This window comes from Kushneria phosphatilytica (genome assembly GCF_008247605.1).
GTDB lineage: Bacteria > Pseudomonadota > Gammaproteobacteria > Pseudomonadales > Halomonadaceae > Kushneria > Kushneria phosphatilytica.
Map to the genome: position 1 here is coordinate 344728 of NZ_CP043420.1, position 115343 is coordinate 460070.

Sequence of the window (115343 nt, forward strand, 5' to 3'; positions counted from 1 at the left end):
CCTACGCGCTATGGGCGATCCGGCAGGTGCCGGGGCTTGAAATGCCATGTCGGCATCCTGCCATCCGGGTGGTGGATGATCTGACCCCCTTCGAGCAGCAGAAGCTGCACATCCTCAATCTGTCGCACAGCTGGCTGGTGGACCAATGGCGCACGCAGGCGCTGGAAGGCGAGGTGACCTTCGTGCGCGAAGCGATGGCCGATCCTCGCCTGCGTGGATCGCTGGAGGCGCTGCTCGATGAGGAGGTGCTGCCGGTGCTGCAGGCGGCCTCGCCGGAACTCGATCATGTCGCCTATCGGGCGCAGGCCTTCGAGCGTTTTGAAAATCCCTTTCTCGATCATCGGCTGGCGGATATCGCTGCCAACCATGAGGAGAAGCTCAAGCGCCGGCTCTCTCCGCTGCTGGCACTGGCAGATACGCACGGCCTGGCCGTGCCGAAGCTTCGCGCCGGACTGGCCGGTCGCTAGCGGCCCTGCCCGGAAGCCGCCTGCCGAGGATGGGGCAGGCCTGCGATAGTCCGAAGAACCGCCGAATCATCGGCAAGCGATCATCAAGGAGTTCGTATGCGCCGGAAACTCATGAGCTGGTTGGCGACCGTCACCGTGGCGTCGTTTGCGCTGGCGGGTAACGTGCAGGCCGCCACGGAAATCAAGGTGGCCTATGGTAACCAACCCGGAGAACCGATCGATCTCGCCGTCAAGCAGTGGGCGAAATGGGTGAAGCAGGAGAGCCAGGGCGATCTCGTGCTGCAGCCCTTTCCGGCCAGCCAGCTGGGCTCGGAGATGGAGGTGACCCAGCAGGCCCGCATGGGATCACACGTGATTGCCATCAACTCCTACAGCAACTTCATTGATGCGGTGCCGGATCTGAGCGTGATTGATGCGCCCTACATTTCCGATACCTTCCAGGACAAGCTCAAGCTGCTCGATTCCGACTGGTTCAGGCAGCAGCGTCAGAAGATGAATCAGGCCGGCTATCACATCGTGGTACCGGATGTGATCTACGGTGAGCGCCAACTGCTCTCTCGCGAGAAGGTGAGCAAACCCGAGGACCTCAAGGGGGTCAAGATTCGGGTGCAGAACTCTCCCATGTATGTGGCCACCATTCGTGCGATGGGTGCCGTGCCTACGCCGATGTCGCTGGGCGACGTCTATCCGGCGCTGGCACAGGGCATTGTCGATGGCGTCGAGAACCCGCCTTCGGTGCTCTACGGCGGCAAGTTCTACGAGCAGGTCAAGCAGCTCAACATGACCGGCCACATGCAGACCGTCACGCCATTCGTGACCGGTGAGGCGTTCTGGCAGCAGCTTTCCGACGAGCAGCGAAAGATCCTGACCGAGACCGGCAAGCGCTTCTCCGACTATGCCTCGAAACTGGTGCAGGAGCGTAACGACAAGGATATCGAGCGGCTGAAGGAAGCCGGCGTCCAGGTCAACGAGGTTGATGTCACGCCGTTTCGCGAGCGAGCCCGCAAGCAGATCCCGCAGGACTTCCCGCAGTGGTCGCCGGGGCTCTATGACAAGGTCGTGCAGATCATCAACGGGTGAGTGGCATGAAGCCCGGGGCCGCAATGGTGGCCCCGGGCAGGAGAGCAGGCATGAAGACCGTGATGAAATGGCTGGATCGCTTCATGGCCCTTGATGAGGTACTGGGCAGTCTGGCGTTGTTCGCCCTGTTTCTGGTCGCCATCGCCAATGTGATCATGCGCTACTTCTTCGATGCCCCGATCGCCTGGGCCGAGGAGATTCTCCAGCTGCTGCTGATCTGGGCAACCTTCCTGGGAGCAAGCGCGCTGGTGCGCCGTAATGACCATGTCCTGATCGAACTTTTCGGGGAGCGGTTGCCGCCGGCCCTGAACCGCTGGCGGGAGCGGCTGTTCAATACCGGACTGGTGCTGGTCAGCGCCGTGATCATGGTGATCTGGGGCCTCAAGCTGCTGCCGTTTTCGGCCTATCGCAGTACGCCGATGCTGCAGCTGTCGTATTACTGGATCTATCTCGCCGTACCGTTGAGTGCTGCCATCATGATCTATCACAGCCTGAGACGGCTCATGACGATGAGAGGTATGTGACATGGCGGTCACCGTGGCGCTGTGCGCCCTGTTTGTGCTGTTTCTGCTGGGCACGCCGATCGCGTTTGCGCTGTTCCTGTCGACCTTTGCCTATTTCGCCATCGGTGCCGATCAGCCGATCACACTGCTGATCCAGCGGCTTGCCGGCGGGCTGGAATCGGTATCGCTGCTGGCGATCCCGTTTTTCATCATGGCCGGGGTATTCATGAACTACTCCGGCATTACCGTACGGCTGCTCAACCTCGCCGAACTCTGTACCCGGCGCTTTCATGGCGGGCTGGCACAATCCAACGTGCTGCTGAGCACCTTCATGGGCGGGTTGTCCGGGTCCAACATTGCCGATGCGGCCATGAACGCCAAGCTGCTGGTGCCGCAGATGAACGAGCGGGGCTATCCCACCGCCTTTTCATCGGCTGTCACGGCGTCCTCTTCGCTGATTACCGCGACCATCCCGCCGGGTATCGCGCTGATCGTCTATGGCTACGTCAACAATGTCTCCATTGGCCGGCTGTTTCTGGCTGGCGTGGTGCCCGGACTGCTGATGGCGATCACGATGATGGCCCTGGTCTCCTTCATCTGCCGACGCCGGGGCTATCAGCCGCCGCGTCGCGAGCGGGTGTCGAAGCATGAGTGGATCAGTGTCACTCGTGCCGGAGTGATCGCGCTGGCCCTGCCGGTACTGGTCATCGGCGGAATCCGTATCGGCGTATTTACACCCACCGAGGCCGGCGCCATGGCGGTCGCCTATGCGCTGATCGTGGGACTGTTCGTCTATCGGGAAATGCGCCCTTCCAGTGTGGCACTGGCGACCCGGGAGTCGCTGCTGTCATCGGTGAACGTGTTGTTCATCATCTGCGTGGCCTCGGGTTTTGCCCGCTTTCTCACCTGGGAGCAGATCCCCCAGACCATTACCACGCTGCTTTCCAGCAGCATGAGCAGTGCCGTGGCCTTTCTGCTGCTGGCCAATGTACTGCTGCTGGTGCTGGGCATGTTTCTCGAAGGCAACGCCATTCTGATCGTGCTGTCACCGCTGCTGGCGCCCGTGGCCGCACAGTTCGGTATCGATCCGGTGCACTTTGGCATCATCTTCATTTTCAATGCGGCCATCGGCACTATCACGCCGCCACTGGGGACGGTCATGTTCACCACCTGCAGCATTACCGGTACCCGGGTACCGGCCTTCATTCGTGAAGTGCTGCCCTTCTGGGCGCTACTGATTGTCATGCTGCTGCTGGTGACCTTCGTGCCCCAGCTCTCGTTGCTGCTGCCCGATCTGATCTTCAATTGACCGCCTGACCCCGGCGACGCCGTCGCGACTCTCTGGCATCCTTGCGGGATCAGAACGCGCGGCGCGCAAGGGCGCCGCAACGGGAGCGGGCATGGAATCGGTCATTATTGCGTCAGGCCTGAGCGGTCTGGCAGTCGGCCTGGTGGCAGCCGCGGTGCTGCTGCTGGGACAACGCCGCCGACATGGCGAGCGCGAAGCCGAGCTGGAAGAGCAGCTCGATGATCAGCGCCGCCAGCTCGGAGAGAGTGAACGGTTGCTGGCCGAACGGGAAGCGCTGCTCTCGCGGGAACAGGCGCTGAGTCAGGAGCAGCGTCAGCAACTCGGCGAACGCGACCGGCGACTGGAACGTCTTGCCGAGGAACTGGCCGGCTGGCAGCGCCGCGCCGCTTCGCTGGAGACGGCCCGCGAACAGGAGCAGAACCACCATGCCGAGCAGCTCCGGCTGCTGGAGTCGGCCCGCCATCAGCTCAAGGAAGAGTTCGAGCAGTTGGCCGGGCGCATCTTCGAGGAGCGCAGCCAGCGCTTCAGCCAGCAGAGTCGGGAAGGGCTCAATGCCCTGCTGACCCCGTTTCGCGAACAGGTCGAGCAGTTTCGCTCACGGGTTGAAGCGTTGCACGGCGAACAGGAACGCAGCCGTGCGCATCTCAACGCCCAGCTTGAGCAGTTGGCTGGCCTTAACCGGCAGATGAGCGAGGAGGCGGTCAATCTCACTCGTGCCCTCAAGGGCGATAACAAGGCCCAGGGGGGCTGGGGCGAGCTGATGCTGGAGACCGTGCTGGAGCGCGCCGGGCTGCGCAAGGGCATGGAGTACGAGCGCGAAGTGGCCCGCCAGGGGGAGCAGGGCATCGGCCGCCCTGATGCGGTGATTTACCTGCCTGAACAGCGCCATCTGATTGTCGATGCCAAGGTATCACTGACGGCCTGGAGCGAGGTGATGGCCGCCGAGTCCGATGAAGAGCGTCAGCGGGCGATGAAGGCGCATCTGCGCTCGGTGCGCAATCATGTCGATGGTCTGGCGAGGCGCGACTATCCACGCCTGACCGGCCTTGATTCGCCGGACATGGTGTTTCTGTTTCTGCCCATCGAGCCCGCTTTTGCCGCCATCTTTCAGCATGACGACACCCTCTTTCAGCAGGCCTTCGATCGCCATGTGGTGATCGTGACGCCCACCACGCTGCTCGCCAGCCTGCGCACCGTAGCGAGCCTGTGGCGACTCGAACGCCAGAATGACAATGCCCGTGGCATCGTCGAGCGTGCCGAAAAGCTGCTCGACAAGTTCCACGGCTTTGTTTCCAGCCTGGATGACATCGGCACCCACCTGAATCGCGCCAGCAACAGCCATCAGCAGGCCATGGATCGGCTGCGTGATGGCCAAGGCAGCCTGGTCGCGCAGGCACATGAGCTGAATCGGCTGGGCGCCAGAATGAAGAAGGAACTGCCGGCCAGCCGGGATTAGGCCCGCAACCCAAAAACCGCCGACCCTGGGGCCGGCGGCTGTGCGCAGGTATGGTCGCGCGTTACTCTTCCAGCACGAACTCGGCGGTTTGTCCTGCCTCGGAACTGCTGCCAATCTGCACCTCGAAGCGCCCCGGCTGGACCCGCATCGCCAGCTCGGCATCGAGAAATGCCAGTTGATCGCGAGTGATCCAGAAGGTGAGGGTGCGAGATTCGCCGGGTTCCAGGGTGACGCGCTGGAAGTCCTTCAGTTCGCGCACCGGACGCACCACCGAGGCGGTCAGATCACGCAGATAGAGCTGGGCCACTTCGGTGCCGCGCCGCTCGCCGCTGTTGGTCAGGGTGACGCGGATCGACAGGGCCTGTTCACCGCTGATGCTCGGTCGGTCGAGATCAAGTCTTGAGTACTCGAACTCGGTGTAGGAGAGCCCGAAACCGAACGGATAGAGCGGCGTATTGGGGATATCCAGATACTGCGAGGCGTATTTGGGATCGACGCCCTTTGGCCGACCGGTATTGAAGTGGTTGTAGTAGAGCGGCACCTGACCGACGCTGCGCGGAAAGGTCATCGTCAGCTTGCCGCTGGGGTTGTAGTCACCAAACAGCACATCAGCCACGGCATTGCCGGCCTCACTGCCCGGCCACCAGGCCTCGAGCATGGCCGGGGCGATGGCTTCCAGGTCGGTCAGCTCGAGCGGTCGGCCGTTGAACAGCACCGTTGCCACCGGCTTGTCTCCTACCGCTTCGATCACCCGCCGGGCCAGCTCGAGCTGCATGCCTGGCAGGCGGATATCGGCGCGGCTGGCGGCCTCGTCAGCGTATTCCTGTCGTTCCCCGAGGGCGAGAATGACCGCATCGGCCTGTTCGGCCAGCCTGACCGCCTCATCGATGCCGGACGTATCGGTACTGCCGATCTCGTTGGAAGCGCCTTCGGCCTGCAACAGCTCGACACCGTCACCCAGCCGATTGCGCAGCCCGGTCATCAGCGAGATCGCCTGTTCGGCATCGCCATCGGCATGCCAGGAACCGATTACTTCCTGCGTATTCCCCAGTGGGCCGATCACGGCGAGCGTGCTGATGTCCTTGCTCAGGGGCAGCACCTGCTCATCGTTTTTCAGCAGAACCATCGACTCGCGGGCCAGTTCCCGCGCTGCCTGGCGATGGGCATCGGTCAGGATGGAGGTGCGTTCGCGCTCCCTGTCCGAGTAGCGATACGGGTCTTCCAGCAGGCCGAGCGCCGCCTTGACCAGCAGAATGCGTCGCACGGCCTGATCGATGCGCGCCTCGGCAACCTCTCCGGATTCGACCAGCCCACCCAGTTCATCGAGGTAGTAGCCATCCTGCATGTCCATGTCGACCCCGGCGTTGACGGCCTTCTTCGCCGCCTGACGAGCCCCATCGGCCACACCATGGCGTTCCAGCTCCATGATGGCGGTGTAGTCGGTGACCACGAAGCCTTGGAACTGCCACTCGTCGCGCAGGATGCGCTCGAACAGCAGCGGATCGGCGGTGGCGGGCAGGCCGTTGAGTGAGTTGAAGGCCGTCATCACCGTGGCACAACCGGCATCCAGGGCGGCCTTGAACGGGGGCAGATAGACCGAGCGGAGGCGCCACTGCGACATGTCGACGGTGTTGTATTCGCGCCCGGCCTCGACGGCGCCGTAGCCGGCAAAGTGTTTGGCACAGGCGGCCAGGGTATCGGTCGCTTCGGGATCGTGGCCCTGCAGGCCGCGGACCTGGGCGGTGGCGATCTGCGAGGCCAGCCACGGATCTTCCCCGGGACCTTCCATCACTCGGCCCCAGCGCGGGTCGCGAGAGATATCCAGCATGGGCGTGAAGCTCCAGTGCACGCCGGCCGCGGCGCCTTCGGTGGCGGCAATGTGGGCCGCGCGTTCGATACCGTCGAGATTCCAGCTGGCAGCCTGGCCCAGTGGAATGGGAAAGATGGTACGAAACCCGTGGATGATGTCATAGCCGAACAGCAGCGGGATCCCAAGCCGGCTGTTGTCGACGGCCAGCTGTTGCAGCTCACGGGTGAAGTCCGCATCGAAGGCGTTGAAGACCGAGCCAACCCGGCCGGCACGGATGTCCTGCTCGATATCGCTGCCGACGGACGGGCCGGTCGTATCGCGGTTACTGGTGAACTGAGTCATCTGACCGATCTTCTCTTCGAGTGTCATCCGCTCGAGCAGCGATTCGACCTGAGCGGTCAGCTCCCGATAGCGTATCGGCGAGAGCTCGAAGGGCAGGGCAGTGGGTTGCGGTGCGATGGCTGGGGCGTAATGAGGGCGTGTCATGATCAATCTCCTGCAATGAATACATCAGGATCGATGCAAGCATCGACCCTGTTATCTCAGCGCCATTCACTGCGTGGGGCGAGTCGCGCGGGGTGTCGCCTTCGGGTGCGACGCTCAGGCGGCGCGGGTGAAGTAGTACACTCCAAACAGCCCCTCGGGATCGTGCCAGCTTTCGACCGGTGCAAAACCCGCCTGGCCCGCCATTTCCTCGAAGCTGGCATCGCTGTATTTCCAGGAGTCTTCGGTATGAATGCTTTCTCCCTGCTGTAGTGCGATCGGTGTTTCACCCAGCATGAAGCGCTGATCGCGGCGGCTGACCAGATGCATCTCGATTCGGCAGACATCGGAGTTGTAGAACGCCCGATGGTCGAAATCCGCCGGATCGATTTCAGCGCCCAGCTCATCCCTCAGTCGGCAGATCAGGTTGCGATTGAACTCGGCCGTGACCCCGGCGGCATCGTTGTAGGCTGCTTCGAGAATGGCGGGGGACTTGATCATGTCCACGCCGATCAGCAGTCCGCCGCCGACGGGAAGCATGTTGCGCAGGTGGCCGAGCATCACGCTGGCCTCATCAGGGGCGAAGTTGCCAATCGACGACCCGGGAAAAAAGGCCACGGGGCGCTCGCTGTTGGCAAGCTGTGCCGGTAGCGTCAGCGGCGTGGTGAAATCGGCGCAGAGTGCATGGACATCAAGCCATGGATGGTCGGCAGCCAGTTGCTCGGTGCTGTCGATAAGAAAATCACGGGAGATATCGATGCCCACATAGCGTTGCGGGCGCAGGGCATTCAGCAATAGCCGGATCTTGCGCGAGGCACCACTGCCCAGTTCGATCAGGGTGGTTTCCTGCCCGAGGTGTTTGGCGATGGTGGGCAGGGCCTGCTCCAGAATCGACTCCTCGGTACGCGTGGGGTAGTACTCCGGTTGCTCGCAAATGCGATCGAACAGTTCGGAACCCCGCTGATCGTAGAAATGCTTGGGGGGCAAGGTGCGGGGTGGCTCGCTCAGCCCCTGAAGGGCATCTTCGAGCAGGCTGCTGGTTGCCGTGTGCGAGTCTGCGAGCAGGTCGTGAAAATGGATGTGGGAAGCACTGGCCCGGGCCATGACAACACTCCTCATGAATGGCGCCTCGAAGCGGTCAGGACACGCCACTTCGATGAAGCGAAAAGAACAGGGGCCGATGCCGTCGCATCGGCCCCGCTGGCGTTGCCGTGATCAGGCGTCGCGCGCGAGCCGGAAGCCCGAGAATGCCCAGCGTGCCTGGGGTGGGAAGAAATTGCGGTAAGTGTCACGAATGTGGTCGCCCGGTGTGGCGCAGCAGCCACCGCGCAGCACCATCTGGCCGGACATGAATTTGCCGTTGTACTCGCCCAGGGAGCCCTCCAGCGGCTTGAAGCCTGGATAGGGACGGAAGGCGCTGCCGGTCCACTCCCAGACATCACCGAACATCTGGTGTGGACCCTCATGGCCTTCACTGTCGCTCGCCACTGGCTGCAGCCAGTCGTTCTCGACGAAGTTGCCGGCCACCGGCAGCTCGGCGGCCGCGACCTCCCACTCGGCCTCGGTCGGCAACCGAGCGCCTGCCCAGCGGGCGAAGGCATCGGCTTCATAAAAACTGACATGGCAGACCGGCGCGTCCGGATCGACCGGGACCAGTCCACCCAGCGTCATCTGGTGCCAGCGTCCATCGACCAGCTGCCAGTATTCCGGCGCCTGCCAGCCGGTCTCATGAATGTGATGCCAGCCATCGGAGAGCCACAGCTCGGTGCGCTGATAGCCGCCATCCTCGATGAAATCGATGAACTCGCCGTTGGTGACCGGACGGTCGGCCAGCTCGAACTCGGCCACATACTGGCGATGTCGCGGCGTTTCGCTGTCAAAGACGAAGCCACCGGCATCGCGCTGGGGGCCTTCCGCCACCGAGTAATCCTTGCCGATCAGACGGACACCCGCGGTATAGCGATGCCACTGCTGCGCCGTCTGCACCTGGCGCGTCTCGGTGATTTCCAGCAGACGCTCGCGGACGTCGTCGCGGTAGACCGGGTGGAGCGGGTTGCAGGACAGGATGTGCTTGATATCCATCACCAGCAGTTCCTGATGCTGCTGCTCATGATGCAGACCGATTTCTACCCGCGAGAGGATCTCGCCGAGCCGGTCGAGCGGCGGATCATTGAGTAGCCGAGCCATTTCCGCGTCGATATGCGCGCGAAACTGATACATTTCGGCAACGGTAGGGCGCGAAATGGTGCCGCGTAGCGGCTTCGGGAAGGGCTCGCCGTGGGTTTCGTAGTAGGAGTTGAACAGGAAATCGTAGGCGTCGTTGGGCGTTTGATAATCCTGGAGAAACGGCTTGAGCAGGAACGCCTCGAAAAACCAGCTGACATGTGCCAGGTGCCATTTGGGCGGGCTGACATCCGGCATGGTCTGCACCATGTAGTCTTCGGTATGCAGCGGGGCGCAGAGCGTTTCACTGGCCTGGCGGACCCTTTGGAAACAGCGTAACCACTCCTTGGCGTGCGTGGCATCCAGATTTTCGACGGGATAATGCAGCATCTCGCTCATGTCGGTTCCTTGCACCGGACCGGCGCGGTCATTGAATAACGGCGGCGCAGTTGCGCCATGAGTTCAGCGTAGCAACGCTCCCCGTGGATACCAGCCGGCCTTGTGACACCCGGTAAAGCAGCGCTCCCGTTGCGTTACGGTGTTAACATGGCGCCTTTTTCGACCGTGGATGCCCGGTCCGATCACCAACCGGAAGATGCTTCTGATGTCCGATGCCCATCGCAAGGCGCTGCCCGCCGCACTATGGTTGCTGGCCTTCTCTCTGGCGGCCTTCAATCTGCGCGCACCGATCGTGGTCATCGGGCCGGTGCTCGATCCGATCATGCATGCGCTGGATATTGGCGCCGGGGCCGCCAGCCTGCTGACCACCGGCATGATCCTCTGCTTCGGTGTGCTATCGCCGCTGGCCCCCGGTGTAGCGGAACGGTTCGGGCTGGATCGATCGATTGCCGCGGCGCTGGTGGCGATCGCGCTGGGCGGCGTGCTGCGCGGCATCGAAAGCTTCCCGGTGATGCTGATCGGCACCCTGGTCGCCGGTCTGGGGATTGCGTTTGGCAATGTGTTCATGCCGAGTCTGGTCAAGCGTGATCGACCGCAGCAGCTGGGCCGGACCATGGGTATCTACACCGTGGTGATGGGGATTGGTGCCACGCTGGGGGCGGGTACGGCAGTGCCGCTGATGCAACTGGCGGGCAGCTGGACGCTACCGGTGCGGCTCTGGGCCGGCGTCGGTGTTGTGGCCGCCGTGCTGTGGTGGGCGCTGGCGCTGCGCCATCCGCCGGCGCCGGGAGAGAGTCGTCAGACGCGCATCACGCGCCTGTTCGCCAGCCCGGTAGCGTGGACCCTGACGATCTTCATGGGCATGCAGTCCCTGGGCTTTTATACCCTGCAAACCTGGGTGCCGTCGGTCGCGCTCAGCGCCGGTGTGCCCGAAGCAAGTGCCGGAGCCATGCTTTCGGTGATCAATTTCACCTCCATCCCGGCCAGTTATCTGATCGCCCGACTGGCGGCGCGATTGCGTCATCACAGCCTGCTGGTGCTGGCATTGTGTACGCTGATTGCGATCGGGCTGGTGGGGTTGTGGGGGGCGCCCACGCAGGCGCCGATGCTGTGGTCGGTGCTGCTCGGTGCCGGCCAGGGCGGCTGTTTCAGTTTTGCCCTCACCATGATCGTGATGCGTACCGCGCATTCGCATCATGCCGCCATGCTCTCGGGTATGGCACAGAGCCTGGGCTACCTGATGGCAGCGGGCGGCCCCCTGATTTTCGGGGCGTTGCACTCCATGACCGGCAGTTGGCAGCTCTCGCTGGGCCTGCTGCTGGCACTGCTTGGTATCCAGGTCGTGGCCGGTTTGCTGATCGGCCGACCGCGTATGGTGGAACTCGCCGAGTAGTGATGCCGCTCCGCTGATCGCGGGGTTGAGAAGAGATGAAGCGTGGTCTGTTTCCCGGTATAAAACACTCGGGAAACCCGTTCATGCCAGGAGAGCGCCTCATGTTCCGATCACTGCTGGTCCCGATCGATGGCTCAACCTATGCCCGTCACGCCCTGCGAGTTGCCTGTGAGCTGGCGGCTTCCAGCGAGGCGACACTCTATCTGCTCAACGTTCGTGAACTCCTGCCGCATCTGCACGACGGCAGGATTCGCAGTGTCGAAGAGGCCCTGCAGGCCGCTGCCCCTGAAGCAGTGGAGGAAGCCGGTCAGGCGGTGCTCGAGCGATCGCTCTCCGAGGTGCCTGACTTTCCGGGGGAGATTCGCCCCCTGGTGCGTCGCGGCTCACCGGCGCATGTCATTCTTCATGAAGCGGAAGCCCTGGGGGTCGATGCCATTGTGATGGGCAGCCGTGGACTCAGCGATCTGACCGGCATGGCGATCGGCAGTGTGTCGCACCGGGTCAGCCATACCGCCCGCTGCATGGTGATCAGTGTGCATGCGCCGGCTGAAGAGACCGCCTGAGCAGGGGGCGTGCCACTGCACAAATCTTCCAGACACGCCTGCAGGAATGCGTCAGCGTCGCCGTTGATCTCTCTTCATGACCTGGCAGAGAACAGACCGGGTGACACCATGAGCAACATCGCCAATACCAGAGACTGGATTGAACTGCGGCGCGACGACGATACCGGCATCGAAACCATTCGGGCGCATTTCGAGGGGCATGCCTACGATCCGCACTGGCATGACAGCTATCTTGTCGGCATGACCGAACAGGGTGTGCAGCAGTTCCATTGCCGACGCGACCGGCACTACAGCACGCCCGGCCGGATATTTCTGCTCGAACCTGGTGAGATTCATGACGGTGATGCGCCGACCCCGGGTGGCTTTACCTATCGCATGCTCTATCTTGACCCGCATTGGCTGGCGCAGGCGCTCGCCGAGCTGCGTGATCAAACGCCGGCGGATGGCCTGCCGCAATTCCCCTCGACCCTGGTGGGCGATCCCGGCTTTGCCCGAACCATCAGTGATGCCTTCACTGCCCTGCATCAGGGTGAACTTCGCATGTTGCGCCAGGCTGTGCTGGATGACCTGCTGACAGGACTGAGTCGGCATTTGCACTGGCGTCCGCTGGCACCGCTGAATGAGCGTGCACCAGCGGTAGCGCTCAGGGCGCGGGATTATCTGCATGCGCATGTCGAGGAGGATATCGGGCTGGACGATCTCGCCCGTGCCACCGGGTGTGACCGTTTTCGTCTGAGCCGTGCCTTTCAGGTGGCTTTCGGCCTGCCGCCGCATGCCTATCTGATCCAGTTGCGTCTGGCGCTGGCCCGGCCGCGTCTGGCCAGAGGTGAAGCACCAGCGCAGGTGGCGGCGTCGCTCGGCTTTGCCGATCAGAGCCATCTGGGCCGCTGGTTCCGGCGCGCCTATCGGCTGACCCCGGCGCGCTATCAGCGCCACTGCTCAAATCTTCCAGACTGACAGCGCCAATGCGATGGATCATGCCTCTCCCTCTTCACTGATGGAGTACTGGCATGATCCATCCCGATCGATATCGGGCGGGAGGCTGCTGATGGAACTTCTGCCCTTTACCCTGTTTGCGCTGGCGGCTTCGATTACCCCCGGGCCCACCAATGTACTGATCATGGCCAGCGGCTCGCGGCACGGACTGCGTTCGACCCTGCCACTGGTGGTGGGCGCCTGTATGGGCGCGGCCGGGCTGGTACTGGTGGTGGGGCTTGGGTTGGGGCAGCTGCTACCCCGGGATGGCCTTGTGCGTCAGTTGCTGGCCGGGATCAGCATTGTCTGGCTGAGCTGGCTGGCCTGGCAGTTGTTCACAAGCCCGGTGGGCGAGCCTGTGGCCGATGGGTCGGCCGCACGCCCGAAACGACTGGCGGGCCCCCTGAGTGGCGCAGGGCTACAGCTTTTCAATCCCAAGACATGGCTGATGGCGCTGGCGGTGACCAATGTCTTCGCGCCGGCAGGGCCGGAGCGCGCTTCGATGGTGATGCTGCTGGCGCTGATCTTTTTGCTGGTGGCGCTGCCCTGCCTGGGGTTCTGGGCGTGGCTGGGCGCCCGGGCGAGCCGCTGGCTGGGCTCGCCGGGACGCATGCGCCGCTTCAACCGGATCATGGCGGTGATCCTGCTGGTCTCTTCCTGGCTGGCGCTGCTCTCCTGAACGGCTCGACTCAGTGACTCAGGGCGCGTCGGCAGGCGGCCAGCGACTCCTGGCTGATGGCGTCATAGAGTTCAAAGGGATCGTGAACTGACGCGCCCAGCGCCTCTTCAAAGGCCGCCTGATTGGCGCTCTGAGTGTATTGACCGCTCCCACCATCACCGAGATTGGACTGGAAGATGCCTGCGGCGCTGACTGGCAGGAAATCCTCGTAAATAATCGGTGTGGCGCGGATCAGGCCACGCTCGATCAGCGCTTCGACGTCTTCGGGTAGCGTCTCGGCACCGGTTCGCTGCTGGCCCTGTTCGGTCAGGCTATAGCGGAAGTAACCCAGTCCCTCGCGGCGTAATACCGTTTCGTCATCCGGGAAATCACTGAACGCCTCGGCGAGCGCCTGTTGGTGGGCTTCGCCGGAGAGCCCGCCGGTGGTGGCTTTTGACGCGCTCAACAGCTGGTCATAGAGCTCCCGGCCGCGCGGGGTCAGTGCCATGCCGCGCTGCTCGATCTCGCCGAAGCGGGCGGTATGCGAGCCTGCTTCCTCGCCGGCAAACAGGATGGTCTCCTCCAGCGCCCGAAAGCTGGTCTGGCGCAGCAGGATCGGGCAGTCACGGCGCGGCGGACCCTCGATGGTCGCCTTGGGCGTGATGCCATGTTCCGGCATGGCCGCCTGGGTAGCGTCGATATCCAGCGTGCGCGGCGTCAGATGGTTGATATGCGGGCCGCGGAAGCAGACGACATCTGCGATCAGACGATGCGCTTCATGCAGACGCTCATAGGTGGGGCGATCGACCGTGGCATGGCTGTGCCAGCGGAAGGTCTCCAGGGCTTCCATGACGAACTCGTCGGCCTGGTGATCATCCAGCCCGCCCTGCTGGTGCCATTCGGCGAGCAGCTCGCGCAGCCGCGGGGTGAAGATATCGCGGGCGGCAAGAATGCGACGGGCCTGATCGCGCAACTGATCATCGTCGATCAGTTCCAACCGCAACAGGGAGGTGAACACTCGGAAGGGGTTGCGAGCCAGGGCTGTTTCATCGACCGGCCGAAACGCCGTGGAGTGCACCGGCACCCCGGCTTCGGAGAGATCGTAATAGCCCACCGGAAACATGCCCATCACGGCGAAGACATCGCGCATGGTGGCCAGTTCCTCGGGTGTACCCAGGCGGATTGCCCCGTGGCGCTCGACATCAAGCCGTGCCTGTTCGGTGTCATCCAGGGTGCGATCCGCCGGCAGCCCGGCCATGACCCCCGCGTTGATCTCGCCTACCAGCTGCAGCAGAGTGCCGTACTGGGGCACCTCATGGCGGTACATGTTGGACATCTCGCGAGAGAAACGGGTGCGAATGCGATCTGGGGAGATGACGTCGGCGCTCATGATGCGGCTCCAGGAAAGGTTATGCCCATTTAACGCTCGTCGTGGGTCGGGTTCAAACAGCGGAGAGTGCATCTTTGGGCGAGCCGGTCAGGCTAGAGCCGCTGGCTCCAGAGCTGATACAGGATATCTCCGCACACGCTCAACGCGGCAAGACACACCACGGCCGCCGTCAGGCGCATGGCCCAACCCGAAAGCGGGGAGACCGGCTGATGGGTGGTGGTGATGATATGCAGCCTGATACCCGCCCAGGCATACATGGCGCCGGTCGCTGCCAGCAACGCGATGCCCACCACGGTCAGCAGCATGTCGTGATGCTCGAACCCGGCGCGTGTAATCAGTGCCGAGTTGAGCAGCAGCAAAAAGGCGGTGCGCGACCAGGACAGCCCGGTGCGTTCCGGTTGCAGCCCGGGGTCGCGCGTGGAGTTGGGCGTTGTCATGGTGGCTCAGGGAAAGAGGATCAGCAGGGCCAGTGCCAGTGCCACGATCGTGACGAAGATCGACACCACGACCAGCAGTCGGGTATAGGGCAGGGCACTATCGCTGCGCATGGCCTGTTCGTTGCGCGACCAGCGCCGGTAGGCGGAGAGTGCGAGGGTAGCCCCGCCCAGAGTCAGCAGGACGCCTAGAGCCTCGCGGGTGATGGGCGTGGCGAAGTCCGGAGCGAACTGATAAATGCCCACCGCGCCCGCCATGAAGGCCAATGCCGTACGAATCCAGGCAAGAAAGGTGCGCTCATTGGCCAGCGAAAAGCGGTAATCGGGGTGTTTGCCCTGCTCAAGCCAGTGTGGCCTGCCCAGGGTGCGCGAACGCGGTTTGCGGTCGGAAGTCTCCTGCATGATCCGGTGATCCCTTCGTCTGCATCGATACCTTGATGCGCATTCTGCCACAGCCATGACGTCATCGCTTCGGGCACCATCGGCGAAATGGTAGCGCGATGCGACAGTTCGTCCGTCTGTGCCCGTGTCGCATTGCGCTATGCTGGGCGACAGAGCCAGATAGTCGTCGATCCGTCTTCAGCAGGGGGCGCAGGGGCATGTATAAACTGACACAGGCCGGTCTGATCGGCGCGGGTGTACTGGTGCTGGGGTATCTGATCGGGGCCCTGGTGCAGGACAACTTCCTGTTGGGAAGCTGGCCGCTACCGGTACGACTGCTGATTCTGGTCTTCGCCGTGACTGCCTTCCTGCTCTGGAGTCTGATCGCCTACTGCTTCACCAGCGATGCGCCGGCACGTCGCCATATCCAAAAGCGCAGCCGGGGTCGCAACCGCCGCAAGTAGCCGGTTTGAAAGCAAAAGGGGTGTTCAGTACGCGACTGAACCGCTAGACTACGCAACCGGTCAGCCGGTGTAGCTCAGTCGGCAGAGCAACGCATTCGTAATGCGTAGGTCGGAGGTTCGAATCCTCTCACCGGCACCAGAAAGATCAGTAAAAACCGCCGCTTACGGGTAATGCCGGGTGGCGGTTTTTTGTTGCTATGAGTCTGGGTAGCAAATAGGTAGCAGCCAGCTAAATCAGGCGGGCAAAGCGGGAAATACGACCCGGCAAGGTCTATGCCCCAGGAGCGACACGGGAACGCCCGAAGGTGGGAGCGGAAGCTGGGGCTCCGGTGAATCCGCGAAGGGGTATGACAAGCGCGGACCTACGCACGCCGGGCCTACACTTTCCCGTCCCGGCGTGGGCGCGGAGCCCGTTTCATTCTAGCGTCGGCTGGTGTGGGCATCTACTCATGAAGTGCGCACATGGATTTCCTGCGCACTTTGCGCACTTTTCAGCCCGTCGATTTCACCTGAGCCCAATAACAGAGCGCCTTCCAGCCTGGTGCGCAGATGCGTACCCGTGCGCACTTTTCCAATGGATAGACCCTACAAAATGCCGCCTCTGCTTCATGAGGAGTGGCGAATTTTATTCTTCCAGGAAGTGGCTCCGGTGAATCCGTGAAGGGCAATGACAAGCACGAACCTAGGCACGCCGGGCCTACACTCTCCCGTCCCGGCATGGGAGCGGAGCCGACTCCAGTCTAGCGTTACCCGAGCAACCCCTGCCATCCGTTCATGGTTGGCTGAATTATTGAGGCACATGCGCCCACCGGAATGTGCCGAATCTGCCATTGAAGTCGTTACACAAGAACACACAGTGGTTGCGGTCACCCTGCCTCGGACCAGCCGTGTCAGAATGAGGCCGGGCTTTTCAGAATAAGATCAAGGCGCTCATATGACGGATCATCTCTCCTGTCGGGATATTCCCATTACCCCTGCCGACATGCTTGCCGGGCTGGGACATGCCGATCGCTCGCTGCTGGCCACCTGCCTGGCGTTGTTCGACGACAGCCAGCTGAGCAGCCGGCTTGAAAAACTGACCCAACAGGCGAGCGCACAACTCTCCGAATGGGGAGAAAAACTCCGCAGCCGTATCGATAAAGCTCCTGCCCCACTGACAGCGCAGGAGCAGCAGGCAGCAGCACGGGAAATCGGCGAGCAGCAGCGCCACTGGCAGAACAGCCACCATGATGACGACGCGTTGCGACTGTTGCTCTGGATACGCCTGCGACAGGCACTGAAACTGCCTGCAGGCCTGACCCGTTCACGGCGTGGCTGCAGCAGTCTTGCCGATGACATGGCGGCTCGCCTGATTCATCTGCTGGACCCACCCGGCATGGTCAATTCCAGCCACCGCTGGCTGCATCAGAAAGGCTGGCTACCACGAGGGAGACATGCCAGCACCCTGGCCGAGGTCGTGATCCCCATGCTGGATGAGTTCTGGGAACAGAGCGAGCAGGCCGATCAGTTTGCTGACCCCACAGAGCGCCGACATCACCTGACCGAAGCCATCACCGCCCTGGGCCAGCTTGATGCCGAAGATCAGGAGAGGCTGCTGTCGCAAACGGGCGCTACCAACATTCATGATGCGGCCCTTCGCCATACGGTGCTGCTGGGAGGCTCACTGGGGGCCTTTGGCATGGGGGTCAGTGCCGCCGGTTTTTCCGGGTATATCCTGGCGGCTCAGGCATCGACGTTCATCCCCTGGGTGAGCGGCCCCGGCCTGGTCTCTTTTGTCTCCGTAATGTCCAATCCCATCACCATCTTCGGTATCGCCGGTGGCGGTGGCTGGTGGCTGCTCAATCGCGCACGCGAGAAGGTAAGTGTTGCCATCGCAGCGCGGGTGATCGCAATGCTGACCCTCAACGGACTTGGGCATGGTCGCATTGGCCTCGAAGGCGCACTGCGCTGTTTTCCCCGGGTATCCGATCTATCAGGAATGGAAGGTCTCGAAAGTAAAACGCTCCAGGAATACTGCGAGCAGTGGCAACAACTGGCAACACTTCCGAATGGCGCTACAACTTCTCCTTCCGAGTCGGTGCTGAGTGCCATGGGCCGTACACCCGGGAGAGTGGACGCCAGGGCGAACAGGACGACAGAAGATCCCCTGGCAGGCAACGAGCACACCAACGCCCTGGCCATGGGGCTGATGACGATAGGAGACATCATCTACTGCAGAGCCGCCATTGATCCCGAGGCCATTGCAGCAGCCGATTTCAGTCGTGTGGCCGACATTAATGACACACTGGACTTTGCCCAGCTGGCCGATCAGATCATGGGCGGCAGTGATGCCTCCATGCTGGGCGGGATCAGCCAGCTCAAGGGCTATGTCGCGGAACAGGCCGTTGCGGCACGACTGGTTGCTGCCGGTCATACGGTATCACTCCCGGATACTGCCAATAATCCCGGCTGGGATCTGCTGGTGGACGGCCAGCCCTTTCAGGTCAAGTTTCATGCCTCTCTGGCAGGACTGCGTGAGCATTTCGAGCACTACCACTACCCGGTGATTGCCAACACCGAGCTTACGGGTGTCGTGGAAAGGCTCCCGGATGAGTGGACAGACAATGTCTTTTTTCTCGAGGGCCTGAGCAATGAGCTGATCGAAGAAGTGACCCGCGAATCACTGGCGGCCGGCGCTGAGCTACTCAATCCGAGTGTTGTCCCCATGGCAGGCATTATCAGCGCCGCCCGCGGGCTGCTGGCTTATCGCCGCGGAGTAATGTCCGGGCAGCAGGCGCTCGAGCAGGTCGTGCTGGATGGCACAGTGCGCATGAGCTTGGCCGGGGCCGGCGGAGTAGCAGGTACCGGTGTGGGGCTGATGCTTTTCGGGCCGGCCGGTGCATGGGTATTCGGCGCGGGCGCGCCCATGCTGTCACAGATGTTCACCAGCCGGGCTACCCGCTGGTTGCGGCACAACGTTCGCAGCAATGCCCATCGCCAGTGGGAGGATGCTGCTCATGAAGCGCTGCACGCCCTGCAGTGTCGATTGAACGATGCCCTGACAGCCAGACAGGCGCAGCTGGCAGAGAAACAACACGAAATCACTGCCAGCGTGCTGGAGGGCTACCTTTACTGGCGACTGGAAGATGATCGGATGTTCTGCCGTGAGTGCCTGCTTCATCTCTGGTTCGCAACCCGAGAACGCTATCCGCAACCCGAACGGCGACTGACCGAACTGCTGGAAATCATGCAGCTCTGCGGGGTGCATCAGGCGCTTTATCAGCGAGAGCTGCACAACGTGAGTAAACGGTTGCAGGAGCGCCCCGGCCTGCGGGAACTGATGGACAACGAGCAGTTGGCTGAATTCTCGCGCAAGGCACACAGCACGGCCAGCGACTGGTGGGCAAGCGCCTCGCGCACAGTGGAAACCCGGGGCTGGAACAAAAATCCCTTGAAACGATGGCGGCAGAATTCGGATGACTGATTAAAGCAGGAAGCTCAGGGCCCTACGCTTTCTGTTCTTCCATCAGTAGGTATTGTGACTACGCAACTGCCGAAACAGGAGATAAGCACTGCGACCAGTCGCCGATTCGCAAATGCAGGAGGGAGAGTCGTAAACCACTGATTCGAGTGGTGCGGTGGTCGGACAGACATCAAACATGCAAGCTCATGATTTTCCATGGAAATGACGAATCATGACGCTCACAATACCCCCATATGTACCCCCAGAGAGCCTATGCTGCCCTTCTCGTTCTCAGAGAGCGTTTCAAGCTGCCAGGAATGCCGCACCTGAAACAGAACCGGATCGTGTTGACTACCGTTCGACAGGAAAGCTTCCGATGGCAAAGCGGGAAATACGACCCGGCAAAGCCTACGCACCCAAGGGCTACACGGAACGCCCGAAGATGGGAGCGGAAGCTGGGCTCCGATGAATCCGCGAAGGGGGATGACAAGCGCGGACCTACGCACGCCGAGCCTACACTTACCCGTCCCGGCGAGGGAGCGGAGCCTGTTTCATTTTAGCGTCGGCTGGTGTGGGCATCTACTCACGAAGTGCGCACTTGGATTTCCTGCGCACTTTGCGCACTTTTCAGCGCGTCGATTCCCCCTGAGCCCAATAACAGAGCGCCTTCCAGCCTGGTGCGCAGTTGCCGCACCAGTGCGCACTTTTCCATCAGTGCAGGCGGCAGACCGGGGCCATACCGCCTTGGCGGCGTGCAGGGCTTGTGGGTCGCTTGGCAGGCACTGGCACTGAGCGCGGGCGGTAGCATCGTCCGGTGCCACCGTGAAGGCCTCATCCAGCACTACCGCCAGCTCGGCACGTACCTGCCGGCCCAACGGCATCAGCCGTGCCCGGACTTGTGCCACCAGCTCGGGGCCAAGGTTGCGGCCAACCGCTTTCAGGCCAGCGATGATGGCGTTGATCTCCGCCGGGGTGGCGGGCGGCGGTTCGGGCTTGTCCTGGCATTCTGAGTCGCCCCTGGTTTCGTAGACATCTCCAGGCCTTATACTGAAGGCATCAGGAAGTTCTATTAGTCGTCAACGATGCATCGAAGAATTCAAGCTCGAAGTCGTCAAGCAGGTGACATGGATGGAAGCCGCTAGGCGTTAGCATGAGCCGTGGGGTCGGTCAGCTGCAAACGTCCATTGCGCTCCTGCACCTCACCCCGGTCATGTAGCTCATGAAGCACGGTTTCGACACGCTGGCGGATCGGCTTGGTCAGGCGCTTGAAGCCAAGCAAGTTGATGGCCGCTCCCATCGCGTCCACTGGCTCGATCGAGACACTGTCTTTCAGGGTGAGCATGAGCGCCTGCTCCAGTTCGCCGGGCGGCACGAGCTCAAACTTGCGCTCGCTGGCCGGCAGGCTGCTCCAGTCGCGCCGAGGCGGTACCGTTCGTTCCGGCGTACTCAGGAAGTCCCCCTGACGCTGTAAACGTCCCTGACGCTCCAGGGACTGACTCTCGGCCTCGACCCGACGCTGGATCCGCGCCCCGGCCCGCTGCAGGCCTGTTGCGTCAGTCAGCCTCGAAAGCAGCATCTTGATGTGCATGGGCCCCTCGTGCGCCACCACCCGGTGAATGGCCTGTTGAAGTCGGTCACGGGGGATTTCCTCGAACTGGCTATCAGCTGGCGAGAGCCCCAGGGTGTCCGTGTTCGCTGGCACGTAGGCCGGAATGCTGGGCGCCGCCTGGGAGGCAGCCTCTCGCTCGATGGCGGCCGAAAGCGGTGGTGGCTCAGCCGCTTCGTCGTCGGTATCCACGGGGAGACCCGGGGCGTCTTGAGGGCTTTCACCCGAGTCGTCCTCCTCGGAGCCGGGGCTCGTTGCTTCAAGGGCTTTCTGATGGCGCTGAGCGGCCTCGATGGCTTCCTTCAGGCGTTGGGTCTCGGCAGCGGCATTACGGAACCACTCGGTGCTCCAGATGCGGTGGAAGCGCCATCCCAGCCCCTCCAGCACCGACTGGCGTAACCGGTCCCGATCCCTGGCCACGGCGCTGCTGTGATAACTGGCTCCATCACATTCCACAGCCAGCAGGAAGCGTCCCGGTGCCTCGGGATCACGTATCGCCAGATCGATGAAGAAGCCCTGACTCCCCACCTGCGGCTGGACCTCGTAACCCAGGTCCTGGATGGCTCGCATCACCTCCCATTCGAAGGGCGAGTCCGGTTCTCTGTCCGTCATCTCGTGGGTCGGTAGCTCTCCCGTCTCGGCATACTTGAGGAAGGCTTGCAGAGCACGGACCCCGAATGGCGATGATTCGGTGACTTTCAACTCATCGGCCTGGAAGTTGGCAAAGACGTCCATGGCCAGCCGTGCGCGGGAAATCAACACGTTGAGTCGGCGCTCGCCGCCCGTCTTGTTGATCGGGCCGAAGTTTTGCCCTAGGCGGCCCGCCGACGTCCGTCCGTACCCCACACTGATGAAGATCACATCACGTTCATCACCCTGAACGTTTTCCAGGTTCTTGATGAAAAATTCGTCACCGCCATCGTGGTGGCGGAAGAAGTGTTCGAGCTCCTCGTGCTCGCGGCGCAGGCGCTCCACCTCCAACAGAATGGCTTCGCGTTGCGCGGTACTGAAGGCCACCACCCCGAGCGACAGCTGGGGCGACTGTCGGGCATGCTGGATCACTGCCTCGGCAACGGCCCGGGCTTCACCGGCGTTGGTCCGTGAACCGCCCCGATCGTAATGGGTCTCCGGCAGGTGGCGAAAATGCAGGCCTCTGGCCTCCGGGTGGACGCCCGGACTGGGAAAGATCAGTAACTGATTGTCGTAGAATTGATCGTTCGAGACGGCGATCAGGGAGTGGTGGCGACTGCGGTAGTGCCAGCGCAGCATGCGTTCCGGCATGCCTTGCGCCTTCATCATGCCTAGGATGCTCTCCACGTCGGCCGTGGCGCTCTCTTCGGCCTCCTCGTCACTGAGCTCGACAGACTGCCCGAAGAAGTTGGTAGGAGGCATCTGCTTGCTGTCACCGACTACGACGACCTGACGGCCACGCAGGATGGCGCCCAGGGCCTCGGGGGCCGGGATCTGACTCGCCTCGTCGAAGATCACCAAGTCGAAGTCCAGATTCCCTTGAGCGAGATAACCCGCCACCGACATCGGACTCATCATGAATACCGGCTTGGCCTGCTGGATGACGGCCCCGGCTTCACGCAGCAATTTGCGAATGGGCAGGTGGCGGCGCTTCTTGGTGAACTCCCGGCGCAGGATATCCATTTCTCCCGGCGCATACTTGGACGGGAGGTTGGCATGCAGCCGCTTGACCAGCGATTCTTGGGCGTACTGGAAGCTGGCCCCATCCAGCTGATTGAATTCCTGAATGAGGCGCTCGTGAGTCAGCCGGTCGAAACGCGCCAGGCGCGGACGCTCGACATAGGCATGATCCACCAGGCCACCAAAATAGCTCAGTTCCAGCCATGCGCTCAGGGCACGCGGTGCATGAGACCAGTTGGCCAGGGTTGCCGTAAGATGCCCCAGCTCGGCTTTCTCGAGATCTTCGCTCAGCTGATTGAAGCGGACCACGGCATACAGTTGAGCGGTGTCCCGCCAGCCGGCAAGACGCTGATGCCAAGTGTCCAGCGTCAATGCCGAGACTTCCTCGCCCCATTCAATCTGCCGGCACAAATCCTGAAGCATTCCCCGGACGCGCTCTGAGTGGGATTGCAGCGCCTCGACTTGATCGGTGTATTCACGCAGGTCCGGATTGCCATCTAGGAAGGCCGCCAGCCCCGCCGGCAACTCTCCCTTGCCGATCGCCTCGTACAGGTCGATGATCCACTCGGCGAGTTGCGCCAGTACTGACCAGTCACTTTCCTCGCCCTGCCACTGTGCCCCGAACAGGGTCTGACAGGTGGGGGACAGGCGCTCCAGCGTCTTGCGGTGTTGCTGAGCTTCCAGCAGCTCATCCACCCAGCCCAGCCAGTCTACCGGCGTGCCCGTCAGCTGCCCGCGGGCATAGCCTTTCAAGGTGGAAGCGGCACGCCGATACTCGCCGGAAAAGATGCGCCACCACTTGTCGGCCCGTCCGGCGAGCCCGGTGCGAATCGGCAGCATGTCGGCGTCATACACGGCCTCGATGAAGCGTGGCTGCATGGCGTCATGGGTACGCGACAGCGCCTGACCGGCGGCGATGGCCTGATGCACCTCGTCACGACGGGCCTGCCACTGCTCGGTATTTACCTTTACCCCGGCCAGGTGCGGGGCATTGAGCGCTCGCTTGCCGGCCCGCTGAAGGATGGCAATGTCATCGAAGTCCTGCGGAATCGGCAGCTGCATGGCCTGGGCGAGGCTGACGGCATTGTCGTTCATTTCCGTCAGTTGATCGGCGGCCTGCTGAACCCGCTTGCGAAGCTCCTGTTCTTCGCCGGGCGACAGATCATGGCGCCGCGAGTTACGATAAGAGTTCTCGGAGGGTGGCCCGTACTCGGCCAGATAATCACCCATGGCATCCATGGCACGCTGCCCTCGTGCCAGTTCTTGGGGGCCCCAGTGGCGGAGGCGCTCGAAGTCGATCCGCTGCAAGGCCTGCAAGCGTTCATCACGCTGGAGTTGCAGCATTTTCCCCAGCGCCGTCACGTAGTCGGTCTGCGAGGCCAGGATGGGAGCACGGATCTCTTCCACATAGCCGTCCAGCGACTCTCGCACCTCGCCGAGACGCTGATACGCGCTTGAGCGATCCGGCACCTTGGGGCGCCCGTTATCGAACACGCGGCGCAGCGAATCGAGAACCGCCTTCTTGTTGCTCTTGTGGCTGTGCAGCTCCAGCACGGCATCGCCGAGATGACACTCATCCAGGCGTGATTTCACGACGTCCAGGGCCGCCATCTTCTGGGCGACGAACAGGACTTTCTTGCCTCGCGCCAGTGCCTCTCCGATGAGGTTGCTGATCGTCTGCGACTTGCCGGTTCCCGGAGGCCCCTGGACCACCAGGCTGGCACCTTCCATTACCGCGAGGATGGCCTCGAGCTGGCTTGAGTCGGCATCCTTGACCAGGTGGAGAGACTCGGGTGTTTTGAGCAGGTCATGGCCGGAAGACGCCTCGAGGCGCTCGGCATCCTCGCGGTATCCGGTTTCGAACAGTTTCTCGAGCTGAGGATGTTCCAGTAGTTGATGAGAGTCTGGCCAGTTGTTGGGATCCAGATCGGTATACATCTGGAACTTGCCGAACGAGAAGAGCCCCAGCCGTATCTGATCGACATGCACCTCCCAGCGAGGGCGATCGGCGATCATCTGCTGGACCTGGCCGAAGTAATCCACCAGCGACGTCTCTTCGTCGAATTCGGGAAGCGTCAGGCGGAAATCCTGCTTCAACCGGGCGGCCAATGCCAGGTTGCCGCCCATCTCGGCATTGGTGAACGACAGCGTAAAGCCGGCGCGAGCCGACTCCCGCTGAAGCTCCACCGGCAGCAGAATCAGTGGTGCATAACGCGGTGTGTGGGCGTTCTCATCCTCGTACCACTCCAGGAACCCCAGCGCCAGATACAGTACCTCGATGCCCTGTTCCTGAAGCAGGGTATGGGCTTCGTTTTCCAGCTTGATCAGTCGCGTATCCAGCTCGCGAGCCGGTAGGCGCGTCTGCAGATAGAGGTCGCTGAACCGCTCCTCGCCCTGCTCCTGCTCTAGATACGCTTCCAGGGGAGGAAGAGACTCCTGCTCCTCGTCCTGCTCCGCAGCCAGCTCGTCATCAGAGCCGGATTCGTCCTTCTCGTAAGCCTCTGGAAGCGGCAGAAAGCGCATGGCCTTCTTTTCCTCGACCAGAATGTTGGCGACCTCGGTCGATTGCTCGTCCACGATGTCGAGGAAGCGCTTGTTGCTTGGCACATGCAGCAGCGGATTCCCACGCAGCCCCATGTCGAGGAGCTCATGCCGGGCGAGCTCGAGTTTCTGCTGAAGTGAAGAATTGTTCATGTTGCGCGCTCCCTGCGTGGGCCACGTCTCTGAAATTCAAAGGGTATTATCTTGGGGGATGATCTCATCGACGATCATCGCCTCCTTGCTGCTGCGACCGCTTACGCCCCGCCAGTAACTTGAGAATCAGCAGAGAGAACTCTTGCCCGGTCTTCTCGTTCTCCAGGAGCGGCATCGACAGCTTCTCGTGGTCGCTAATGGCATCAATTATCGCTTGTTCGACCCGCTTGGGAAAAAGGCCATGCATGACCTGATCCTCGTCGTGGTGTCGAATCTGGGCCATCACCGATTCGTCCCGCTCGATGCGATCGGCAATGCCATTGGCAAAATGCAGCTTGTCTTCATCACTGACTTCAGCGCCATACAGCTCATTGAGTTTGCTGATGATCTCGTCCAGTCGCTGCTTTTCGGGGTCATGCGGTTTACCTGAGCCGACATCACTCACTGGCTTGAGCACATAATCGCCTTGCTTTTCAAGAGACAGTTCCTGCTCGACCCGTTTGGTAAGTCGGTAATGAGTCAGTTCCAGCTCACTGACATCGATCTCCTCTTCATCCAGGCGATCCACACGCAGCAGTGGTGAAAGATGCCGGGCATAGACGCAGAGCTGCTCCAGCTCACGATCCTCGAAATAGATGATCTGTGACAGGAATTCATAGGTCCGCACGAAACTGGTCAGATTCTTGCGAAACAGATCAAGCTCATCGCGAGTAGTCCCGGCATCCTTGAGTTCCTGTTCGGCACGATGCAGCCCGGTTCTGTCATCTGCTGCCTTGGCTCTTTCAAGGGCCCGCTGCCAGTCCTTGAGCTGTTGCTGCACTGCCTTGTAGCGGGTAATAAAACGCTCTCTGGCCGGCTGGCAGTAATAGCTCAGCTTGCTGGCCGAAGCCTTCGGATCAAAAAAGGCGCGGACAAAGGCCTCGACCTCTTCCCAGTGATAGATGCCGGCATCATCCAGCTCCTTTTGCAGGTCATAGACCACCCCAGGGTCTGATACATCCGCCAGCTCCGACTTTCTGTAGTACGGGGCAAAGGATTCAAGAATCTCCTCGGGCTCGTTGAAGAAATCGAGAATGAAGGTTTCCTTGCCGGGGAAGGTGCGATTCAGCCGGGAAAGGGTTTGAACGCAATCCACGCCGTGGAGTTTCTTGTCCACATACATGGCACACAGTTTGGGTTGATCGAATCCGGTCTGAAACTTGTTGGCCGCGATCATGACGTTGTAGTCGTCAGTATCGAAAGCGTCGCGCAGGTCGCGCCCCTTGAGCCCCGGGTTAAGCTTGGCGCTGGTCTCGGTAATCTCCTCCTCGATCACGCCATCCGGCAACACGCTGCCCGAGAAGGCCACCAGAGGATGCACGTCCCGGTACTCCTTCTCTTTCACATAGTCACGCATGGCCATGGCGTAACGCACCGCTTCCTGGCGGCTGGCGGTAACCACCATGGCCTTGGCCTGGCCATCCAGCAGGTGTTTCACGTTGGCCCGGTAGTGCTCGACGATCACCTCGACCTTCTGGCTGATGTTGTGGGGGTGCAGCCTTACCCACTTGGCCAGGGTCTTCGAAGCCTTCTTCGAATCCACTTCCTGATCGTCGCTGTCCGGATGGGCGAGCCGCCAGGCGGTGTTGTAGGTGGTATAGCGATCCAGCACATCGAGGATGAAGCCCTCCTCGATGGCCTGACGCATGGAATAGAGATGAAACGGCTCGGGTTTGTTGTCACTGCTCGCAGGTAGGCCGGGGTTGGGTGGCCGACCGAACAGCTCCAGGGTCTTGGCCTTGGGTGTGGCGGTGAAGGCATAGTAACTGATTCGGGCACTGGGTTGGCGGGCAGCGACAGCCGCATCAAGCAGCGCCTCGGCGCTGATTTCACCCGTCTCATCGGAATCGGGGTGTTCAGAGCCCAGTAGCGCCTTGAGTTTGCTGGCAGAAGAACCGGTCTGGGACGAGTGCGCCTCATCGGCGATAACCGCATAACGCCCCTCGGCGAGCTGCGGGCGCTTATCGAGCGCATCGAACAGCGCCGGGAAGGTCTGGATGGTCACGACGATGATGCGGGTATTGCCTGCCAGCGCCTCGGCAAGTTGTTCGGACTTGCTCTGGTTGCCCACGTCACGGGTGATGGGGCATACCACGCCGCGGGCGTGCTCGAACTGGTAGATGGTATCCTGCAACTGGCTGTCGAGCACCGTGCGGTCGGTCACCACGATGACCGAATTGAACAGCTTGTTGCCATCCTCGTCGTACAGATTGGCGAGCTGGTGGGCAGTCCAGGCAATGGAGTTGGACTTGCCGGAACCCGCGCTGTGTTGGATCAGATAGCGCTGCCCTGTTCCTTCCCGGCGGGTGGTATCCAGTAGCTGATTGACGACATCCCACTGATGAAAGCGGGGAAAGATTAGCGCTTCTCTGGTGTACCGTCGGCCATGGAAATCCTCTTTGACCTTCTGCTCCAGATGCAGAAAACGCCCCAGAATTTTCAGCCAGGCGTCGGGCTGAAAGACGCGTTCCCACAGGTAGGCCGTGGCGTAAGTACTCTCGTCTGGTGCGGGCGGGTTGCCGGCGCCGCCGTCTTCGGTGCCCAGGTTGAAAGGCAGGAAGAAGGTGTCCTTGCCGGCCAGCTTGGTGGTCATCGCCACCTCGTTCTGACTCACCGCGAAATGCACCAGCGCACCGCGCTTAAACGTCAACAGCGGCTCGGTCTTGCGCGTCATAGGGTCCTTGATCGGACGATCCTGACGGTACTGGCGCTTGGCATTCTCTACCGACTGCTTGAACTCGCTCTTGAGTTCCAGCGTTGCTGTGGGAATACCATTGACGAACAACACCAGATCCAGGCGCGGATTGTAGTTGTCACGTTGATGGGGAGAATAGGCGACCTCCGGCACAACTCGCAGACGATTCATCCCGTAGCGTGCCAGGGCTTCAGGATTCATGGCGTGATCAGGCTGGAAACTGCACAGGTCGATTTTAACTCCCGGCACCTTGACGCCCCGGCGCAGCACTTCGAGCGTGCCGTGGCGCTCCAGCTCCCGCACCACAGACCTGATCAACGTCGCTTCGGGGTTCTGAGGAGTGTTCTTGCAGAACTTCTCCCAGCGCTCCGGATACGCCTCACGGAAATAGCCGAGCAGATCCTCGGGATAGAGCGCGCTGATCCGATCGTAACCGCTTGCCTGACCGGCCAGCCAGCCACTCGCGGTCATGGCCTCAATGATGTCCTGCTGAAACTGGACCTCCCGATTGTCAGCCATCCACGCCACCGTTCTTGTTTGGAAACGGGTAACGTATACGATCAATACCTACATAATCATTCAGTCTTTCTACAAAGACTGGCAAATCCCGGAACTCAGAGCCTAAAGCCTTCAGAACACTTTTTGCTTCGATAGCCACTACCCTCTCCTTTCAGCGTTATGGGTCTGCATCAACCTGTCAGACCGGCTCGATTGGATAAGGGCGTTGAAAAATCCCAGATCGTGTTAGCAAGTACTGCGAGTCTTGACTGTCTATCCTCGATTTCCTGAATACCCCAATTTTCAACCTGGGTCAGCTCACGGGCCATCGCAATTTTTGAATTGCTATAGAGCGCTTTTTTGTACGCGAAGGTCTGGTTGGAAGCGCTTACGTTCTTCTTGCCTCCCAGCAGCGTCAGATTTCCCCAGCGATTAACATACAGCTCGTGCTGATCTGCTGCCTCTCCCAAATCTTCACGCCATGCTGCAGAAAGCGTCTGAGGCATAATGTGCTCAATATGCACATGCTGTGTACTCTCCAGCGTCTTCTCTTCAGGATCCAGGTAGTTCTCAATATGCCGAAAGATATAGTTGACGATGTACTGCCGCCCCATGGACTGACTCCGAAAGGCCAGAACAAATTCTTCACTTTTCGGAGAAGCAGACTCAAGTATATGGCAGGCATCCATCAGTCCGGCAGCACCTTGCGTTGAAAGCGCCTTCGCAGCGCCGTGATAGAAGCGCTCGAGCTCTTTTGAATCCTTGCTGCAAATAGTGCTGTAACGGAACGTCAGAACTTCACATAGGCGTGCAAAATCGCGCAATGTAGAAAAGTCCAGCACTGCCGATGCGGCGAGTAGTGCTGAATAGCACATGGTGGCTCTTAGTGTGCTCAGGTTCTGATAAATCTCTCGGACCCCTTTATCTGCCACCAGCTCCGGCTTGATGAATTGACCATAGAAGCGTGACATCTGCTTCAGGTCTTTGATCATTCGATTAACGCCTCGACTGCTTACTTCCTTTTTGAACAGCGAAAAAACGTCGTCCTTTTGAACGGTGCTATACGTTGTGAGCAGATAATGTCGCAGGAAGCGGGTAATATCTCCACCTTCCAGATTGTCAATAACAATATCCCAATCTTCGGCGAGCGCCTCGACAGATTCTCGAGCTTTTGCAGCTTCCGACAGCAAATGGTTTTTAAGAAGGTCGCCTGCTGAAAGCGCCAGGCCACGATCATTGAGCGTCTCGAATATAATAAAGGCATTGGCAATGTCAGGCACATTGATTACCACGAATTCCAAGCCTTTCATAATGCTATGCTCAATTTGATCCAGAGCATTTAAAGGGTCAGTACATGCTTGCAGGTATTTATCTAGATACTCTTTCAGACGCTCTGTGTTTGCTATCAAACGGCTATTACGATTCAGTTCATGGCCGTTCAACTCTTTAATTTCATCCCACTGTCGACGCGCAGGGCTATTCGGGTGATGCAGGACAAAATCGGTAAACACCCGCAGGTTGGCTTTACCTGGCTGAAACTTGAAACGCAGTTCAGGATCTGCATATGGGTTCTCGAGAAATTGCTGAACGCGTCCTACCAGGCCCGGACTGAGGATCTGGTAACGATCCCGGATGAGCGCCAATAGTAGAATGATCGTCGTCAAGCGCTGCTGGCCGTCGATTACTTCGGGGCGTTGCTCGTCCGAAGAACAAAGCACGACCGAGCCCATGAAATGGCTTTCGTCCAATGAGTCGGTAATATCATGCCAAAGCTCATCAACCTGCTCGACTTCCCAGGCATAGGGACGTTGATAAGGAGGTATCGTCAGCTGACGATTGGGTACCCCCAGCAGGTTATTGAGATTGGTCTTATCAACACTGATATTCATAAAACAACCTTGAACTTATTAACTGTTATAGTCCGGGCTGAACTCGTTACTTTCCGCGGCAGCGCTCACCTGTTGATCCTGCCACTCACCATAAGTGGTTTTGGTACCGTCAATCTTCCAATCGTTACGACCATTGGCAGCACGTCCAACCACCATGGCTGCAGCCGCGCTGGGGCTGGAGAATGCATAATCCTTGATAAAACGGCGGAGGCCATTACCAGCTTCAACCAGCAATCCTTCATCACATAGTTGCTGATGCAGCTTCTGGTAGTTATGGGCAGGCCCTGCCCATTCCCTTCGTGCCAAGGAGCCTTTCAGAACAAAGAACTCCCCATCAACTTCCTGCCCCTGAGCACTGATACCGTGCCTCGGGACTTTCATGAAAAACTGAGGCGAAGACTCCAAAGAACCCGGTTTTTGTGGTTCATCACTTTTTGGCGGTCTGGTCGAGTCTCGCAGGAAGTCGAAACCAAGTACCGGTAGCACGATGCGAATCTGCTCAACAAAGAACGCCATATCGGCCCGGTCGGATTCCGGCAGGTTGCCGTAATCATGCGACGTGCCGTTGATCAATTTGGCGCGTCCGACGTCCCCGGCATTTTTGATCAACAGGCTCTCGAGGTACTTTACATGAGCTTTGGTAAGATTCTGATCCTTGCTGGTAATCAGGCAGACACGCTCCCAGAAGTCCTTGCCGCCCTTGTCTTCGGGGCGGTTGTGCTGCTTGAGGCGCGTGGCCACATCGTCGCTTTCGCCGATGTAGACCAGCGGGCGCAGGCTGTTGTCGGGATCCGGCCCGACCAGGAAGTAGATCCCGGTGCGGCCACACTCCGGGCGCTGCACCAGCTCGCTCAACTTGCTGCGCGGCCCGGTGAGCACATGCCCCGTCCAGTTCATGATCTCGGCGGTCAGCAGGCCGTTGGGCGTTCCGTCCACCAGAAAGAGTCGGATGCTGCGCCCCTGGGTCATACCGCCTCCATGCGGGTTTCCTGATCGGCTGGCGCCGAATCAGCCGGTGGCGTCCAGCCCCGCACGTCGATCTTACCGGTGACGGCGGCGGAGATCAGGGCTGAGCGGCGCTCTTTAAGAAGCTTCATATTTTTACTTGCTTCTTCAACGAGCTGATCAAAACCTGTGGATGCACGATCTATATAATCTGCGATGCTGGCCTGTTCATCCACCTGGGGCTCGAATAACCAGAACTCTACCGCATCCGAAATATTGAACTGCTTCTGCGCTGCCCCATACTGAACCATTTCCACTTGATTACGGATTAGGCGGCTGTTCATTACAGCACACAGCCATCTTGAGTCGTAGCCGCCTTTCTTAATAAGCATGACGGAGGCGCAGTTCCCACCTTCACACTCTGGTGGAACCACGGCTGTTACGCCTGGGTAGCCAACACGCATCGTCACAACATCACCTGCTTCTAGCATGGTTTTTCTGTTGCGATGGCTATCTCCTAACGAGATTTTTCGAGCTTTATCAACCTCAATATAACCTTCCCTGATCTCTCCTCCATAAATAAAGGGAAGTCCTTCTTCAGCAAGGTAGCTGCTAGGGTTAACGACAATGCCTACAGTGATAAATGGCGATACATTTTTCAGCCGCTTCCTCACCCAATGCGCCGGCACCTCACCCAACCACTCTACACCGGAGTCCTTCATCGGCACGTCGGGGTCGAGGCCCTTGGTCACGGCATGAGAAATTACCGCCTGGCGCTTCTCCTTGAGCAGCGCGATCAGGCGCTGCTGCTCCTCCACCAGGGCGTCGATGCGGGCGGTCTCGTGGTCGAGGAAAGCGGCGATCAAATTTTGCTCAGATAAAGGTGGAAAGCACACCCTTAACTTGGGAATGTCCTTCATCCCTATGTTTAGCTGGGTGTTAGAATTAGATTTTTGAGTTATTTGGAATTGCACCTCTTCTGACTTAAGAGCGTACTCAAAGAATGTGGGTGAGGCTTTTATAGAATCAATCTTTATAAGGGCAAGCGGAGACCAAATGCTGAATTTAACTTCAGTTTTGACACGAGCTACTTTTCCAACAGAAGCAGCCTTCCCCATCAGAATGTCATCTTTCTCCGGGAGAGATTTTTTTGAAAACTCTTGATGATCTTTTTCTGAAACATACCGACAGTTTTCAAAGACCAATTCACCGTTCTGTATACCATCCACGGAAAGGAAAGGTACTCCCTCACCTAGAAACTCTGGTGTAGAGTGGGGGCCGTCTGTTACTGGGCACCTTAAATTGCGTGACAAAGCGCTTATTAGCCAATGCGCCGGCACCTCGCCCAGCCACTCGACGCCGGAGTTCTTGTATTCGGGGTATTGCGGAAAACTCATGCCGACAGCTCCTCGATCATCGCCTTGATCCGGTCGGTGCAGGCCTTGAGGTCGGCGTCGATGGCCTCCAGCGGGCGAGGCGGCTCGAATTTATAGAAGTGCCGGTTGAAGGGGATCTCGAAGCCGACGATGCCGATGCGGCCGTCCAACTCGTCGCGCTTGTCCTCGTCGATCCAGGCGTCGGGGACGTGGGGCCTCACCTCGCGCGCGAAGTAGTCGAACACCGACTCGTCCAGCGGCACGTTTTCAAAGTCGCGCAGGCCGCTATCGGGCTCTGGGTTGCCCTTCTTGTCGGTGCAGATGTCGGCCTCGGGATCACGCTCGGAAAGCGCGTTGAGGATGGCCTTGAGGACCGGGGCGCCGACCTTGAGGCGCTCTTGTTTCAGTTCTGTCTTCAGCGCGGCCTTCAGGTCATCGGTGAAAGCGTCCCGGTTGGTGTAGCAGCGCTCGGCGTCCAGGCTGGCGCAGGCGGCGCTAATCGCTTCTTTGTCGGCCTCTGGGAGCTTCTGGATAGCCTTCTCGTCGTCGAGCTTGGCCAGCCGCTCGGGGCTCGCCTGGAAGTTCAGGCGCAGCGGGCGCTCGACGGTGATGCGGCGGTAGCCGAAGGCCTCCACCGGGAAGATCTTGCTCTCCTCGGTCTCCTGGAAGGCGCCATAGCCGCGCACGATCTCGTCGATGTCGCGGTCGGTCACGTACTGGCGCTTGCTGCCCAGCGACTTGCGCATCTTGGTGTAGCGCGCGGTGGCGTTGATCAGCTGGACCTTGCCACGGCGCTCGGCCGGCTTGTGGTTGGAGAGCACCCACACATAGGTGGCGATGCCGGTGTTGTAGAACATGTCCGTGGGCAGGGCGACGATCGCCTCGACCAGGTCGTGCTGCAGCAGGTAGCGGCGGATCTCGGACTCGCCGCTGCCGGCGCCGCCGGTGAACAGCGGCGAGCCGTTGAGGATGATGCCGATCCGCGAGCCGCCGTCCTTGGGGCTGCGCATCTTGCTGACCAAGTGCATCAGGAACAGCAGCGAGCCGTCGGAGACGCGCGGCAGGCCGGGTCCGAAGCGGCCGTCGTAGCCCTTCTGCTTGTGCTCATCGGTGACCTGCTTCTGGACCTTCTTCCACTCGACCCCGAACGGCGGGTTGGCGAGCATGAAATCGAATTTCTCGCCGGCCAGCTGGTCGTCGGAGAGCGTGTTGCCCAGCTTGATCTGCGAGACGTCCTGGCCCTTGATCAGCATGTCCGCCTTGCAGATGGCGTAGGACTCGGGATTCAGCTCCTGACCATGCAGCGAGACGGTGACGTTATCGCTGACCTGCTGGATGTACTCGTCGCTCTCGGAGAGGAAGCCGCCCGTTCCGGCGGTCGGGTCATAGACAGTGACGATGCGATGCGGACTTAGCTTGTCATCGCGCCCGGTGAGGGCCAGCGAGGTGGTCAGATGCACCACGTCACGCGGGGTAAAGTGCTCCCCGGCCGTCTCGTTGGAGCTTTCGGCGAACTTGCGGATCAGCTCCTCGAAGATCACGCCCATGCCGTAGTTGCTGATGCGCTCGGGGCTCAGGTCGATACTGGCGACCCGCTGCACCACCTGGTAGAGCAGGTCGTTGGCGGCCAGCTGCTGGACGAAGTCCTCGAAGTGGAAGTGATCGAAGATCTCGCGGGCGTCCTGGCTGAACGCCTGGACGTAGCTCATCAGGTCGTCGGCGGTCTGGGTATCGGAGAGCGTCGCCAGGCTCAACGGTGAGGCGTTGAAGAACTGCTGGCTGGCGGCACGCAGCAACAGCTTCTCGCGTACCGCATCGGGCTTGCTGGCGTGCTCCTGGGCGGCGTCCAGCACCTTGGCCTTGGTCGGCTCGAGCACGCACTCCAGACGCCGCAGTAGGGTGAACGGCAGGATCACCCGCCCATACTGGGACTGCTTGAAATCGCCGCGCAGCAGGTCGGCGACGGACCAGATGAAGGCGGCCGTCTGGGAATGGCTTTCGGTATTCACGAAATGATGTCCTGAATGGTCCGGTGTGACTGCATCGGCTAAACATCATACATGCTGGAATCAGGAACCAAAGTGGGAAACAGAGAGCATGGAAGCTGTTTTCGCGCCCCCTTCCGAGGCAGAGTAAGATCTGCCCGGTACACTGACCGGGCCAGTCCTGCCGGGCTGTCTCAATGCAATCACGAACTCGCCAGCAGAGTCAGATTGGCATCGCGTCGCCCAGCGTTATCCTTGCGATGGGGTGATGGCTCGGCATCAGCAGCCTGTTCATGCGTTGAGATACCAGCGGGTAAAGGCTCCCCGATCCCTGGGAGGGCAGTCGCCGCCAGTCATTACCCGGTAAAACACATGTTTTTCAGCAGCACTGTGCAGCGATCCGCGATCCATGGACCCCACGCCTTGGAGCATCATGGATCATTGATGGGTGAATCGGGTAGAAGCGCCAAGGCCTTCTGTCGGGCCTGAGCAACTGTTCCCGGTGCCTCGAAGGCATTGTCAACGGCGGCACACAGGTTGGCACGTGTCTCCCGGTCCAGCGGGCCCATGGCCCGCCGGATTGCTGTGATCAACTCATCTCCCAGATCCCGCCCCACGTCATCACGCAATGAGCCAATGATGATTTCGATCTCGTGAGCCGGGCCCGGCATTGGCCAGTCCGGTTCTGTGTCTTTGGCCGGGGAACAGGGGGAACACGGAGAACGCTCAGGAATCACGGGGCTTGCAGACGTTCCCGCGGTATCTGCCGGGGGAGAACAGAGGGAACGGTTGAGTCGTTCAAACAGATCGGCAATGGCCATCACTCACCCCCTGGGTCGGGCGGATGCAGTACAGGTTGTAGAGGCCACCGGATACGCGGATCTTCTTTGAACGTTTGTCCCGGTCTCGCTCGACTATCCAGCCGGCTTCATCCAGAGCCGTCAGTCCACGCTTGAAATCAAAGCCCTGCAGCGCTTCATGCAAACCATCTGCCGTAAACAGATAGACTCGGCCTTCAAGCGTATCACGCCACCAGCCAGCCCGCTCCCGCACTACGCTCACACCGGTAACAGAAGGCTCGTTATTGATACCGGCAAACCGCGCATCCCCATGGCGAGTAATGAAACTCTCGACAGCCTGCAGAATTTGCCGGGTCTCGGTCTGACCTTCACCGCGAAAATCCTTCCAGTTTGCATAGGCGGCCATGGCTGCGTTCAGGGCTTCGCCTGGTTCCCAGCCCGTCAGGCCGTAATCGGTCGCGGCTTCTCCGGCCATGCCTATCAGCGCCAGCGATGTAGCGGCTCGTCCTTCCAGACTATCCCTGGCCCTGAAGCCCTCCATCCGGCTGAAGTCATTCAGCCTGTCCGGCAGGTACGCCAGGCTCTTTTCATCGGCAAGCAGGTGTTTGATGAACTCCGGGCCGAGTAGACCATGATGTCGGCTGACGGCACCCTTCAGGTGGTCCGAGAAAGCGCGGCCATCCGGCAGATGGTGCAGGGTATCGAACACCCCATGCTGTCGGGAGACAGGTATATCCAGCAGACGCACACCCTGGCCGGCCTTGGAACGCTTACCCCCTTCCGCCATATGCGCGACCAGCGAGCGTTCCCCACTGGATAGCAACGGGACACGCCAGCGGGCGGCCAGGCGGGCGCTTCCACTACGCGCAGCACGAGTCTTGCCAGTGCCATTACCCAGCGCATAGATGATATTGCCGACCTCATGAGGGGAGGCTTCACCGATTTCGTCGAGAATCAGGCAGGTGTCATTCAGACCAGCGGCAATGCCTTCAAGGCCATTGCCCGTGGCCCGCCAGGTCCGGATGAAGCCGGCGCCTCCCCAGACACTGCCAGCCACCTGCAGCAGGGTACTCTTGCCGGTGGAGGAATCCCCTACGAAGTGCAATCCGACACCGGCGCGGTTGGTCAGAGAGAGCAGTGGCCCCGTCAGAGCCGACGATACCGCCAGCACCAGTAGCGGATTGCCCGAGCACAAGGCCGCCACTTCGCTACGCCAGCCCGGTATGTCACCACGGGAGATGAATTCATCGTGAACCGCATGGCCACTCTGGAATATTACGTCATCGGCGCCCAGCGTCTGGCGCGGCATGACGAAAGCCCGCCCCTGCGGTGTGCTGTGCCAGCCGACACGGGCCGCGGCTATCAAACGGCGGCGAGGCTCACGACGGCTCAGCCAGATATGCAGTAGCTTGTGGGCACCGGGATCAATACGTACGCCCATCGCCAGCAATTCTCCGCGCAGTTCTTCCCCATTGCCTTTCAGCAGATGCATCGGCATCGCCCACTCACGCCACTGGCCGTAGGGATTGCGAAATCTCAGCATCAGACCGAAGTTTTCAGCGCGTTCGTCACTGGTCAGTGCCTGCACATGAATCGGACTGCACAACCACTGATCGTATTCCGTCGCCTCACTATCACCTCGAGCTCGTTTGAGACCGTGGTAGTACAAGCCGGGGCGTCCTGTACCACCATCGCAGGTGGTGATGTAATCATCGTGGGTCATGAAGGCAGGACGATGCTTGATCCGAGGGCGCAGCGGTTTCGGAGGGGGGGCGGTCAACGGGTCGATCGCCTCGCCCACCAGAGAAGTTCCCGCTGTTCCCTCTGACCTTTCATCGAGGGAACGGCTGGAGGCCACGTCATGACCGGATGTTCTCCCTGTTCCCTCCAGTTTTTCAGTATCCGGCAAGGCATCAGGGATGGTTCGAGGATCATCGCTCATGCGACCACCTCCCCAAGTGCACAGCACTGCCGGTCATTGAAGTCGGAACATGCGCATTCAGCGCAGGGGAACTCGGGCCAGACGATCCGGGCACCAATCGCCAGCGCTGCTTCCCGGCCTTTGGTCAGTCCGGCATTGCCGGACTTGTAGCGGTCGTTATCGGCGGCAACGATGATTGCCACGCTGGCGGGCAGGCGGCTACGCAGGGACCGGGCCATGGGCAGAAGATTGCCGCAATTCATGGCAGCGACCACCGGCTGACCCACTGCCTCGTGGAGCGTGGCAGCGGTCGCCCAGCCTTCGCACAGATAAACAGTGTCAGCGCCGGCAATGCGCCCGAGTAGTGACGCTGCTCCCCTGATACGTCCGCCAGCCATGAAGCGTTTACTGCCATCGGGTAAGATGCGCTGAAGATTCACCAGCTCACCACCAAGAAACAGCGGTACCAACAGCATGTCGCCGCGCTGACGCAGGCCATGGGGAGCCAGTCGCTTCTTCAGCAGGTAGGGGTGATGGGGGTCGGCAGATTCGGCAGCGGCCCACCAGCGGCGGGCCTGCTCGGCAGTTCTGGTCCATTGCTGGCGCTGTTCGGCTTCGCGCTGCTCCTTCGCCCGCTGATAGGCCAGTCGGGTCTCGAGCGTGGTGGTGGGATCAACCCTGCCGCCAGTGATGACGGTGTGCTGCTCTCCAGTATGCCAGAAGCCGAACACGGCCACGTCCAGCGATGGGCAGACGTACCAGCCGCAGCGGTTGCCGCGCTTCTTGTCCGATGCGTCGAAGCGGTGAATCACACCATCAGCATGAACCGTGAGCCCGGTGACGCCACATTCGGCCAGTGCTTCGAGCAGTGCGGGCTCGATGGTGGTATGCCTGGGAGGCGCTTTCGGCGGCGCTTCGGTACGGGGCCGACCTCTTTCGAGAGGCCAGTCCTTTTGCGTCGTGTGGGTCATGCCTCTCCCTCCCCATCCAGCAGCCCGCATTGGTGCAGGCCATTACGGGCTGGAGTTTGCCGCTCTTCGTTTTGCGCGGGATCGTTCAGCATGCGCTCGGCAGGAAGCCAGACAGTGCCAACACGGACGTGGGCGGCATAGGTGCGCAGGTCGATATGGAGCGCGGCTGTATCAGTCATCGCCAAACTCCTTATCAAGCCGGCCCAGGGCAAAGGATGAGCGGCTGCTCAGGCTGTCGGCCAGCAGGTTTAGAGCAGTCAGCAGACCGTCGCGGTGAAAACCATTCAGCTCGATTTCTTCATTCAGGTCGGCTTGTAACAGCGAGACGATGGCGCAGGTTGCATGGGCGCTGTCGTGCAGTTCATCAGCACAGCCCTTCAGGCAGGCGCGGGAAAGCTGGTAGCAGTCAGTCAGGGTCATGCCGACGCCCTCCCGGCCACGTGGGCCTCAGCCGTACTGCCGTAGGCATCGCCATCGGCCAGCCAGTCCAGCACGTCCTTAAGTCGGTAGCGTACGGCGCGGCCACGCTTTACGAAACGCGGGGCAGGGCGACCTAACAGGCTACCGGTGGTGCGGGCCTTGCGGGCGGTCGCAGGCTGGGCGGGTATCAGGTGGGGGAAAATAGCGGTTTCGGGCAGCTCAATCAGTGCCGGGTCGAAGCCGTCGCGATAGCGGGCTAGAGCGCTGGCGAGAATGTCGCCGGGGGATTGTGTCTTGGTGGGCATCGAAGCGTCTCCACGTTGCTGGTTGACGCTTCAATGGTGACCACGGTCGGGGCTGCCGTGGTTTAGTTGAACTCGCCCTCGGTCCAGTTTCAGTCCAGCGGGGCTTTTTGGACTCGGGGAAGTTGCTTGAATCGCTCGCCTAGTGTATTGCGCGACGCGGGCGCCTTCATGTCCTGGGCTTGGCAGTCGTCTAGCACCTGGTCAGCAAGCCGGAAAGGCTCCTCCAGCTCCTTGGCTCCGTACTGCACTGCCAGCAGCGTAGCGATGATGCGCTGATAGGTGCCTTCAAGCCGAGGGTTTAGCTCCTCGCTTTGCTGCTGACGTTTGGCCGGCATGACGCGCAGCGCCTCGGGTATGTCATCGTCAGCAATGCCTGATGCCTTCAGCCAGCGGTAGACCTCTTGGCGCTCAAAGGTTAAGTGTATTTCGGTGTAGGGGAGTCGACGCCACGAGTCATCAAGGCTAGGCGGCCAGTTCGTAATGAAGATTCTGCCATAATCATTGTATGGATCTTTTGTGTGTTCCTGCACTAGATCTCGCGTGTACACCTGCACGAAACAGGGGCTCAGCTCTCCGTCCCTCGCCGCATCAGTGATGACTCGGCGCCACTCCTCAAATTCCTTCTCATGGTCGTGAACATCTCCTGTTTCGGCTAAAGAAATATCGAAACCAGCCAGTAATGCCGCAACATCCTCACTGCTCATACGGCTGGCAACGTGCCAGGGTGAAAGTGCCATGCGCTACTCCTCACGCACTCCAAGTAAAGGATGGCTGGCGGACGTGGTGGAGTTACCACGCTTTCGGATGTACGGCCCTAGCCAGCCAAAGGGAGCGGCGGTTGCCGCATTGTTCAGTCGTCGTCGAGCGTGAGTTGACGAACATGAATGCCCATGGCGCCGGCCAGTCTCTTCAAGGTGGCGTAACGGGGCTTGGCGTCGGTCTGTTCCCACTGCGCTATCTGTGCCTGTGACACGTCCAGACGAGTCGCCAGCCCGGCTTGAGTCATGCCCAGGTATTCGCGCCAGCAGCGTACCAGCGGCACGTCGTCGACCAGGTGGCGGCTAACGATCTCGTGGGGCAAGGTCAGGGCGTCGGTTTCGCCGGCACGCTCGACCAGTTCGGTAAACTGCTCTAGGGGAACCACGGCGAAGCGGCGGCCAGCCTCCTCGCTGATACGGTAATCAATAGGTGCGCTCATCGCGTTTTTTCACCTCCTCGATGGAGACCACTTGAACCTCTGTTTCCACGTCAAACAACACTCGATAGCGCCCCACGCGCAGGCGGTATTGGTACTGGTGGCGGGTAAGTGGCTTGATGTCGTGGGTCTCTTTACATTCCGGCCATACTGCCAAGCCGCTCACGCTTTCGATAACCGTGGCGCGGTCTGAAGCGTGCAGCTTTTTGGCCTGCTTGGTGGCTTTAAGCGTCCAGTGGACTTGATGAGTCATAAGTTTTTATAAGTTTAAGCGTTGGTTGAGACAACGGCAAGCGCTGGCGCTTCTTCGTGGCTGGCGGCCTCCTCCTCGGCTGGCCCTTTGGGCACTGCCTTGGCGAACGCCTCGACGGCATCGCGGGCATGGTCCGGCCGCAGGTGGGCATAGAACTTGATCGTGGTCTGAATGTCAGTGTGGGCCATCAGCTTGGAAACGGTCAGCAGGTCAACGCCGGCCATCACCAGTTGGCTGGCGAAGTTGTGCCGCAGGCTGTACAGCAGCAGGTCATCGGGCAACCCGGCCAGCTTGCGGACGGCCACCCACGGCTTTTGCAGCGCGGTGGCGCTCATGCGTTTGCCGTTGCGTGGTGACGGGAAAACCAGCCCAGTGGTCGGCTCACCCTGCTGGCGGTGCCAGGCCTTGAGCACGTCCACAGCCTCGGTGGACAGTGGGAAGGTCTGGGGCTCCTCGCGGTGGTGAGCGGTCTTCTCAATCGTCTTGCGAATGGTGCGGAATTTCAGATTGACGTGATCCCAGCGCAGCCCGAACAGGTCGCCCGGCCGGAAGCCGGTGTAGTACATCGTCAGAATCCAGGGCGCGACGTGATCCACGTAGGCGACGTCATCCAGGCTGGGCAGATGCGCCTTGCCATGGGCGCGGCTGCTACGCCGCTGCTCTCGCTTGGCCTCTTGATACGCCGCTAACCCAGAAAACAACGCCTTCACCTCCTCGGGCTCAAGGTGGCGCCGTTGCGATGCCTGTTCGGCCATCCTCTCCTCGGTCATGGCTGGCCGTTGCAGCTTCACGCCTTTCAACGGGTGAGCCGGTATCACCTTGCGCTCGGCAGCGTGGGCCAGCAGGCCACACAAGGCGTCATAGGACCGCTTCAGGGTGCCAAAGGCGCGGGGCTTTTCGGAGGCCTCTTGTTGGGCCTGCCAGCGCTCAACGTCGGCGCGGGTCAGGCTGCCCATGGGCCTATCCAGCCAGTCGGCAAAGTCATTCTCGATACGACGCAGGTTGGCGGCACCATCCTTCTTACGATTCTGGAAGGCGGCATAGGGGCCGGACAGGTAGGCAGCAAGCGTCTGCTGCTGCTGGCGCTCCTCCTCGGCCTTGGCCTCTTCCAGTACCGCACGGGGGTCGCCGCCCTGGGCGACAATGGCCAACGCATCCTTGGCCTGGGTGCGCGCCTCGGCAACGGTACGGGTGCCGTAGCGGCCAATGGTCAGGATGCGCTGCCGGCCTGTCCTGGTGCGGTAGTAAAGCCGAAAGGTCAAGCCGCGCTTGCTGGGGCGCACATGGAAGCCAGGTAGCTCGGTATCGAATACGCTATCGGCCGGGGGTGCCTTGGAAAGCCGCTCCAGCGCCTTGGTTGTCAGCTTCAGCTTGTTTTCGCCCGCCATGCCCGGCACCTTTTTCCAGGTAGCAAATAGGTAGCAGAAGCAGGGTATAACGGGCCTACATGAGCAACAAGAGGAAAACAGGCGATCATCCGTAGTAGATTGTTTTTTATGGGATGGTTGGTGAATCTTGTTTCTGGCTGTTGATGCTAAAATACGTTGTTAACGCATTCGTAATGCGTAGGTCGGAGGTTCGAATCCTCTCACCGGCACCATTTTTACCTTCTATATCAAGCAGTTATGGCTTGCTCAAAGGTCGTAATTTGCCCTCTGACATGATTTTCGCGCCAAGTGTCAACGCCTTTACCGGGTTAAGTCTTTGTGCTCCGAGTACAGAAATTCTGCATCGGCAATGGCACTACTTGTCGGAAAGAGGCGATTGTGTTCATGTTTGATTGACCATCTCTTGTCATTTGTTTCGGGCTGAAGCCAAAAGCCCCGGCTACTGAAGCCGGGGAAGATGTTATTAAAATCCATATTACTCATGTGTACTTAGACGCATGCAGAAGCTTATAGGTGTCTGAGCTTCTCCCGTAGCTCTATTCACAAAATAAACAGTCAAGTAATTACGCCAGCGTGATTCTCCATTGTTACCAGTATCTCCGGATTCGGAACTCAGTAACCAACCATCACAAATGATCCCCCGATCCTCTACTGTAATAGTGATAATGGGATTCTGAATATCAAAAGGAGCTTCAAAAATCACCTGCCCTTCGGTTGAACGATCAATGCTATTAAAGGCTTCCTGACCGCGTTGCAAACCATCATCTCGGCAGCAAACATCCATGGGGATGGAGGTTATTGCTTGTCTGCCATTGGGTAGTGGCGACATACCAACCAACCCGGGAGCCATCTGGGAACTCTCATCCCAGTGGAGACGCAACTCCTCGTAGAGCCCTTCTCCATAGCTTTTGGTACCTTGATCATCAGTAGTGACCTGAGCATCCTTGAGAAAGCGGAAAGGATGATTGAATACGGTGGCATCCCCTGTTTCAACGTCACTCCTGCCAGTCAATTCAATGGCGCCAGCTCCTCGCAGCTGTAATGCCGGAGCACCATGCTCATTATGGCCACTTTCCAGCCTCAGGGGTTCATAGCCTGACCAGGCATCCAGCCGCTGAGTGATACCATTGTTGTCAAGCAGAGTGCTATTACCTGTGCCACTATTAATCTGAATTCCCCCGTAATCAAAAGATACGCCACCAAAGAGACCACTCGTTTGGCTATACCCTTCTTCTGTAAGAGGAGGTTCAAAAGGATTGGTGTAGATATTGCCAGCATGAAAGCTATTACTACCTGCCCAATTGCTTTTCGTCTGTTGACTATCACGGACGACTAAAAGCCTTGTTGGATTTCCATCGGCATCATAACCGCCACAGTCTTCAAACCAGTTACCATAAAAGGCAATACTATACATGGTTGCCGAACTTACTAATGGGCCAGGGCCGCAATGCTCCCATATGTTGTCGGCAATAGTTGCTCCGACCAGCTCGCCTGTATAATGTAAGCAAGTGTCGCAAAATTGCATGCTGTTTTTCTGAAAGCTTACGGTAGTCGCCAGACTTGCTACACTATAAGCTACAAAATTACAATAAGTGAATGTGCATTCTGAGACCCTGGAAGCAGCGGTAAGCTGCCCAAGTGCGGCATAAAAATTATGGAAAGAGCACCGTTGAATGCGATGTACGTAACCATTGGTCCTGAGGCAGGTTGAACCTGTTGATTCGCGTGAATCCCCAAAGAAGGAAAGATCGGTGGCTTCCATTACATGAAAGAACATCCAGCCTGCTTCGCTAAAACCAATGGTTTGGCCGTCTGCGTTGGGTGGGTCAACAGATACATCGCTATCCGGATCATCATGAGATGGGTCGTGTTTCAGATTAGGGCCCGCAAAAATACCAACATTGTCTTCATTAACTGCGAACCAGTCAAATGCACTGCCTTTTAAAATAATCTGGACAGGATTTTCATTTCCATTTTCATCTACTTCAGTATGTTTTACCATCGTATCAATCATGAAACGATGGTTGGGGAAATAGAGAGTTCTAAGCCCCGAGGCTAGCATGGTACGGCATATAGGACCTGTGTCGGTCTGGCCAAATGGATCAGCTCCCCAATCCAGCACGTTGGTGCCGTCGGAATCTCCCCACTCACGCTTGAACCTTGCTCCGTTTGAAGTTACCAGGATACTTCCGCCATTATCCTCACTCTCAGTGTCTGAAGCATCATAATAATAAATTCCGCCGCCAAACCCTTGGTAAGTATGATAGTTGGTTTTTACTCTCTCGCCGTTTTCAGAAGGAGTGTAATCTCTCAGATCGTCAACGTTGACGAGTAGTGTAGGCATGGCCGCATAGATTGAATCACTCATGACAGACTCCTTGGGTAATTAAATGCAATAAAAAAGCAATTGCATGACTTAGCTTACCAAGCTCCTGGAGTTGGGTGTATTTGTCCTGAGTGTCTTGTAATAGCTTACACTGGCCAAGTTGTTAAGGTGTAAGATCTGACATTTATTCTTTAAATGCCAAGGGCGTGCTTGCAGATAGAATATCTTGGCAACGGGATCTGCCAGTATTCATGAGGCAGCCAGACTTATTTGGATAAGCTGCTCTCTGGTAATTTCACTTTCGATTGAGCTGGTTAAAATAAATCATTGGTATTAGGGAATAATGGCCTTTAGCCAGGTTTGGATTTTTTCTGCTGCTTTGGATAGCAAGGCCTGACGAAGAAATATCCGGTCCTGTTGCTTACCAGTCGCCATACCCCTTCAGGCCGGTATGGCATCGGTCACGAAATCCATGAAGATTCTGACCCGGGCAATGCGCCTGAGGTCGGCGTGTGTCAGGAGCCATGGATCGGTACCCAGCTCCGGGAGGGGAGTACCGACGCTGCAGCGTGCTGGACCGGAATCACCGAGATAGCAAGGCAGAACACCCTGTCCGATGCCCGAACATATGGCGGCCTTCATGCCCAGCATAGTGTCGACCCGGTAGTGACAACGCGCCTCCGGATGTTGCGTTGCTATCCAGGCTTTCAGCGCCGGATAACCGAGTTGCTAGTCCGGCCCTGCCCATGGTGGAAGTGTTGAGGATGCGTTAGTTTCCGAGACAGTGTCGCACTGTTGGTAGACCGCCTGCTCGATTCGAATGACCCTCCGACCTACCAGACTCTTGGGTGGCTGTGCTCAGGGCCGGATGGCGATGTCCGCTTCGTGGCGAGAAGACTGAAGAAACGAGTGGAAATCACTAGATCTACTGACGGGCTCTTTCACACTGATGTGGTTGTTGGCGGGTGGACGGCGTTAATGGTGGTTTACGCAGGTCGCTATGAACCGGAAGCGGCGTAATGAGTCTGCCGAGTGTCGTCCTCGGCGAAGTCCGAGCAGGTCGCTTGTCAGGGAGGAAAGAGAGGGTATTGCTGTTCATGATCCTATCAGCCGGCCATCCCATCAGCGAGTAGCCGGCTGCCCGGTTCCGGGAAGACCCCATTAGCGGCTTGTCCGGGCCTCGGCTGGGTCTGCCGATGGAAGCTGCAGCCATCCGGCTCGTGTCGCAATTGCGGCAATGACGGCCACAATTCCCAGTGTAATCGCCACATAGAGCCAGGAGTAGCCCGCGATCAGCAGGATGGGGGAGAAGGTCACCAACATGATTTCGACCGGGGCCCCAAAGATGTAGGCCAGTGCAAAATCGTCGAGGGTCCGGCTCTTCAGTCGGGGGTCGACAATCCTGAGCAGAGCGATGCCCATCGCCACGGTGCCCGTGAACCAACCCCAGCCGAACAGACCCTTTTCGAACCAGTACTCCCTGAACAGGCAGGGAGCGACGTAACGGAAGAAGCAGTAGCTGAAGATGACACCGAATATCATCAGTACCAACAATGGCATGAAGTAGGCGGCTACTACCGAGAGGTTGATGGAGGCAATGCCGAAAGCTACCAGCACGTCAGTGGCACCACCGCCGATGCGGTTGATGACGGGCGCGCTGACATAGTGGTGGGCACCGCCCACCCGCATCAGTGCATTGAGACCCAGCCCTACCAGAAAGGCCAGAGCAAAGGCCGGCGCCGAGAAGTCGAACAGTGTCGCGATCCACCCCTTGAGCCAGAAGCTGGCACCGGCGACTGCGATGACCAGCAGCAGGTGAAACAGCAGCGGCTCGATTGTCATCGACGAGATCGTTTCCACGCTCTCGCTCTCCCGCTTGTCGGCAGGTATCAGGCCGGTACGCATTTCAGCGGGCAGCGATCCGAACTCGCTGATGAAACTGGTTCTCCCACGCCGTGAATTGTGCCGAATGATGGCGATGCCGCCGATGATCGAGCAGAGTACCCCGACCGTCGCCGAGGTCATCGCCAGCGAAGTGGCTTCCGGCCAGCCGTGCGCTGCGAACACCTCACCGATCGCGGCGGCTGTACCATGCCCGCCGACAAAGCCCGTGGCCAACAACAAGCCAAAGCCTTCCGGCATCGACGACCAGAAGGGGGCGAAGAAGACCAGCGCGAACAATACGCCAGCCCCATACATGCCGATCAGGGCCATGTTGCCGAAGGACCACATGCTGCCGACCCGGCCAGCAATACGCCTAAGCGGCACGCGTTGCGCGGCAAGGCCCAGCGAGCCGAAAATAAAAGCAATCAAAATGCCCGGGTAGCTGGCCATGTGGGCTGAAAAGCCCAGCCAGTTTATGCCATTCGGGCCCAGTAGCAGGCCCAGCAAACCGGCCGTAATACTGGCCGGCAGGAAAAGCTTCTGTAGCCAGAGGAGACGAGCACGCAATGCCACGCCGGCCAGCAGCAGTATCGCCATGAGAGCGGCGTCGCTCATCAGGGTATCCAGGGAAAATGTCATCTCATGCTCCTGTCTTGCCTTGTTGTTGTGGGAAGAGTCGGTATCAGCAGCGGGTAGAATTCCTGGGTGGATTGATAGGGTGGCCGAGAGCGATCAGTTCGCTCACACCTTTGAACCTGTCTTGCCGAAGCGACTGAAGCGGTAGGGTTCGGGATCCACAAGAGGAGTACTGCCCGTGACCAGATCCGCCATCAGCTGACCCGCGCCGGGGGCAGTGCCGAAGCCGTGACCGGAGAAACCGGTCGCCAGATAAAATCCCGGGAGGGTATTGATCGAATCGATGACGGGTACCGAGTCCGGGGTGACATCGATCAGTCCGCCCCAGCGCTGGGCGATCTCGATATTCCGGAAAAAGGGCACCGCGTCACTGATCTGGCGCATGGCCTCCTTCAGTACTCGGGAGGATGGCATGGGATCGAGCACGCGCTCCCGCTCGAAGGGCGAGATGTCGTCATTTGACCAGCGGCGGTGATGCCATGCCTCCTGCCACAGCCGTGCATCAAGGCGCAGGCGGAACTCCTCACGGCTGGTACGCATCATGGGCAGGAAGTCGCGCAGATAGCGGAAGCTGTCGGGCACGATCGGTGCCAGCGTGCCGCCCCGGTGCGCAATGGTATAGCCGCCATCCGCGCGCTTGCGAAACGAGAAGCCGCTGGTGCCCAGAGCCGCTTCGGGGCCGCCTGTCATGGGGGGCGTGCGCATCACCGAGCCCAGTACCTTAAGCTGCGGCAGGCGAATACCAAGATGCCGGCAGAACAGCGACGACCAGGCACCACCTGCCAGCACCACCGCTTGCGTACGCACCCGGCCGCGCTCGGTCACTACGGCATGCACCCGCCCGGACTGAGTTTCGATGCCGCGCACGGCGCACTGTTGCAAGAGGGTCGCCCCAAGGCGCATGGCGCTGCGGGCCATGGCGGGAGCAACAACATCCGGCTCGGCCCGGCCATCATCGGGAGTGTAGAGCGCACCCACGAAGGCCCCGGGTTCGATTCCGGGCATGTAGCGGGCAAGCTCTGCGGCATCCAGCAATCGTGAACTGACGCCGTAATGGCTGGCCCGTGCCAGCCAGTCTCGTTGTTGGGTCAGCTCAGTCTCGTCGCGACAGGCATATAGGATACCGGTGCGTTTGAAGCCGATTTCTTCCGATAGCTCTGCTGCCAGCTCGGGCCAGCGGGCCAGGCTGGCCATCGCTAAGGGGATCTCGCGCTCGTCGCGCCCCATGGTGCGACACCATCCCCAGTTGCGGGAGGACTGCTCGCCGGCGATCACGCCTTTCTCCAGTAGGGTAGTCCGGACCCCGGCACGCGAGAGTGCCCAGGCCGTGGAGACCCCGATGATGCCGCCACCGATGACAGTGACATCGGTTTCTTCAGGCAGCTTTGGGGAAGAGTCGACCGTCTGGATATGCGGATACATGGCGAGCCTGTTGTTATTGACTGATGATCCCGACATCTATCACTGCGCGGGAAACGCGAACAATCGAAACCACCGGCGGTGCTTCCCGAGGGTAAGTTTTACTCATATAGTGAGACGACGCTCAGATGTCTACGGCCGGGAGCCCCTCATGCCGCAACCTGCTCATCTGCCCCTTGAAACGGACCGCCCGGATGTCGCCGGTACCCAGACTCTGGAGAGGGCTATGCAGCTGCTGCGTGCGGTGGCCGCTCAGGGGGATCGTGGCGCCACGGTCGAGATGCTGCGCCAACACTCCAGCCTGTCACGCGCAACGCTCTATCGGCTGCTGCTGAGCCTGCGCCGTCAGGGGCTGCTGCGGCAGCCCTATCCCCGAGGCGCCTACTTTCTGGGGTACGAATTGCTCTCGCTCGGCGCCCAGGCGGGTAATGCCAGCGGCCTTCGGGAGCTGGCACGTCCGGCACTTTTGCAACTGGCCGCCCGCTTCGGGGACAGCTTCTTTCTGCTGGTCCCGGATGGCTACTTTGCACTCTGTCTGGAAATGCAGGATGGGAATCGGCCAATACGCTGTTTTTCCCAGGCAGTCGGCGGCCGCATACTGATGGGAGTCGGGCAGGCCAGCATTGCACTGCTGGCCGGTATGCCTACTCAGCAGCGCCAGATGATTCTTGCGCACAACACGCCACGGTTGACGCGCGAGTATCAGCTCGACATGCGTCGCGTACGCCGGCAGGTCTCCCGGGCAAAGCAGCGGGGCCACGCCTACAGCGCCGGTGGGATCGGTCTGGACGGTTATACCGGGGTAGCGGTACCCGTACGAACTGCGCAAGGGAGTGTGGCAGGTGCCCTCAGCTGTGCTATTGAAATCTCCAACATGACTCGCTCCCACCGGCATGCGCTGGTGACAGCTCTGAAGCATCATGCCGCAGAAGTCGGCGAGCGAACGGGTCAGTTGTTGCGATTGGCATAATCCACCGGCTGCAGAAAGATTCCATCAACCGGCTCGATAATGATCTTCACGTCGTTCGATTCGTGCTTCTGCCGTCCCGGGCCGACACTGCATTCATCAGGAAGATGCAGTGCCCTTCGGCACGCCTTTGAGGATGAACAGGAGTACGATCATGAAAACCCGCAACCGTCTGAATACCCTGGCCGCCATTACTTTTGCTGCCCTGTTGCCAACTGCAGCACTGGCCAACCCCGTTGATATCAGCTCGGGCGAAAGCGCTGCTGTCGCCGAGCATGCTGCAGGACTCTCCCAGCCTCTCAATCGCCATGATGTGGCACTCGGTGGCCCGACCGTTCAGGTACCGCAGCTGGCCGCCGATCAGCAGGGTGAGAGTGCTGCCCTGAGCGCGCTCCAGCAGCGCAATGACCAGCCGCTCAACCTCGGTCATGGCCGCATACTGACCACTCGTTTCAGTCCTGCTGTCAATCCCGATCTGGTGGGTGGCGTGAGTGCGGCCATGGCCCAGACCGCTCCCTATCAGGCTGCTGCCCCTGTGCAGAATGTAGCCATCGACTGAGTGAGCATGAAACAGGCACCCCGAGCGCTTCGAGTCCCCCTCGAAGGCCGGGGTGAGGCTTTTGGCCCATACGCACTGATGCGTGGTGTTTTTCAGACCCGTTTGATCCAGGGGGAGACAGCCTGAACCGGCCTGCGGATAACAAATGTTAACTCGAAGATGCTGTCAGGTTCCCCAGACCCGCTACACTTTCATCGATTCCATATCATGTGAGGTCTGCAAAAACAGGAGGAGATATGTACAGCAATATGCCACGCGATCTGGACCAGTGCCCGAGTTGCGGTGGTACCGAGGTCAGGATCAGGAGAAGCATGGCGCCGGATTCGATAGTGAACTGTGCTCACTGCGAGTCAGCTTTATGCAAGCTCTATGAACTCCAGACATCGATTGCTGAGACAGCTCACCTGAAGATGGCCGAGGCGATGAGCATGCCGAAGTCATGAGCCGGCTCCATGCTGATGGATGAGGGGCCGCCCGATTCGGGCGGCCCTTTTTTTATTCAACGCCAACCTGAATCAGTCTCTTTCGATATACCTTTCCCATGCAGATCTCTTCCTGCGATAGGAAGACGGTAGTGCTGGTGCGTGGTGCCTGCGCTTGCCAGTATCCGCTGGTCATCCTGTTTTCAGGTCTCCGGAGGCTCTGATTTTCAGGAATACTTTTCTGATTTAGACAAAAGTCAGGCTATACGTCGCTTCCTTGAATACTAGTATATCAGTTCCGGGTGCCTGCCCATTGCCAGGTTGATCAAAGTGGGTGCCTGACTCAATCACAAGGGAGTGCAAACAATGAAATCATTTCTCTCCAAAGGGGCAGGTCGCCTGCTGGCAGGCTCCATCTGTATGGGGGCCGTGCTGATAACCGGTCAGGCTTATGCTCAGAGTTCTGCCACCATCAAGGTCGCCAGCTACTTTGCTGAAGAGCATCCTCAGAACGTGGCTATCCGGGAAAAGTTCAAGCCTTATGTCGAGAGTCATTCCGACATGAAGGTGAAGATCTATCCCAACAGCTCGCTTGGAGATGAGCGGCAATATACCAATGGTGTGCGCACCGGCAGTATCGAAATGGCGATCTCCGGGATGGGGTTGCAGACAGCCGATCCCCGGATCGGTTTTCCGGAATGGCCCTTTCTTTTCGAAAACTATGATCAGGCCCAGTCCATGCTCAATGGACCGGTGGGAGAGAAGATCGATCCGGCCTTTCGCAAGCTGGGGGTTGAGCCACTGGCATGGACAGCCAATGGATTCCGGGTGTTCTCCAGTAATCGCAGGATCGCCAGCATGGAGGACTTTCAGGGATTCAAGCTCAGGATGCCCAACCTGAAACTGTATGTGCGTGTCGGGCAGGCCCTGGGGGCCAATGTGCAGACCATGGGGATGTCTGAAGTGTATCCGGCACTGGAGCAGGGCGTGGTCGATGGTCAGGACAATCCGCTGGCCACCCTTTACCGCTCCGGCTGGTATGAAGTGCAGAGCAATGTGCTGGAAAGCCGGCACATGTTCAGCCCCAATGTCTATCTGATGAACAAGCGATTTTACGACAATCTGAGTGAACAGGATCAAAAGGTCATTCAGGAAGCATCGCATCAGGCCATGGAAATGGAGTGGCAGTTGATGCGTGATTCTGCAGAAGATATCAAGCAGAAACTCAAGGCAGCGGGACTGGAAGTGACCGAGCCCGGCCAGCAGTTTCATGATCAGATGGTGAGTGCCATGCAGCCCATCTATGACGATTTCGAACAACAGTACGATTGGGCCAATGAGTGGCTTGAAATGGTACGGAATCAAACGGAAAGCTGAAGGGTAAGGATCGCCATGCGGCCCTGATTCCGCATGGCTTCATGCTCGGATTGTCATGGAGTTGACCATGTCTCTTGCCGGTCTTTTCAGTCTGCTGGACAAGCTGATCAAGCTCGCCATTGCCATTGCACTGGTGCTGATGGTCGGTTTTGTGTTTACCAATGTCGTACTGCGCTACGCCTTTGACAGTGGGCTGACCTGGTCCAGTGAAGTTGCTCGGTATCTGTTTGTCTGGGTGGTCTTTCTGGGCTCGATCCTGGCAGTGGCCGATCATAGTCATCTGGGTGTGGATATTCTGGTCAGCCGGGTGCCGCTCTGGCTGCAGAAAGTACTGTTTGTCCTGTCGGTTATTCTGATTACCGGTGTCATGACCCTGGTGGTGCGAGGGCTTCTGATGCTCATCGAGCTGAATGTCGGCATTACCGGTCCGGCCACCGAACTGCCCATCAACAACTATTACTACGCCGGTATGGTATCGGCCGTGCTCATGTCACTGGTGCTGATCTTCCAGGCCGTCAGCTTCGCGCTGACCGGGCGTCACGGGCCTCAGTGGAGCCAGCCTCGGGATGGGAGCGCTGAACCATGATGGTTGTTATCTTCCTGGCCGTGCTGTTCTCACTGATGCTGATCGGCATGCCGATCGCTTTTGCGATGCTCTGCTCGGCCGTGGTGATGATGTGGTCGCAGGACATGTTCAATGTTACGACCCTGGCCGAACACTTCATTACCGGCGCCAACAGCTTTGCCCTGATGGCCATTCCCTTTTTTATCCTCACCGGTGAAATCATGAACGCCGGGGGCATTTCGAAACGCATTGTCGAGTTTGCCTCCTCGCTGGTCGGGCATGTGAAGGGTGGCCTGGGGTATGTCGCCATTATTGCCGGCGTCATTTTCGCCGGGCTCTCCGGCTCGGCCGTGGCCGATACGGCCGCACTGGGATCGATTCTGATTCCCATGATGGTGGCCCAGGGGTATGAAAAGCGGCGTTCGACAGGGCTGGTCGCTTCGGTAGGGATTGTCGGCACCGTTTTCCCGCCCAGCATCCCGCTGATTCTCTATGGGGTGGTAGGTGGCGTGTCGATTACGGGATTGTTCATGGGCGGCATTGTCCCCGGTATCCTGATGGCCATCGGCATGACCATTACCTGGTGGTTCGTGGCACGCCGGGCGGATACCCAACAGCTGGAAAAGGCCGACTGGTCACAGCGCCGTCGCGCTTTTCGACGCGCCTTCTGGGCACTGATGCTGCCACTGATCATTATCATCGGCCTGCGTGGCGGGGTGTTTACGCCTACTGAAGCCGGCGTAGTGGCGGCGGTTTATGCCTTCGTGATCAGCCTGTGTCACCGTGAGCTGAAAATGACCCAGCTGTTCGAGGTGCTGGCCGGTACGGCAAAGACCACGGCCATCGTCATGCTGATTGCCTCGGCGGCGATCGTGACAGCTTATGCCATTACCGTGGCTCAGGTGCCGGCACAGATTGCAGCGGGCCTGACCAGCATTACCGACAGCCCCACGCTGATGATGCTGATCATCATGGTAATTCTGCTGCTGTTCGGCTGTGTCATGGACATGACCCCGGCCGTGCTGATCTTTGCGCCGGTGCTGATCCCTGTGGTTCAGCAGCTGGGGATCGACCCCATCTATTTCGGGGTGGTCATGATCATCAATCTGTCGATCGGTCTGATTACACCTCCCGTGGGCACCGTACTGTATGTCGGTTGCAGCATCAGCCGGATCAGCATTATCGATATTACGCGCGGTATCTGGCCGATGCTGGTGATGTATGTCGCCATTCTGTTCGCCCTGATCCTGTTTCCCTCGATTGTCACGGTGCCGCTGAGTATTCTGCACGGTGGCTGAGTTCTGGAGTTGGCATGAAAAGATCCCTGTCCCGCTGGCGGCGTTTTGATCAGGCGCGAAGCATTGCAGAGCTGGCTGAAATCGCGCGTCGGCGCCTGCCCAACTTTGTCTACGAATATATTCACGGGGGCTCGGATGACGAGGTCACTCTTGCCAATAATCGCGCCGTGTTTGATCGCTATCGGTTCACGCCCAGAACGCTGACCGATGTCAGCCATCGCGATCTCGGATGTACGCTGTTCGGGCGCCGGGTCGCCATGCCGATCGTGATCGGGCCGACCGGGTTCAATGGCATGGTGACCAAAAACGGCGATACGAAGCTGGCTCGTGCAGCAGCCGGACGAGGCATCCCCTTTACCCTCAGCAACGTGTCCACGGTGCCACTGGAGGAGATCGCCACTACACCCGGCGGTTGGCAGTGGATGCAGATCTATTTCTATCGTGACCGGGATTATGTGGAGCAACTGGTCAGCCGCTGTCGCGAATCGGGCTACGACACCATTGTTGTCACCACCGATAGTGCCATCTACGGCAACCGGGAATGGGATGCCCGCAATTATGCGCGCCCCTTCGTGCTCAACTGGCGCAACAAGCTGCATACACTGAGCCGGCCGCGCTGGATCCGGGATGTGCTCTATCCGGAGGGGATCCCGACCTTTAAAAACCTCGGCGATCTGCTGCCGCCCGAGGATGCTTCCGTGAAGGGGGCGGCGGCCGAAATCGGCAAGCATCTCATGCCGTCTTTGAGCTGGGAGGACATCCGCTGGCTGCGCGACCGGTGGTCCGGCAACCTGGTCATCAAGGGGATACTATCGGTTGAAGAGGCGCGTACGGCGGTCGAGTACGGCATCGATGGGATAGTGCTGTCCAACCATGGTGGCCGGCAGCTCGACAGTTCGGTCTCTCCGGTGGAAATCCTGCGTGAGGTGCGCGAGGCCGTAGGGGATCGGCTGACCCTGCTGCTCGATGGCGGGTTCAGGCGCGGCAGCGATATTCTCAAGGCGCGTTTGCTGGGGGCCGATGCCGTGCTGTTGGGGCGCACCACGCTTTACGGGCTGGGCGCCGGCGGTGAGGCCGGGGTTGATCATGCGCTTGGGCTGTTGCAGGGCGAGCTGGATCGCACGCTCGGGCTGCTGGGATGCAGTACTCTGGATGAGCTGGATGACGCTCTGATGAGATACACCGGGGGGTGATCAGCCCCGTGATGGCCATGTTCCAAATGGATAGCGGGCCGTTTTGTTATACCTTCGGGGGGCAGGGTAAAGTGGCTCGAAACCAGGCGTTGCGGGGATGACCGGCATGATGAACCGATCTCGGGAGAGATCTTCAAGCGATCACGCTTATATCGAAATTCGTGACAAGATCATTACGACGGTCCTGAAACCCGGCGAAAGGATCTCCGAAAAGGCGCTGTCCGAAGAGTTCGGTATCAGTCGCACGCCGATTCGCGAAGCCCTGATGAGATTGCGCTACGACGGTTTCGTGGACATCTTCGCCCAGCGCGGAACCTACGTAACGCCTATTCATCTGGAGGTAGTGCGGGCCGCCCATTACACCCGTTCGGTGCTCGAGTGTGCCCTGGTCAGAGACGCCGCTGCACACTGTAGCGAAAACGATGCTCGGGAACTTCAGGAGAATCTGGAACAGCAACGGCTGGTCTATCGGCAGAAAAGCCAGTTATACCGGATCGAAGAACTGGATGAAGCCTTGCATCAGAAGATAGCCGATATTGCCGGTCGGCCTTCTGTATGGCAGGTCATCTATCACGTTCAGCTGCACATCAATCGGGTCAGAACGCTTTTTCTCAACACGGCCAGAGTGCCGGCCATCATTGAGGAACATGAGCGAATCATTGGTGCTGTCTCCCGGCATGATGTTGCTGCCGCAGAAGCCGCCATGCAGGCGCATCTGGAATATATGGAAAACAATATTGAAAGATTGGCGAATGAATATTCGGAATATCTTTCATGACCCTGGCTGTTGAATTGTCGAAAAAACACCGGTTATGCCTGCCTGTTTTAGTGTGTTTCGGGGTTCGGTGACCTTGTCTGAATTGTTCAGTGCTGACTCCTGATGCGCCGAGCAGTGGCTGAAAAACCTGCCTGTCCTGACCTCTGCACTGCCACACCAATCCTGCCATTGCTTCGTTTCTTCTGCGTTTTCTGTAGATCGTCATTTGGTCTTTTTACCTATTGTCCCGGCTTTATTAAAACCATCCGAAATGGCTTTGATACTGGTTGACGACGAAGATAAAGCCATTTTACCAGGTCGTTGCTGGTTCGAATTGCTTTCTGAATGAAAAATGTCTGACAGTCTTTTTTGCGAATCGATATTTTTTCAAATGTCGAGCAAGAGAATATTTATTCATGCAGATAATAATGAATAAATATTCTTTGTTTTTATGGTCTGATTTTTGCTGCAAGCGACTGATTTTATTGATTTTAATTTAATTAAAAGACCAATGTCTAATGCCATTTATTATCTTTTTAATTGACCGGAATAAACGTTGAGAGCAATCATTTTTCCACGCCAATGAAATATTCACTGTGTGAATAAATATTCAGGAGTGGGAGATGGTTGATCGGAAATCCTTACCTCCAGTGGAGGTTGCCCGCCATTGTCACAGCATGCGCAAGCTGATCATTCAAACGATCGGGACTGCTGGAATGGGCCATATCGGCGGTGACCTGTCGGTGACCGATATTCTGGGCAGCCTCTATTTTCATGTGCTGCAGTACGATCCCGAACAGCCGCATCATCCGGAACGTGATCGTTTCATCATGAGCAAGGGTCACTGTGCCGTAGCGCTTTACACCGTGATGGCCAGTGCCGGTTATTTTCCCGTTGATGAACTGTCGACCTTTATCCAGCCCCGCTCGCGTCTTAATGGTCATCCCTGCAACGTCAAACTGCCCGGCGTTGAAACCAGTACCGGCCCATTGGGTCATGGATTACCGGTGGGCGTTGGCGCCGCTATCGGCGCGAAACTTCAGCAAAAGAGCTGGCAGGTATTTGTCGTAGTGGGTGATGGCGAATTGCAGGAAGGCAGTAATTGGGAAGCGGCCATGACGGCTGCCTACAAGCAACTCGACAACCTGACCCTGATCATCGATCGCAATCGCATGCAGCAGGGGGATCACACGCAGGATGTCACCTCCATGGAACCGCTGGCCGACCGCTTTACGGCCTTTGGCTGGGAAACGCATGAGGTTGATGGCCATGATCATGCCGCACTGATCAACGCCCTGACCGCCCCACGTACCCCCGGAATGCCGCGTTGCCTGGTCGCTCACACCATCAAGGGCAATGGTATTTCCTTCATCCGTGACCGCGTTGAGTGGCATCACAAGGTGCCAACGCCGGAACAGATCGAACAGGCCCTTGCCGAGCTGGAGAGCACTCCATGAGTACCGCTACCGAGAACCAGGTCATGCTTCACGATTGCCGTGATGCCTTCGCTGCCACGCTTGAACAACTGGCCCGAGCCGATGAACGCATCGTCACCGTTGCCAATGATTCGGTGGGCTCCAGCAAGCTGGGTTCCTTTCGCAAGCAGTGGCCCGAGCGGCTGGTCAATGTAGGTATTGCCGAACAGTCCCTGGTCGGTGTCGGCGCAGGTCTGGCCAACTCGGGTCTGATTCCGTTCGTCTGTGCGGCGTCCTGCTTTCTTACCGGCCGCGCCCTGGAGCAGATCAAGGCCGATATCGCCTACTCACAGGCCAACGTCAAACTCTGCGGCATCAGCAGCGGCGTGGCCTACGGGCAGCTGGGGCCCACTCACCACTCCATCGAAGACCTGGCATGGACCCGCGTTCTCGATGGGCTGGAAATATTTGTCCCGGTCGATGATGTCGAGACCGCTCAGGTCATTCGCTACGTCGCTGACAGCGATCGCCCCGCCTTTGTTCGTCTGAGTCGAATGGGCGTACCCACGCTGATGAGCGAGGACTACCAGTTCAGGCCGGGCCAGGCACCGGTGTTGCGTCAGGGGAACGACATCACCCTGATCGGATGTGGTGTCACTGTCTGTCGGGCATTGGAGGCCGCCGAGCAGCTGGCGCAGTCAGGCATTGAGGCGCGCGTGATCAGTTGCACGAGCATTGCGCCACTGGATCGCAACACCCTGCTAAGCGCGGCGCGCGAGACCGGCCATCTGCTGACCCTCGAGGAGCACAGTGTCCGTGGCGGTATGGGCAGTGCGGTGGCCGAGCTGGTAGCGCAGGAAGCGCCCTGTCGCATGAAACTGCTGGGCTTCGAGTCATTTGCTCCGACCGGTGCTGCCGGCTGGTTGCTGGATGATGCCGGCATGTCGGTTGAGGGCATCGTAACGTCAGCCCATGCGCTGCTGAAGTAAGGAGCTTCGGTATGGCTACGTCTGCAATTCTGGCCATTGATCAGGGCACCACCAATTCCAAGGCGCTACTGCTGGATATGGCAGGCAGACCCATTGCCCGCGGACAGTGCGCCATCGAGTGCCACTATCCGCGCAGTGGCTGGGTCGAACAGAGCGGTGAGGCGCTTTTTCAGAGTGTACTGAGCGCGATCGATCACTGCCTGGACGGGCATGACGATGTCGACATCCTGGCATTGGGCATTTCGTCGCAGCGCGAGTCGGCAATGGCATGGAGTGCGAGAGATGGACGTCCGCTCGGGCCCTGCATCAGCTGGCAATGTCGCCGGAGCCAGCCACAGTGTGACGCGCTCGAAAAGGCCGGCGTCTCTTCACGTGTTCGCGAGCTGAGTGGTCTACCGCTCGACCCGCTCTTTTCGGCCGCCAAGTTCCGCTGGCTGCTCGAGCACGTCAGTGATGAGTGTGCTGTCGCGGATATCCGCCTGGGGACGGTGGACAGCTGGCTGCTGTGGAAACTGACCGGCCATCGCCTTCATCTGACCGATCTGTCGAATGCCTCAAGAACCCAGCTTTGCGACATTCATCGCGGTAGCTGGTCTGCAGAGCTGACCGAGCTGTTTGGGGTTCCTATCCGGCACCTGCCGGAAATCCGTCACTCGGCGGATGACTTCGGGACAACCGCCAGCGGTCTCGGCAAGTTGCCGGCGGGTATCCCGATCCTCTCGATGGTGGGGGATTCGCATGCCGCCCTGTTGGCACAGGGGGGCCATGACAGCCGGATCGTCAAGGCGACTTACGGGACAGGCTCATCGGTGATGACCACGACCGGAGATCAGCCGGTCGAGGGGCGCGGTCTTGCGACCACTGTCGCCTGGGAAACGGACCAGGGGCGCGTCTATGCACTTGAAGGCAACGTGACCGTCAGCGCTGCAGTACTGCCGTGGGTGGCGCGATTGCTGGGACTGGAAGGGTCGGTAGAGCGGCTGGGGGAACTGGCCCGAGCGGCTGACCCACAAGGCAGTGAAATACTGGTGCCGGCCATGGTAGGGCTGGGGGCGCCGCGCTGGGTGGGTGGACTGAGTGCTCTGATGGATGGTCTGACCTTCAGTACCGGCCCCGCCGAGATTGCCCTGGCGGCCTTCGACTCGATCGTGTTCCAGATCCGTGATGTCGTCGATGCCATGCAGGCCGCAGGCCGTGCTCGGGATCTGCCTCCGCTGTCGGCCCTGAAGGCCGATGGGGGGGCCAGTTGTAATGACTGGCTGATGCAACGTCAGGCAGAGGCACTGGATCTTCATGTTCAGCGGGCCCGCTTTGCCGAGCTCTCGGCACTCGGCGCGGCATTGCTGGCCGGCCATCAGCACGGCTGCTGGCGCGCCCCTGATGCCTTTGCCGCAGTACTGCCCGAGCATGATGACTTCTCGCCCCGGGATGCCGCTGCCTTCAAGCCTCGCCACGATCAGTGGCTGCGGGCTGTGGCGCGTACCCTGCACGGCACGCCTGCTGCAGTCGAGGAGGTGTCATGAGACCGGAGTACGAATTGCGGCTGGCGACGCGTGCCGCTCACCTGTACTGGGTCGAGAACATGCGTCAGGCCGATATTGCCGCACGTATCAACGTGTCCCAGGCGGGGGTCTCACGGCTGCTCAAGCGCGCTCAGCGCGAGGGCATCGTCACTGTATCGATCACGCCCCCGCGCGGTAGCCATCACCAGCTCGAGGCACAGCTTGCGCAGTCACTGGGGCTGGAAGAGGTGATCATCACCGACGCCCCGGATGATAGTGAAGCCGCCATTATCGCCAGTGTCGGTGATGCGGCAGCGCAGTATCTGGAAGCCACCCTGCAAAGCGGCGACCACATCGGCATCTCCTCATGGAGTTCGTTTCTGCTGTCGATGTCGGACCAGCTGCGTGAGAGCCGCCAGCTCAGTGCCGAACGGGTCGTCCAACTGATGGGCGGGATGTCCAATGGCGGTGTCGAGCATCTTGCCGAGAGCCTGACATTGCAGCTGGCTCGGCAGCTGCATGCGCATCCCGCCTTCATGCATGTCGCCGGCATTGCCAGTTCTGCTGCGGCCTGTCAGGTCATGTGCGAAGAGCCTTATGTCCGGGACACGATTCAGCTTTTTGACCACCTGACCGTTGCCCTGCTGGGTATCGGCACGCTGGAGCCCTCCCGCTTCCTGGCCCGCAGCGGCAATACCTTCTCGGATACCGAGCTTGCTGACCTGGCTGCTTCGGGTGCGGTGGGCGATGTCTGTCTGCGCTTTTTCGATGCCCAAGGCCGACTGGTCGATCATCCCCTCAATCAACGCGTTGTCGCGATCTCCCCCGAGACCCTGCAGCGCGTGCCGCGACTGATCGGGGTGGCCGGTGGTGCACAGAAGATCGAGGCCATTCGTGCCGCTGCCCTGGGAGGATGGGTTCGGGTGCTGGTGACCGACACCTTCACGGCCGAACGGCTGGCAGCACAAACGGTGACGGAGCCCATCGTGCCGTCTGCCACGTCACTTGCCCCCTGACGCAACAGGAGAAACCAACATGAGACGTTTCGAGGGACAGACCGCAGTGTTGACCGGTGCCGATCGAGGCATAGGGCTTGCGATCGCCACACGTTTTGTCGAAGAGGGTGCCAGCGTGGCGCTGGCCTCCAATCGTCCCGAGGTACACGAGGCTGCTGCTGCCCTCGAAAGCCTCATCGAGGAGCAGTCCCTGCCAGGCCGGGTGATGGCCGTCAGACTGGATGTCACGAGCGCCGAGGAGGTCAACGCGTTCTATGCCGGCGTGATCGAGCGTTTCGGGCGTATTGATATCTCCGTTCAAAACGCCGGAATTATCACCATCGCCCCGCTTGAGGAACTCTCCGAAGAGGCGTGGCGGCGCGTACTCGATGTCAATACCACCGGTGTCTTCCTCTGTTGCAAGGCGGCACTGCATTACATGAAAAGCGCCGGCCATGGCCGCCTGATCAACATGGCTTCGGGGCAGGCGCGACAAGGCTTTATCTACACCCCGCATTACGCCGCCAGCAAGTTCGGCGTGCTGGGACTGACCCAGAGTCTGGCACGGGAGTTTGCCTCTGCCGGGATCACCGTCAACGCCATCTGTCCGGGCATCGTGGAAACCGATATGTGGCAGTACAACGATCACCACTGGGGTCAGCTGCTGGGTGATTACGGCCCCGGAGAACTGATTCGTGAATGGGTGGCCGGTGTGCCCATGAAACGCGCGGCACAGCCGCGAGAGATTGCCGGTACCGCCGCCTTTCTGGCATCGCGGGATGCCGACTACATCACCGGACAGGCCATCAATGTGGATGGCGGTCTGATCATGTCCTGAGTGCTGAGCACGATAAAAAGAGGTTCACCATGGCAACAGAGTACGACATGTCATTGCGCTACGGCGTCGATCCCGATCAGTCGCTGACCGGCAGGGTGGCGCTGGTGACCGGCGGCCTCGGCGGCATTGCCACCGCCGCCAACGAGGCAATGCTGGCGAAGGGCGCCAACATCGCCATCTTCTATCCCGAGTTCGAATCCGATCGGGTCGATGAAGTCATGGCGCACTATCCCGCCGAGCGTGTAAAGGCGTGGTGCTGTGATGTCACCAGCGAGCAGGAAGTTGCCCGCGGCGTCAGGGAAGTGATCGAGTACTTCGGGGATCTGCATATCCTGGTCAATGCGGCCGGTACCATCACCCTGACTCCGGCGGAAGATATTTCTCTTGCGGAGTGGCAGCGCCAGATCGATGTCTGCCTGACCGCCCCATTCATCTGTGCCCGTGAGGTCGGTCGCCATCTGCTGTCCAGTCAGCATGGCGGCAAGATCATCAATATCGCTTCTCAGGCGGCCACGGTCGCCATTGATCATCACTGCGCCTACACCTCGGCCAAGGCCGGTCTGATCGGCATGACCAAAACCCTGGCCAAGGAGTGGGGGCCGCATGGCATCAACGTCAATACCATTTCTCCCACGGTGGTCCTGACCCCCATGGGGGCCGCCGCCTGGCAGGGTGAAAAGGGCGAGCGCATGAAGTCGATGATTCCCACCGGACGCTTCGCCTACACCGACGAGATCGCCGCCAGCATCGTGTTTCTGGCCTCCAACAGCAGCGACATGATCAACGGCGCCGATCTGCTGATCGATGGTGGCTACACCATCTGGTGAGGCAGCTGAAGGTTGGCAAAAGCGCTGCATTTGCAGCACATGACGACAACAATTTCTCCAAGGAGAACCTCATGAAAATGTCACGCCCCTTTCCACTGAAGGTCACCCTGGGTGCGGCCCTGTTATCCGTAACAGCGCTGGCGCTTTCGCCGCTGGCACTTGCCGCCGAGGGCAAGAGTAGTGATCGAAGCATTGTGATTCTGGTCAACTCGCTGGACAACCCCTATTACGCCGCTGAAGCCAACGCCGCCAGGGAACAGGCGCAGGAGCTGGGCTATCAGGCTCGAGTGCTCTCTCATCAGGAAGACGTCAATCGCCAGCGTGAGCTGATCAGCTCGGTGGTCGCCCAGGGTGCTGATGGCATCGTACTCGACAACGCCGATTCTTCGGCCAGCGTTGCGGCAGTGCGCTACGCCACTGAAAAGGATGTCCCGGTAGTACTGATCAATCGCGAGATCCCCGAGGATGGCATCGCCATTGCCCAGCTCAGCCATAACAACGTTCAGGCTGCCTCTCAGGTGGCCCAGCGCTTTGTCGAGAAGGTGGGCGAGAAGGGCGAGTATGTCGAGCTGACCTGCAACCTGGCCGACAACAACTGCGTGACCCGTTCCCAGGCCTTTCACCGGGTGCTGGACCAGTATCCCGACCTTCAGATGGTGGCGCGACAGGATGCCGGTGGTGAACTGCTGCGTGCCAAGCAGGCCATGGATTCGATCCTGCAGGAGCGCCCCGACATCAATGGTGTTGTCTCCGGTAACGGTCCGGTGGCACTGGGCGCCATTGCTTCGCTCAAGGCCGCCAACAAGCAGGGCGTCACCGTGGTCGGTATCGACGGCAGCAATGACGAGCGCAATGCCGTGCGCAGTGGCGATCTCTATGCCACCTCGATGCTGCAGGCTCAGGAGCTTGCCCGCCAGGGGGTCAGGGAGCTCGATCAGTATCTCGAAACCGGCAGTACCGGCCAGCCCGAGCGTCAGCTCTTTCGCGGCATCCTGATCACCAGTGATAACGCGAAGTGTGTGCAGGATTTCGAGTATCAGTGCCAGTGAAGCGGCAAACCAGGGGGAGCGCCCATGGCGCTCCCGGCTTCCCGAACGGGAGTTGAAATATGTATATATCGCGCAGGCGTGGCCAGTTATCGCTGGTGGTGGTCGCCATGCTACTGCTGGGTATGACGACCACCGGCTTTCGACTGGTCTCCGATCAGGAACTCGAAAAAATTCGTTCGGCCGATCAGGGGCCGGCGATCGATCCCGCGCAGGTATTCGAGCAGCAGCTGGTCCCCTGGGCAACACAGCGTGCCACGCCGCTTGCGAAGGTCCTGGCTGCCATTGATGAAAAAGGCTTTACGGCTGCCTGTCAGGCGTATGGCGTGCAGACCAGTCAGGCATTTCCCTGCACCTTCTGGGTGAAGGTGGCCGGGACCGTGAAGCAGGTAGCGCGTGGGTCGCGGGTGGGTCGGGTCAGTATCGAGACCAATGCCAGTCGCCAGGTGAATCTGATGGTCGGCCCGGTGATCCCCGGAACCGCCATCCGCGATGGCTTCCCGGAGATCAAATACAGCGATTTCAGCAATCAGAACAGTTTCGCCGACTTCGCTGACGGTCTGAATCAGCAGGTTGAGCAAGTGATCGAGCGTCATGGCGAACTGTCTGCCGGCCAGTCGCTTGAGGCAGTTGGTGCCTATGCCACCTGGGATGGCATGGATCGAAGCATCGATATCGTGCCTGTCGCGCTGCATCACCAGGAGGGGCACTGAGATGACTACCTACCCGGTTCAACGAGAGCAGGCACCCGGCACTGTTGCCGAATCCGCCAATGAGCGTGAGGCTGGTTTGCAAAAGAAGGGTGAGCCGCTTGTCAGACTCCGGAATGTCAGCAAGCGCTACCCCGGCACACTGGCGCTGGATGATGTCAGCTACGCGGTCTATCCGGGCAGCGTTAATGTGCTGATCGGTGAAAATGGTGCGGGCAAGTCGACGCTGATGAAGATTCTCGCCGGTGCCGAACGCCCCAGTGACGGCGAGATTCTGGTCGATGATCACGCGGTGTCCTTCGGCGGCGTACGCGATGCCGAAAAGGCGGGCATTGGCATTATCTTTCAGGAACTCAATCTGTTCCCCGACCTGACCATTACCGAAAACCTGTTTATTGGCAGTGAAAAGCGTCGCCTCGGCCTGATTGATGTCGGCAGCCAGCAGCGTGATGCCAAAAAGCTGCTGGAACGCGTAGGGCTGCACCTGAACCCCGCGACCCGGCTGGGCGACCTGCATGTTGGTCAGCAGCAGCTGGTCGAAATTGCCCGTGTGCTGGGGCGCAATGTGCGGGTTTTGATCATGGATGAACCGACCTCGGCACTGAGCCAGACCGAAGTCGAGGTGCTGTTTTCGATCATCGAGAATCTGCGCCGCGAAGGGGTCGCGATTATCTACATTTCGCATCGCCTCGAAGAGATCATGCGTATCGGCGATCACATTACGGTACTGCGGAACGGTCGCGTAGTGGGGGTGGATCAGATTGCCCGAATCGATATCCCGTGGATTGTTCAGCAGATGGTCGGGGACGAAAAAAAGGCCTTCGATTACAGCCCTCGGGAAACAGGAGAGACGCTGCTGGCGGTCAGGAATCTGTGGCTGCGCCGCAGTAATGGCACGCTGGCGCTCGATAACATCAGCTTCACTGCCGGACGCGGCGAGATCATTGGCATCTACGGGCTGATGGGCGCCGGTCGTACCGAGCTCATGGAGGTACTGCTGGGGCTGCATGGTAGTGCGCGAGGTGACATCGAGCTGGACGGAAAGTCGCTGGCTCATGGCCAGCCTGCGCGCCATATCGGCGCGGGGATCGCGCTGGTACCGGAGGATCGTCAGAGTCACGGCATGTTTCAGCCGTTGTCAGTGCGCGACAACATGACCCTTTCAAGTCTGAGGCGGTACTGCGGTGGGCTGCCCGGCCTCAATCTCATTATGTCACGCCGGGAACAACACCACTCCCGGCGGATGATCGAATCACTGGGCATCAAGACGGCGGATGATACGCTGCCGATCACCTCGCTCAGCGGGGGGAACATGCAGAAGGTCGTCATTGCCCGTGCGCTTCTCACGCAGCCCCGGATCCTCCTGTTCGACGAGCCTACCCGCGGTGTCGATGTCGGGGCCAAGGCCGATATCTACCGCGCCATGAGCGATATTGCAGCCCAGGGCGTCACTATTCTCTACACCACTTCGGAACTGGACGAGGCGCTGGCAGTATCCGATCGGGTACTGGTCATGGCCGCCGGTCGCATCACGGCAGATCTACGCCGTGAAGAGGCCGATCGCAATCACATCATGCAGAAATCAGCGCCCACCGTCGTTTCCGACGAGGATGGCAGTACACAAGGAGTCTCGCAGTGACTACCATGACCGGTACTCCCGATACCCATGGCAAGCGCCATGGCCGGCCTCTCTCACGTCTCATGCTGCAGTTTCTGAAGCTGAGAATTTTTGTTGCCCTGGTCGCCGTCGTCCTTTATTTCGCTCTGACTGCGAACAACTTCCTGACCACCGGCAACCTGCTGATCATGGCGCAGCACATTACCGTGATCGGTATTCTGTCGATTGGCATGAGTCTTGTGATACTCACAGGGGGCATTGATCTTTCGGTAGGCTCGACCGTCGGCTTCAGCGGCATGTTTGCCGGCTATCTGATCATGCAGGGGATCCCGATCGGCGACCAGACGCTGTTTCTGAGCGTGCCGGGCGTTATTCTCGCTACCTGCCTGATCGGAGCACTTATCGGTCTGATCAACGGCGTACTGATCACCCGACTCAATGTCGCGCCCTTTATTGCCACCCTGGGCATGCTCTACGTGGTACGTGGGGCGGCGCTGCTGTTCAATGACGGGGCAACCTTCTCCAGCCTGGGTGGCTATGAGGCACTGGATAACACCGGCTTTGCCATGCTGGGTAATGGTGAGTTGCTGGGGATCGGTGTCCCTGTCTGGATACTGGCCGTGCTGACACTCGGGACATGGCTGGTCAGCCTCCGCACCCCGCTGGGACGACATATCTATGCCATTGGTGGCAACGAGCATGCCGCTCTCTTTTCAGGATTGCAGGTCAAGCGCGTCAAGATGTTCGTCTATGTGTTCTCGGGCTTCTGTGCGGCAATCGTGGGGCTGGTGGTGACCTCTCAGCTGCAGACTGCCCATCCAATGACCGGTGACACTTATGAACTTCGCGCGATCGCTGCCGTGGTACTGGGAGGAACCGCACTGGCGGGCGGCCGAGGTTCGGTGCTGGGCTCGGTGGTGGGAGCCTGTGTGATCAGTATCCTCAATGACGGCATGGTGATGTCAGGGGTCAGTAATTTCTGGCAGATGGTCATCATGGGGATCGTGATTATCTTCGCCGTGGTGATCGACCAGCTGCAGCAGCGCCTGCAAAAGCGCGTCATGGTGGCCGGCTAGCGCCTCGACCGGGACGACACCGTTCAGCCTCGTTGGCTACCGGCGTCGTCGTGGTCATCAGAGCTGTGCGATGACGAAGCTTGTACGGGCTGATGTGCGTCGGCGCGGCTGCTCGGCGCCCGGGGGGCTGTCCGGGGCTTGTCGGGCATCGGACGTCGGCTGCGTCGATGAAGCATCAGGAACCAGCCTCCCCAGGCCAGCAGCAGAAGGGTGATGGCAGTGATCAGTTTGCCCAGCAGTGGGGTCATGTGCGCCTCCGAAATAGTCCTGATAACTGTAGTTCAGATGTCGTCTGAACAAGTGAAGGAGGGCGAGCCCATCAGCGGTTCATTGCAACATGCAGCAATGGGGGCTTTCGGCATAACAGTATGAAGCCGGTAGGCTCCAGGTCAGGCAGAAATGCAGGGCCTGTCAGTCCGACGCCCTGGATGCCAACATGAAAAAGCCCGCGCGAAGGCGGGCGAAACAGCAGAGCAAAATGACAGGATTCACCCTGCACTATCACTGTGACGGTTTGTTGAACCCTTGAAGGTCAATAAAAGACACAGCCATCACATCAATGGCTAGCTGCCGTGCAGCTGAGCCTTGCGGCGCCGCGCGGGGGCTTCCACCCGGGCGTTCGGCACGGTACGGACTTCGCCCACCTGCTCGGTGGTAGGCATTTCAGCCACCTTGTTGTCCGCCAGTGACACTCGTCTATTGTGCTCCCAGCTCTGTGCCTGATCGTCTGCACGGCGTGACAGCATGAAGGCGCCAATGAAAAAAGCCACCAGCAGAAAATAGCCGGCACCCAGTAGTAGCATTGTCGTCATGATGTTTCCCCCCTTCGGAGGTGCAGCCCTCTTTGATTCGCCAGCCTCTGGAGTGCCGGCGGTGCGATTTGCGCACTTCACTCATACTCATTAACGGCAGTCTCGGTAGTTACTGTATCAGAGTGTTAATTTATGAAAGCATTCGAGGCTTAAGAAATGGCTACTTCTTTGGTATGAGGTGTTTCTTCCGGGTTGGAGATACCTGAAAATCTCTTGCCATGACAGACGAAACAATGAGCCATCAGGAACAGGAAAGCCCCTGACCCGAAGAGGCGTCAGATCAGGTTCCACAGCAAGCGGTGATGCTGTTGCCTGTAGGGTCTGATCCGCTGAAAAATAAACAAGGGAAGAGTAGAAAGATGCTCGACCCGGTCGATCAGGCATCTGTTGCAAGATCTGGCCGGGCCGGCGCATCGGAAAGGGCCTCGAATCCTTCCGTGGAACCCGTCGAGGCCCGTAAGACTCGGACGACTGGGCAACCTGCCCTTCGAGGCGTGAGGCCACGGTAAAAGCCGTCTCGCCGCGCGGGAGATTACATTGGTTAAGTTGTCGACATGGCTAACGCTCTTGATGATTTATTTTAATCATTGCTGCGATGTGAGCATTTTCACTGATGCGAATTTCGAGTACGGGGCATCGCAACGATGATAGAGAGGGGGCTGCCCATGTCGGGTATGCCTGTCCACATGTCCGAATCAGGTGCGTCGTTATTGCGAACTGTGGTGCGGCGTCATGTAACTCTTGAGTATGAGCTGGCTCTGGAAAACCAGAAAACCCACCAGCATGATCAGAGCGCCTGCTTTCAGGAATATCCAGAAAGCATGATCTTCCGGATACCGCATGTTGATGGCCTGAAAGATTTGCAGGTCGGTCAGCAACTGGTGGGCGAACATGCCGATCAGAACACTGAGCGGGAAGATGGAGAGCCAGCGACACGCAAAAAGCATCTTTTTCATCGGAACCTCGCCATAATTTGGAAGGCAACCCAATGGGCAGGTTAATTCATGTTATCCGATGCTGGCTTCGGGGGATAGGCGCTATTGTCCCATGGACTTTTCGGTCTGAAGAGAGTAATGCCCCTTCCGGGGCAATATTTATCCATCATGTCACTGCGGTGTTCGATGGGGATTCTGCCAATGGGGAACGGCCCATCGCTGAAGCGATGGGGCCATGAAGAAGGTAGTTTACTCGCCGGCTTCCTGGTTCATGCGCTGGCAGTCTTCTTCTGCTTCCTCCCTGATGTCGTACTCATTGCCCACATATTGTTGTTGCTGCTGGTCATAGATACGAAAGCTCTCCAGCGGCATATCATTCGGGCCCTGGTTCTGCTCCCTGTTGGGATCACCCTGAATATGTGATGTGGTGTGCTCGATAACTTCGAATCGCTTGGACATGGCTGTTTTTCCGTTTCATGACTTCATCAGCCAGTGTGGTTCCGCCATGTCGTGAATGCCACTGTAGGCCGGTTTTTGATAAAAAAGCCTGCTGGGAAGCGAGCGATAAAACGAAGTGAAACGACAGAGTGATTCTACATGTCGCTTGTGACCATTTATTGAGTACAAACGCGCGACTCTCTCCGGCGGCTTCTTTCACTTCACCGGAGACTCTCTCCGGTATACGGGTCTGCAATTCAGTGAACCGTGCGAGATGTGCCCTGCGGCATGACAGGCAATCGTTTTTGAAGGTAGGAGCTGATCCGGCACAGTATCTGATGGTTTCGGTCGATAGCCGACAGTTGTGAAAGAAAGTAACTTTCCCTGGTTTTAGTAACAGGGCGTGTTCACCCGTGACCGATCAGTCCCCTCCAACGCTACCCCTGACGCCAAGATGCTATCTATGCGGTTGTCATCTGCTTGCCATCGAGTCTCAGGAGCAGGAGAAAGAGTCCGCGATCGTGAAATGTGGACGTTGCAAGAGTTATCTGGGCCGGGCAGAAGATCTGGTCGCCGGTATACACGATGAGTAAGGAGCGGCAATAGAAAACCTGCTCTCTGTTCAGGCAAAAAGCACATGATCCCCATCGTAAGGTGATGCCACTTCCATCGACTGATCAGGTATGAGGCCGAATGGTCCCCTCATGCTTGCTACACTTCGGGCCGATATCGAAAGTGACATGCATTGCTGCACTTCCCGGAACCGAACAGTCAAAGGGGCACGGTCCTCATGCGCTCTGAACATTCGCCGGATCAGGATGAGCTGCTGATCGGGTTGCATCATCTGCTGATTGATCATTTTGATGATCTGCCCTCGTTCATCCCGGCCTGCCTTGAAACCGGGCGACAGTTGCTGGGTCTATCGACCGGTATTTTCAGCCGAATCACTGGTAGTGATTATGAGGTCGTGGATGTCCTGACCCCCCTGGAGGGGGTCCACCGTGGCGATCATTTTTCGCTTGTGGATACCTATTGTAATGCGGTCATCCAGGCTGGAGCGCCTACCGCCTATCATGCGGTCGGTGAGATGGCGGATATGCAGCAGCATCCGGTCTATATCGGTTTGCGGCTGGAGTCCTATATCGGCGTGCCGGTCTATACGACCGATGGGGTTTTCGGCACTCTCAATTTCAGTGATCTGGCGCCTCGCAGTACGCCCTTTGGCAAGCGCGAGATTCGAATCCTCGAAGTCATGGCGTCGATGCTGGGCCGATTGATCGAACGCGAGCAGGCGCAGAGTCTGCTGTTCGAGCGCGAAGAGATGTTTGAAAAGGGATTTCGTCATGCCATCGTGGCCAAGGCCATTGCGCGCCCCGATGGTCTGATCATTGACGTCAATGATGCCTTCTGCCGGCTGTTCGGCTACCCGCGCGATCAGTTGCTGGGGCTGACGCCGGCTGACCTGACGCATCCTGAAGATCAGCATCTTACGGATCAGCAGTATCGTGAACTGTTCAGTGGCACACGCGACTACTTTGTTGCCGAGAAGCGCTATGTCACTCGCCAGGGCACAACCATCGAAACGCAGATTTCAGTGGCTCTGGTACGCAATGAGGAAGGCGCGCCCGGTTATATCGTTTTCGAAGGTATCGATCTGACCGAGAAAAACCGCACCGTACGGGAGCTTGAACAGGCCAATCAGCGGCTGCAGCTGTTTGCGCGAACCGATGCGCTGACCGGACTGCCCAACCGCCGGGCATTCGATGAAGCGCTGGAGCGCGAGTGCGCGCGAACCCAGCGCACCGGGGAAACGCTTTCAATCATCATTATCGATCTGGATTACTTCAAGCGCATCAATGATCGCTATGGCCATGGTATTGGCGATGAAGTGCTGGTGAAGCTGGCCGATGTACTGCGCTCCGTTGTTCGCCGTTCGGATCTGGCAGCGCGTCTGGGGGGGGAAGAGTTCGTCGTGTTGCTGCCTGAAACGACCGCTGCGGCGGGGACCAGACTGGCCGAACGACTGCGTCTGGCGCTGCATGCCGTCACCTGGCCGGGCGAGCCGGTGACAGCCAGTTTCGGTGTGGCCGAGTACGATCATGAGTCGATGAGTCCGAAAATCCTGCTGAATCTGGCTGATGAAGCTCTCTATGCAGCCAAGGCGGCAGGGCGCGATCAGGTGATGAAGGCCGAGCAGTAGGATGTCGAGGTCATGGTAGGGCAGTCAGCTGAGCCCGCAATAATGCGGGCTCCGGCAAACGTTATGCCTGACGAACTTCCAGATGGGTGATCTCAACGCCATTGCGAGCAAAGCACATGGCGACATCGGCACCGGTCATCAGGTTGTCCGAGTCATCGAGTATCAGCTGACAGCTGGCGCCATTCAGCTGTAACAGACGAATGGCACCCTGATAGGCCGTTTCCGGGCTGTCGTAAGTCTGTCCCACCGGGCTGTACCACCCGTCCACGCCGATGAACAGGCGGGTGCCGAAATCGGTCTCGTTCATTTCCAGCATGATCCGATGCGTGCCCTGTGGCTGCACGATTCTGGCCTGCTGTACCGCGATGGTTGCATAGCCCATGAGCACCTCGCCTTTCCAACCGGATATGTCCTTTTCTATGTACAACAGTGTATCGGGTACGTATTTATGACTTTCGTCGGCCGCGCCTCGGATGGCTTTATTCGATACCTGGATGGTGACGGTGTGCGTGCCCCGAAGTCAGATTGCACTGGAAATGGTTGATGCCTTTGAACGCTGATAAGCCATTATGTCAGGCAAAATCTGTTGTTTAATGCTTAAGTATGATGATCAGTCTTTGAAGACTGAAGCAGGTTCTACTAATAATGGAGGTGACAACCGAATGTTGTCACTCCAATCCCTTCCCCCCGGCTTCTGCCGGGTTTTTTTTGTCCGGTATTCGCATTGAAGCAGGGAGGGCAGGCACTGTTGGTGGAAAAGAATTGTTGGGCCGACAAAAGGGTATAAGGCCTGACAGGTCGTCAGGCCAGGGTGACAGGAAGATTGGATCCGTTACTTGTGACGTGTACGCCCGGCTCGTCGTACCAGATAGAGATGAAGACCGGCGACAAGGTTCATCACGGCCAGAATGATGACGATCAGTGTCCCGAGGGGGCGGGGCATCGAGACGGCCTGAAAGACAACCGGCAATCCGATCAGAAGTGCCATCAGCAGCCAGATGCCATCGAACACGGGTTTGGCAGTCGAGCCATCATCTTCAGGTGGCTGGCGAAACAGGCGATCCAGAGTTTGCTGAATCAGGTGATAGAGAGTCCTTTTCATGTCATTGCCTCCTTGTAGAACCGGCTACACATATGCCGGTGATCCCTATAGTGCCTGTTTGGGTGGCCTCTGAAACTCTTTTGAAGGCGTCGCATGGAGGGCTTAAACGCAGGCACGGCATGACAGGAAAGGCGCACGTGGTATCAGCCGTCTGCTCAGCAGGCGTGACGCGGCATTGGGTTGTGGTTTACCGCCATACCCGGCAGCACAATGAAGGATCGCCTGGTGATCGGCGCAGGAAGAGAGGGGAGGTTTTCTGACCACGGAAAGCGGAAACCGCCTGAGGCTGGCACTGGTATGGGCGCCACGAAACGGTATCCGCTGCACCCTGGCGCCTCGGTAATGAAGCTGATGCGATGAAAGGAAAAAACGGCAATACAAGGTGAGGGCGCTGGTGATCTGCCACCGGGGCCTGAATAAAGAGGTGCCTCGAATCCTTCCCTGGAACCCGTTCAAGTCCATTGAACCCAAACGGCTGGACGCCATGCCCTCCGAGGCTAAGCACAGGGTAGGAGGGAGTAGATGGTGCAACAAGGTCTTTGTCCAAAGATTGCATCATTTTTTCGCGTTCAAATGTGTAAAGGTTACTTTCCATAACATAGGTAATTAAAGGAAGTGATTTTTGCTCGTTATCAGTTGTCATGGCATCAGCTTTCTTCAAGCAGACAGCATCTTTATTACCTGGAATAATGAAATCCCTCACCTTCCCTGTGCTGGCGTTAAGCAGGCTCGCTGTAGCCTTGCGCCTGAAGCTGTCTTCCCATGGATGGGGGTACTTGCCGCATTGAATGACCTCGCCAACGCCTTGCGTGGCGGGCACTTGAGTCTTGTCCATGACCCTTTGTCGATCTGAAGCATCATGAGAAGGTGCTCTGTTTCCGGTCAAAAGGAGCGGGGATAAATCTCTGCCATCGCAGGAGAAATGGCCGGCCGTCATGCTCCGGTTTTTTTCTGGTGTATTGCATCAAATTCTGAAGTGGCTTTTATGGCCGTTTGCATTGTCCGGTGATCGTGAACTAGCTTTTTTCAGACTTAAATGAAAGCGGGCTTTTCCGATCACGCACAACAGATGAGGTGGTGCCGTGAGTGATACCGATCTGGGCACAATGGATGCCGGTCAGCTGAGCGAATTGTTCAGAACCGGCAAGGCGTCCCCCCTGGAGGCAACACGCGCTGCGCTCGAGCGTATCGAGCGCTTCAATGACAAGGTGAATGCCTTTGTCCATGTGGATCGGGAAGGGGCGGAAAAGGCTGCCCGTGCTTCTGCCCGCCGCTGGGGCCAGGGGCAGCAGCTGAGCCCCATTGATGGTGTTCCGGCTTCTCTCAAGGATCTGACCGAGGTGGCAGGCATGCCGGCTCGTGAGGGCTCGCTGACCACCTCCGATGATCTGTGCGAACAGGATGCGCCACCGGCGCAACGTCTTCGTGAAGCCGGCGCTGTATTACTTGGTAAAACCAACACGCCCGAATTCGGCTGGAAGGGGGTGACCGACAACCGCGTATTCGGTGCGACCTGCAACCCCTGGGATACTCAGCTGACACCTGGGGGGTCTTCTGGTGGTGCGGCAGCGGCGGCTGCCCTCAACATGGGCGTGCTGCACCAGGGCGGTGATTCCGGTGGGTCGATCCGGATTCCGGCGGCCTTTACGGGCGTGTTCGGTTTCAAGCCGACCTTTGGCTGGACCCCGCAGTGGCCGCCGGCCAAGATGCCGTCGCTTTCGCATATCGGGCCGCTGACGCGCAATGTGCGTGATGCAGCCCGCATGCTCAATGTGATCGGTCGCTACCACTATCGCGACCCCTATGCCGTGCGCGGTGAGCCGGAAGATTGGGGTGTGGACCTCGACAAGGACTTGCGTGGGCTGCGTATCGCCTATTCGCCTGACCTGGGCTATGCGAAGGTGGACCCTCAGGTAGCCCAGCGGGTACGCGAAGCGGCGCAAAAGCTGGAAGCGCTGGGTGCCGAAGTCGAAGAGATCCACCCGGGTTTTGAATCGCCGATCAATATCTTTCAAACCATCTGGTTCACTGCCTCACTGGAGCTCTACTCGCAGTGTGATGAGCGTCAGCGCCAGTTGCTCGATCCCGGCCTGGTTGCGAAAGCGCATCGCGCCGAGAACTGGAGTGCCGTGGAGCTTTTCCATGCCGAGGCCGAACGGGCACGATTGACCATGGCGCTCGAGAAGTTCAACCAGGACTACCATCTGGTGATGACACCTTCGGTGCCTATCGAGCCCTTTGCCATCAATCAGGAAGTGCCGCCTGGCAGCGGGATGCAGGATTGGGAAGAGTGGTCGCCCTTCTCCTATCCCTTCAACCTCAGTCAGCAGCCGGCAGCCTCCGTGCCGTGTGGCTTTACCGACAAGGGATTGCCGGTCGGCTTTCAGCTGGCAGGGGGCAAATATGATGATGTGCGAGTGCTGCGTGCCTGCAATGCGTTCATGGAAGCCCATCCCGCGCGCTACCCCACGGTTCCCGATCCGGCCGAGTATGCCGGCTGAGTCCGGCATCAAGTGAATTCCCTGGTTGGGCGCAGTACCGATCAGTGGAAGTGGAGCACCGTCAGGGAGCGGTGCATTTCAGACTGAAAATCGAAAGCAAGGAGTCGCATTCGATGATCGTTAGAAGTCATGAAGACGCCAGGAAGACCGAAGTCGACGAAGACAAGTTCATCAGTCGGCGTTATACCCTGCGTGCTGATGGCATGGGTCATTCCTTTCACGAGACCTATATCAAACCCGGCCAGTCACTTCACATGTGGTACAAGCACCACAAGGAAACCGTGATCTGTGTCGAGGGCAAGGGCCAGATCGAGGATCTGACCGAAGGCGGCAAGTGGGATCTCGAGCCTGGTACGCTATATGCGCTGGACAAGCATCAGAAGCATATCCTCAGCAGTGAAAATGGTATGCGAGTGCTCTGCTGCTTCTCGCCCTCGCTGGTGGGTCCCGAGGATCACGACGAAGAGGGCAGCTATCCCCTTTATGATGATGATGGCAGTGTCATCAAACGCTGATGAGTGAGCGGAGCCCTTTTTACGGGCGTCCGCCATGACCAGTGTCGATCCTTGCGCCCGACCGCTCCGGTCGGGCGTTTTGCGTTCGATCCATCCTGTAAAAAAGCCGCCCCGTGAGGGGCGGCGATATGGATCGTTACACAGCTTGTTCAGAATAGCGCGCCGGACGAGCTGAACCATTCCCCATTGGAGGCAGAGGTTGTAGTTCCAGAACAGAGGGCCTGGCGGAAGTTCGATGAAAACGATGGAAGACAGGGGTGCTATAAGCGGAGCGGGTGCATTCCGAATCTGTAAAAATTCTGTTAATGGTTGACAATAGGGAGGGGTTGCCCTGACTCCATCCCTGGAGCCCGTGCAATCCGCTTAAAACGGATGATCAGCGACGGCTGGGCTTGCTGCCCTTCAAGGCGGAAAAGAGTGTATAGCGCATTCAATTCTTCTACAAGGTTGTGCTGAAAAGAGGTGCTGTTTTTTCTATTGAATAAATCGGAGGGTGACAGGTTCCGTAACATGGACTAAACAGAAAGAGTCGATATACCCCTGTCGTCAACAGTGTTGGGACCCGGCCTTTCGAGGCCGGGTTTTTTTATGCCGGCTGTCTATGGTGGGGGCAATCGGCATTACGGTGTCGGCTCGGACAAGGTATCGTCATTATGGTCCGCCTTCTGAAGCCGGTTTGGTAAACCATCTTCCGGTGCACCCTCGTCCAGTGGCGCGTTTGTCGCCCCATGACAGGCAATGATGGCATCCACTTCTGCCGCGCAGCGCGCCCAGGCCGCTTCGGTCCGCTCCAGCTGAAGATGCAGCTCACCGTTGGTCGTCGGATGGCTGGCTGGTAGCGTGCAGGGGCTTGGAGTCGCGCAGCGATTGACGATAAGCGTCGGCGCCGGTGACGGCATCTCGCTGGCGCAGCCGGATAATCCCACCAGGCAGGCGCTGATCAGCCCACTGCTGAATTTTGACATTTTCATGCTGTAACTCCCGGATATGTTCAAGGCGGTCGGAGGCGACGCGTGCCAGTTGGGCACGACGCTCGGCCAGCTGCTGTCGCTGTTTCTCGAGTCGTCTGGCGTTGTGCCAGAGGGCATCGATGACCAACTCGCGACGCTGGGATTCGACCTGTTCGCGAATGAGTTGCTGACGTACCTGGTCAACCTGTGCGGCGGCCGCGGCACTGCGTTCCCAGAGCGCCCAGCAGCTCAGCGCAAGCGTCAGGATCACGACGCCAATAGCGAGATAGCGGGTCATGGCTCAAGCTCCTTCAGGCAGAGGGCGCGTTCGGTCCGCCGGCGCCTGACCAGGCCTGGCAGGGTCCTGCCCCCGGCGTGCACCCAGCGCGTCAGCTCATTACAAGCCGCACGGGGTTTGCCGGCGTTGAGCTTGCGCAGCAGGGTGGAGTTGCGAAAATTGCCTTCTCCCACGTTGAAAATGAATGAAGCCAGTGCGGCACGCCGACTCTCCGGCATACGTCGATACACGGCCGGGTCGACCTGGCGTTTGAGTGCTGTGAAGGCTTCGCCAAGATCCTCTTTCAGCAGCGCATCACAGCGTTCGTCACTGAGGCGCTCGCCCGCTCTGACCTCGGCGCCGGTATGGCCGGTGCATACGGTAGGTATCCCGACCGGATCGAGATAAGCCGTATTTTCGGTGCCCTCGAAATAACCAACCACCGCGGCTGCAATCGAGAGCGCGCCGGCCGAGCCGGTAGCGAGCAGTCGTCGGGGGATTTTCATGTTTCCTCCCGGCGATGATGGCGTCGCCCTCTCTGCACTCGCCATTGCTGAAAGCGATGCACGTATTTGGTGAGAATCAGGCCGATCTGGAGCGTCAGGTAGCACAGCGTCAGTACGCTCACCCAGTCGGCCGGCGTCATCCCCCCTGCATGCAGCAGGGAAACAAGTCCCGGTGGGATGGCCCGGGTGGTTTCGGTAACCAGTGTCGTCAACGGCATTTTTCCTCCCGCTTTGGCGCTGATGGTGCCGAAGTGTCAGTCGAAGGTATTAGATTCGGCGCCCGACAGACTTACGCTACCGTTGGCCCGTATATGCCTGCCATGGGAAGCGGGTGTCGCAGGAGGTTCGTAATCGCCTGTTGCGACAAGGAGTTATGTTGATAGGCGGCAGGAATTCGGCATATCGCCGGTTGATCAGGAGTTGTGCCGACAGGTTGGTTGTTTTTTCTGCCACGGCCCACCAGGGTAATGAGTCGGCAATCATCGGTTGGTCGGGAGGTGAACATGTTTCGGGCAGTGCTGATCGAGCGTGATGAAGCAGGTTATCGCAGTCAGCTGAAGGAGCTGGATGAGGCGCAACTGCCGCCGGGTGATGTCACCGTGCGGATTACGCACTCGACGCTCAATTACAAGGACGCACTGGCGATTACCGGCCGTGGTCGGATTGTGCGTGATTTCCCGATGGTGCCCGGGATCGATTTTGCTGGCACTGTCGAGAGCAGTGACCATCCCGATTACCGCCTCGGCGATGCCGTGCTGCTCAATGGCTGGGGCGTCGGTGAGTCGCACTGGGGTGGCCTTGCGGAAAAGGCTCGGGTTGACGGGGATTGGCTGCTACCGCTGCCACAGGCGTTCAGTCCGCATCAGTCAATGGCCATCGGTACGGCCGGTTATACAGCGATGCTCTCGATCATGGCGCTGGAGCGTCAGGGGGTTACTCCGGAGCGTGGCGATATCCTGGTCACCGGAGCCAGTGGTGGCGTCGGAAGTTTCGCCATCATGTTGCTGGCGACGCTGGGCTATCGGGTGATTGCGTCCACCGGGCGGGTGGACGAGCGTGAGTATCTGCAGCGGCTGGGGGCTGCTGACGTCATTGACCGTCAGACACTTGCCGAACCCGGGCGTCCGCTGGAAAAGGCCCGTTGGGCGGGGGCCATCGACTCCGTGGGCAGCCATACGCTGGCAGGTGTCTGCGCCGGCATGCAGCGCGATGGTGTCGTGGCCGCCTGTGGGCTCGCGCAGGGGATGGATTTCCCTGCCACGGTGGCGCCCTTCATTCTCAGGGGGGTGACGCTGGTGGGTATCGATAGTGCCATGCGAGCGCGTGAGGACCGGATAACGGCATGGCAGCGCCTTGCCACGACGATTGATCCGCAACGGCTGAATGAGGTCAGTCAGGAAATCGGCCTCACCGAGGTCATCGATACGGCAACCGACCTGATTGACGGGCGAGTCCGCGGCCGCAGGGTCGTGCGCATTGACGAGCAGTGAAACGGCTACGGCCGGAGGCGGGCGTGTCCCGGCCGTGGTCTTCAGATATTGAGTTTGTGCATGGCAATCGCCTTGGCAGCGCGGAGCGCGGCAGGCTGATCGAAATCCGCGCCCAGGTCGGCCAGCGTCGTCAGCTGTTCGGTCAGCCTGCTTTCGCTCAAATGGCCGGCAGCCAACGAGGCTTCATAAGCGAAGTGAGCCGCGACTTCATAAGGCTCATGGGTGGGGGTGCCGCCCTGATTGATGATTTCGGCCACTCGCTCGAGGCTGAGCGTCTGTCTCAGCGTCTCGCATGATGAAGTGTTAAAAGCTTCCATGTGCACACCTCGTACTCTTCCATGAGTCGACCACAGGGTCGGTTGAACTGACAGCCTGCGTCTCCCGGCCGTTCAGTGAAATGACATGGGTTAGAAAGTCAAAAAAGTAGCGGTGACGGCCGTCAGTTGGCTTGTGCCGTTGAAGAGCCCGGCAGGTGTCCCAATGCTCGTACTGCACAGCGCGCACTGGATATTTCCGGGCGCTCCATGGTCGGTCGATATTTTCGATTGGGCGGCATACGGTGCGACGGCCGGAAAAATCCGGTAACTGGCAGAGTGAATCCAGGTTATGGCGGTGTGCGAAGCTCGGATAGACAATGCAGCGTCATGACCCATCGGGAGATCACACATCATGTCGAGCGAATCCAGAAAACCGCTCAAGAAAAAACTGACCGGTCGCGTCCTTGAAGAGATCGGTGTCGTACTCAACAGCGATACGGTCTATGACAAGGGCAAACGAGAAGAAATCATCGCCCGCCTCCGCAAGGAGAAGGGGCTCAGTCAGGAGGAAGCCGAGCAGGAAGTGGATCGCTTTCTGGATAGCGTTTAACGCCTGCTCATTCGGTACTTTTGAAATGACCCATTGCCCGTGCCGGGGCCTCGTGGCTTCCGATGGGCGCGGCGGGCGATGTTCGTGCCGAACAGGGCATAAAAAGCGAGCCCGCCATCAGGCGGGCTCCTTGTCTATCGGAAACCTTTCGGCTTCCGGGGCTTCAGCTGCGGCCAACCAGCAGGCCGAACACGAAACCGACTCCGGCGGCAATGGCCAGCGCGTTGAAAGGACGATCGGCGGTATACTCGCGCGCACTTTCCATGGCTTCGCCATACTGGGACTGAGCGCGACCGGCTGCGCTACGCACTCGACCTTCCGCTTCCACGGAGTGGTCATCGGTGGCTTCGCCATAGGCCTGTTGGGCCCGCCCGGCGAGGTTCCGGGATTCACCTTCGAGCTGATCCGTGTTCATGGTGTCTCCTGACAGTGAATGGATGAATGACCACGTCTACATCCCCCAGGTTATGACAAAATTGCGTATTTTGCCTGAATATTTTCGGCGCACCCTGGTTTGATCTGTGTCGTTGACCTGCCAGTGTTGATGAAAAGGGGCGCCGATGGTCGGTTGTCCCGTACGCTGCGGGAGTTTTCATCATGTCAGACAAGCAGCAACGCATTGTCTCTGCGCTGATGGATCGCCACGGACGGACCTTTGCCGCCGAACTGGGGGTCGACCTGAAGCGCAATACGCCATCGCCGCTGTTTCGGTTGTTGTGCTTTTCATTGCTGACCAGTGCCCCGGTGCAGGCCGATATCGCCATGAGAGGCGCCATTGCGCTGGGGCGTGCCGGCTGGACCACACCGCAGAAGCTGGCCGAGAGCCGCTGGTCAGAGCGAGCCAGGACCCTCAATAATGCCGGTTACGCCCGGGTAGATGAGAAGACGGCCACTCAGCTCGACGAGATGAATCGCCAGCTGCTGGAGGAGTATGGCGGTGATCTGCGCAAGCTGCGTGAGCACGCTGATGGCGATGTTCAACAGGTGCAGAAGGCGCTCAAGCGTTTCAAGGGCATTGGCGATACCGGCGCCGGGATCTTTCTGCGCGAGGTGCAGGGTGTCTGGCAGGAGTTTTATCCCTTTGCCGACAAGGCTGCGCTGAAAGCCGCCGAGAAACTCGAGTTGCCTGCCAGTGCTGACAGGCTGGCCCGACTGGTCGATCAGCAGGACTATCCCTGCCTGGTGGCGGCGCTGGTACGCGCTCAGCTGGCAAAGGATACGGACGCCATACGCAAGGTGACATCCTCCTGAATCCCCGGACCGCCACACAAGCCCGGGAAATACCGTTTCCGGCAACGGATACCATCACTATCATGAGCTCATGGAATCGCACGCGCTGCCAGCCAATACGTCCTCCGGGTTCGTCATTGCCGATGCCCTGAATGACCCGTTTTATTATCTGGTCAACTTTGAAAGCGTGCTCGACTGGGTGCGCCGGCATCACCATGATTTGCTGACTACAGAAGAGCTGACCTTTCTGGCCACCTTCCCCGAGCTTCCGCTTGCCTCCCGGGCACTGCTGGTGCGCATGGTAATGCGCAAGGGCGAACTGTTTCGCCGCTCGAAGCTGGTGTATACCGAGATCGGTGATAGCGAGGCCGCGTGCGCATCGCTGATAGCGCATGGCTGGGTCGAGCGTGAACCGGCCATTGAGCTGACCGCCCTGTTTGAACTGACCACTCGTGCCGAGTTGACGCGTGCCTTTCGGCCCTGGCTTGAACGTTCGGGCGTACGCAAGGCAGCGCTGCTCGAGCAGCTCGAGGCGCATTTTGTCGAGCCCCGTTCACTGGGCGAGTGGCTACCGGACGAAGGGGACCGGCTCTATCGTTTGACGATCATGCCTCTGTGCGAGCGCCTGCGGCTGATGTTCTTTGGCAATCTGCGCCAGAGCTGGTCGGAGTTCATTCTCGCCGATCTTGGCATCTACCGCTTCGAGACGGTCGAACTGACAGCTGCGTCACGCGCCTTTCATTCGCGCGCGGCGGTGGATGGTTATCTCGAGCTGCATCGTTGTCGTGAGCGACTGGAAAACGGCGAAGCACCGCATCTCATTGCCGATGATGTGCCGCCGGTGCCGGATGATAACGTCTGGCTGCAGGGACGACGCGACCGGCTGCTTTACCGGCTGGCCCGGGAGAGCGAGCGCGCCGGTGATTACACCACGGCTGCCTCGCTCTATGCCGAGAGCGGTTATCCTGATGCACGGCTGCGCCGCATTCGCACCCTGGAACGGCTGAAGGCCTTTGAGCAGGCCCATCGGCTGGGTGAGCAGGCCGAAGCCGAGCCGGAAAGCGACAGTGAGATTCAACAGCTTGCCCGAATCATGCCTCGCCTGCGGCGTCAGCTGGGCATGCCGAAGCTGCCCATCGCTGAAACCGGACCTATCGATGCCTTCGAACTGACGCTGCCACGACCAACCCATGGCTCGGTGGAGCTGGCGGTGCGCGATCATCTCCATATCGATCAGGCCCCCGTATACTATGTCGAAAACAGCCTGGTCAACTCGCTGTTCGGTCTGCTCTGCTGGGAGGCGATCTTTGCGCCTGTCCCCGGTGCCTTCTTCCATCCCTTTCACGCCGGACCGGCGGATCTGCATCAGCCGGGGTTCCGGGCACGCCGGGCGGCGCTGTTCGAACGCTGTCTCGCTCGACTGGACAACGGTGAATGGGGCGAGGTCATTCGTGCCAACCTGGCCGGCAAGTGGGGGCTACAGTCTCCCTTCGTGCACTGGAGTGCATTGAGTGAACCTCTGCTGGAGCGAGCGCTTGCGCACCTGCCGCCGGCGCACCTGCGACTCTGGTTCGAACGGCTGCTGCAGGATATTCGGCCCAATCGGGCCGGGTTTCCCGATCTCATTCGCTTCACACATGAAACACCCGGCTACGAGATGATCGAGGTCAAGGGGCCGGGTGATCGGTTGCAGGATAACCAACGGCGCTGGATCGATTTCTGCCGCCGACACGCCATGCCGGTGCGCGTCTGTCATGTTCGCTGGGTAAACGCGTGAGCGAGGTCGAGACACCTCTTTATCGGGTCGCCGTGCGGGCGCTCTGTGCCTTTACCGCTCGTGGTGGCGATCTTGATTTGCGTTTCACACCATCGCCTACCGCCCAGGAGGGCATTGCCGGTCATGGCGTGGTCGCCGCTCGTCGGGGGGAGAGCTACGAGCGCGAAATCACCCTGGAGGGGCAGTTCGAGTCGCTGTTGGTACGCGGTCGGGCCGATGGGTTCGACGCTGAAGCGAACCGGCTGGAGGAGGTCAAGACCTATCGGGGTGATCTCGAGCACCAGCCGGAGAATCATCGCCGACTGCACTGGGCGCAGGCGAAGGTCTATGGGGCACTGATGTGCCAAACCCGCGGCCTGCCACACATCGAGCTGGCACTGGTCTACTTCGATGTGACCAGCCAGCGCGAAACGGTGATCAGTGAAACATTCGAGGCTGCAACACTGGCGGCATTTCTGAGCGAGCAATGTCGAGCGTTTCATGCCTGGGCAGCACAGGAACTGGCGCATCGCCAGGCGCGAGAGACGTGGCTTGCTCAGCTCGCTTTTCCTCACGATACCTTCCGCCACGGGCAGCGTGCGCTGGCGGAGAGTGTCTACAAGGCCGTTTCTACCGGGCGGGCGCTGATGGCACAGGCGCCGACCGGCATCGGCAAGACGCTGGGGACCCTCTTTCCCATGCTCAAGGCAATGCCGGGCCAGCAGCTGGATCGGCTCTGTTTTCTCACCTCGAGAACGACCGGGCGCCAGCTGGCACTCGATGCCCTGACCACGCTTGGCGCATCGGTGCCGGCCACGCCACTGCGTACCCTGGAGCTGATTGCGCGCGACAAGGCCTGCGAAAACCCGCATCTTGCCTGTCATGGTGAGTCATGCCCGCTCGCCAGTGGCTTTTACGATCGCCTGCCGGCGGCGCGACAGGCAGCGGTCGAAGCCGGCTTTCTGGATCACACCACGCTGCGCCGGGTCGCGCTGGCCCATGAGGTGTGTCCGTACTATCTCGGCCAGGAGATGGCGCGCTGGTCGGATATGCTGATCGGTGACGTCAATTACTGGTTCGATGCCAGCGCCATGCTCTATGCGCTGAGTGTGGAGCAGCAGTGGCAGGTCGGGTTGATGGTCGATGAGGCACACAATCTGGTAGAGCGCGGGCGCGGGATGTACAGCGCAGAGATGGATCAGACGCGCTTTCTGACGATGCGTCGCCAGGCGCCGCCGATGCTGAAAAAACCGCTGGACCGAGTGGCGCGGCGCTGGCGGGAACTCAACGCAGAGGTGTTCGATGATCACCATGACAGCGATTACCAGGTACTGGAAACGCCGCCTGGCCGGTTGATGGATGCCCTGGCCCGGGCGGTCTCGGCGATCAACGACCACATGGTCGAACAGCCGGTGGGGCTCGACAGTGCACTGCTTGAATTCTATTTCGATGCATTGGCCATGGCGCGGGTATACGAGCTTTTCGATGAGCATTTTCTCTGCGATCTCACTCGTATACCGGGGCGCACGGGACGGGTCGCCTCGCGACTCTGCCTGCGCAATGTGGTGCCCGGGCCACTGCTGGCACCACGCTTTGCTGCGACTCGGTCGAGCGTACTGTTCTCTGCCACGCTAAGCCCGGCACACTATTATCGTGACCTGCTGGGGCTGCCCGGGGAGACTCCCTGGCTGGAAATGGCCTCGCCCTTTGCCAGCGACCAGCTCGAACTTCATATCGATGCACATATCTCGACCCGTTACCGCGACCGAGCAGCGTCACTGGTCCCGATTGCCGAGCTTGTTGCGGCGCAGTATCGGCAGCGCCCGGGCAACTATCTCGCTTTCTTCAGCAGTTTCGATTATCTCGAACAGGTGGTGGCGACGCTGCGTGATCGAGCGCCGGAGCTGCCGCTGCACGTTCAGTCGCGGCGCATGAGTGAAGAGGCGCGACGTGACTTTCTGAACCGTTTCGGCGAGCAGAGCGGCATGATCGGTTTCGCGGTACTGGGCGGTATCTTCGGTGAGGGGATCGATCTGCCCGGCGAACGGCTGATCGGCGCCTTTATTGCCACGCTTGGCCTGCCGCAGGTGAATGCCGTCAATGAGCAGATGAAGGCGCGCATGGCTGCGCTATTCGGGGATGGCTATCGCTATACCTATCTCTATCCGGGCATGACCCGCGTCATCCAGGCGGCCGGGCGGGTGATTCGTACCCAGGAGGATCGAGGCGTGATTCATCTGATCGATGACCGCTTTGGCCGCCCCGAAATTCGAACGCTGCTACCGGGCTGGTGGTCACGATCATGAGTGCCACGAAGACACCACGGATATCAGGCAAGTTCCGCGCCATCCCGAGTGTCGATGTGGTGGTCATCGGTGGCGGCCAGGCCGGGCTGGCCTGTGGCTACTTCCTGCGCCGTTACAACCTGCGCTTCGTGATTCTCGACAGTGAAATCGCAGGCGGCGGTGCCTGGCAGCATATGTGGGCCTCGCTGCGCACCTTTTCGCCGGCGCGCTGGAGTTCACTGCCGGGTTGGCGGATGCCGGAACAGGGCTCACAGTGGCCGCATCGTGACGAAGTCATCGATTATCTGCGCCACTATGAGCAGCGCTACCAACTGCCCGTCAGACGACCGGTCACGGTACGTAATGTCACTGCCGGGCCGCGACGGTTGCACCTGGAAACCGATCACGGGGAAATTCGCGCCCGGGCCATCATCAACGCCACCGGCAGCTGGCGTCATCCATATATTCCCGCTTATCCCGGCCAGAGTGTATTTCACGGTTGCCAGTGGCATACCGTCGATTATGACCGCCCTGAACGGTTCCGCGATCGGCGGGTGCTGGTGGTCGGTGGCGGTAATTCCGGTGCCCAGCTCATGGCGGAGCTGGCCCCGGTGGCACGGGCCAGTTGGGTCACGTTCGAGCCGCCGCGATTTCTGCCCGAATCAGTCGATGGACGCGTCCTCTTCGAACGCGCCAGTCGCCTCTGGCGTGCCCGCCAGGCCGGGGAGGCGAACGATGAAACGGCTTATGGACTGGGGGATATCGTACAGACGCCGGCTGTCCGCGAAGCGTTGAAAAGGGGATGGCTCTACAGCGTACGTCCGTTTTGCGCCTTCACGGCCAATGGCGTGGTCTGGCCGGATGGTCGTGAGGAGGCGATCGACGATGTCATCTGGTGTACCGGGTTTCGCCCGGCGCTGGGCCATCTCGCGGGTCTGGGAGTGCAGGATGCCGAGGGCCGAGTGGCCGTCGAGGGTAACCGGTCGTGTGTTGAGCCCCGGCTCTGGCTGGTCGGGCATGGCAACTGGACCGGATTTGCCTCGGCCACGCTGATGGGCGTCATGCGTAATGCGCGTCAGGCAAGCGAAGGCGTGGCACGGCTGCTCGAGGCCAGGCGTGTGCGCTCTCGCACCCAGCATCTGACTGACGCTCGCTGAAGGCTTGTATCTCTCTGAAGGTGAGGGCGCTTTCGGTTAAAGACAGGGGCTCTGGTGCCGATCAATAACGCAGTGGTGATCCTCTCTGGAAAACCCGCAAGCTCGGCCGTCGTGACTTCTGCATGTGCCCATGCGCCTCGTAGATAGCGGGTGCGAAAGGCATCGCCCGACGACTGCCTGTGTGTGATTCGCTGTCGAACCTGCGAGACATTCATCATGGTCACGGTCAAGTGTCCTGCCCTGTTACTTCCCCTCCTGGGGTCGGGCCTGTTGGCTATCGTGTCGAACCTGGCTGCCATGATGATCGGCCATCAGGTGTATGCCCTGTCATTGGCCTCTGTTGGGCACGCCACAAAGGTGCGCCCTTTTTGGCAGGTGCTGTCTGATCGGATGGCATTCTGATGTCATTCCGCCGCCGTCTGCTACTGACCATGCTGAGCGTGGTCATCGTGGCTCAGCTGATGATGGCCATTGCCACACTGGATGCCATCCGCCGGGATGAATTGATCAGGGGTAAACGAGAGCTCGATGTCGGCCTGGCGGTCACGCGTCAGCTGATCGAGGAGCGAAGCAGACAGCTGCGCGATCAACTGGCCATGCTCTCAAGTGACGCCGGCTTTCGCAGGGCGCTGGAGAACAGTGATACCGCTGCGCTGACTGGCATGCTGGCAGACCGGGGCGAGCGTGTGGGTGCCGACAGGGCCGTGCTGATCAACGCTGTTGGCAAGATCATGGCGGGCAGTCATCTGGCACCGGGTACGGCACTGCTCTCTACGCCGCTTTGGCAACAGGCCTGGCAGCATGGGCAGGCGGAAGGAATTTTGCTGCAGGATGGGGCGCCGTATCAGTTCATCCTGTTGCCGGTAAGGACCCCCAGCCCGATCGGTTGGGTAGGCATGGGCTTTTTGCTCGACGATCAGCTGGCAAGCAGGATCGCCCACCTGACCCGGCTGTCAGTGAGTTTCGTGACGAGTGCTTCCAGCCCGCAGATGGCTTTTGTATCGGGGGCACTGAAAGCGGCTGGCGCTGACCGGCTCGAACAGCTGCATCGGGCACTGAGCAGCGGCCGCGATCCGGGACGCCAGCAGCTCGATACAGGAGACGACTGGCTAACGGGTGCGACGCTGCTGGAGACTGCTCCCGGTGGTCAGGTGCATGCGGTGGTCCAGCGTCCGCGCGGTGAACTGCTGGCCATGTTCCATCAGCTGGGTTGGCAACTGCTGGTGATTTCAATACTGAGCCTGATATTGATCGTGATTGCTGTCGCGCTTAGTGCGCGCAGCCTGGCGCGATCGCTGGTGAAACTGGCCGATGCGGCCCGGCGCATCGGTCAGGGAGAGCGGTTTCGCGGCATGCCGATCCGTGAACGGGGGAGCATTGGTCTGCTGGCCGCCACTCTGGAAGGGATGCAGGATGATCTCGATGCGCGTGAAAACTCCCTGCTCTACCGGGCGCGTCACGATGAGCTGACCCATCTCGCCAATCGAACCTGTGCACAACAGGATATTGATACCTTCGTGTGTCAGAAGCACGCCTTCACCCTGCTGCGGCTGGCTATCAGCGGCTTTCGTCATATCAACGATACCTTCGGCTTCGATATGGGGGATCGGGTGTTGCTGGCACTGTCGCAACGGCTGCAGGCGTTGCCGCCACCGTTGCATCAGGCCTATCGCATCGGGGGCGATGAGTTCCTGCTGATACTGAATGCCGAGCATGTCGAAGCGCTTTGGCTTGCCGATCTGGTCGGCGCGCTTTCCCAACCGATCGACCTCGATGGTTCACCCATTCGTCCGGTGTTTGCGATCGGTGAGGTGAATGCACCGCGCCATGGGGATGATGCGTGGCTGCTGCTGCGCCGTGCCGAAATCGCCATGTCGATGGCGCATCGCTCCCACCGTCATCACCTGCGTTATGTCGAGGGGCAGGATGAACTGCAACAGCGACAGTTGAAGCTGGTGCGTGATCTGCAGGGTGCCGTGACCGAGCAGCAGCTGTTCATGGTCTATCAGCCACAGATTGCCGCGCATTCCGGTCGGCTGACCGGTTTCGAGGCGCTGATGCGCTGGCAGCATCCGGAATTCGGTTTTGTTCCACCGGATGAGTTCATTTCCCTGGCCGAGCAGTTCGGTCACATGACGATGCTGTCGCAGTGGATGATCGAAACGGTATGTCATCAGCTGGCCGAGTGGAATGCTCTGGGCCACCGAGTGAGAGTGGCTATCAATCTGTCTGCCCGCGATGTGGTCGATCCAGCCCTCTCCGAGCGCCTGACAAGAGCACTGACCACGCATGATGTCGCCGCCGACCAACTGACGCTGGAGGTGACCGAGAGCACCATCATTCAGGATCCGGTGCTGGCCGTTTCCGTGCTTGAGCGGCTACGCCTGGCCGGTGTCCGTATCGCCATTGACGATTACGGTACCGGCTACTCCTCGCTCTCCCAGCTGCGCACCCTGCCGGTGCGGGAACTCAAGATTGATAAATCCTTTGTGCTCAAACTCGATGAGCGTGAAGAGGATCGCATCATCGTCCGTTCGACCATCGAGCTCGGCCATAACCTGGGCCTGGAGGTCGTCGCCGAGGGCGTGGAAACAGCGGCTTCCAGAACCCTGCTCAGTCAGCTGGGATGCAATTATCTGCAGGGGTATCTGATCTCGCGACCGCTGGCAGCGGCAGCCGTCCCCGGCTGGATCGAACATAATCAGAATCATCCGGTGATACTGTCCGATCAGACCGTGACATGAGCCAGTGCTTTCAGTGAACTCCGGCTACCGTGCACACGTGACGCGGACGCGATGGAACGATATCCGTTGTCAACTTTTATATTTATTTGAAGTTAACCAATGGCGATGGCACGCTACTGGCAACCCATCGACCCGTAAATGGTTAACAGATAATGTTCGAGCCTGGCACCGAAGTTGACGATACCTGCCGTCATGACTGGCGACGCGATGAGATCGAGTCGCTACTGAACCTGCCATTCAACGACCTGCTGTTTCGCGCTCAGTCAGTGCATCGCCGCCATTTCGATCCCAACGCTGTCCAGATCTCCACACTGCTGTCGATCAAGACCGGCGCCTGTCCCGAGGACTGCAAATATTGTCCGCAGTCGGCTCACTACAACACCGGTCTCGACCGGGAGAAGCTGATGCAGGTCGAGGCGGTGATGGAAGAGGCCCGCAAGGCGAAAGCGGTCGGCGCGACCCGCTTCTGCATGGGCGCCGCCTGGCGCCATCCACATCAGCGCGATATGCCGTATGTGCTGGCAATGGTGCGCGGCGTAAGGGCGATGGGGCTGGAGACATGCATGACGCTGGGCATGCTCAGCCATGAGCAGGCCGAGCAGCTCGCCGACGCCGGGCTCGATTACTACAACCACAATCTTGATACCTCGCCGGAGTACTATGGCGAGATCATCACCACCCGCACCTATGCCGAGCGGCTCGATACGCTGGATCATGTCCGCCGCGCCGGCATGAAGATCTGCTCGGGAGGCATTCTCGGCATGGGTGAGTCGGTCGCCGACCGTGCCGGACTGCTGCAGCAGCTCGCCAATCTGCCGGTACATCCCGAAAGTGTGCCGATCAACATGCTGATCCGTATCGAAGGTACGCCGCTGGCAGAGGTCGAGGCACTCGATCCGCTGGCGTTCGTGCGTACCGTGGCGGTGGCCCGCATTCTGATGCCCGGGTCACACGTGCGGCTGGCCGCCGGTCGCGAGCTGATGAGCGACGAAACCCAGGCGCTGACCTTCTTCGCTGGCGCCAACTCGATTTTCTACGGGGAGCGGCTGCTGACGGCGCAGAACCCGCAGGCGGCCCATGATCAGCATCTGTTCGAACGCCTCGGGCTCTACCCGGAGCGGCGCGAAGATGTCGACGATGCCACCCACGAGGCTGCCATCGGTGAGCAACTCGAGCGGGCGCGCATCCGGGCGATGACGACCGACGCCATGGCTCGGGCATGAGGGAGAGCGGCAATACCGACCTGGACGCCGCATTGGCGCCCCGGCTGGCCGAGCGTCATGCGCAGGCGCGCTACCGGCAGCGGCGCACGGCGGATCGAGCCGGTGCGCATGTTCGCGTGGACGGCCGCGACGTTGTGAACTTCTGCAGCAATGACTATCTCGGTCTGGCCCATGATCCGCGTCTGGGGGAAGCACTGGCCGAGAACGCCCGGCGTTTCGGTACGGGCGGCGGCGCCTCGCATCTGGTCAGCGGCCATCTGACGCCGCACGAAATGCTTGAGCAGCGGCTGGCGTGGTGGACAGGCCGTGAGCGGGCGCTGCTGTTCTCAAGCGGCTATCAGGCCAATATCGGCACCATCGCGGCGCTCATGGGGCGGGGCGATCATGTGGTGCACGATCGCCTCAATCACGCTTCGCTGCTCGATGGTACCCGGCTGGCCGGCGCCCGGCTGCATCGCTTTGACCACAATGATCCGGCACACGCCGGGCGGGTGCTGGCCGAACTCGACCCGTCGCGCGCCCGGCTGGTGGTCAGCGACGGAGTCTTCAGCATGGAGGGCGATTGCGCCGATGTGATGGCGCTGGCCGGGCAATGTCGCGCCCGGGGTGGCTGGCTGATGATCGATGATGCGCACGGACTGGGCGTACTGGGCGCGCGAGGTGCCGGCACGCTTGAGGCGCAGGGAGTGTCGGCCGATGAGGTGCCGGTGCTGGTGGGCACGCTCGGCAAGGCGCTGGGCACCCAGGGTGCCTTTGTGGCCGGCAGCCAGACCCTGGTCGAGGCGCTGATCCAGTTCGCCCGCCCATATGTGTATACCACCAGCCTGTCACCGGCGCTGGCCGGGGCCACCCTGACCGCGCTCGATATCGTGGGCGACGAGCCCGAACGCCGCGCCCATCTGCAAACGCTGATTGGCGCGTTTCGCCGCGCCGCCGAATGCCTGCCGGGGATTCGGCTGATGCCTTCCGACACACCGATTCAGCCGCTGCTGGTTGGCCGGGGCGGTGAAGCCGAAGTGCTGACACTGGCCCGCCGGCTGGCAGACGAGGGGGTGTGGTGTACCGCGATTCGCCCGCCCACAGTACCCCGGGGCAGTGCCCGGCTGCGGATTACTCTCTCGGCCGCGCACACCCACGCCGATCTTGATCGACTACTGTCAGCACTGGAATGCCACTGTCGAACCCGGGAGCTGACCCATGGCTGAACCTGAGCGCAATCACGAGAAACTCATTCTGCTGCCCGGCTGGGCCCTCGGCCCGGACCCCCTGATGCCGCTGGCACGTGCCATCAAGCAGCACGCCCCCGGGCTGACGGTCGAGTGCGCCCGCTACCCGGCGCTCACCAGCCGCCGCCGTGAGGTGTGGCTGGAGGCACTCGATGCCGAGCTGCCCGATCACACCTGGCTGGCGGGCTGGTCCCTGGGCGGCATGCTGGCGACCGCGCTGGCCGATCGGCGCGGCGCGCGTGCGCGGGGGCTGATCACGCTCGGCAGCAATGTCAGCTTCATCACCCGCCCGGGCTGGTCGGCGGCGATGGCGCGCCACACCTTCGAGGACTTCCGTGCCCGGCTGGCCGCGTCGCCGGGGGAGGCCTTCGAGCGCTTCGCCGCCCTGAGCGCCAGGGGCAGTCATGATGCCCGCCATCTCGGACGCGAGCTGCTTAACGCGCTACGGCGTACGCCGAGCGATGAAGCCGCAGCGGGACTGGCGCTGTTGCAACAGCTCGATCTGCGCGATGTGCCGGCACGACTGAAGGTCCCTCAGCTGCACCTGTTCGGCGAGCACGACGTGCTGGTCCCCGAGGCGGCCCGGGTGCTGCTGGCTGAGCGTCTGCCGCCGACAGGGGAGACCCGGCTGCTGGCCGAGACCGGTCACGGTTTTCCGATTGAACGGGTCGAGGAGACTGCCGGGCTGATGGCCGAGTTCATTGGCCGCCACGCGGTGCCCCGGCGCAGCCGGAGTACACCGACTTGATATCCAATGCGGAACCCGAGACGACTGGTGCAGCGCACCAACAGGTGAGCGCCCGCTTCTCGCAGGCCGCCGGACAGTACGATGAAGCGGCTGCGCTGCAGCGTGAGGTTGCCGATCGGCTGTTGGCGCATATCGACGACGGACGAGTGCCGGCCACCATCGTCGATGTGGGTTGTGGCACCGGCTATGTCACCGCACGGTTGCAGCAGCGCTTTCCGGGGGCGGCGTTAATCGGCGTGGACCCGGCGCCAGGGATGCTGAGCGTCGCCCGGAACCGCCATGCCGCGTTGCCGATCGACTGGCGAGCCGGCGCCGCAGAAGCGCTGCCACTGCCTGCCAGGAGCACTGATCTGTTGATATCGAGTCTGGCGCTGCAGTGGTGCGTATCACTGGCCCCTTTCCTGGCCGAAGCCGAAAGGGTACTGCGACCAGGTGGTCGATTGTGCTTTACCACTCTCTGCGAGGGCAGCCTGTTCGAGCTGAAAAGGGCCTGGCGGGCACTGGACAGCGCCCCTCACGTCAATGCATTTGTGCCCCCCGACAGGCTCCATGGCGATCTGCAGGCCTCATCAATGCGTTGTCAGGGGGTAACGCTAAGCGATCACCAGACCTTTCATCCGAATCTGGCCGAGCTGATGCGCGCACTCAAGGCCGTCGGGGCCAATACCGTGGCCGGCCGCGGTGCCAGCGGGCTGACCGGTCGGCAACGCTTTGCCCGGCTCGAACGAGCGATCGAGGCCTTTCGCACCGACGCGGGACTGCCGACCACCTATCGGGTGGCACAGGTGATGATGCAAAAGCCGGATGGCGTGCCTGCTGAGTCCGGGGGAGAGCCCAACCCATGAAGCGGGCCTTTTTCGTGACTGGCACCGATACCGATGCCGGCAAGACCGTGATCGCGGCCGGGTTGCTCGCGGCAGCCCGCCGTCGTGGCCTGAGCACCGCGGCCGGCAAGCCGGTGGCCTCGGGCTGTACGCGCACTCCGCACGGGTTGCGTAATACCGATGCACTTGCCCTGCAGCGCGAATGCCGGCCCGAACTCGCTTACGAGATGATCAATCCGGTGGCCCTCGAACCGGCCATTGCCCCGCATATTGCCGCCCGGGAAGTGGGCATCGAACTGACGGTGAGCGCGCTGGCGGCGCCGATGCGCACACTGCTGGCCCGTCAGGCAGATCTCACCCTGATCGAAGGTGCCGGTGGCTGGCGGGTACCGCTCAACGAGCATGAGTCGCTTTGTGAACTGCCCCATGCGCTGGCACTGCCGGTGGTGCTGGTGGTGGGGGTGCGACTCGGCGCGATCAGTCATGCCCGACTGACGCTGGAGGCGATCGAGCGCGATGGACTGCGTGTGGCCGGCTGGGTAGCCAATGTCATCGAGGGTGACACAGCCCGGCTCGCGGAGAACCTCGACACTCTGAAGCACTGGCTGGGCCTTGACCGTGACCATGCCATGGGCCGGGCACCCTGCCTGGGCGTGGTACCCCGGTTGGCCGATCCCGAGCCCGAGCGGGTGGCCGATTATCTCGATATCGATGAACTGATGGATTGGGCCTGACACCGATGAGCAACAACGATGCGTGGATGCAGCGCGATATCGCCAGCCTCTGGCATCCCTGCACCCAGATGAAGGACCATGAAACACTGCCGGTGACGCCAATCCGGCGCGGCCGCGGGGTCTGGCTGGAGGACTTCGATGGCCGCCAGTACCTCGATGCCATCAGCTCCTGGTGGGTCAATATCTTCGGTCACGCCAACGAGCGCATCAATGACCGCATCCGCGCCCAGCTCGACTCGCTGGAGCACGTGATCCTGTCGGGCTTTACCCACCAGCCGGTGATCGAGCTCTCCGAGCGGCTGGGCCAGCTCACGCCTGTGGGGCTGGGGCACTGCTTTTATGCCGACAACGGCTCGGCGGCGGTCGAGATCGCGCTCAAGATGAGCTACCACTACTGGTACAACGTCGGGCGGCCGGAGAAACGGCGCTTTCTGACCATCACCAACGGCTATCACGGTGAGACCCTGGGCGCGCTGTCGGTCGGGGATGTGGCGATCTTCACCGAGACCTATCGCTCACTGTTGCTGGATGTGCTCAAGGTGCCGGCCCCGGATGGGTTCGGCCTGCCGCGCGAGCAGTGGGTGGCCGAGGCGCGGGAGAAGTTCGCCCACATGGAGGCGGCGCTGGAACGCCATCATCATGAGCTGGCAGCCGTGATTGTCGAGCCGCTGATCCAGTGCGCCGGGGGCATGCGGATGTATCCTCCCGAGTATCTTGGCTGGCTGCGCGAAGCCTGCGATCGCTACAACGTACAGCTGATCTTCGATGAGATCGCGGTCGGTTTCGGTCGTACCGGCACCCTGTTCGCCTGCGAGCAAGCCAGCGTACGGCCCGACTATCTTTGCCTCTCCAAGGCAATTACGGGCGGCTATCTGCCGCTGTCGGTGGTGATGACCACCGATGAGGTCTATGACGCCTTCTACGATGACTATGCGAGTCTGCGGGCCTTTCTGCATTCGCACAGCTACACCGGCAATCCACTCGCCTGTGCCGCCGCGCTGGCGACACTGGATATCTTCGAGCAGGACAATGTGATCAAGGCCAATCGCGAGAAGGCTGATCATATCGAGCAGGTGACGGCGCCGCTGCGGGAGCATCCGCATGTGGGCGACGTGCGCCAGACCGGCATGGTGGTAGCCATCGAGATGGTACGGGACAGGGCGACACTCGAACCCTACGACTTCCGTGAGCGCCGGGGAGTGCGGGTGTTCCGCCATGCCATGTCGCGTGGGGCGATGCTGCGCCCGCTGGGGAATGTGATCTACTGGATGCCGCCCTACGTCATCGAGCCCGGTGAGATCGACTTTCTGGCTGAGGTCACCCGGGAAGGGCTGGAGATTGCTACCCGTGATTGAAGGAGAATAAAAAAAGGCCGCCCAGGGGGCGGCCGAATCCAGGAAGCTTAATGGAATCAGAAGGATTCCCACTCCTCGACTTCAGAGTGCGAAGTGTTGCGCGGGGCCGGAGCACTGGCTTTGGCCGAGTGATGGCTGGTAGCGCGTGCCGAGTGGCTGGTGGCCGGCTTCGGTGCATGTGTACTCGTGGTCTGTTTCGCGCGTGTTTGAGTCGGCTGTGCTGCGCGGGGCGGCTGCGGGTGTCCCACCTCTTCTGCATGCCTGAAGAAGGCGATCTCGCGGATCAGCGCTTCGGCCTGCTGTTCCAGTGAACGGCTGGCTGCACTGGCTTCTTCGACCAGACTGGCATTCTGCTGGGTAACGCTGTCCATCTCGGTAATGGCAGTGTTGACCTGATCGATGCCGGTGGACTGCTCACGGCTGGCGACGGCAATCTCTCCCACCAGATCGGTCACCTGCTTGACGCTGGTCACGATCTGCTCAAGGGTCTGACCCGAGCGATTGACCAGCTCGGTGCCGGTAGCCACCCGACTGACGCTCTCTTCTACCAGCGCCTTGATGTCCTTGGCGGCATCGGCGCTGCGACTGGCGAGATTGCGCACTTCCGCGGCCACTACGGCAAATCCGCGACCCTGTTCACCTGCGCGCGCCGCTTCAACCGACGCGTTGAGTGCCAGCAGGTTGGTCTGAAAGGCGATATCGTCGATCAGGCCGATGATGCTGGCGATCTTCTGACTCGACGTATTGATCTCGCCCATCGCCGAGACGGCCTGCGAAACGACATTGCCCCCTTCGCGAGCCCGCTCGCTGACATTGCGTGCCAGGGTGTCCGCCTGAGCGGCATTATCAGCATTCTGACGTACGGTGGACGTGATCTCTTCCATCGAGGCGGCGGTTTGTTCCAGATTGGCAGCCTGACTCTGGGTCCGCTGATTGAGGTCGTCGTTGCCGCTGGCGATTTCACGGCTGGCGATCTGCACCGAGCCGGCATTGCGCTGTACCGAGGTGACGACTTCGGTCAGGCGATGGCGCATGGCATCCAGCGAGCGCAGCATGTCACCGAATTCATCCCTGCAGGTGATGTCGATGCGCGAGGTCAGATCACCCTCGGAGAGCGACTGGGCCATTTCCTGAGCCTTGCCCAGCGGGGTCATGATGCCGCGAATCAGCCAGAAGGCGAGGGCCATGGCCAGCAGCACCGACAGTGCGATGACACCGATCACGATATTGCGGGTCGTGGCATAAGCCTGGCTTCTCTGCTGAAAGCTGGTATCAGCCTGTCGGTTGTTGGTCTGAAAGAGGGCGTCGATATCCTGGGCCAGCTGGTTGTACTGGGTGCTGAGTGTGTCAATCGAGTGCTGGCGTGCCCCATCGAAATCGTTGGCAGCCATCAGCGAGACATTGCGCTCGATGCTGTTGCGCAGCTCTACCATGTGTTCATGCAGTGCGTTGGCTTCGGCCGCTTCCCGCTCGGACTGGATCCCGGTGCTGTACTTTTGCCAGGCCGTATCGATCCGGCTGTTGCTTTGATCCAGCTTCTGCTGAAGCTCGTTGACCGTAGAACTGTCGCGATCCGCCTGCTGGGCCACGATGCGCACCCAGGAGCGCAGCAGCTCGGAACGGACTTCCGCCAGTGCTGTGAGTGGTTTGACGTTTTTCTGACTGATGTTTTCAAGGGCTTCCTGAGAGTTGCGGGTGCTCATCAGGCCCATGAAGCCCACTACGATGAGCAGCACAATACAGAGGCCCAGGCTGGCCGCCAGCCGGGCCTTGACGCTTCGATTCAGACCGAACATGTCGAGTTTTCTCCCTGAGTGCGGGTGATTGCCGTTATGGCAACCGAGGACGGCCTTGAATGTGTTTCGTCGGGGGAGGAAAGCCATTCGCCGCTGTGATCAATATCGGCGGATCGCAAAGGATAATTAGGGAAGGTTTTATTCATGGTTATAATAAATTATTTTAAATAAAGAAAATGGAATAAAAAAAGATGGCCCAGCACCGTCACAATGAGCAGACATGGCTCCCTGCGCGCGCAGGGGCACGTAATCCGGTTTGTACCGGTCTGGGGGATCACCGACACTGAGCAGCATTTCACTATCACAGAGACAGGAACGCCCATGTCGGGTACCCAACACGCGCCTGCCGATTCATCGCTCAGCCCGGCACTGGTGCTGCTGATGGCGGTGACCACCGGGCTGGCCGTTGCCAGCAACTATTATGCTCAGCCGCTTTTGCATACCATCGCTGATCAACTGGCGCTGTCCTATTCCAGCGCCGGGATCATTGTCACCACTGCGCAGGGCGGTTACGCCGCCGGGCTGCTATTGCTGGTACCGCTGGGGGATCTGTTCGAGCGGCGCCGGATGATCGTCATCATGATGCTGCTGGCAGCACTGGGGCTGCTGATCAGCGCGAGCGCCGAGTCTCTGGCGATGCTGCTGCTGGGCACCGCCATGACGGGTGTGTTTTCGGTGGTAGCTCAGGTGCTGGTGCCCTTTGCCGCGACTCTGGCTCGACCCGAGCGGCGTGGTCAGGTGGTCGGTACCGTCATGAGCGGATTGCTGCTGGGCATTCTGCTGGCACGCACCGTCGCCGGGGCACTCTCTTCACTGGGGGACTGGCACACCATCTACTGGGTGGCCGCCATCCTGATGCTGATCAATACGCTGGCGCTGTGGCGCATGCTGCCACGTTTTCATCAGTCTGCCGGGCTTTCCTACGGGCAACTGTTGCGCTCGATTGCCACCCTGTTCCGCCGTCATCCGCTGTACCGGCTGCGCGCCGCGCTGGGCTTTCTGTTCTTCGCCACCTTCAGCGTACTCTGGACATCGCTGGCCTTCCTGCTTTCCGGGCCGCCCTGGCACTTTTCCGATGCTACCATCGGGCTGTTTGGCCTGGCCGGTGCCGCCGGGGCGCTGATGGCGCGTCGGGCCGGCACTCTGGCAGATCAGGGGTATGCTTCCCTGGTCACCACGGCCGGCATGGCGCTGATGGTCATCGCCTGGGCGCTGTTTGGCGTTGCCGGCTGGAGTCTGATCGCGCTGGTAGCAGGGATTATCCTGCTCGACCTGGCACTGCAGAGTGTCCACATTACCAATCTCAACCTGATTTACGGACTCGACAGTACCGCGCGCAATCGTCTCAACGCCGGCTACATGACCAGCTATTTCCTCGGGGGCGCCTTCGGCTCGCTAGCCTCGGCGGCGGTCTATGGGCATGCCGGCTGGACCGGGGTGGTCTGGCTTGGGCTGGCGCTGGCGGTGCTGGCAACGCTCATCTGGGCATACGGCTATCGACGAATGATCGATTGAATAAGTGGCCTGGCGCCCGCAGATAGGTGTCATGCCACCTGAAGCTGCCGTTTCACGGAGCGTTCAGGCAGTGCTGGCCAAGCTGTGTTAAACAGCTATGCTCTGGGGTTTACAGGAAACGTTTCCAAGAGGAGTGATATGGATATCATCCGCATTATTCTGGCGATCATTCTGCCGCCGGTCGGCGTCTTTCTGCAGGTCGGCTTCGGGTTGCAGTTCTGGATCAACATTGTGCTGACCATCCTCGGCTATATTCCGGGCATCATTCACGCGGTCTGGATCATCGCCACGCGCTGAGCACCTTTCCGCCTCATGTGTTCTGCCTGCAGGAAAAGCCCCGGTCTCACCGGGGCTTTTCGCGTTGGGTTGCCGGAAGGGGCCTGCGTCAGTCTTGCATCTCGCTCGTGGTCCTTCATTCTGTGCCGCTGATGCTGCTCCCGCGATTTTCAAGGACCCCCGATGTCGCGTCGTCTGACCCTGATTGCCCCGGCAGCCACTGCTGCGTACCGCCCCGGCCGATTGGCCGGCGATGAGCCGATCGTACAGCCCATCCATGCGCCACCGCTGCTGGAAAGGTTATCGGTGGAGGCGTGCTTTTGTGCGCCGGAGTGTCAGGCGCGCCAGACGGCCGAATGGCTGGCACTGGAAGCGACTATTGATCCGGCTCTGAAAGCGCTCGACATCGGCCACTGGCAGGGGGTATCACGGGAGACCCTGGCGCGTGACGACCCTGATGGGCTGGCACGCTGGATGCGTGACCCGGCCTCTGCGCCCCATGGCGGGGAATCGGTCGAGCAGCTTTGTCAGCGTGCGGCGTCGCGACTTCAGACGGTGGGCAATGGCCACACCCTGATGGTGACCCATGCCGAGGTGATTCGTGCCTTTGTGATTGTCGCCATGGAGGCACCGGCGCGCAGTTATTTCGGGCTGGACATTGCGCCACTGACCCTGACCCGACTGGAGGACGGCACACGCTGGCGGGTGCGCTGCAGCGGTGTGGCGCTGACCTCTGCTGAGTAACCCTGAATGCGCGCCGATGCGGCATTACTCATCCAGGAAGTAGTCGCTGTCCAGGCGCTTGATCTCGAAGCGATCGACCGTGGTGACGCCCACATTGTGATCAATCATCAACCGGGCGAGCTGCTGGCCGTCAATCAGGATGATGCGGCTCTCCAGCTGGGTTACGTACTCCTGCGCCTCACGCGTGAAGTGTGAGGTGGTGATGAACACGCCCTTGCGAGCGCGCCGGCCAGCCAGGGCGCCGGAGAACTTCTGGATATCCGGCCGGCCTACCGGATTCACCCAGCGCTTGGCCTGCAGGTAGATGGTCTCCAGCCCCAGTGGGTCCTCGTTGATCATCCCGTCGATGCCGCCGTCGCTGCTCTGGCCCACGCTCTGCCCGGAGCCCTGACCGCAGCCATAGCCCATGGTGATCAGCACATCGACCACCAGCTGTTCGAAGCGCGCCGGATGGATCTGCTGCATCCGCTCGATCATGTCGAGTTCCAGATCGGCGCGGATGGCTCGCCATGACACCTCCATGCTCTCCAGCGGGGTCAGGCTCTCCATTTCGCCGTCGAGCTCATCGGCGGCCGGGGCCCGCTGGGCACGAGCGGCGCCGTTGGTACGGCGCCGAAACTCGCGAAAGGACTCGAAGCGCATCAGATAGGCCAGATCGACGCGCGCTGTCTCTTGCAGCGCCTGTTCCCCTTCCGCAGTAATGGCGACCACTCCACGCCCACGGGAAGCCAGCAACCCTGCCTTGCGCAGATAGCTGGCCGCCCAGGTGACCCGGTTGTTGAACAGGTACTGTTGGCCGCTGGGGTTGAGCTGATGGCGCTCGGCGGCGCTCAGTTCGAAAGCCTCCGCCAGTGGTGCATAGCTCTCCCGCAGCAGATGATCGCGGCCATCGGCGGTCAGCAGCAGTAGTGGATGCATCAGCGACTGGAAATCGGGAATCGGCATGATGGGGAGGCGTTACACTCCTTGTGATGGGTGAACATTCAGGGCGCGGCAGGGGCTGGTTCAGACCTCCAGCTGACTGCCCAGCTCCACCACCCGGTGCGGGGGCAGGTGAAAGTACTGCATGTTGCTCTGGGCATTTTTCAGCATGAAGGAGAACAACCGCTCTCGCCAGCGCGCCATGCCCATTCGCTTGTTCGCAATCAGTGTCTCACGGGTGAGAAACCAGGTGGTGCGCAGCGGCTCGAAGGTCAGCCCCGGGCAGTGGCAGTAACGCAGCGCGCCGGGCACATCGGTGTATTCCATGAAGCCGAAGTGCAGCACGATGCGATAAAAGCCGAACTCGAAGCTCTGGCACTCGGCACGTTCACTGATCGGTACGAAGGGCCGATCTTCGGTCACCACGGTCAGCAGTGCCACCTGGCGATGCAACACCTGGTTGTGCATCAGGTTATGCAGTAGCGCACGCGGCAGAATGTCTGTGCGGCCACTCAGGAAAATCGCTGTGCCCTCCACCCGGTGGGGTGGGTCGCGCTGGAGACTGGTGATCAGCCCCTCCAGTGAGAGCCCCGGTTGCATCTGCCGTGCCTCGAGCAATCGGCGCCCGCGCCGCCAGGTACTCATTAGCAGAAACAGCCCAGCACCCGCCAGGACCGGAAAGGCTCCGCCGTGAAAGAGCTTGGCGATATTGGCGCTGAAATAGAGTGTATCGACCAGCACAAAGCCGATCAGCAGCGGAATGGCCAGCCACCCTGGCCAGTGCCAGACCCGCAGCATCACCACCCCCAGCAACAGGGTGGTGATCAGCATGGTGCCGGTTACCGCAATACCGTAGGCCGTTGCCAGCCCGGTTGAACTGGCAAAGCCCACCACCAGGGCTACCACGCCGGCCATCAACAACCAGTTGACCAGTGGCATGTAGATCTGCCCGCGCTCCAGGCGTGAGGTGTGATGGACACTCATGCGCGGCAGATAGCCGAAGCGGATGGCCTGATAGGTGATCGAGAAGGCCCCCGAAATCACCGCCTGTGAGGCGATGATGGTCGCCAGCGTGGCCAGCACGACCAGTGGCCAGAGTGCCCACTCGGGCGCCAGCAGATAGAACGGATTGCGAATCGCCTCGGGCTGCTCGAGCAGTAGTGCGCCCTGGCCGAAGTAATTCAGCAGCAGCGCCGGCAGTACCACCAGAAACCAGGCACGAGCAATGGGCGGCCGCCCGAAGTGACCCAGGTCGGCATAGAGCGCCTCGGCCCCGGTGAGGGCCAGCACGACAGCCGAGAGGATGGCGATTCCGATGCCCGGATGAGCAGTGAAAAAGCCGACGGCATAGCCAGGGTTGAGCGCCAGCAGCACCTCGGGCGTTTGCAGGATAGCCATCAGACCCAGAGCGGCCAGTGACGTAAACCACACCAGCATCAGTGGGCCGAACAACCGGCCGATGACCGTCGTGCCCTTGTGCTGCAATACAAACAGGCCGATCAGGATGATCAGTGCGACCGGCACGATCCAGTGATCGATGGCCGGGTAGGCGACCTCGACGCCCTCGACCGCCGAAAGTACCGAGATGGCAGGCGTGATCATGCTGTCGCCGTAGAGCAGGGCAGCGCCCACCAGCCCCAGCAGGATCAGCCCTTCACGAACACCGTGATGAGAGACGGCCTGACGCGCCAGCGCGGTCAGCGCCATCACGCCGCCTTCGCCCTCATTGTCGGCACGCAGTACGACGATGACGTACTTCAGCGACACCACCCACAGCAGTGACCAGAAAATCAGCGACAGGATGCCCAGCACGCCCGCTTCATCCGGGCGCACGCCATAGCCGCCGGTAAAGACTTCGCGCAGGGTATAGAGCGGGCTGGTGCCAATATCGCCATAGACCACACCAATGGTCGCCACAATCAGGCCCGGCATGGTGCGATGGGGCAGTGAAGCGGTCGAGGTTGTCATGATCAGCGAGGGCATTCCCCGGGAACGATAATCGGCATCCTGCGCCTCTGCCGGCATAACGGCAACCCTCGGAAAGAAGGCGCTGCGGGTGTCGAAAATGACCCTGCCGAACGGGTTCACAACGTGCCTGGAAGAACCGTTATCGGAGAGCGGGTATCCAGCGCGCCCAATACCCGTTAGAATGTGCGCCGGTCGCCTTGGCGATCCAAGCGCCCGAGTGGCTCAACTGGATAGAGCAACGGCCTTCGAAGCCGTGGGTTGCAGGTTCGAGTCCTGCCTCGGGCGCCATCCGACCTTCCTGAGTAGTCCTTGCAAGTTCTTCAAGACACTGAATCGCGACCTTTTAAAGGATTCTGATCCTCGGCGATCCGAGCACTTCCTGCCGAATCCGGCATGCTAACTGGCTTACCTGCCAGTTAGAAAAGCTCCGTATACCACCACGCATGCCGCTAACTGCCCGCCAGATCGAGAACACCAGGCCCGGCGATAAGCTGACCCTATCCGATGGTTCGGGACTCGAACTCAGGATTTCCCCTTCAGGGCCAGGCAGTAGCGGCCATGGTTCTCTCGGATGACGAACAGGCACTCAACTCTGAATGAAGGCCCAAAAGACAGCCCCGATCATCAGCAGTGCGAAGGCAAGACGTAGCAATCTGGAGAAGAGAGGGCGTTGCACGAGCGGTCGGATGGCGCCGCCGACACACATCCAGAAGATATTGGTGCAACCGGCAACCGCCAGACAAACCCCCATGGTGGCAACGTAAGCCATGGTCGCTGGCGATATCGGCAGTAAAAACTGCGAGTAGACCACCAGTAATACCGCGTAGGACTTCGGGTTCAGAACGTTGAGGAAAATACCATCGCGCATTGTCAGGCGGGCGCCTTCGGCTGCGTTGGTGTCGAGGGGCGTGGTCGCAATACGATAGGCGAGGTAGAGCACGTAGAGCCCGCCCACGATCTGCAGTGTCAGCTTTACACCCGGCCAGGCCGAGAGCAGCGCCGCCAGGCCAAGGGCAGAAGCCACCATCGAAATCGCCAGCCCGGTCAGCATGCCCGCATAGAGTGAGAGTGTCTTGTAAACGCCAAATGTGGCGGAGGTTGCCACGATGGTCATGGGCCCCGGCCCTGGTGAGCCGAACAGGAGCAGTGCAGTGATTGCGAGTGTGGTGAGTTGCGACATGGGTCTCTTCATCCCTGAACACGGTCTGCTCAAAGTGATAACGACCGTGAAACGCTAACCCAGGTCGGAACCGATCAGTACCGTTTGCTCAAAACGGTACTGATCATTACCATCCAATGTCAATATCGCAGAGGATGAACGCCATGCCGATCCAGGCGCGTGAACGACTGATTGCGACTGCGGAAGCGCTCTTCTATCAACGAGGCATCAATACGGTCGGCATCAGTGAGTTGATTGAAACTTCCGGAGTCGGACGTGCGTCGTTTTATCGTCACTTCGAAAGCAAGGACGCACTGGTGCATGCCGTGCTACGCCACCGTAATGAGATGACCCTGGCCTCCCTCGAGGCAGGTATTGCCGCAAATGACAGCTCACCCCTGGGTGTGTTCGATGTTGTCGCCGAGCGCTACGGACAAGCCGACTTTCGGGGCTGTGCCTTCATCAACGCCATGGTGGAAGCTGCCGACCGTGGCAGCGAAACCCACCGCATTGCCAGAGGGCACAAGCTGGCTCAGATACAGATCATTGCTCGGGTACTCGAGCAAGCCGGCTACTCACCGAGTCACGAACTCGCCTGCGATTTTCAGCTGCTTATCGATGGTGCCGTCATGGGCGTGCTACGTGAGGGCAACCTGGAACCGGTTGAGCGAGCAAAGCAGATAGCGGCCAGACTGCTGCGTCTTTGACCGTCATCTCGTCCGTAGGGACTGATGATCAGCCGTGATGAGATAAAGCCGGTTTCGCCAGCAGCAGTGGCTGTTGTTACTACTTGATCGATGAGCTGGCTGGCAAGGCGCAGGGTAAGAGCAATCCCTGCGCTATGCTGTACTCCTGCCTCGGGCGCCGCTTCTTCCTCTTGAACTCCCGCCGCGTTGCCTGAGTTACCGAAAGGCACCTCCAAAGAACTATAACTCTTCCATTATTTTTAAACCTGGGTTGTGCTTTTTTGCTTTATTCAAAAAGTAAGTGGCTGCGACCAGGTCTTGAATGAATGCATCAATAAAAACGGGCTGTAACGATCATAACCTGTTGATTGAATCTTGCAGAAAGCAAGTTTGTTTACCTCTATAAATTCATGTTTTTATTGGATTTTTAAAATAGTTGCCTGTAGGGTGGCCCCTCATTGAGGTAATCCTTCCCTTGCATGTTTTCCACGGTTGAATCATGACCCCGATTTCCATGGCGATCCTCGCCCTGGCCATGTCGACCGATGCGTTTGCGGCATCCCTGGCGAAGGGCACTGCACTGCGTCGGCCGGGCTGGTTCGAAATATTGCGCACTGGGCTGATCTTTGGCGCCGTGGAGACGATCACCCCGCTAATCGGCTGGGGCATCGGGTCACTGGCCAGTCGCTTTGTCAGCGAGTGGGATCACTGGGTGGCCTTTACCCTGTTGCTGATCCTCGGATTGCGCATGATTTACGAGGGCCTTGCCTCGAAGGACGAAACAGCTTCAGGCAAGGGCAGGGCACAGAGCCGGCACTCTTCCCGCAGCCTGATTCTGACCGCCATTGCGACCAGTCTGGATGCCATGGCGGTCGGGGTTGGGCTGGCATTTGCCGAGGTGGATATTCTGCTGGCAGCACTGGCCATAGGATTGGCGACGACCCTCATGACCATCGTGGGTGTGTCGCTCGGTCAGGTGCTGAAGCAGGCTATCGGTCGGATGGCCGAAATCCTGGGGGGCGTGGTACTGATCATGATTGGCGCCAGCATTCTCTATGAGCATCTTTCGGGGGCCGTGGGCTAGCCCCCTTTCAGAGCTGCCGGGAGCTATACAGAGAACCGGCAGGCTCGTGGGCTCATTTCTGCCTGGCGTCGTCGTTCTCCATGGCCTGAAGCCATTTATCCAGCGCCAGTACTTCCTCCATGCTCCCCAGGCCGGTCAGTTCTTCCGTGGTAAGCAGGTCCAGTTGTTGCATCTGCGCCGGAGTAGCTCTTAAAGAGGCGTAGGCCAGGCCATCAATCTGCCGTGCCAGCTTCGTGGTCATGGCTTTTCGACCCTCATTGAATTCGGCTTCACACCCCATGCGATACGGGGTGCCCTGTCGGAGGGTGATGCCCGTGAACCCCTGCACGAAGAACTCTGCCTGCATACCGGATAGCGCCAGCTGTTTGGCCAATGCCCGGCCGACACGCTCGCGTATGGCGGTTCGGTGCTTGTTGATGTATTCATCTCGCAAATCCATTTGTCCACGATGAATACTGTGATTGGCGCTCTGCCAATGATGGGTTAGAGCACTACGTCCATTCAGGCTCATGATCAACACCCTCTATGTGCTGCTCACCCGCCGCTCAACGACAACATGGCCGTCAGCGCTGGTGCGATAAGTTGAGGTTGTCATCTCTCCATGGAAGGTGGTCTGGCCATGCTCGGGCATGCTGGCAAAGGTCGCATGATCGGTTTCGATTGGAATGCCCCTGGCCGGGCCTCGCCTCTGCTTCGCGTAATAACGCACTTTCATGACAGTTTGTGCCCTTCCATGGATGATCGCCCACTGCAAGAGTTACAAATACTAATATTTTGTTACTGGTTTTAATCTTTTGGAAAGGGTCTTTTCCAGGGCACTGTCATCTCTTTCAAATAGATGGCGATTGGCGCTTTTTCCACTACTGCACTGCCGCACGCCTGCGGTGGCTACCTGATGTGCGCAATGAGTGATCCCCAGACTTCGATAGTGAGGGGCTCTGGCGCGGCACCAACGCTTGGCCGGCATTGGGCTACCCTGAGCTGACAACACATGAGGCGTGAGAGGGGCAGAGATGTTCGAGGGGTTCCGGCTGGAGATGATCGAGTTATCCGAAGCGACCCTGCGTGTCAGGTATGGTGGCTCCGGGCCCCCGATCTTACTGCTCCACGGCCATCCTCGAACGCATGCCACCTGGCATCAGGTCGCGCCGATACTGGCACCACACTTCACAGTGGTGTGCCCGGATCTGCGAGGGTTCGGTGCCTCTTCAAAGCCGCTGGATACGCTGGATCACGCCGGGTCATCCAAACGCGCCAAGGCCCGCGACTGCGTTGAACTGATGCAGCAGCTGGGGTTCGATCGTTTCAGCATTGTCGGCCATGACCGGGGCAGCTATACGGCCTTTCGCACCGCCATGGATTACCCCGAGCACATCGAGCGGGCGGTCATGCTTGATGGCGTGCCCATTCTGGAAGCACTCGAGCGCTGCGATGCTCGCTTTGCGGCTGAGTGGTGGCACTGGTTCTTTTTTGCGCAACCCGAGAAGCCCGAACGCGCCATCCTGGCTGATCCGGATGCCTGGTACGGTGGCGCTGTCGAAGCGATGGGGGAGGAGGCGTATGCGGATTTCCGCCGCGCCATCCATGACCCGGCCACCGTGCACGGCATGATCGAGGACTATCGTGCCGGCCTGAGCCTGGATCACCTTCACGATCGGGAAGATCGCGAGCAGGGGCGGCGCATCCAGTGCCCGGCCATGGTGCTGTGGTCGCTACGCGATGATCTTGAGCGGCTTTATGGGGATGTACTCGAAGTGTGGCGGCCATGGACCACTCATCTGGTGGGCCATGGGATCGACTGCGGCCATCACATGGCCGAGGAGGCGCCTGAAGCGCTGGCCCGGGCGCTCATCGATTTTTCAGACAGCACCTAATCCTCGTCACCCTCTGCTGATGCCGTCTCGTTTCGCGAGGCACGGCGCCACTCCACCAGCTTGCGCAGGGCTACATAGAACACCGGGGTGAGAAACAGCCCGAACAGGGTAACGCCGACCATGCCGGCAAACACCGCAGTGCCCAGGGCCGCGCGTACTTCGGCCCCGGCGCCGGTGGCGAGCACCAGCGGGATCACGGCAGCGGTGAAGGTGATCGAGGTCATCAGGATCGGTCGCAGTCGCAGATGGCAGGCTTCCAGAGCGGCGTCGACAATGCCGCGCCCCTGCAGCTCCAGCTCGCGGGCGAACTCGACGATCAGAATGGCGTTCTTGCAGGCCAGCCCCATCAGTACCACCAGCCCGACCTGCACGAAGATGTTGTTGTCGCCATTACTGAACCATACGCCGAGCAACGCCGAGAGCATGCACATCGGTACAATCAGGATGACGGCCAGCGGCAGCGTCCAGCTCTCATAGAGTGCGGCCAGTACCAGCAGTACCAGTAGTACGGCCAGCGGGAAGACCACCAGGGCGGCATGGCCCTGGTTGACCTGCTCATAACTCAGATCGGTCCATTCGAACCCCATGCCACTCGGCAGCACCTTCGCTGCAATCTGTTCGACCGCCGTCAGGGCCTGGGTGGAGGAGAGCACGCGCGGGTCGGCCTCGCCCAGCAGGTCGGCGGCCGGGTAGCTGTTGTAGCGAATTACCGGATCGGGGCCATAGGTGTTGCTGAGCTTCAGCATGCTGCCGATGGGCACCATCTCTCCCTGACTGTTGCGGGTGCGCAGGTTGGCGATGCTTTCAACGTCCGTGCGGTAGGCAGCGTCGGCCTGGGCGATCACCTGCCAGGTGCGGCCGAAGCGGTTGAAATCGTTGACGTAAGCCGAGCCCAGATAGACCTGCAGTGTCTCGAACAGATCGGTCAGCGCCACGCCCTGGCTCTTGGCCTTGGTACGATCCACCGCGGCATCCAGCTGCGGTACGTTGGCCTGGTAGGAGCTGATCGGAAACCCCATGCCCGGTGTTTGCGACAGCGCCCCCGAAAGACTGTTGGTGGCCTGCTGCAATTCACCGTAGCCGAGTCCGGCGCGATCCTGCACGAACAGCGAGAAGCCCGAACCGGTGCCCAGCCCCAGAATTGCCGGCGGCATGAAGGCGAAGCTGAAGGCCTCCTGCAGGGCGCCGAATTTGCCATTGAGCTCGGCAGTGATTGCCTCGGCGCTGCGCGTGCGCCCGTCGAACGGATCGAGCCCGAAGAAAATCGTGCCGGTATTGGGGGTATTGGTGAACTGCAACGGATTGAGGCCCGGGAAGGCAACGGCGGAACTTACCCCTTCGGTAGCGAGTGCCAGTTCGGTCATTTTGCGCACGACCGCTTCGGTTCGATCCAGCGAAGCCCCCTCGGGCAGCCGGGTCCCCCCGATCAGATACATCTTGTCCTGCGTCGGGATGAAGCCGCCGGGCACCACCTGGAACATGGTCACGGTACCCGCCAGCAACACGAGGTAGACCGCGAAGATGATTCCGCGCCGGCGCAGGGTAAAGGTCACGGCACTCTGGTAGCGTTCAGCGGAAGCACCGAAAAAGCGATTGAAGGGCCGGAAGATCCAGCCAAACAGCCGATCGATCAATCGGGAGGCAAAATCCCGGGGTGCATCGTGCGGCTGCAGCAGCAGTGCCGCGAGCGCCGGCGAAAGCGTCAGCGAGTTGATCGCCGAAATCACCGTGGAGATGGCAATGGTGACCGCAAACTGACGATAGAACTGGCCGGTGACGCCTTCCAGAAAGGCCATCGGCACGAAGACGGCACACAGCACCAGCGAGATGGCAATGATCGGTCCACTGACCTCGCTCATGGCCTGATGCGCGGCGGCACGCGGCGCCAGCCCGCGAGCGATGTTCCGCTCGACGTTCTCCACCACCACGATGGCGTCATCCACCACGATGCCGATGGCCAGCACCAGCCCGAACAGGGTCAGGGTATTGATTGAAAACCCCAGCAGGAAGAGTACCGCGAAGGTGCCCACGATCGAGACCGGCACGGCCAGCAGAGGAATCAGTGAGGCGCGCCAGGTCTGCAAAAACAGCGTGACCACCAGCACCACCAGCAGCACCGCTTCGACCAGGGTATGAATGACCGAGGAGATGGAGTCGCGTACGAACACCGTGGGATCGTAAACCACCCGATACTCGACCCCCTCCGGGAAGTAGCGGGAGAGCTCTTCCATCTTGCTGCGCACGCTATCGGATAGCGCAATGGCATTGGAGCCGGGGGCCTGGAAAATCCCGATCGCGACCGCCTGGTCGTTGTCGAGCAGTGAGCGCAGCGCGTATTCGCTGGCGCCAAGTTCGATACGCGCGATGTCATGGAGATAGGTCACCTCACCATCGCTGCCCGTTCTGACGATGATGTTGCCGAACTCCTGTTCGGTGGTCAGACGCCCCTGGGCATTGATGGAGATCAGAAAATCCGAGGGCTCGGGGGTGGGCGGTGCGCCGAGCTGGCCGGCCGAGACCTGTACGTTCTGTTCACGAATGGCGGCGAGAATATCGCCGGCGGTGAGCCCGCGGGCCGCGGCGCGATCCGGGTCGATCCAGATTCGCATGGCGTAATCGCCGGCACCGAACAGCATGGCCTGCCCGACGCCGGGGAGGCGGGCGAGTTCGTCACGCACGTGCAGCACCGCGTAGTTGCGCAGATAGGTACTGTCATAGCGCCCATCCGGGGAGATCAGCTGCGGGACCAGGGTCAGATTGGGCGACTGCTTCTCTGTGGTTACGCCCTGGCGGCGCACATCCTCGGGGAGTCGCGCCAGCGCCTGGGCCACCCGGTTCTGTACCTGTACCTGGGCATCGTCCGGATCAGTGCCAAGCCGGAAGCTCAGCGTCATCAGCAGCACGCCATCGGAGCCGGCTACCGACTTCATGTACATCAGGTTCTCGACGCCGTTGAGCTCTTCCTCCAGCGGCACTGCTACGGTTTCGGCGATGACCCTGGGGTTGGCGCCCGGGTAGATCGCGCGTACCTGAACGGTGGGCGGCACCACTTCGGGATACTCGCTGATCGGCAGCAGCGGAATCGTGATCAGTCCAATGGTGAAGGTCACGATCGACAGCACTGCAGCGAAAATCGGCCGGTCGACGAAGAACTTCGCAAAATCCATGAAGCGTTACTCCCACGTCAGGCCGGAGCTGGCGAAATGGTTATGAGCTCCTCACCGGGAGGGCGGTCAGTTCGAGGAGAGCTGGGGCGTTGATGGCACTTCGCGCATGGGCACGCTCCGGGCGGAGACCGGGGCGCCGGGAAAGAAGATCCGTTGCGCGCCGCGCACCACGATGCGATCACCGGGGGCAAGACCGGAAACCACCACCCGCAAGTCATCGACCTTGCGCCCAGGCTGGATGTCCTTGCGCACGGTGATGCCCTGGTCGTTCACCACATAGACGAACTTGCGGTCCTGATCGGTCAGCACCGCCTTGTCATCGATCAGAATGGCGTTCTGTTCGCCGCCGCCGCGCAGTTGCACGCGGGCGAACATGCCGGGGGAGAAGCGCCCGTCGCGATTATCGAGCACGGCCCGCATCAGGATGGTGCCCGCCGCGGTATCGAGCCGGTTATCGACAAAGTCCACCCGCCCCTCGTAGGGGTAGCCGCTGTCCGAGGCCAGACCCACCCGCACCGGGGTGGGCTCATCACGAGAGCTCTGCCGCTTGCCTGACCGGGCCAGCGCATCGTAGTGCAGGTAGCTCTGCTCATCGGCGTAGAAGTACACGTAGACCTGATCCAGCGAGACAATGGTGGTCAACAGGGAGGTATCGGAGATCAGATTGCCGACGGTGATCAGCGCGCGCCCGGTGCGTCCGCTAATGGGCGCACGCACCTCGGTGTACTCCATGTTCAGGCTGGCGGTGGTGACATCGGCCCGCGCAGCCAGTACATCGGCGGTGGCCTGGGCGCTGGCGGCCCGGCGCTGATCGAGTTCTTCGCGAGAGATGGCGCGGTTGCTCGCCAGCGTCTCGGCTCTCGAGGCCTGAATGCGTGCCAGCCGCGCGTTGGCCTCGGCCCGCTGAAGTTCGGCTCGGGCCCGGGAGAGCGCTGCCTGGTAGGGGCGCTGATCGATGACGAACAGCACATCGCCTGCCTTGACGAGCTGCCCTTCGGTGTAATTGATGCGCTCGATATAGCCGGCGACCCGCGGGCGCAGTTCAACCGTTTCCACCGCCTCGATACGGCCGGTGAATTCATCCCAGTAGCGCACGCCCTGTACCAACACCTCGGCCACGCTGACCTCGGGTGACGGTGGCGCCTGTTGCGCTTCTTCCGCCTGGGAGTCGCACCCCGTCAGCAATATCGACCCCAGCAGTGCAGTGGCCAGCACCAGCGGCGGCAGGCGCAGGGCGCGGAACATCGGGTAGACGTTCATGAGCGGGCCTCGATGGTGGTGGTGTCGCCCGCTTGTGGCGGATCGGCAGCGTTATTCCCCGGGTCGTCGTAGGGCGCAGCATCAACCGGCGCCCCTGACAGACAACAGACGATAGATCGATAAGCCTTGCTTGATTAGTCGGGTTTGGAGGGAAATACTGTTCCATGGATGGGATAGTCGCCGTGCAGTCGTTGCCACAGCGACATTTCGGGGATCATGCTCGATGAGGATGATGCGATGACCCAGGATCTCAATGACGCCCTGATCTTTGCCCAGGTAGTGGAGCAGGGCAGTTTTATTGCCGCCTCGCGGTTTCTGGGCATCCCCCGGGCCACGGTGAGCCGCAAGATTCAGGGGCTGGAGCAGCGGCTGGGCGCACGTCTGCTACACCGCACCACGCGACACATCAGTCTCACTGAAGCCGGCAGCGTCTACTTCGAATACTGCAATCGCATCACCCGGCAGCTGAGCGAGGCGGAAAGCGCCGTGCATCGGCTGGAAGGCAGCCCGCGTGGCTGGTTGCGGGTCACTGCGCCGTTCACGATGTGTACGGACTTTACCTCGGCGCTGATCCATGACTATCGCCAGCGCTATCCCGAAGTGCGGGTCGATCTGCTGTTATCGAACGAACATCTGGACCTGGTGGCGCATCGAATCGATGTCGCGCTACGGGTAGGGACGTTACCGGATTCCAGCCTGGTGGCCCGACCTCTGGCCCGCTATCGCTCGTTCATTTATGCCAGCGAGCGTTACCTCGCCCGCCATGGCGAGCCGCAAACCCCCGCCGAGCTTTCCCGGCATCCGGTACTGGCAAGACATCAGGACCGGCGTCACCAGCATTACTTCTGGCAGTTGCATAGCGGTGCACATCGGGAGGAAGTCATGGTCGAGCCGGTCGCAGTGTCCAACGACCCCTTTGTACTGCGGCGGCTACTGGTCGAGGGGCACGGGCTCATGCTCGCCAGTGAAATCGTGGCCTGCTGGGGGCCGGAAGAGGCGCAGCTACGCCGAGTGCTGAAAGGGTGGTCCGGCCCGGAAACCGAATTCAACGCTGTCTTCCCCAGCGGTCGGCTGATCTCGCCCCGGGTGCGCAGCTTCGTTGACCTGGTCGCCGAGCGTATTCAGGTCGACAGCGGCTTCAGTGCCGAGCACTGGCAGTTACCCGAAGCCGAGGCGATGCCGAGCGAGGTGGCTGACGTTGAAGAGCGGAACGGTGTCATCAATGGCGCCTTGCCGCCCGAGAGACTGGCACTGCGTCACAACTGAGCTTCGATGGCGGCCTTGTCGAGGACCGACCACACGCTAATGATGCGGGCATCCTGAAATTCGTAGAACACGTTCTCGGCAAACGAGATCCGGCGGCCGTTGACGGGCAGGCCGAGAAACGTGCCTGTTGGCGTGCAGTGAAACATCAGCCGGCTGGCCAGGTGGGGCGGGTCTGATGTCAGCAATTCGATGGCGAAATGCAGATCCGGGATGGCCATGAAATCCTGCTCCAGCATCTCGCGATAGCCGGAGAGCCCGAGCTGGCGTCCGTTGTGCACGACGTCCTCATGAACGAACTGCCCCAGATTATGCCAGTCCTGCGCATTCAGACAGTCGATGTATTTCCGATAGCGACTGGCAAGCTCATCTCGGCTCATGGGTCTCTTCCTTGCGCGCTTTTCGGTAAGCATAGGCCTGTTTCAGGGCGGCCAGAGAAATAACACCGGGGCTTACAAGATGCCCGCGTCCATGACGATCATCACTGTGGCGCCTTGTTTGGGCTCGGAGACTGGCTTTTGTCAGGCCTCAGCATGAATGATGTAAATAAATCTGACAGAATCGATCATATGGCGGATAATAGATATATAGAGCCATATGGCGGAGCGTGTTGATGAGCATCGCACAGATGTCACAGGACCGACGACAGGAGATGAGTGCCGCGGCCATGCGCACCTATCCCAATATCGTGCGGGACTGGCAGTTGAAGGAGCGCGAGGCGGCCATGCTGCTTGGCGTGCCGGAAGCGACCTGGCGCCGGTGGAAACAGTCGCCCGAGCGGGCGCGGCTGGATAGCAACCAGATGGAGCGCATGTCGCTGATTCTGGGGATCTACAAGGCGCTACAGATTCTGCTGCCACGCAGCGATGCGGCCGATAGCTGGTTGCGTCGGCCAAACCGCCACCCGCTTTTTTCGGGGCAGGCGCCACTGGCACGGCTGCGCAGCGGACTGGTTTCCGATCTCTATGTGGTGCGGCAATATCTTGATGAGTCGCGCGGTGCCGGTCACGCATGAGCTTTCCACTGACGCCCGTCAACTGGCGCCCCAGCTATCGGGTCGTACCTTCACGATTTCCGCCCATCGATCTGTTCGAGCGGGTGGCCGAGCCCGATGATTTCGAGCTGCTGAATCAACTGGAAGGTGAAACCTCCGCGCGACTGCGGGAGGAGGCCGGTGCCATTCATCTGGTGCGCGAGGCGGATCGCCGCTTCGGCCCCGGCTGGACGCCGGTCATGGCGGCGTTCTGCTATTTCAGCGAGCAGGGATCGCGCTTCAGCGATGGCACCTTCGGGGTCTATTACTGCGCCCTCACTGAAGCCACGGCCATTGCCGAGACGCGCTATCACGCCGAGCGGTTCATGCGCGATTCCGCCGAGCCGCCCATGCAGCTGCAGCAGCGCGTCTATCTCTCCGATCTACAGGGCAATCTGCACGATCTGCGCCATCAGTCCGAGGCGCAAGCCCTGCTCGATCCCGATGACTGGAGCGCTGCCCGAGCCTTTGGTCGTCAGGCGCGGGATTTCGGCTCGGATGGCATTGTCTATCCCAGCGTGCGGGACCCCGAGGGCGAGTGTGCCGCCGTGCTGCGCCCGCCGGTACTCTCCGCCACTCGCCAGGGCCGCCATCTCGGTTATGAGTGGGATGGCGAGTGTATCCGTCATGTGCTTGAGTTGAGGCTGGTCGATTAAACCCTGTCCATGATTCTTCCATCAGGGCGCCGCTTCAGGTCGTCCGTCCGATGCGCTCCCGAAACAGCACCGCCGTGAGTAGTGACAGACCCGCCGTGATGGCAAAAGTGATGTTCATGCCCAGCGTGGCAGCCACACTTCCGGCCGCCGCCGGGCCGATGATGTTACCCAGCGCATAAATGACCAGTACGGCGGTAAAACTGACTGCGGCCAGTTCCGGGAAGAGTCGATCACTCCAGAATGAAAAGATGGCGCTGAGGGTCATGATGCAACTGCCCTGCAACAACGCGGAGAGGATCAACAGGGGCCAGCTGGTAGGCGCCAGCCCGGCCGCGAGCAATGAGATTGCCGAAAGCACGAAGAGCGTGCGCACCAGGGCTGTCATGCCGATACGGCTATGAATCTCTGCCGTGGCGAGCCCGGCGACACCTCCGATACCCATGGCGATGTACATGATCGGACCGGAAAGCTCGGCCGCCAGTCCCGGCAGGCCACCGGCACGCATCACATGGTCGACGGTAAACGAGAGATAGATGCCGCTTGAAATGCCGAAGGAGAGGGCGATGGCGTAGAGCGGCAACGCCCGGAGCTGGCAGAGCCGCCGTAGCTGGGTGGTCAGCCTGACCGGTTCATTGTTGGGCGTGTCCGGCAGCCGGGCCAATGCCCGGAAGTTACCAAGGCTCGACAGCAGCGCGAGCAGGGCAAACAGCCACCAGGCCAGGCGCCACTCCTGATTGAACCAGGCCACGCCCAGCGCCAGCAGTCCGGCACCGGCAATGCCGCCGGTGGTGCCGGTGCTGATGATGGACAGGGCGCGATTCTTGCGGTCATCGGCAATGCCGCGTTCGGCGGCATTATTGAACGGTGACCAGCAACAGCCGGCGCTGGTGGCTGCCAGCACGATGCCGATGGCCAGCATGAGCGTGTTACCCGCCAGGGCGACGATGCTCATGCCGGCCAGGGCCGCCAGTGATCCCAGCACCACCGGCAGTCGCGGCCCGAAGCGCGCCGACAGATAACCTGCCAGTACCAGTGCGATCAGAAAGCCGCCAAAGGCGCTGCTCGCGATAAACCCCGATTGTCGGGTCGTAAGCTCGAAGGTTTCGCGAAACTGGGGCAGAAAGAGGCCGAAACCGATTCTGGCCGGTCCGAAGGAAACGGCGGTCGCCAGCGCTCCGCCTGCGGCAATGTACATGGCTCTGGACACGATGAAATTCCATTTTCGTTGACGATGCGTGGCCCGGCAGCAGGGTCACTCCATAACCCTGCTGCCGGGCCAATGTTCTCTTCCGATAGGGTAGTCGCTACCCGGCCCGGAAGAGGTTGAAACCTGAAGTCCGCCGCCTGCGTATCAACCGCGGTGAATGGCTTCTGACTCGATGCCGGACAGCCTTTACGCTGTCCTTATGAGTGCGCCGTTGGCGTTTTCGCCTCGTCCGCGGCGGGGTCTTCCAGCGGTTCTCCCTCGCTGTTCTGGAGCTGGCTGTCGTAGGCCGCCTGAAGGCCGGTCTCCTCCCTGGCTTCTTCCTCGGCTTCCTCATCGTCGCTCTGGGCGATGGCGCCCGGATAGAAGGGGGACAGAATGGACACCAGGATGCCTAACGCGGCGAACATCGCAAAGGCATCGGCATAGCCGAAGGCATTCAC

At 60.1% G+C, this 115343-nt stretch carries 102 protein-coding genes and 2 tRNA genes (2 of these 104 only partly in view); 55 read left to right on the forward strand and 49 right to left on the reverse strand.

What is annotated here, in order from left to right:
* The 5 genes from FY550_RS01515 to rmuC all read left to right on the forward strand — a co-directional run.
* Positions 1–467, forward strand: the 3' end of a protein-coding gene (locus tag FY550_RS01515) for a mannitol dehydrogenase family protein (RefSeq protein ID WP_070981014.1). The gene continues 646 nt to the left of window position 1, outside the view; only the last 467 of its 1113 coding nucleotides appear in the window; the start codon falls outside the window, past its left edge; it ends in the stop codon at positions 465–467.
* A 96-nt stretch (positions 468–563) separates the two neighbouring features.
* Positions 564–1547, forward strand: a complete 984-nt coding sequence (locus tag FY550_RS01520) for a C4-dicarboxylate TRAP transporter substrate-binding protein (RefSeq protein WP_070981016.1) — start codon at positions 564–566, stop codon at positions 1545–1547.
* Between the two features lie 50 nt (positions 1548–1597).
* On the forward strand, positions 1598–2071 hold the full coding sequence (locus FY550_RS01525; protein WP_070981018.1) for a TRAP transporter small permease: 474 nt from the start codon (positions 1598–1600) through the stop codon (positions 2069–2071).
* Between the two features lies 1 nt (position 2072).
* On the forward strand, positions 2073–3359 hold the full coding sequence (locus tag FY550_RS01530; protein ID WP_149054313.1) for a TRAP transporter large permease: 1287 nt from the start codon (positions 2073–2075) through the stop codon (positions 3357–3359).
* A gap of 91 nt (positions 3360–3450) precedes the next feature.
* On the forward strand, positions 3451–4815 hold the full coding sequence (rmuC, locus tag FY550_RS01535; RefSeq protein WP_070981023.1) for a DNA recombination protein RmuC: 1365 nt from the start codon (positions 3451–3453) through the stop codon (positions 4813–4815).
* A 61-nt stretch (positions 4816–4876) separates the two neighbouring features.
* Here the strand turns inward: rmuC and bglX are convergent, their stop codons facing one another.
* The 3 genes from bglX to egtB all read right to left on the reverse strand — a co-directional run bounded on the left by bglX (position 4877) and on the right by egtB (position 9670).
* On the reverse strand, positions 4877–7111 hold the full coding sequence (gene bglX / locus FY550_RS01540) for a beta-glucosidase BglX (RefSeq protein ID WP_070981025.1): 2235 nt from the start codon (positions 7109–7111) through the stop codon (positions 4877–4879).
* Positions 7112–7225: 114 nt separating this feature from the next.
* On the reverse strand, positions 7226–8212 hold the full coding sequence (gene egtD, locus FY550_RS01545; protein ID WP_070981028.1) for an L-histidine N(alpha)-methyltransferase: 987 nt from the start codon (positions 8210–8212) through the stop codon (positions 7226–7228).
* A gap of 111 nt (positions 8213–8323) precedes the next feature.
* Positions 8324–9670 (reverse strand): ergothioneine biosynthesis protein EgtB, encoded by a 1347-nt coding sequence (gene egtB / locus FY550_RS01550; protein WP_233350249.1) that lies wholly within the window; start codon positions 9668–9670, stop codon positions 8324–8326.
* A 205-nt stretch (positions 9671–9875) separates the two neighbouring features.
* On the opposite strand from egtB, the gene FY550_RS01555 reads away from it, so the two are divergent.
* The 4 genes from FY550_RS01555 (at position 9876) to FY550_RS01570 (ending at position 13280) form a co-directional block, all read left to right on the forward strand.
* A complete protein-coding gene (locus tag FY550_RS01555; protein WP_070981033.1) occupies positions 9876–11063 on the forward strand; it encodes a CynX/NimT family MFS transporter in 1188 nt (395 codons plus the stop codon).
* Between the two features lie 101 nt (positions 11064–11164).
* Positions 11165–11626, forward strand: a complete 462-nt coding sequence (locus tag FY550_RS01560) for a universal stress protein (RefSeq protein WP_070981035.1) — start codon at positions 11165–11167, stop codon at positions 11624–11626.
* Positions 11627–11734: 108 nt separating this feature from the next.
* Positions 11735–12583, forward strand: a complete 849-nt coding sequence (locus FY550_RS01565; protein ID WP_070981054.1) for an AraC family transcriptional regulator — start codon at positions 11735–11737, stop codon at positions 12581–12583.
* Positions 12584–12674: 91 nt separating this feature from the next.
* Positions 12675–13280, forward strand: a complete 606-nt coding sequence (locus tag FY550_RS01570; protein WP_233350250.1) for a LysE family translocator — start codon at positions 12675–12677, stop codon at positions 13278–13280.
* Between the two features lie 10 nt (positions 13281–13290).
* Here the strand turns inward: FY550_RS01570 and hglS are convergent, their stop codons facing one another.
* The 3 genes from hglS to FY550_RS01585 all read right to left on the reverse strand — a co-directional run bounded on the left by hglS (position 13291) and on the right by FY550_RS01585 (position 15485).
* Complete coding sequence (hglS, locus tag FY550_RS01575; protein WP_070981043.1) at positions 13291–14649, reverse strand: 2-oxoadipate dioxygenase/decarboxylase HglS; 1359 nt, start codon at positions 14647–14649, stop codon at positions 13291–13293.
* Between the two features lie 92 nt (positions 14650–14741).
* Positions 14742–15086: a DUF202 domain-containing protein gene (locus tag FY550_RS01580; RefSeq protein ID WP_070981045.1), complete on the reverse strand. Its 345-nt coding sequence runs from the start codon at positions 15084–15086 to the stop codon at positions 14742–14744.
* A gap of 6 nt (positions 15087–15092) precedes the next feature.
* A complete protein-coding gene (locus FY550_RS01585) occupies positions 15093–15485 on the reverse strand; it encodes a YidH family protein (RefSeq protein ID WP_084388259.1) in 393 nt (130 codons plus the stop codon).
* Positions 15486–15682: 197 nt separating this feature from the next.
* On the opposite strand from FY550_RS01585, the gene FY550_RS01590 reads away from it, so the two are divergent.
* The 3 genes from FY550_RS01590 to FY550_RS01600 all read left to right on the forward strand — a co-directional run bounded on the left by FY550_RS01590 (position 15683) and on the right by FY550_RS01600 (position 19391).
* On the forward strand, positions 15683–15928 hold the full coding sequence (locus tag FY550_RS01590; RefSeq protein WP_070981048.1) for a hypothetical protein: 246 nt from the start codon (positions 15683–15685) through the stop codon (positions 15926–15928).
* Between the two features lie 63 nt (positions 15929–15991).
* A tRNA-Thr gene (locus FY550_RS01595) sits at positions 15992–16067 on the forward strand.
* A 795-nt stretch (positions 16068–16862) separates the two neighbouring features.
* Positions 16863–19391: a PDDEXK-like family protein gene (locus tag FY550_RS01600; RefSeq protein ID WP_070981061.1), complete on the forward strand. Its 2529-nt coding sequence runs from the start codon at positions 16863–16865 to the stop codon at positions 19389–19391.
* 1117 nt (positions 19392–20508) lie between these two features.
* Here the strand turns inward: FY550_RS01600 and FY550_RS01605 are convergent.
* From FY550_RS01605 to FY550_RS01695, 20 genes are all read right to left on the reverse strand, one after another.
* Positions 20509–25320 carry a DUF3320 domain-containing protein gene (locus FY550_RS01605; RefSeq protein WP_070981065.1) on the reverse strand — a complete coding sequence of 1604 codons (4812 nt, stop codon included), beginning with the start codon at positions 25318–25320 and terminating at the stop codon, positions 20509–20511.
* Between the two features lie 64 nt (positions 25321–25384).
* Positions 25385–28573 carry a type I restriction endonuclease subunit R gene (locus FY550_RS01610; protein WP_149054314.1) on the reverse strand — a complete coding sequence of 1063 codons (3189 nt, stop codon included), beginning with the start codon at positions 28571–28573 and terminating at the stop codon, positions 25385–25387.
* Positions 28566–28712 carry a hypothetical protein gene (locus FY550_RS16825; protein ID WP_168169362.1) on the reverse strand — a complete coding sequence of 49 codons (147 nt, stop codon included), beginning with the start codon at positions 28710–28712 and terminating at the stop codon, positions 28566–28568. Before FY550_RS16825 ends, FY550_RS01610 begins: the two co-directional genes overlap by 8 nt.
* A 31-nt stretch (positions 28713–28743) precedes the next feature.
* Positions 28744–30441 (reverse strand): DUF262 domain-containing protein, encoded by a 1698-nt coding sequence (locus tag FY550_RS01615; protein WP_070981068.1) that lies wholly within the window; start codon positions 30439–30441, stop codon positions 28744–28746.
* Between the two features lie 18 nt (positions 30442–30459).
* Positions 30460–31410, reverse strand: a complete 951-nt coding sequence (locus FY550_RS01620; RefSeq protein ID WP_149054315.1) for a GIY-YIG nuclease family protein — start codon at positions 31408–31410, stop codon at positions 30460–30462.
* Positions 31407–32783, reverse strand: a complete 1377-nt coding sequence (locus tag FY550_RS01625; RefSeq protein WP_070981070.1) for a restriction endonuclease subunit S — start codon at positions 32781–32783, stop codon at positions 31407–31409. Before FY550_RS01625 ends, FY550_RS01620 begins: the two co-directional genes overlap by 4 nt.
* Positions 32780–34771 carry a type I restriction-modification system subunit M gene (locus FY550_RS01630; RefSeq protein ID WP_070981074.1) on the reverse strand — a complete coding sequence of 664 codons (1992 nt, stop codon included), beginning with the start codon at positions 34769–34771 and terminating at the stop codon, positions 32780–32782. The genes FY550_RS01625 and FY550_RS01630 overlap by 4 nt, the downstream gene beginning before the upstream one ends.
* Positions 34772–35178: 407 nt before the next feature.
* Positions 35179–35418 (reverse strand): hypothetical protein, encoded by a 240-nt coding sequence (locus tag FY550_RS01635; RefSeq protein ID WP_070981076.1) that lies wholly within the window; start codon positions 35416–35418, stop codon positions 35179–35181.
* A 127-nt stretch (positions 35419–35545) separates the two neighbouring features.
* The gene (locus tag FY550_RS01640; RefSeq protein ID WP_149054316.1) at positions 35546–37489 is read right to left on the reverse strand and encodes a DUF927 domain-containing protein; all 1944 of its coding nucleotides are present in this window, start codon (positions 37487–37489) and stop codon (positions 35546–35548) included.
* On the reverse strand, positions 37486–38439 hold the full coding sequence (locus tag FY550_RS01645) for a toprim domain-containing protein (RefSeq protein ID WP_168169363.1): 954 nt from the start codon (positions 38437–38439) through the stop codon (positions 37486–37488). The genes FY550_RS01640 and FY550_RS01645 overlap by 4 nt, the downstream gene beginning before the upstream one ends.
* Positions 38436–38618, reverse strand: coding sequence for a hypothetical protein (locus tag FY550_RS01650; protein ID WP_070981081.1), 183 nt, complete (start codon positions 38616–38618; stop codon positions 38436–38438). Before FY550_RS01650 ends, FY550_RS01645 begins: the two co-directional genes overlap by 4 nt.
* Positions 38611–38859, reverse strand: a complete 249-nt coding sequence (locus tag FY550_RS01655) for a hypothetical protein (protein ID WP_070981084.1) — start codon at positions 38857–38859, stop codon at positions 38611–38613. Before FY550_RS01655 ends, FY550_RS01650 begins: the two co-directional genes overlap by 8 nt.
* Positions 38856–39164, reverse strand: a complete 309-nt coding sequence (locus FY550_RS01660; protein ID WP_070981086.1) for a hypothetical protein — start codon at positions 39162–39164, stop codon at positions 38856–38858. Before FY550_RS01660 ends, FY550_RS01655 begins: the two co-directional genes overlap by 4 nt.
* Before the next feature lie 89 nt (positions 39165–39253).
* Positions 39254–39901, reverse strand: a complete 648-nt coding sequence (locus FY550_RS01665) for a hypothetical protein (RefSeq protein ID WP_149054317.1) — start codon at positions 39899–39901, stop codon at positions 39254–39256.
* 113 nt (positions 39902–40014) lie between these two features.
* Entirely contained in the window at positions 40015–40362 is a 348-nt protein-coding gene (locus FY550_RS01670; protein ID WP_070981092.1) for a helix-turn-helix domain-containing protein, read from the reverse strand.
* A complete protein-coding gene (locus FY550_RS01675) occupies positions 40346–40612 on the reverse strand; it encodes a type II toxin-antitoxin system RelE family toxin (RefSeq protein ID WP_070981095.1) in 267 nt (88 codons plus the stop codon). Before FY550_RS01675 ends, FY550_RS01670 begins: the two co-directional genes overlap by 17 nt.
* A 14-nt stretch (positions 40613–40626) precedes the next feature.
* A complete protein-coding gene (locus FY550_RS01680; protein ID WP_070981097.1) occupies positions 40627–42000 on the reverse strand; it encodes a site-specific integrase in 1374 nt (457 codons plus the stop codon).
* Positions 42001–42475: 475 nt separating this feature from the next.
* Entirely contained in the window at positions 42476–44368 is a 1893-nt protein-coding gene (locus tag FY550_RS01685) for a hypothetical protein (RefSeq protein ID WP_139148758.1), read from the reverse strand.
* Positions 44369–45487: 1119 nt separating this feature from the next.
* Positions 45488–46849, reverse strand: a complete 1362-nt coding sequence (locus tag FY550_RS01690) for a sodium/glutamate symporter (protein ID WP_070981104.1) — start codon at positions 46847–46849, stop codon at positions 45488–45490.
* A 102-nt stretch (positions 46850–46951) separates the two neighbouring features.
* The gene (locus tag FY550_RS01695; RefSeq protein ID WP_199287831.1) at positions 46952–48304 is read right to left on the reverse strand and encodes an NAD(P)/FAD-dependent oxidoreductase; all 1353 of its coding nucleotides are present in this window, start codon (positions 48302–48304) and stop codon (positions 46952–46954) included.
* 112 nt (positions 48305–48416) lie between these two features.
* On the opposite strand from FY550_RS01695, the gene FY550_RS01700 reads away from it, so the two are divergent.
* From FY550_RS01700 to FY550_RS01780, 17 genes are all read left to right on the forward strand, one after another.
* Positions 48417–49235, forward strand: a complete 819-nt coding sequence (locus FY550_RS01700; RefSeq protein WP_070981108.1) for an IclR family transcriptional regulator — start codon at positions 48417–48419, stop codon at positions 49233–49235.
* Positions 49236–49386: 151 nt separating this feature from the next.
* On the forward strand, positions 49387–49791 hold the full coding sequence (locus FY550_RS01705; RefSeq protein WP_070981111.1) for a hypothetical protein: 405 nt from the start codon (positions 49387–49389) through the stop codon (positions 49789–49791).
* Positions 49792–50579: 788 nt separating this feature from the next.
* Positions 50580–51590, forward strand: coding sequence for a TRAP transporter substrate-binding protein (locus FY550_RS01710; protein ID WP_233350251.1), 1011 nt, complete (start codon positions 50580–50582; stop codon positions 51588–51590).
* A 67-nt stretch (positions 51591–51657) separates the two neighbouring features.
* Complete coding sequence (locus FY550_RS01715; protein WP_168201476.1) at positions 51658–52176, forward strand: TRAP transporter small permease; 519 nt, start codon at positions 51658–51660, stop codon at positions 52174–52176.
* The gene (locus FY550_RS01720) at positions 52173–53453 is read left to right on the forward strand and encodes a TRAP transporter large permease (RefSeq protein ID WP_084388265.1); all 1281 of its coding nucleotides are present in this window, start codon (positions 52173–52175) and stop codon (positions 53451–53453) included. The genes FY550_RS01715 and FY550_RS01720 overlap by 4 nt, the downstream gene beginning before the upstream one ends.
* A gap of 14 nt (positions 53454–53467) precedes the next feature.
* Complete coding sequence (locus FY550_RS01725) at positions 53468–54646, forward strand: alpha-hydroxy acid oxidase (RefSeq protein ID WP_070981117.1); 1179 nt, start codon at positions 53468–53470, stop codon at positions 54644–54646.
* A gap of 106 nt (positions 54647–54752) precedes the next feature.
* Complete coding sequence (locus FY550_RS01730; RefSeq protein WP_168169365.1) at positions 54753–55424, forward strand: GntR family transcriptional regulator; 672 nt, start codon at positions 54753–54755, stop codon at positions 55422–55424.
* A 602-nt stretch (positions 55425–56026) separates the two neighbouring features.
* Positions 56027–56860, forward strand: a complete 834-nt coding sequence (locus tag FY550_RS01735) for a transketolase (RefSeq protein ID WP_070981122.1) — start codon at positions 56027–56029, stop codon at positions 56858–56860.
* The gene (locus FY550_RS01740) at positions 56857–57807 is read left to right on the forward strand and encodes a transketolase family protein (protein WP_139148760.1); all 951 of its coding nucleotides are present in this window, start codon (positions 56857–56859) and stop codon (positions 57805–57807) included. The genes FY550_RS01735 and FY550_RS01740 overlap by 4 nt, the downstream gene beginning before the upstream one ends.
* 11 nt (positions 57808–57818) lie before the next feature.
* On the forward strand, positions 57819–59330 hold the full coding sequence (locus FY550_RS01745) for an FGGY family carbohydrate kinase (RefSeq protein ID WP_070981124.1): 1512 nt from the start codon (positions 57819–57821) through the stop codon (positions 59328–59330).
* Entirely contained in the window at positions 59327–60325 is a 999-nt protein-coding gene (locus FY550_RS01750) for a sugar-binding transcriptional regulator (protein ID WP_070981126.1), read from the forward strand. The genes FY550_RS01745 and FY550_RS01750 overlap by 4 nt, the downstream gene beginning before the upstream one ends.
* 19 nt (positions 60326–60344) lie before the next feature.
* Positions 60345–61142, forward strand: a complete 798-nt coding sequence (locus FY550_RS01755) for an SDR family NAD(P)-dependent oxidoreductase (protein ID WP_070981129.1) — start codon at positions 60345–60347, stop codon at positions 61140–61142.
* A gap of 29 nt (positions 61143–61171) precedes the next feature.
* Positions 61172–61969, forward strand: a complete 798-nt coding sequence (locus FY550_RS01760) for a GolD/DthD family dehydrogenase (RefSeq protein WP_070981131.1) — start codon at positions 61172–61174, stop codon at positions 61967–61969.
* Between the two features lie 71 nt (positions 61970–62040).
* Positions 62041–63018 carry a D-ribose ABC transporter substrate-binding protein gene (locus FY550_RS01765; protein WP_199287832.1) on the forward strand — a complete coding sequence of 326 codons (978 nt, stop codon included), beginning with the start codon at positions 62041–62043 and terminating at the stop codon, positions 63016–63018.
* Positions 63019–63077: 59 nt separating this feature from the next.
* The gene (locus FY550_RS01770; RefSeq protein ID WP_070981133.1) at positions 63078–63728 is read left to right on the forward strand and encodes a DUF2291 family protein; all 651 of its coding nucleotides are present in this window, start codon (positions 63078–63080) and stop codon (positions 63726–63728) included.
* Position 63729: 1 nt separating this feature from the next.
* Complete coding sequence (locus FY550_RS01775; protein WP_084388266.1) at positions 63730–65364, forward strand: sugar ABC transporter ATP-binding protein; 1635 nt, start codon at positions 63730–63732, stop codon at positions 65362–65364.
* Between the two features lie 5 nt (positions 65365–65369).
* On the forward strand, positions 65370–66419 hold the full coding sequence (locus FY550_RS01780; protein ID WP_070981834.1) for an ABC transporter permease: 1050 nt from the start codon (positions 65370–65372) through the stop codon (positions 66417–66419).
* Between the two features lie 23 nt (positions 66420–66442).
* On the opposite strand, the gene FY550_RS01785 is transcribed toward FY550_RS01780, so the two are convergent.
* The 4 genes from FY550_RS01785 to FY550_RS01800 form a co-directional block, all read right to left on the reverse strand.
* A complete protein-coding gene (locus FY550_RS01785; protein WP_070981135.1) occupies positions 66443–66667 on the reverse strand; it encodes a hypothetical protein in 225 nt (74 codons plus the stop codon).
* Positions 66668–66982: 315 nt separating this feature from the next.
* Positions 66983–67231, reverse strand: coding sequence for a hypothetical protein (locus FY550_RS01790; protein ID WP_070981137.1), 249 nt, complete (start codon positions 67229–67231; stop codon positions 66983–66985).
* Between the two features lie 707 nt (positions 67232–67938).
* Positions 67939–68187 carry a hypothetical protein gene (locus FY550_RS01795; protein WP_070981140.1) on the reverse strand — a complete coding sequence of 83 codons (249 nt, stop codon included), beginning with the start codon at positions 68185–68187 and terminating at the stop codon, positions 67939–67941.
* A 228-nt stretch (positions 68188–68415) separates the two neighbouring features.
* Positions 68416–68625, reverse strand: coding sequence for a hypothetical protein (locus FY550_RS01800; protein ID WP_070981142.1), 210 nt, complete (start codon positions 68623–68625; stop codon positions 68416–68418).
* Between the two features lie 769 nt (positions 68626–69394).
* On the opposite strand from FY550_RS01800, the gene FY550_RS01805 reads away from it, so the two are divergent.
* Positions 69395–70804: a sensor domain-containing diguanylate cyclase gene (locus tag FY550_RS01805; RefSeq protein ID WP_070981144.1), complete on the forward strand. Its 1410-nt coding sequence runs from the start codon at positions 69395–69397 to the stop codon at positions 70802–70804.
* 61 nt (positions 70805–70865) lie between these two features.
* On the opposite strand, the gene FY550_RS01810 is transcribed toward FY550_RS01805, so the two are convergent.
* The 3 genes from FY550_RS01810 to FY550_RS01820 form a co-directional block, all read right to left on the reverse strand.
* Positions 70866–71186: a hypothetical protein gene (locus FY550_RS01810; protein WP_070981147.1), complete on the reverse strand. Its 321-nt coding sequence runs from the start codon at positions 71184–71186 to the stop codon at positions 70866–70868.
* 450 nt (positions 71187–71636) lie between these two features.
* Positions 71637–71906 (reverse strand): hypothetical protein, encoded by a 270-nt coding sequence (locus tag FY550_RS01815; RefSeq protein ID WP_070981148.1) that lies wholly within the window; start codon positions 71904–71906, stop codon positions 71637–71639.
* Positions 71907–72093: 187 nt separating this feature from the next.
* Positions 72094–72741: a hypothetical protein gene (locus FY550_RS01820; RefSeq protein ID WP_070981151.1), complete on the reverse strand. Its 648-nt coding sequence runs from the start codon at positions 72739–72741 to the stop codon at positions 72094–72096.
* 247 nt (positions 72742–72988) lie between these two features.
* Between FY550_RS01820 and FY550_RS01825 the strand changes: the two genes are divergently transcribed.
* Together FY550_RS01825 and FY550_RS01830 are read left to right on the forward strand one after the other, a co-directional pair.
* Positions 72989–74407, forward strand: coding sequence for an amidase (locus FY550_RS01825; protein ID WP_084388267.1), 1419 nt, complete (start codon positions 72989–72991; stop codon positions 74405–74407).
* 113 nt (positions 74408–74520) lie between these two features.
* On the forward strand, positions 74521–74922 hold the full coding sequence (locus FY550_RS01830; RefSeq protein WP_070981153.1) for an ectoine synthase: 402 nt from the start codon (positions 74521–74523) through the stop codon (positions 74920–74922).
* Positions 74923–75542: 620 nt separating this feature from the next.
* Here the strand turns inward: FY550_RS01830 and lysC are convergent.
* The 4 genes from lysC to FY550_RS01845 are packed head-to-tail and all read right to left on the reverse strand — an operon-like array spanning position 75543 to position 76873.
* Complete coding sequence (gene lysC / locus FY550_RS17200; protein WP_407657374.1) at positions 75543–75821, reverse strand: Rz1-like lysis system protein LysC; 279 nt, start codon at positions 75819–75821, stop codon at positions 75543–75545.
* Entirely contained in the window at positions 75730–76170 is a 441-nt protein-coding gene (lysB, locus tag FY550_RS01835; protein ID WP_070981155.1) for an Rz-like lysis system protein LysB, read from the reverse strand. The genes lysC and lysB overlap by 92 nt, the downstream gene beginning before the upstream one ends.
* Positions 76167–76655 carry a lysozyme gene (locus FY550_RS01840; protein WP_070981157.1) on the reverse strand — a complete coding sequence of 163 codons (489 nt, stop codon included), beginning with the start codon at positions 76653–76655 and terminating at the stop codon, positions 76167–76169. Before FY550_RS01840 ends, lysB begins: the two co-directional genes overlap by 4 nt.
* The gene (locus FY550_RS01845; RefSeq protein ID WP_070981159.1) at positions 76652–76873 is read right to left on the reverse strand and encodes a hypothetical protein; all 222 of its coding nucleotides are present in this window, start codon (positions 76871–76873) and stop codon (positions 76652–76654) included. Before FY550_RS01845 ends, FY550_RS01840 begins: the two co-directional genes overlap by 4 nt.
* Positions 76874–77158: 285 nt before the next feature.
* Here FY550_RS01845 and acuI point away from each other — a divergent pair, with 285 nt between their 5' ends.
* Positions 77159–78145, forward strand: a complete 987-nt coding sequence (gene acuI, locus FY550_RS01850; protein WP_070981164.1) for an acrylyl-CoA reductase (NADPH) — start codon at positions 77159–77161, stop codon at positions 78143–78145.
* Between the two features lie 41 nt (positions 78146–78186).
* Here the strand turns inward: acuI and FY550_RS01855 are convergent, their stop codons facing one another.
* Positions 78187–78462, reverse strand: coding sequence for a hypothetical protein (locus tag FY550_RS01855; protein ID WP_070981169.1), 276 nt, complete (start codon positions 78460–78462; stop codon positions 78187–78189).
* Between the two features lie 352 nt (positions 78463–78814).
* On the opposite strand from FY550_RS01855, the gene FY550_RS01860 reads away from it, so the two are divergent.
* Positions 78815–79012: a CsbD family protein gene (locus FY550_RS01860; protein ID WP_070981172.1), complete on the forward strand. Its 198-nt coding sequence runs from the start codon at positions 78815–78817 to the stop codon at positions 79010–79012.
* Positions 79013–79175: 163 nt separating this feature from the next.
* On the opposite strand, the gene FY550_RS01865 is transcribed toward FY550_RS01860, so the two are convergent.
* Positions 79176–79427, reverse strand: coding sequence for a CsbD family protein (locus FY550_RS01865; protein ID WP_070981177.1), 252 nt, complete (start codon positions 79425–79427; stop codon positions 79176–79178).
* Between the two features lie 182 nt (positions 79428–79609).
* On the opposite strand from FY550_RS01865, the gene FY550_RS01870 reads away from it, so the two are divergent.
* The 11 genes from FY550_RS01870 (at position 79610) to FY550_RS01920 (ending at position 94294) form a co-directional block, all read left to right on the forward strand.
* The gene (locus tag FY550_RS01870; RefSeq protein WP_070981179.1) at positions 79610–80263 is read left to right on the forward strand and encodes a hypothetical protein; all 654 of its coding nucleotides are present in this window, start codon (positions 79610–79612) and stop codon (positions 80261–80263) included.
* A 70-nt stretch (positions 80264–80333) separates the two neighbouring features.
* A complete protein-coding gene (locus FY550_RS01875) occupies positions 80334–82019 on the forward strand; it encodes a VRR-NUC domain-containing protein (RefSeq protein ID WP_070981181.1) in 1686 nt (561 codons plus the stop codon).
* Positions 82016–84304: an ATP-dependent DNA helicase gene (locus tag FY550_RS01880; protein WP_149054319.1), complete on the forward strand. Its 2289-nt coding sequence runs from the start codon at positions 82016–82018 to the stop codon at positions 84302–84304. The genes FY550_RS01875 and FY550_RS01880 overlap by 4 nt, the downstream gene beginning before the upstream one ends.
* Positions 84301–85440 carry an ArsO family NAD(P)H-dependent flavin-containing monooxygenase gene (locus tag FY550_RS01885; RefSeq protein WP_199287833.1) on the forward strand — a complete coding sequence of 380 codons (1140 nt, stop codon included), beginning with the start codon at positions 84301–84303 and terminating at the stop codon, positions 85438–85440. The genes FY550_RS01880 and FY550_RS01885 overlap by 4 nt, the downstream gene beginning before the upstream one ends.
* A gap of 401 nt (positions 85441–85841) precedes the next feature.
* On the forward strand, positions 85842–88184 hold the full coding sequence (locus FY550_RS01890) for a putative bifunctional diguanylate cyclase/phosphodiesterase (RefSeq protein WP_070981185.1): 2343 nt from the start codon (positions 85842–85844) through the stop codon (positions 88182–88184).
* A gap of 152 nt (positions 88185–88336) precedes the next feature.
* Positions 88337–89407, forward strand: coding sequence for a biotin synthase BioB (gene bioB, locus FY550_RS01895; protein WP_070981188.1), 1071 nt, complete (start codon positions 88337–88339; stop codon positions 89405–89407).
* Entirely contained in the window at positions 89404–90612 is a 1209-nt protein-coding gene (bioF, locus tag FY550_RS01900) for an 8-amino-7-oxononanoate synthase (protein ID WP_199287834.1), read from the forward strand. The genes bioB and bioF overlap by 4 nt, the downstream gene beginning before the upstream one ends.
* Complete coding sequence (locus FY550_RS01905) at positions 90605–91381, forward strand: alpha/beta fold hydrolase (RefSeq protein ID WP_070981190.1); 777 nt, start codon at positions 90605–90607, stop codon at positions 91379–91381. Before bioF ends, FY550_RS01905 begins: the two co-directional genes overlap by 8 nt.
* Positions 91378–92226: a malonyl-ACP O-methyltransferase BioC gene (gene bioC, locus FY550_RS01910; protein ID WP_084388268.1), complete on the forward strand. Its 849-nt coding sequence runs from the start codon at positions 91378–91380 to the stop codon at positions 92224–92226. The genes FY550_RS01905 and bioC overlap by 4 nt, the downstream gene beginning before the upstream one ends.
* Complete coding sequence (gene bioD, locus FY550_RS01915) at positions 92223–92939, forward strand: dethiobiotin synthase (protein ID WP_070981193.1); 717 nt, start codon at positions 92223–92225, stop codon at positions 92937–92939. Before bioC ends, bioD begins: the two co-directional genes overlap by 4 nt.
* A 5-nt stretch (positions 92940–92944) precedes the next feature.
* Complete coding sequence (locus tag FY550_RS01920; protein ID WP_070981841.1) at positions 92945–94294, forward strand: adenosylmethionine--8-amino-7-oxononanoate transaminase; 1350 nt, start codon at positions 92945–92947, stop codon at positions 94292–94294.
* A gap of 56 nt (positions 94295–94350) precedes the next feature.
* Here FY550_RS01920 and FY550_RS01925 read toward each other — a convergent pair whose 3' ends face one another.
* Complete coding sequence (locus FY550_RS01925) at positions 94351–96090, reverse strand: methyl-accepting chemotaxis protein (RefSeq protein ID WP_070981195.1); 1740 nt, start codon at positions 96088–96090, stop codon at positions 94351–94353.
* Positions 96091–96411: 321 nt separating this feature from the next.
* Here FY550_RS01925 and FY550_RS01930 point away from each other — a divergent pair, with 321 nt between their 5' ends.
* The 3 genes from FY550_RS01930 to FY550_RS01940 all read left to right on the forward strand — a co-directional run bounded on the left by FY550_RS01930 (position 96412) and on the right by FY550_RS01940 (position 98625).
* Positions 96412–97605: an MFS transporter gene (locus FY550_RS01930; protein WP_070981199.1), complete on the forward strand. Its 1194-nt coding sequence runs from the start codon at positions 96412–96414 to the stop codon at positions 97603–97605.
* A gap of 138 nt (positions 97606–97743) precedes the next feature.
* The gene (locus FY550_RS01935) at positions 97744–97902 is read left to right on the forward strand and encodes a YqaE/Pmp3 family membrane protein (protein WP_070981203.1); all 159 of its coding nucleotides are present in this window, start codon (positions 97744–97746) and stop codon (positions 97900–97902) included.
* Between the two features lie 162 nt (positions 97903–98064).
* Complete coding sequence (locus FY550_RS01940; RefSeq protein ID WP_070981205.1) at positions 98065–98625, forward strand: histidine phosphatase family protein; 561 nt, start codon at positions 98065–98067, stop codon at positions 98623–98625.
* Between the two features lie 24 nt (positions 98626–98649).
* On the opposite strand, the gene FY550_RS01945 is transcribed toward FY550_RS01940, so the two are convergent.
* Both FY550_RS01945 and FY550_RS01950 read right to left on the reverse strand, forming a co-directional pair.
* Entirely contained in the window at positions 98650–99570 is a 921-nt protein-coding gene (locus FY550_RS01945; RefSeq protein ID WP_070981210.1) for a restriction endonuclease, read from the reverse strand.
* Positions 99571–99630: 60 nt separating this feature from the next.
* Positions 99631–101514: a potassium transporter Kup gene (locus FY550_RS01950; RefSeq protein WP_070981844.1), complete on the reverse strand. Its 1884-nt coding sequence runs from the start codon at positions 101512–101514 to the stop codon at positions 99631–99633.
* Between the two features lie 211 nt (positions 101515–101725).
* Between FY550_RS01950 and FY550_RS01955 the strand changes: the two genes are divergently transcribed.
* A tRNA-Arg gene (locus tag FY550_RS01955) sits at positions 101726–101802 on the forward strand.
* Positions 101803–102100: 298 nt separating this feature from the next.
* Here FY550_RS01955 and FY550_RS01960 read toward each other — a convergent pair.
* Positions 102101–102694 (reverse strand): LysE family translocator, encoded by a 594-nt coding sequence (locus FY550_RS01960; protein ID WP_070981211.1) that lies wholly within the window; start codon positions 102692–102694, stop codon positions 102101–102103.
* 143 nt (positions 102695–102837) lie between these two features.
* Here FY550_RS01960 and FY550_RS01965 point away from each other — a divergent pair, with 143 nt between their 5' ends.
* Both FY550_RS01965 and mntP read left to right on the forward strand, forming a co-directional pair.
* Positions 102838–103380, forward strand: a complete 543-nt coding sequence (locus FY550_RS01965) for a TetR/AcrR family transcriptional regulator (RefSeq protein WP_149054320.1) — start codon at positions 102838–102840, stop codon at positions 103378–103380.
* A gap of 478 nt (positions 103381–103858) precedes the next feature.
* A complete protein-coding gene (gene mntP, locus FY550_RS01970) occupies positions 103859–104443 on the forward strand; it encodes a manganese efflux pump MntP (protein WP_070981212.1) in 585 nt (194 codons plus the stop codon).
* Between the two features lie 52 nt (positions 104444–104495).
* Here mntP and FY550_RS01975 read toward each other — a convergent pair whose 3' ends face one another.
* Positions 104496–104954, reverse strand: a complete 459-nt coding sequence (locus FY550_RS01975; protein ID WP_070981220.1) for a hypothetical protein — start codon at positions 104952–104954, stop codon at positions 104496–104498.
* Between the two features lie 502 nt (positions 104955–105456).
* Between FY550_RS01975 and FY550_RS01980 the strand changes: the two genes are divergently transcribed.
* Positions 105457–106317 (forward strand): alpha/beta fold hydrolase, encoded by an 861-nt coding sequence (locus FY550_RS01980; protein ID WP_070981224.1) that lies wholly within the window; start codon positions 105457–105459, stop codon positions 106315–106317.
* Here the strand turns inward: FY550_RS01980 and FY550_RS01985 are convergent.
* Both FY550_RS01985 and FY550_RS01990 read right to left on the reverse strand, forming a co-directional pair.
* The gene (locus tag FY550_RS01985; RefSeq protein WP_070981227.1) at positions 106314–109484 is read right to left on the reverse strand and encodes an efflux RND transporter permease subunit; all 3171 of its coding nucleotides are present in this window, start codon (positions 109482–109484) and stop codon (positions 106314–106316) included. The two genes, FY550_RS01980 and FY550_RS01985, sit on opposite strands and share 4 nt — an antisense overlap.
* Positions 109485–109550: 66 nt before the next feature.
* Positions 109551–110729, reverse strand: a complete 1179-nt coding sequence (locus FY550_RS01990; RefSeq protein ID WP_407657384.1) for an efflux RND transporter periplasmic adaptor subunit — start codon at positions 110727–110729, stop codon at positions 109551–109553.
* 252 nt (positions 110730–110981) lie between these two features.
* Here FY550_RS01990 and FY550_RS01995 point away from each other — a divergent pair, with 252 nt between their 5' ends.
* Positions 110982–112010, forward strand: coding sequence for a LysR family transcriptional regulator (locus tag FY550_RS01995; RefSeq protein WP_084388304.1), 1029 nt, complete (start codon positions 110982–110984; stop codon positions 112008–112010).
* Here FY550_RS01995 and FY550_RS02000 read toward each other — a convergent pair.
* Positions 112001–112387, reverse strand: coding sequence for an ester cyclase (locus tag FY550_RS02000; protein ID WP_070981229.1), 387 nt, complete (start codon positions 112385–112387; stop codon positions 112001–112003). The genes FY550_RS01995 and FY550_RS02000 overlap by 10 nt on opposite strands.
* Positions 112388–112620: 233 nt before the next feature.
* Here FY550_RS02000 and FY550_RS02005 point away from each other — a divergent pair, with 233 nt between their 5' ends.
* Both FY550_RS02005 and FY550_RS02010 read left to right on the forward strand, forming a co-directional pair.
* Positions 112621–113022, forward strand: coding sequence for an antitoxin Xre-like helix-turn-helix domain-containing protein (locus tag FY550_RS02005; protein WP_070981232.1), 402 nt, complete (start codon positions 112621–112623; stop codon positions 113020–113022).
* Entirely contained in the window at positions 113019–113696 is a 678-nt protein-coding gene (locus tag FY550_RS02010; RefSeq protein ID WP_070981235.1) for an RES family NAD+ phosphorylase, read from the forward strand. The genes FY550_RS02005 and FY550_RS02010 overlap by 4 nt, the downstream gene beginning before the upstream one ends.
* A 34-nt stretch (positions 113697–113730) precedes the next feature.
* Here FY550_RS02010 and FY550_RS02015 read toward each other — a convergent pair whose 3' ends face one another.
* Together FY550_RS02015 and FY550_RS02020 are read right to left on the reverse strand one after the other, a co-directional pair.
* Complete coding sequence (locus tag FY550_RS02015) at positions 113731–114903, reverse strand: MFS transporter (protein ID WP_139148762.1); 1173 nt, start codon at positions 114901–114903, stop codon at positions 113731–113733.
* 197 nt (positions 114904–115100) lie between these two features.
* Positions 115101–115343, reverse strand: partial view of an MFS transporter gene (locus tag FY550_RS02020; protein ID WP_149054322.1) — the 3' end only. 1056 nt of this gene lie beyond the right edge of the window; the window shows 243 of its 1299 coding nt (coding positions 1057–1299); its start codon lies beyond the right edge, outside the window; its stop codon occupies positions 115101–115103.

Excerpts from the sequence above, each read along its gene's own strand:
- FY550_RS01520 (WP_070981016.1), top strand. The coding sequence starts at position 564 with ATGCGCCGGAAACTCATGAGCTGGTTGGCGACCGTCACCGTGGCGTCG.
- FY550_RS01525 (WP_070981018.1), top strand. The coding sequence starts at position 1,598 with ATGAAGACCGTGATGAAATGGCTGGATCGCTTCATGGCCCTTGATGAG.
- FY550_RS01530 (WP_149054313.1), top strand. The coding sequence starts at position 2,073 with ATGGCGGTCACCGTGGCGCTGTGCGCCCTGTTTGTGCTGTTTCTGCTG.
- rmuC (WP_070981023.1), top strand. The coding sequence starts at position 3,451 with ATGGAATCGGTCATTATTGCGTCAGGCCTGAGCGGTCTGGCAGTCGGC.
- bglX (WP_070981025.1), bottom strand. The coding sequence starts at position 7,111 with ATGACACGCCCTCATTACGCCCCAGCCATCGCACCGCAACCCACTGCC.
- egtD (WP_070981028.1), bottom strand. The coding sequence starts at position 8,212 with ATGGCCCGGGCCAGTGCTTCCCACATCCATTTTCACGACCTGCTCGCA.
- egtB (WP_233350249.1), bottom strand. The coding sequence starts at position 9,670 with ATGAGCGAGATGCTGCATTATCCCGTCGAAAATCTGGATGCCACGCAC.
- FY550_RS01555 (WP_070981033.1), top strand. The coding sequence starts at position 9,876 with ATGTCCGATGCCCATCGCAAGGCGCTGCCCGCCGCACTATGGTTGCTG.
- FY550_RS01560 (WP_070981035.1), top strand. The coding sequence starts at position 11,165 with ATGTTCCGATCACTGCTGGTCCCGATCGATGGCTCAACCTATGCCCGT.
- FY550_RS01565 (WP_070981054.1), top strand. The coding sequence starts at position 11,735 with ATGAGCAACATCGCCAATACCAGAGACTGGATTGAACTGCGGCGCGAC.
- FY550_RS01570 (WP_233350250.1), top strand. The coding sequence starts at position 12,675 with ATGGAACTTCTGCCCTTTACCCTGTTTGCGCTGGCGGCTTCGATTACC.
- hglS (WP_070981043.1), bottom strand. The coding sequence starts at position 14,649 with ATGAGCGCCGACGTCATCTCCCCAGATCGCATTCGCACCCGTTTCTCT.
- FY550_RS01580 (WP_070981045.1), bottom strand. The coding sequence starts at position 15,086 with ATGACAACGCCCAACTCCACGCGCGACCCCGGGCTGCAACCGGAACGC.
- FY550_RS01585 (WP_084388259.1), bottom strand. The coding sequence starts at position 15,485 with ATGCAGGAGACTTCCGACCGCAAACCGCGTTCGCGCACCCTGGGCAGG.
- FY550_RS01590 (WP_070981048.1), top strand. The coding sequence starts at position 15,683 with ATGTATAAACTGACACAGGCCGGTCTGATCGGCGCGGGTGTACTGGTG.
- FY550_RS01600 (WP_070981061.1), top strand. The coding sequence starts at position 16,863 with ATGACGGATCATCTCTCCTGTCGGGATATTCCCATTACCCCTGCCGAC.
- FY550_RS01605 (WP_070981065.1), bottom strand. The coding sequence starts at position 25,320 with ATGAACAATTCTTCACTTCAGCAGAAACTCGAGCTCGCCCGGCATGAG.
- FY550_RS01610 (WP_149054314.1), bottom strand. The coding sequence starts at position 28,573 with ATGGCTGACAATCGGGAGGTCCAGTTTCAGCAGGACATCATTGAGGCC.
- FY550_RS01615 (WP_070981068.1), bottom strand. The coding sequence starts at position 30,441 with ATGAATATCAGTGTTGATAAGACCAATCTCAATAACCTGCTGGGGGTA.
- FY550_RS01620 (WP_149054315.1), bottom strand. The coding sequence starts at position 31,410 with ATGACCCAGGGGCGCAGCATCCGACTCTTTCTGGTGGACGGAACGCCC.
- FY550_RS01625 (WP_070981070.1), bottom strand. The coding sequence starts at position 32,783 with ATGAGTTTTCCGCAATACCCCGAATACAAGAACTCCGGCGTCGAGTGG.
- FY550_RS01635 (WP_070981076.1), bottom strand. The coding sequence starts at position 35,418 with ATGCCGGGCCCGGCTCACGAGATCGAAATCATCATTGGCTCATTGCGT.
- FY550_RS01640 (WP_149054316.1), bottom strand. The coding sequence starts at position 37,489 with ATGAGCGATGATCCTCGAACCATCCCTGATGCCTTGCCGGATACTGAA.
- FY550_RS01645 (WP_168169363.1), bottom strand. The coding sequence starts at position 38,439 with ATGACCCACACGACGCAAAAGGACTGGCCTCTCGAAAGAGGTCGGCCC.
- FY550_RS01650 (WP_070981081.1), bottom strand. The coding sequence starts at position 38,618 with ATGACTGATACAGCCGCGCTCCATATCGACCTGCGCACCTATGCCGCC.
- FY550_RS01655 (WP_070981084.1), bottom strand. The coding sequence starts at position 38,859 with ATGACCCTGACTGACTGCTACCAGCTTTCCCGCGCCTGCCTGAAGGGC.
- FY550_RS01660 (WP_070981086.1), bottom strand. The coding sequence starts at position 39,164 with ATGCCCACCAAGACACAATCCCCCGGCGACATTCTCGCCAGCGCTCTA.
- FY550_RS01665 (WP_149054317.1), bottom strand. The coding sequence starts at position 39,901 with ATGGCACTTTCACCCTGGCACGTTGCCAGCCGTATGAGCAGTGAGGAT.
- FY550_RS01670 (WP_070981092.1), bottom strand. The coding sequence starts at position 40,362 with ATGAGCGCACCTATTGATTACCGTATCAGCGAGGAGGCTGGCCGCCGC.
- FY550_RS01675 (WP_070981095.1), bottom strand. The coding sequence starts at position 40,612 with ATGACTCATCAAGTCCACTGGACGCTTAAAGCCACCAAGCAGGCCAAA.
- FY550_RS01680 (WP_070981097.1), bottom strand. The coding sequence starts at position 42,000 with ATGGCGGGCGAAAACAAGCTGAAGCTGACAACCAAGGCGCTGGAGCGG.
- FY550_RS01685 (WP_139148758.1), bottom strand. The coding sequence starts at position 44,368 with ATGAGTGATTCAATCTATGCGGCCATGCCTACACTACTCGTCAACGTT.
- FY550_RS01690 (WP_070981104.1), bottom strand. The coding sequence starts at position 46,849 with ATGACATTTTCCCTGGATACCCTGATGAGCGACGCCGCTCTCATGGCG.
- FY550_RS01695 (WP_199287831.1), bottom strand. The coding sequence starts at position 48,304 with ATGTCGGGATCATCAGTCAATAACAACAGGCTCGCCATGTATCCGCAT.
- FY550_RS01700 (WP_070981108.1), top strand. The coding sequence starts at position 48,417 with ATGCCGCAACCTGCTCATCTGCCCCTTGAAACGGACCGCCCGGATGTC.
- FY550_RS01705 (WP_070981111.1), top strand. The coding sequence starts at position 49,387 with ATGAAAACCCGCAACCGTCTGAATACCCTGGCCGCCATTACTTTTGCT.
- FY550_RS01710 (WP_233350251.1), top strand. The coding sequence starts at position 50,580 with ATGAAATCATTTCTCTCCAAAGGGGCAGGTCGCCTGCTGGCAGGCTCC.
- FY550_RS01715 (WP_168201476.1), top strand. The coding sequence starts at position 51,658 with ATGTCTCTTGCCGGTCTTTTCAGTCTGCTGGACAAGCTGATCAAGCTC.
- FY550_RS01720 (WP_084388265.1), top strand. The coding sequence starts at position 52,173 with ATGATGGTTGTTATCTTCCTGGCCGTGCTGTTCTCACTGATGCTGATC.
- FY550_RS01725 (WP_070981117.1), top strand. The coding sequence starts at position 53,468 with ATGAAAAGATCCCTGTCCCGCTGGCGGCGTTTTGATCAGGCGCGAAGC.
- FY550_RS01730 (WP_168169365.1), top strand. The coding sequence starts at position 54,753 with ATGATGAACCGATCTCGGGAGAGATCTTCAAGCGATCACGCTTATATC.
- FY550_RS01735 (WP_070981122.1), top strand. The coding sequence starts at position 56,027 with ATGGTTGATCGGAAATCCTTACCTCCAGTGGAGGTTGCCCGCCATTGT.
- FY550_RS01740 (WP_139148760.1), top strand. The coding sequence starts at position 56,857 with ATGAGTACCGCTACCGAGAACCAGGTCATGCTTCACGATTGCCGTGAT.
- FY550_RS01745 (WP_070981124.1), top strand. The coding sequence starts at position 57,819 with ATGGCTACGTCTGCAATTCTGGCCATTGATCAGGGCACCACCAATTCC.
- FY550_RS01750 (WP_070981126.1), top strand. The coding sequence starts at position 59,327 with ATGAGACCGGAGTACGAATTGCGGCTGGCGACGCGTGCCGCTCACCTG.
- FY550_RS01755 (WP_070981129.1), top strand. The coding sequence starts at position 60,345 with ATGAGACGTTTCGAGGGACAGACCGCAGTGTTGACCGGTGCCGATCGA.
- FY550_RS01760 (WP_070981131.1), top strand. The coding sequence starts at position 61,172 with ATGGCAACAGAGTACGACATGTCATTGCGCTACGGCGTCGATCCCGAT.
- FY550_RS01765 (WP_199287832.1), top strand. The coding sequence starts at position 62,041 with ATGAAAATGTCACGCCCCTTTCCACTGAAGGTCACCCTGGGTGCGGCC.
- FY550_RS01770 (WP_070981133.1), top strand. The coding sequence starts at position 63,078 with ATGTATATATCGCGCAGGCGTGGCCAGTTATCGCTGGTGGTGGTCGCC.
- FY550_RS01775 (WP_084388266.1), top strand. The coding sequence starts at position 63,730 with ATGACTACCTACCCGGTTCAACGAGAGCAGGCACCCGGCACTGTTGCC.
- FY550_RS01780 (WP_070981834.1), top strand. The coding sequence starts at position 65,370 with ATGACCGGTACTCCCGATACCCATGGCAAGCGCCATGGCCGGCCTCTC.
- FY550_RS01785 (WP_070981135.1), bottom strand. The coding sequence starts at position 66,667 with ATGACCCCACTGCTGGGCAAACTGATCACTGCCATCACCCTTCTGCTG.
- FY550_RS01790 (WP_070981137.1), bottom strand. The coding sequence starts at position 67,231 with ATGACGACAATGCTACTACTGGGTGCCGGCTATTTTCTGCTGGTGGCT.
- FY550_RS01795 (WP_070981140.1), bottom strand. The coding sequence starts at position 68,187 with ATGAAAAAGATGCTTTTTGCGTGTCGCTGGCTCTCCATCTTCCCGCTC.
- FY550_RS01800 (WP_070981142.1), bottom strand. The coding sequence starts at position 68,625 with ATGTCCAAGCGATTCGAAGTTATCGAGCACACCACATCACATATTCAG.
- FY550_RS01805 (WP_070981144.1), top strand. The coding sequence starts at position 69,395 with ATGCGCTCTGAACATTCGCCGGATCAGGATGAGCTGCTGATCGGGTTG.
- FY550_RS01810 (WP_070981147.1), bottom strand. The coding sequence starts at position 71,186 with ATGGGCTATGCAACCATCGCGGTACAGCAGGCCAGAATCGTGCAGCCA.
- FY550_RS01815 (WP_070981148.1), bottom strand. The coding sequence starts at position 71,906 with ATGAAAAGGACTCTCTATCACCTGATTCAGCAAACTCTGGATCGCCTG.
- FY550_RS01820 (WP_070981151.1), bottom strand. The coding sequence starts at position 72,741 with ATGGACAAGACTCAAGTGCCCGCCACGCAAGGCGTTGGCGAGGTCATT.
- FY550_RS01830 (WP_070981153.1), top strand. The coding sequence starts at position 74,521 with ATGATCGTTAGAAGTCATGAAGACGCCAGGAAGACCGAAGTCGACGAA.
- lysC (WP_407657374.1), bottom strand. The coding sequence starts at position 75,821 with ATGCCGTCACCGGCGCCGACGCTTATCGTCAATCGCTGCGCGACTCCA.
- lysB (WP_070981155.1), bottom strand. The coding sequence starts at position 76,170 with ATGACCCGCTATCTCGCTATTGGCGTCGTGATCCTGACGCTTGCGCTG.
- FY550_RS01840 (WP_070981157.1), bottom strand. The coding sequence starts at position 76,655 with ATGAAAATCCCCCGACGACTGCTCGCTACCGGCTCGGCCGGCGCGCTC.
- FY550_RS01845 (WP_070981159.1), bottom strand. The coding sequence starts at position 76,873 with ATGCCGTTGACGACACTGGTTACCGAAACCACCCGGGCCATCCCACCG.
- acuI (WP_070981164.1), top strand. The coding sequence starts at position 77,159 with ATGTTTCGGGCAGTGCTGATCGAGCGTGATGAAGCAGGTTATCGCAGT.
- FY550_RS01855 (WP_070981169.1), bottom strand. The coding sequence starts at position 78,462 with ATGGAAGCTTTTAACACTTCATCATGCGAGACGCTGAGACAGACGCTC.
- FY550_RS01860 (WP_070981172.1), top strand. The coding sequence starts at position 78,815 with ATGTCGAGCGAATCCAGAAAACCGCTCAAGAAAAAACTGACCGGTCGC.
- FY550_RS01865 (WP_070981177.1), bottom strand. The coding sequence starts at position 79,427 with ATGAACACGGATCAGCTCGAAGGTGAATCCCGGAACCTCGCCGGGCGG.
- FY550_RS01870 (WP_070981179.1), top strand. The coding sequence starts at position 79,610 with ATGTCAGACAAGCAGCAACGCATTGTCTCTGCGCTGATGGATCGCCAC.
- FY550_RS01875 (WP_070981181.1), top strand. The coding sequence starts at position 80,334 with ATGGAATCGCACGCGCTGCCAGCCAATACGTCCTCCGGGTTCGTCATT.
- FY550_RS01885 (WP_199287833.1), top strand. The coding sequence starts at position 84,301 with ATGAGTGCCACGAAGACACCACGGATATCAGGCAAGTTCCGCGCCATC.
- FY550_RS01890 (WP_070981185.1), top strand. The coding sequence starts at position 85,842 with ATGTCATTCCGCCGCCGTCTGCTACTGACCATGCTGAGCGTGGTCATC.
- bioB (WP_070981188.1), top strand. The coding sequence starts at position 88,337 with ATGTTCGAGCCTGGCACCGAAGTTGACGATACCTGCCGTCATGACTGG.
- bioF (WP_199287834.1), top strand. The coding sequence starts at position 89,404 with ATGAGGGAGAGCGGCAATACCGACCTGGACGCCGCATTGGCGCCCCGG.
- FY550_RS01905 (WP_070981190.1), top strand. The coding sequence starts at position 90,605 with ATGGCTGAACCTGAGCGCAATCACGAGAAACTCATTCTGCTGCCCGGC.
- bioD (WP_070981193.1), top strand. The coding sequence starts at position 92,223 with ATGAAGCGGGCCTTTTTCGTGACTGGCACCGATACCGATGCCGGCAAG.
- FY550_RS01920 (WP_070981841.1), top strand. The coding sequence starts at position 92,945 with ATGAGCAACAACGATGCGTGGATGCAGCGCGATATCGCCAGCCTCTGG.
- FY550_RS01925 (WP_070981195.1), bottom strand. The coding sequence starts at position 96,090 with ATGTTCGGTCTGAATCGAAGCGTCAAGGCCCGGCTGGCGGCCAGCCTG.
- FY550_RS01930 (WP_070981199.1), top strand. The coding sequence starts at position 96,412 with ATGTCGGGTACCCAACACGCGCCTGCCGATTCATCGCTCAGCCCGGCA.
- FY550_RS01935 (WP_070981203.1), top strand. The coding sequence starts at position 97,744 with ATGGATATCATCCGCATTATTCTGGCGATCATTCTGCCGCCGGTCGGC.
- FY550_RS01940 (WP_070981205.1), top strand. The coding sequence starts at position 98,065 with ATGTCGCGTCGTCTGACCCTGATTGCCCCGGCAGCCACTGCTGCGTAC.
- FY550_RS01945 (WP_070981210.1), bottom strand. The coding sequence starts at position 99,570 with ATGCCGATTCCCGATTTCCAGTCGCTGATGCATCCACTACTGCTGCTG.
- FY550_RS01950 (WP_070981844.1), bottom strand. The coding sequence starts at position 101,514 with ATGACAACCTCGACCGCTTCACTGCCCCATCGCACCATGCCGGGCCTG.
- FY550_RS01960 (WP_070981211.1), bottom strand. The coding sequence starts at position 102,694 with ATGTCGCAACTCACCACACTCGCAATCACTGCACTGCTCCTGTTCGGC.
- FY550_RS01965 (WP_149054320.1), top strand. The coding sequence starts at position 102,838 with ATGCCGATCCAGGCGCGTGAACGACTGATTGCGACTGCGGAAGCGCTC.
- mntP (WP_070981212.1), top strand. The coding sequence starts at position 103,859 with ATGACCCCGATTTCCATGGCGATCCTCGCCCTGGCCATGTCGACCGAT.
- FY550_RS01975 (WP_070981220.1), bottom strand. The coding sequence starts at position 104,954 with ATGAGCCTGAATGGACGTAGTGCTCTAACCCATCATTGGCAGAGCGCC.
- FY550_RS01980 (WP_070981224.1), top strand. The coding sequence starts at position 105,457 with ATGTTCGAGGGGTTCCGGCTGGAGATGATCGAGTTATCCGAAGCGACC.
- FY550_RS01985 (WP_070981227.1), bottom strand. The coding sequence starts at position 109,484 with ATGGATTTTGCGAAGTTCTTCGTCGACCGGCCGATTTTCGCTGCAGTG.
- FY550_RS01990 (WP_407657384.1), bottom strand. The coding sequence starts at position 110,729 with ATGTTCCGCGCCCTGCGCCTGCCGCCGCTGGTGCTGGCCACTGCACTG.
- FY550_RS01995 (WP_084388304.1), top strand. The coding sequence starts at position 110,982 with ATGACCCAGGATCTCAATGACGCCCTGATCTTTGCCCAGGTAGTGGAG.
- FY550_RS02000 (WP_070981229.1), bottom strand. The coding sequence starts at position 112,387 with ATGAGCCGAGATGAGCTTGCCAGTCGCTATCGGAAATACATCGACTGT.
- FY550_RS02005 (WP_070981232.1), top strand. The coding sequence starts at position 112,621 with ATGAGCATCGCACAGATGTCACAGGACCGACGACAGGAGATGAGTGCC.
- FY550_RS02010 (WP_070981235.1), top strand. The coding sequence starts at position 113,019 with ATGAGCTTTCCACTGACGCCCGTCAACTGGCGCCCCAGCTATCGGGTC.